The organism is Pseudomonas putida (genome assembly GCF_001976065.1).
Classification (GTDB): domain Bacteria; phylum Pseudomonadota; class Gammaproteobacteria; order Pseudomonadales; family Pseudomonadaceae; genus Aquipseudomonas; species Aquipseudomonas serbica.
This window is the reverse complement of the sequence record NZ_MNAH01000003.1, coordinates 55792-171134: the sequence shown is the minus strand read 5'-3', so window position 1 is coordinate 171134 and position 115343 is coordinate 55792. Positions and strand designations below refer to the sequence as shown.

The following is a 115343-nucleotide window of genomic DNA, read 5'->3' as shown; positions in this document are numbered from 1 at the left end:
GCACCTTGGGCTTGTTCTTGATTTTTGATTGGGAAATATAAGCTGAGGGGGTGAGAGGGGTGTGAGGTTTGGAAAGTGAGGTTTTGTGCGAGGGGTGTTTAACGCTGTGCGACCAGCCAAAGGAGAAACGTTCGTAATTTCATAATAACCCTGTGCCCCCTCAGAGCCCCTAGAGGTTCAGACAACCTTGTTCCAATGGCGTTTAACTGTGGCAATACCAATCTTGAGGTCTGCTGCTACCTGAGCTTGTGTCATGTCCTTGGCCTTGAGGCGTTGCACATCGGCTGTTGTGTCGAGAGCTTCAGGACGCCCCAGCTTCTTACCCTCAGTCTTGGCTCGTGCTAACCCTGCTTGGGTACGTTCGATCAGCAGATCACGTTCAAACTCTGCCACAGCACCCAGCACCTGCATGGTCATCTTGCCTGCTGCACTGGTGAGGTCTACGCCACCAAGGGCCAAGCAGTGGACACGTATACCACTCGACTCCAGATGCTCAACTGTAGCGCGTACATCCATGGCGTTACGGCCTAAACGGTCTAGCTTGGTAACGATCAACACGTCTCCAGATTCCATACGATCAAGCAGCTTCTGAAAGCCGGGGCGTTCTTTGGCTGCAATGCTGCCTGAAATGGTTTCCTCCACCACACGGCTCGCCTGTACATCAAACCCGGCAGATTTCACTTCCTGCAATTGGTTCTCTGTGAACTGGTTGGATGTGGATACTCGTGCATAAAGGAAGGTGCGGGACATGGCGGTCAGCTCCAAGGGATCATTTAACGTAGTATCAGTGTATCGAGGTATCAACAATTAACAAAGGCTAATTTAATGATGCCTAATACCGCCTGTCTGGAGCGTATCGTTTAACGACCGTTTAATGAGCCCGGCAATGAGTGGCCGTTTACTGCCTAAGTTTGAAAATTCCAGCTGTGATGGCGGACGCGTTCGCATCGAGAGTTTCCAATGCAGTCACGGCGTTCTCATGGACTTCGCATGAGCCACTGGCTTTAGCCCATAGGGCCACTTCTTCAATTGCAGCGGCTAACGCGTGTTGGTTGTGGAGCAGGAGGGTTAGCACATCTGCTGTCGCTATATGTGCGGCTGTATTGTCCGGCATGGTTGACGTCCTTGAAGAGGTGCAGAGATCGTAGTCCAGTGCATGGATGACTGGGCGACTCACTTCAACTCGTTATTGAGCTGCCGTGGCTGAATCTACCGGCAATGACTTTTCAAACTCTATGATCAGTTCGACCAGCCCGATTCCCAGTACCTTGCACAGGTCATGAAGCTGCACGATGTCCAAGCGACGTGTACCGCTTTCAACATCACTTATGAATGACTGTGGACGCCCCAAAGCTTTTGAGCACTCAACCTGCGTCAGGGCGGCTGCTTTCCTGTGCTTCTTCAGTAGGGTCAGTAGAACTGCGTGTTCGGGTCTATGGATCGTTTTGGGCATTGGCTGGATGGCTTCGGTTGGGAGCCTTGCAACCTATATCCGGTTTTCAGATATCTGAAATTCAGATAAAACTATTGCTTCTACGCCTTCCTATTCTCCAAGCAGAGACCAATCATGAACGATCAGCTCTACTATCTGACCAGTCAGAAGAAAACCACAAATCACATCCTGCACCTGCTGATGTGCGTCGTGACGTGCGGTCTTTGGGTGTTCGTGTGGGGTATGACGATGCGTGCGAATGACTGGCACAATCGCAAGATCGACAAACAGATCAAGCAGTTGATGAGCAATCGGTAAGGCTGGAACTCACTAAAATCCAATCTGTTGTGCCCGCGAATGGGAGCGAAAGCTGTGCAGGCTATCGCTCCTTTGCTTACTACTGTTGATACTGGAATGTAGGAGTCATCGCGTCAGCATTGGACCGCAGCCGATCAGCGTACTTAATCAATGCTCGTACGACGCGAAGATCAGGTGCAATTTCTCGCAGGTAATCACGAAGATGATCGTCAATCACATCAGCTTTCAATCTCTGCCAGTCGCAGTGGGCTTCCAAAGCATCCGTTCTCCATTCTCCGATCTGGCTTGATCCCTTGTGCATAATATCGGCTTGGAATCCGCCGCCAAACATGGTTACTCCCGGATACCCTGATCGAGGTGTTTTCCTTCTCCATCGCACTGCCATATTAATGCTCGGAGGTACGAAGCAGCAGGTATCAGGGCTGTAGATTCTGTTACCCGGTACAAGAATATCTTTGTCCAACTGGTAGTCGACGATGGAGTTCTGGTCAAACCACGCCTTAAAGTCAGAGTATCTATACCAACAGGGTGCTACGGTGCAATCAGCGTAGGTTGCACGAGACCTTGTTGAGTTTTCGTTGTAACAGCAATCAAACATTCTCTGCCAAACGTTGTACGACCAGTCGTCTGCACCGGAAGCGTCTTTGAAATCGTCAATGCCCACACCGAACAACAAATCACTTTTCAATGTGTCGGTGACTGGTTTTGGTATCGTAAATTCTATTGGTGCGTAGTCTGGGGTTCGTGTTCTTGAACCCTTACCAAGAGAAGGAAGGGATTCTGTTGCTTGTGTTTCGTATATCATGAACATATGGGCTCCTTGTTGTGTTGTTGGTGGTGGTATTCCTCTTCTTTTTGATTGAGGTATGTTCGACATGCCCGCCGAAAGGTCTTCTTTAATAATAGGAATTTGCTCAAGCCCTTTAATTACGGGGCTTGCGGCGGGATTTTTACGTAGTTTTCTCGAGAAAGTTACGTGAAGCTATGCTGCAACTAGTGTGACTTTGACTGAGGGCAGCCTGTCGCCAGTTTGGTTCAGATACCAGTCCTTCATGTACCGTTCTTGCGCGTAATCATCGCCCCGGAAGATCAGTCTAGGATTGATCACCAGCTTGATCTCGCCCTTGCGAATGTCACCTTTCCTTGATGTGCTGACCTGTACCATGTTGGCATTGATCAAGGTGTTCAGCTTTTTCATCAGGTTCGATTCTGTTGTGCTCAGTGCTTTCGCCAGATCCGCTTGAGGCAAGATGATGACGTTGTGGTACTGAACCAGTTCGTGCAGCGTACGAAGGGTGTTCATCATCGGCAGAGTGATACGGCAGTCCACGCCTGTACGGCGCCATACGCCATGGGCAATATCTTGTTCATCGATCAGTGAGTGCAGCGTATGTGCAGGCAGCTTGCGTCGGTCAATATGCTTCATGAACGCGCTTAGGTCGTCAGCACTCCGGCACTTGCTCAGTTCGGGTTGGTGCTCAGGGCGTTCGGAGAAAACGGAGGGCTTATCATCGTAGCCGAGGATTTCGCCGGTTTCTGAACTGATTAACAGTCCATCGACGTGAAGAAAGGGTGTTGCGGTAAAAGCTGGACAGTTAGGTGCCATTATTCATTCTCCTATATCAGTTCATTTCAGTAGGCAATTCCTCTTGGGTGGCTGCCGGTTAGTTGATAAATCGCAGGCAATATAAAGCCCCCTTGCAAGGCACCAATTTGGTGGTCGCGGCGGAGGCTTAAAAATGTCTGTTCTGCTCACTGAAGCAGGTTGTTAATACTACACGAATCCTGCGAAAAAGTAACCCCTGCGGCTTGACATTTACGAATCAAAAGTTTGGAAAAACTACTTTCCAGAGAGAGGGAAACGCATTTGCTTAGTCCAGATGGCTGATATGTCTTATAAACATTGGGGTTGGCGGGGAACATGACTGTATGTAGTCGATGGAAACCATTAGTTTGTCCGATCTTTTCAGTAGGTTATTCGAGGTTACTGAATGTGCATTAACGCCTCGACCATGGCTTTAATTGGTGTCCTACTCCCGTAGATGCCAAAAGTGACGGAGCTGTCTTCATGCCCCACCATCCGTTTGATCAGCGAGTCTTGAACGCCAGCGTCACGCAGGTCATCAATGAACGTATGGCGGAAGCTGTGGAACGTTTTCTTAGGGTCAGTAATCCCCCGTTTTGTCTTGTACCGTCCGAACCATTTACTAGGTGCATGGCCAAGCTTTCCTCGTACGGGTTCGAGCTCTGGGAACAGTCGATCTGCTCCGGTGGCTTTAACTGATCCAACATGCCGCAGTAGACCAAGTTCTAACAAGGCGGGGTGGAGAGGTAGCAAGCGTCGGCTACTTGAGTTCTTCAAGTTCTGACCTTCGCTGCTGTCATCGATACGGATGCATTGGATGCCCTGTTGCTGGATGAAGTCATTGACGTGCAATTGGCATAGCTCTTCCAGTCGGGCACCTGTATAGCGACCCAGCAATGGTATCCAGTACCGCCAAGGATGCTTACGAGACTCCACTTTGAGTCCATCCAGATTGATTAGGGTTGTCAGGTCGTGTCGTTCAAATGAAAGCCGTGCGTCCTTGGCCGAGCCTGTCATCACCTTCAGACCCGCCAGAGGATTGTCCGTGATGTAGCCGTTGGCCTTGCACCAATTGAGAAAGGCAGAGAGTTTACGAAGCCGGTTGTTCACCGTTACCGCAGAGATGGTCTTGTACGTGTCTGCCGACTCCACAACCTGTCGCAAAGACATACCTTTGAACTCAGGGCGTAGGCCAAAGTATTGAGGGCATCGGCTCAATCGTTCTTTCAGCAGTCGGGCTTGCTGAGCGTCGAAAGCTTCGACTGGCATGTCACCCATCAACTCAAACAGATCACGTAGGGCACGCTCCACCTCGAAGGTGCTGACGGTTCTCCATGTACTCCCACGTTTTCCCTCATCTATATAGCGCTTCGACAGGGTAGACAGAGGCGGACCATCAGCGACCGATTTCGCTGGCTTGGCGATGGGATGATGTGAGCGATGCATTGAGGGTGGGGCGGGGCATCTATCTCGCCATTCAGTGCAAAGCTTACGCAGCGTCAGGATGTCTGCCAAAGGGTGCTCACACAGGTAGCTATGCACTTGCTGGGCCAGTGAGCTGGCGAGGAATAATGCAGCCTGACGTTCTCGTAAGTTCAGGCACATACGCAAGGTGTGACGGTTTGGAAACAGATGCTTAGGCAATCGAAGGTTCAGGTAGTAGACCGATTGGCGGCGGACGATATAGGCCATGAGTGGAACACCAAAGTGGAACAGCAGAGTGGAACAATGCTGGTCGCACCTTGAGTTTTAACTGCCCGTGCAGTGAGTTCGCACGGTAGATATCCAGCAACCTCAAAAGCCTGAAACCCTCACCCCATAAGGGCCGCAACGATCAGCCGTGAACCCGGTCAGGCCTGGAAGGGAGCAGCCGCAGCGGTGACATTGTGTGCCGGGGTGTGGCTGGTGGGGTTACCACCTTAACGAACCGCGAGACCCTCTCTCGCGTCATCTGCCATAAACCATTTTTCCTTTGCTGCCATGGCATCTGCCCATCGCGGTTTCTTGTCGTCCGCGATTTACCGGCGACATGAAGAAGGAGCACGACCCGTCGAGCGCGACACGCCGGCCTCCTTTTTTCTTTTCTGGCTCTAAGGCTTGGACAAGGCCTGGTCAACCGCTGCAATCAGCTTTCCCAGATCCTTTGGGGGGGCTTTATGTATGACATCGAATAGATACGCCCGCTGTTCATCCTCATCGCCCAGGTCGGCGAAGAAGGCTTTCAGCTTCACCCCCAGCACATTGGCAAACATGAACAGTGCGTCCACGCTGGGGGTATAGGTGCCGGTTTCGAAGCGGCTGATGGTTTTGGGGTCAAAACCGGTTTTTTCGCCTAGTTCAGCCTGAGTAAGCCCCGCGACCTTGCGGTACCGCCGGATGGCTGGACCCAAACTTGAAATGTGCATCGCTCAATTCCCATTTAGAATCAAGAACTTAACGACAGATTTTGGCATTAGACAACTGCATGATCCATCACCTCGCTTTGCAAAATGTGATGCATTTCGTAGAATTGCCGGTCAAGCGCGACATTGAGTGAGCTTGTTTCAGATTATGGAACGATATGAAAAAGCCACTATTGCGCGTTCACGCAAGGCGGCGAGAACTACTTGAAGCCTTGCAGAATATTACCAGCATCGGTGTTGCTGCCTTGAACGGGTTCCACCGCCAGCGACAGCGAGCCTGACTCATGGATGAGAAGTACCGCAGGGCGGTGGATGCCGCCGCGATTTTTTCCGAGACCGATCTGAGCGGCCGGATCACTCACGTCAATGACCAGTTTTGCGCGGTGTCCGGCTACAGTCGTGAGGAGTTGCTTGGGCAAAACCATCGCATGCTCAACTCTGGCATGCACGCCACTGAATTCTTCGTCGAGATGTGGCGCACCATCGCCCTGGGTCATATCTGGAAGGGCGAGATCTGCAACCGTGCCAAGGATGGCAGCCTGTATTGGGTCGAAAGCACCATGGTGCCGGTGATCGATACGGCCACCGGGCGGGTCGAGCGGTACCTGTCGATTCGTTTCGACATCAGTGAAAAACGTCAGCTCCTGCATTCCCTGCAATGGCGGGTCGGCCATGACGTGCTCACCGGGCTACCCAATCGTGCCTTTCTCTCGGATCTGCTGGACCAGGCGCTGGAGTTCTCCCGGCAGGAGAGCATACCGCTGGCGGTATGCATGCTCGACCTCGACGGCTTCAAGGCGGTCAATGATGGCTACGGTCATGCCACTGGCGATCTTTTACTGGTGGAGGTGGCCAAGCGCCTGCGCAACATTGTGCGTGGCGAGGACGTGGTCGCGCGGCTGGCCGGCGATGAGTTCGTTCTGGTATTGCGTCATGTGCAAGACCTGCCGCAATTGCGGGCCACGCTGAGCCGGGTGCTGGGGGCCATATCGGTACCGTATTCGCTGCACGGTAAGGACATCAACGTGTTTGCCAGCATTGGCGTCACGCTGTTTCCTGACGATGACGAAGATGCCGGAACCCTGCTGCGGCATGCCGATCAGGCCATGTATGTGGCCAAGCAGAGCGGTCGCAAGCGCTTTCATTTATTCGACGTGATCCGCGACCGCCAAGTCCAGGCCACCCATGAGACGGTCGAGCGGGTGCGCCAGGCGCTGGTGACCGGCGAATTGCGCGTGCATTACCAGCCCAGGGTCGACATGCGCCACGGCCGGGTCGTCGGCTTGGAGGCCGCACTGCGCTGGGAGCACCCGCAAAACGGCCTGGTCCCCGCGCGGGATTTTTTGCCCCAGGTGGAAGAGACAGACCTGATCATCGATATCGGTGAATGGGTACTGGACCGAGTGTTGGCCCAACTCGATCATTGGCAGCAAGCCGGCCATGACTGGCCGGTGAGCATCAATATTGCGGCGCGGCATTTTCAGCGGGCGGATTTCGTCGAGCGGCTCAAGAACCTGTTGGCGCGGCACGAGCGGGTCGCACCGCAGCGCCTTGACCTGGAGATCGTCGAGTCGGTGGCGATCGAGAACATCCAGCATGTCAGTGCGTGCCTGCAGGCCTGCCAGGCGCTGGGGGTACAGTTTTCCCTGGGGGATTTTGGCACCGGTTACTCATCCCTGAGTTACCTCAAGCGCCTGCGCACCCAGACCATCAAGATCGACAAGTCCTTTGTGCGCGACATTCTTCACGACGGCGATGACCTGGCGTTGACCACTGCTGTGATCGGTCTGGCCCGGGCATTTGGCCGCCAGGTGATCGCCGAGGGGCTGGAAAGTATCGAGCACGGCAAGTTGCTGTTGCGCCTGGGCTGCGAGGTGGCCCAGGGGAGTTTCATCGCGCAGCCGATGCCCGCTGTCGACGTGCCGGGCTGGGTCGCGGGTTTTGTCACGCCAGCGCAATGGCGGGTGGCGGATGCGACCGCCTGCGGTCACGGCGCGGCTTCAGCCTTGTCGCCAATGTAGAGCCGAATGATGTCATCGATCTCCCCTGACATCTTCATGCGTAGCAACGTGCGCAGAATGCGCTGCACCGGCACCTTGGGATCGTTGCGCACATAACAGCCGACCTTTTGCTCCTGCAAGAGAGCCACGCTTTGCAGTTGCTGCTGCGGTAGCAATCGCTGGTTGAACCAGTCCAGGGTCCATTGGTTGCTGACCGCATAACGGTTGCGTCCGGCCTGCAGCTTCTCCAGCACCTGTTCCTGGTTGCGGGCATCGTCGCGATGCAGCCGGTTGGCGTCGAACAGCGGTTGCAGGGTCGGGTAGCTGTAACCGAGGACCGTGCCGATCGATTGATGCGTCAATTGGGTCGGGGTCACTGACGTCGTGGCGCCAGGCAGGCTGACCAGCAGGTCGGGTTGAGTCCAGAGCGGAATGCTCCAGATATAGTCGCCGGACTGGTTCGGCGTCCATGACTGCGCGGCGTAGCAGCGAATGTCGACCTCACCATGCTCCATGGCGTTCTGCACCCGGCCGCGGGGCAAGACGTGAAACTGCGCCGGTACACCGACCTGGGTGGCGAGGCTGAGCATCACGTCATACAGGATGCCCTGGGTCGGCCGCCCACGTTCGAGTTGCACCATCGGCATGGCCCAACTGTCAGGTATAACGAAGCGCAACGGCGCGTCAGCGGCCGCCCCGTCCAGGCTGATCAACAGCAGTGCCCCCAAGGCCAGCCGCATAAACGCTCCGATAAATCCTGCCAAAGTGCAGCTTAGCCAGATTAGACGAGCGCACCGGATGCAATTTGTGCCTTGCTCCGCTAGCATTAGCCGCTTCTGCTTCCTTCGCTGCGACGGTTTTCGATGAGTTATCAGGTTCTTGCACGTAAATGGCGTCCGCGCTCGTTCCGCGAAATGGTCGGCCAGACCCATGTGCTCAAGGCTCTGATCAATGCCTTGGACAGCCAGCGGCTGCACCATGCGTACCTGTTTACCGGTACGCGCGGGGTCGGCAAGACCACCATTGCGCGGATCATCGCCAAATGCCTGAACTGTGAAACAGGTATCACTTCAACGCCCTGTGGCGAGTGTTCGGTGTGCCGCGAGATCGATGAAGGCCGCTTCGTCGACCTGATCGAGATCGACGCCGCCAGCCGCACCAAGGTCGAGGACACCCGCGAGCTGCTCGATAACGTGCAGTACGCCCCCAGCCGTGGCCGCTTCAAGGTCTACCTGATCGACGAAGTGCACATGCTTTCCAGCCATTCCTTCAATGCGCTGTTGAAAACCCTCGAAGAGCCGCCACCCTACGTCAAGTTCATCCTGGCCACCACCGACCCGCAGAAACTTCCTGCAACGATTCTCTCGCGTTGCCTGCAGTTCTCCCTGAAGAACATGACCCCTGAGCGGGTGGTTGAGCATTTGAGCCACGTGCTGAGCGTGGAGAACGTGCCGTTCGAAGACGACGCACTGTGGTTGCTCGGTCGCGCCGCCGACGGTTCGATGCGCGATGCCATGAGCCTCACCGACCAGGCGATCGCCTTCGGTGAGGGCAAGGTCATGGCCGCTGACGTGCGGGCGATGCTCGGCACCCTCGATCACGGTCAGGTCTATGACGTGTTGCATGCGCTGATCGAAGGCGACGCCAAGGCCCTGCTCGAAGCGGTCCGCCACCTGGCCGAACAGGGCCCGGACTGGAACGGCGTGCTCTCGGAAATCCTCAACGTGCTGCACCGTGTCGCCATTGCCCAGGCCTTGCCTGAGGGCGTCGACAACGGTCATGGCGACCGCGACCGGGTCTTGGCCCTGGCCCAGGCCCTGCCGGCCGAAGACGTGCAGTTCTATTACCAGATGGGGCTGATTGGCCGCCGCGACCTGCCGCTGGCGCCGGACCCTCGTGGCGGCTTTGAAATGGTGCTGTTGCGCATGTTGGCGTTCCGGCCTGCCGACACCGCGGAGGCGCCGAGGCAACCGCTAAAGCCAGTGGGGATCAGCCAGGCCACGGTTGATTCCGCCAAACCAGTGGCTGCCACGCCGGTCGTTGCGTCAGTAGCCGCTGCGCCCGTTACGGCGCAGGCTCCGGCACCTGCGCCAGCGGCTCCTGTCGTTGTGCCCGAGCCGGAGCCCGAGCCGATGCCGGAGCCGGTCGTCGAGGCGGTCGTGGTCGAAGCAGTGGTCGACCTGCCGTGGAATGATCCGGTCGAGCCTGAAGTCGTTCAGCAGCCCGCCGTCGAGCCGGTGCTGGAAACCGCCAGCGAGCAGCCCGAGTTGCCGCCGATGCCGTTGCCGACGCCGGACAGCGTGGTGCCGGACGCGCCGGAGTGGGCTGCCGCGCCGATTCCTGAACCGACGGTGGCCGAAGTCGATGCCGGTACGCCGGGCATGGACCTGGATGACGAGCCACCGCTGGACGAAGATTACATCGAGCCTGACATCGACTCGGCCTACAGCTACCTCGACGAGTTGGCCAGCGAGCACGCCGCCGAGCCGGCTGCAGAGCCTGAGCCTGAGCCTGCCGCGGCACCTGCCACCGGCCTGGCCCTGCAATGGCTGGAGTTGTTCCCGAATCTGCCGATCTCCGGCATGACCGGCAGCATCGCCGCCAACTGCACGTTGATCGCCGTCGAGGGCGACAACTGGTTGCTGCACCTGGACCCGGCCCACAGCGCCCTGTTCAACGCCACTCAACAGCGGCGTCTCAACGAAGCGTTGAACCAGTATCACGGGCGGACCCTGACCCTGACCATGGAGCTGATCAAGCCCGAGCAGGAAACCCCGGCCCAGGCGGCCTCGCGCCGCCGTGCCGACCGTCAGCGCGAGGCCGAGGAGTCGATCCACGGTGATCCGTTCATCCAGCAAATGATGCAGCAGTTCGGTGCGGTCATCCGTAACGATACTATTGAACCTGTCGAGGCCCTGGTCAGTCAGGGCTAATAACTGAAGGCGTTCGCCCGAACGGGCCGGGCGCCGTTTAATCCAAGTACTTTTGAGGTGATTCCCATGATGAAAGGTGGCATGGCCGGCCTGATGAAGCAGGCGCAGCAGATGCAGGAAAAAATGGCCAAGATGCAGGAAGAGCTGGCCAACGCCGAAGTCACCGGTAAAGCCGGTGGCGACATGGTCACTGTGGTGATGACCGGTCGTCACGACGTCAAGCGCGTGACCATCGACCCAAGCCTGGTCGAAGGCCTGAGCGAAGATGACAAGGAAATGCTCGAGGCGGTGTTCGCTGCGGCCGTTAACGACGCCGTGCGCAAGATCGAAGCCAACAGCCAGGATAAAATGGGCAGCATGACCGCTGGCATGCAACTGCCACCGGGCATGAAACTGCCATTCTGATTCGCCATCAGGCGTCGGATGAGCTACAAAAAATGCCAGGCATCGCGCCTGGCATTTTTTTTGGCCGAGTCTGATCGTTCCCACGCTCTGCGTGGGAATGCAGCCCGGGACGCTCCGCGTCCCTTCCAAGGCCGAACGCGGAACGTCCGTTGAGGCGTTCCCACGCAGAGCGTGGGAACGATCAGGGCGAGACAGAAACATCGAACGCGACCCCGCCCCAACGGTCTGCTCCCTATACCGCTGAATTCATCGATCAAAGGAGACGCTGCCATGTCCGACCCCATGACCCTCAACCAACGAATCGTCCTGGCCTCGCGCCCGGTCGGCGCGCCAACGCCGGAAAACTTCCGCATGGAGCGGGTGGCGCTCCCTGATCTGGAAGAGGGGCAGGTGCTGCTCAAGACCCTTTACCTGTCGCTGGATCCCTACATGCGCGGGCGCATGAGTGATGCGCCGTCCTACGCCGCGCCGGTGGAAATCGGCGAGGTGATGACCGGCGGCGCGGTCAGCCGGGTCGAGCGTTCGCGCCATCCCAAGTTCCATGAAGGCGATCTGGTGGTCGGCGCCACGGGGTGGCAGAGCCACAGCATCAACGACGGTCGCAGCATCATCCCGATACCGTCGGGGCTGCCCAGCCCCTCCATGGCCCTGGGCGTGCTGGGCATGCCGGGCATGACCGCCTACATGGGCCTGATGGACATCGGCCAGCCAAAGGAAGGCGAGACCCTGGTGGTCGCGGCGGCTTCTGGCGCCGTGGGCTCGGTGGTGGGCCAGGTGGCGAAGATCAAGGGCCTGCGCGTGGTCGGTGTGGCCGGTGGCGCGGACAAGTGCCGTTACGTGGTCGAAGAGCTGGGCTTCGATGCCTGCGTCGACCACAAGAGCCCCGACTTCACCGATGAGCTGGCGCAGGCGTGCCCCAAGGGCATCGATATCTATTACGAGAACGTCGGTGGCAAGGTGTTCGACGCCGTGGTGCCGTTGCTCAACCCCAAGGCACGGATTCCGCTCTGCGGCCTGATTGCTTCCTACAACGCCAGCGAAGCGCCAAGCGGCCCGGATCGCCTGCCGCTGTTGCAGCGCACGCTGTTGACCAAGCGCGTACGCATCCAGGGCTTCATCGTGTTCGACGACTACGGTGACCGTCAGCCGGAGTTCATCAGCGCGATGGCGCCATGGGTGCGCGATGGCAAGGTGAAGTTTCGCGAAGACGTGGTCGATGGCCTGGAGAATGCGCCTGATGCGTTCATCGGCCTGCTCGAAGGCCGCAACTTCGGCAAGTTGGTGGTACGGGTCGCGCCAGCGCAATAATTGACGCTTACCAGAGGCGCGGGTATAAACCGCGTCTCGTTGTTTTCGTCGGACTTTTCCCCATGAGCTTCAGCCCTTTGATTCGCCAACTGATCGACGCCTTGCGAGTTTTGCCAGGTGTGGGTCAGAAAACCGCCCAGCGCATGGCGTTGCAATTGCTCGAGCGTGATCGCAGTGGCGGCTCGCGCCTGGCGCTGGCCCTGAGCCAGGCCATGGACGGGGTCGGTCACTGCCGCCTGTGCCGCACGCTGACCGAAGACGACCTCTGCCCGCAATGCGCCGACACCCGCCGCGACGACACTTTGCTCTGCGTGGTGGAAGGGCCGATGGATGTCTACGCCGTGGAGCAGACCGGTTTCCGTGGCCGCTACTTCGTGCTCAAGGGGCACCTGTCGCCGCTTGACGGGCTGGGGCCGGACGCCATTGGCATTCCGCAGTTGATGGCACGGATCGAGGAGGCGGGCACCTTCACCGAAGTCATCCTGGCCACCAACCCGACGGTGGAAGGTGAAGCTACCGCGCACTACATCGCCCAATTGCTCAGCAGCAAAGGCCTGGTCGCTTCGCGCATCGCCCATGGCGTGCCGTTGGGGGGCGAACTGGAATTGGTGGATGGCGGGACACTGGCGCATTCGTTTGCGGGGCGTAAGCCGATCTCCCTCTAAGTTATAGGGTGTTTTTTAATGACGCCTTCGCGAGCAAGCCCGCTCCCACATTGGTTTTGTGCACGCCGCAGATCTAATGTGGGAGCGGGCTTGCTCGCGAAGGCCGCGACTCGGTCCAACAGATTGACTCATTCCTGTTGAAAACCAAGCAAGCGCTCGGTTAACTTCGTTGAACCCTTCAGTGGAGTTCGCCGATGCCTGCCTTTCAGGAATACTTCGACCCCAGCCACCAAATGGTCCGCGACAGCGTCAGACGATTCGTCGAGCGTGAGATCCTTCCGGACATCGACCAGTGGGAAGAAGCCGAAAGCTTTCCCCGGGAGCTCTATCTGAAGGCCGGCGCGGCGGGCATCCTTGGCATCGGTTATCCAGAAAGCCTGGGCGGCAGCCACGAGGGCGATGTGTTCGCCAAGGTCGCCGCCAGCGAAGAACTGATGCGCTGCGGCTCCGGTGGCCTGGTGGCGGGGCTGGGTTCGCTGGACATCGGCCTTGCGCCAATTCTCAAGTGGGCCAGGCCTGAAGTTCGTGACCGAGTCGTGCCACAGGTGTTGTCCGGCGAGAAAATCAGCGCCCTGGCGGTCACCGAACCCGGCGGCGGGTCCGACGTCGCCAACCTGCAAACCCGCGCCGTGCGTGAGGGCGACTTCTATCGGGTCAGCGGCAGTAAAACCTTCATCACCAGCGGCGTCCGGGCGGATTTCTACACCGTTGCGGTGCGCACCGGCGAGCCAGGTTTCGCCGGCATCAGCCTGTTGTTGATCGAGAAGGGCACCCCGGGCTTCACCGTCGGACAGCCATTGAAGAAAATGGGCTGGTGGGCGTCAGACACGGCCGAACTGTTCTTCGATGAGTGCCGTGTGCCTGTAGGAAATCTGATCGGCAGTGAAAACATGGGGTTCGCCTGCATCATGGGCAATTTCCAGAACGAACGCCTGGCCTTGGCATTGATGGCCAACATGACCGCCCAGCTTGCCCTGGAGGAGAGCCTCAAGTGGGCGCGCGAGCGTGAAGCCTTTGGTAAGCCGATCGGCAAGTTCCAGGTGATCAAGCATCGCCTGGCGGAGATGGCCACGGCACTCGAAGTCTCAAGGGAATTCACCTACCGGCAGGCGGCGAAGATGGCCGCAGGCAAGAGCGTGATCAAGGAAATTTCCATGGCCAAGAATTTTGCCACGGATACCGCAGACCGGATCACCCACGATGCCGTGCAGATCCTCGGTGGCCTGGGTTACATGCGCGAGAGCCTGGTGGAGCGGTTGTATCGGGATAACCGGATACTTTCGATTGGCGGGGGGACGCGGGAAGTGATGAACGAGATCATCAGCAAGCAGATGGGGCTCTAAGCTTTGTGGTGTGACGGATGACGCCTTCGCCGGCAAGCCAGCTCCTACAGAGATCTTCGTCCCGCAGATTAACTGTAGGAGCTGGCTTGCCAGCGATGGCGTCAGTACAGGCGCTACTTATTTATCGGTCAGGGCAAACTGCGTCAGGCAAAAAGTCGGAATCCCCATGTCTTCCAGGCGCTGCGACCCACCCAGCTCCGGCAGATCGATGATCGCCGCCGCTTCATGAACCCGCGCACCCATGCGCCGAACCAGGTTCGCCGCCGCAATCAGGGTGCCGCCGGTAGCGATCAGGTCATCGAACATCACCACCGAATCGCCTTCGCACAGGCTGTCGGCGTGCACTTCAAGAAACGCTTCGCCGTACTCGGTCGCATAACCTTCGGCCAGCACGTCGGCCGGCAGCTTGCCTTGCTTGCGAAACAGCACCAGCGGCTTGTTCAGCTGGTAGGCCAGCACCGAACCGATCAGGAAGCCCCGGGCATCCATGGCGCCAATGTGGGTGAAATCCGCCTCGACATAGCGGTGGGCGAAACTGTCCATCACCAGGCGCAGGGCCGTGGGCGACTGAAAGAGCGGGGTGATGTCGCGAAAGATCACGCCGGGCTTGGGAAAGTCGATCACGGGGCGGATGAGGGATTTGATGTCGAAGGAGTCGAAGACCATCGCGGAGGTGTCCTGGCAGGCTGCAAACGACACAGTATAACGGCGGCTGAACCCTTTCGCTCAGCCGCGATCGACCCAATCAGCCTTCGAGGGAGCCACCGGCCAGGGCGCACAGTTGGATCGGGTCGAGGATGCGGATTTCCTTGCCCTCGGCGGCGATCAGTTCGTTCTGCTGGAAGCGCGTGAACACCCGCGACACGGTTTCCACCGCCAGGCCCAGGTAGTTGCCGATCTCGTTGCGCGACATGCTCAGGCGGAACTGATTGGCCGAGAAGCCCCGGGCCCGGAAGCGCGCCGACAGGTTGACCAGGAAGGTGGCGATGCGCTCGTCGGCGGTCTTTTTCGACAGCAGCAGCATCATCTGCTGATCGTCACGGATCTCACGGCTCATCACGCGCATCAGCTGACGGCGCAACTGCGGCAGTTGCAGGGCCAGTTCATCGAGACGCTCGAAGGGGATTTCACAGACCGAAGTGGTTTCCAGCGCCTGTGCCGACACCGGGTGCTTTTCGGTGTCCATGCCCGACAGCCCGACCAGTTCGCTTGGCAAGTGGAAACCGGTGAGCTGTTCTTCGCCGCCATCACTCAGGTTGAAGGTTTTCAAAGCGCCGGAGCGCACGGCATAGACGGAGTCGAACTTGTCGCCCTGGCGGAACAGGAACTCACCTTTTTTCAGTGGTCGACCACGTTTGACGATCTCGTCCAGAGCGTCCATATCTTCCAGATTCAGAGAAAGTGGCAAACACAGCGGGGCCAAGCTGCAATCCTTGCAATGTGCCTGAGTGTGAGCGCGCAGTTTTACTGGCTCGGACATTTCTTCAATCCTTGTGGGAAACACACATAAGACGTAAGGGTAACCCACTGCAGGACATTGAGGCCAGCACGCGGCGGATTTGTCGCAGTATCTAGATCACTCGGGAAAACCGCTGCTGGCTGTGTTGCTCAAGGTAGGCATCGAAAACCATGCACACTGAACGAACCAACAGGCGACCTGCCGGCAACACGGTGATGCTTTCGTTATCGAGCTCAATCAGGCCATCCTTGGCCATGCACTGCAGTTGAGGCCAAAGTTCGCCGAAATAGCCTTGAAAATCGATGTTGAAAACTTGTTCGATGCTGGCGAATTCCAGGCTGAAATTGCAGATCAGTTGCTGGATCACGGCACGCCGCAGACGGTCATCGGCATTGCACAACAGGCCGCGGCTGGTGGCCAGTTGCGACGAGGCCAAGGCGCTCTGGTATTGGTTCAGGTCGCTGCTGTTCTGGCAGTACAGGTCGCCGATCTGGCTGATCGCCGAGACGCCGAGGCCGATCAGGTCGCAATGGCCGTGGGTGGTGTAGCCCTGGAAGTTGCGTTGCAGGGTGCCTTCCTCTTGGGCAATCGCCAGTTCATCATCGGGCAGCGCGAAGTGGTCCATGCCGATGTAGCGGTAGCCGGCGGCGGTCAACTGTTCGATGGTGCCCTGCAGCATTTGCAGTTTTTGCGCCGGCGTCGGTAGCTCGTTGCTGTTGATCCGCCGTTGCGGCATGAAGCGTTCCGGCAGGTGCGCGTAGTTGAACACAGAGAGTCGGTCCGGCTGCAGGCTGATGACTTCATCGACGGTGCGGGCGAAGTTTTCCGGGGTCTGCCTGGGCAGGCCGTAGATCAGGTCGATGTTGATCGAGCGAAACTGCAGGGTGCGGGCGGCGTCGATCACCGCGCGGGTTTCCTCAAGGCTCTGCAGGCGGTTGACCGCACGCTGCACGGCCGGGTCGAGGTCTTGCAGGCCAATGCTGACCCGGTTGAAACCCAGCTCGCGCAGCAGACCCATGGTCGACCAGTCAGCTTCCCGCGGGTCGATTTCAATGCCGTAGTCGCCGCTGTCGTCGTCGAGCAGATTGAAGTGCTTGCGCAGGTGCGCCATCAACTGGCGAAGTTCGTCGTGGCTGAGAAAGGTCGGGGTGCCGCCGCCGAAGTGCAGCTGCTCGACTTTTTGCGTCGGGTCGAGGTGACAGGCGATCAGCTGGATCTCCTGTTCCAGGCGCTGCAGGTAGGGCAGCGCGCGGCCACGATCCTTGGTGATCACCTTGTTGCAGGCGCAGTAGTAGCAAATGTTCGCGCAGAACGGTACGTGCACATACAGCGACAACGGGCGCACGGCCTTGCGGCTGTCGCGCAGGGCATGCAGCAGGTCGAACGGGCTGATCTGGCTGTGGAATTGCACGGCGGTCGGGTAGGAGGTATAGCGCGGTCCCGCCAGGTCATAACGGCGGATCAGATCGGTGTCCCAACGAATGGCGTCGAGCATCATGCGGGCATTCCCCCGGATAGGCTGGCAGTGTGGGCCAGTCTAGGGGGGGGAGTGGTGGGGCATCTTGATTTGCGTCAAGGGTGGATACTTGTGTTGTCTGTGCGGGCCGCCGATCAATGCCCCATGAGCCAATGCTGATGCGGCCCAGGTAACGTCCAGACCCCAAACAGCATCACCAACAACCCACCCGCCATGCGCACGCTGCGTTTGCGCAACAGCGCCGTCACCCGTTCAGCGGCCAATCCGGTGGCGAGCAGTACCGGCCAGGTGCCCAGCCCGAACGCCAGCATCAACAACGCACTGTCCAGTGCATTGCCCTGGCTGGCCGACCACAGCAAGGTGCTGTAGACCAGTCCGCACGGCAGCCAGCCCCAGAGCGCGCCCAACAGCAGCGCGCGGGGCAGGCTCGACACTGGCAGCAGCCGGTTGGCAATCGGCTGGATATGCCGCCACAGGCCGCGACCGAGGCTTTCGATGCGCGTCAACCCGCTCCACCAACCGGCCAGGTACAGGCCCATGGCGATCAGCAGCAGGCCGGCGAGCACGCGCATGAACATCGCCGCCGGGCTGTTGGCCACCGCCCAGCCGGCCAGGCCGATCAGCAGGCCGGCGGTGGCGTAGCTGAGGATGCGCCCCAGGTTGTAGGCCAGCAGCAGGCGAAAGCGCCGGTTGCGTTGCTCCTTGGGGATGGCCAGCGTCAATGCGCCCATCAAGCCGCCGCACATGCCCAGGCAATGCCCGCCACCGAGCAGACCGAGGATGAGCGCCGACACCAGCAGCGGCGCCAACTCAAGCATGGGGCGGTGCCTTGTCGTCAGGCTTGGTCGGGTGGCCGCTGGCCTCGTCGACCGCCGCGGTGTGGTTCGGATCCTGGTCGTCGAACAGGATGCTGTGGGCCGGGCCGTCGAGGTCGTCGTACTGGCCGCTGTCGACCGCCCAGAAGAAGATGTAGACAGCGATGGCCACGATCAACAGCGCGGCCGGAATCATCACGTAGAGAGCTGGCATCTGGACTCCATGCCCGCGCGGCTCAGGCCGGCAGCGGGCGGGTTTCTGGCGTGGTGCGGGCAACCGGCGCGCTCGGCAGGCGAGTCAGGCGCAGGGCGTTGAGCACCACGGTCAACGAACTGATCGACATGCCGACCGCGGCCCACACCGGCGTGATCCAGCCGAGGGCGGCGAACGGTAACATCAAGCCATTGTACAACCCGGCCCACAGCAAGTTCTCGATGATTACCCGACGGGTGCGCCGTGCCAGGCTGAAGGCTTGCACCAGGGCATCGAGGCGGTTGGACAGGAGCACGGCGTCGGCGCTGGTTTTCGCCAGGTCAGTGGCCGAGCCCATGGCCACGCTGATATCGGCGGCGGCCAGTACCGGCACATCGTTGACCCCGTCACCGAGCATCAACACCTTGCGGCCTTCCTTGTGCAGTTGTTGCAGGACTTGCAGTTTGTCGTCCGGGCGCAAGCCACCACGGGCCTCGTCGATACCCAGTTCGGCCGCCACACTGGCAACCATCGGCGAGCTGTCGCCAGACAGCAACAGGGTGCGCCAGCCGCGTGCCTTGCAGGCGGCGAGCAGGGCAGGGGCATCAGCGCGCAGGCGGTCGTCGAGAACCAGCCACGCCAGCGGCCCCTGGCTATCGCCGAGCAGCAGCCATTGGCCGGCTTCGTCAGGAATGGCTGGCACGGCAGCGCCGCTGAGTGCGCAGACAAAACCGGGCTGGCCGATGCGCAGGTGCTGAGCGCCGACCCGGCCTTCGAGGCCAAGCCCCGGTGTGCTGTGGACGTCCTCGGCGGCCATTGGCGCGCGACCGAAAGCGCGGGCAATCGGGTGTTCGGAGCGGTTCTCCAGGGCCGCCGCGAGACTCAGGCAACGATCGCTGTCGAGGGCGCCGAGGGGGCGGATCGAACGCAGCGCCAGGCGACCTTCGGTGAGGGTGCCGGTCTTGTCGAAAATCACCGTGTCGATCTGGTTCAGGCCTTCCAGCACATGGCCGCGCGTCAACAGCAAACCCAGCTTGTGCAGGGTGCCGGTTGCCGCGGTAAGGGCGGTCGGCGTGGCCAGGGACAGTGCGCAGGGACAGGTCGCGACCAGCATGGCCAGCACGATCCAGAACGCCCGCGAAGGGTCCAGCTCCCACCACAGCAGACCGATGGCGGCGGCGGCGATCAACGACAGCAACAGGAACCATTGCGCGGCGCGATCGGCGATTTCCGCCAGGCGCGGTTTTTCCGCCTGGGCGCGATCGAGCAGGCGGACGATGGCCGAGAGGCGGGTATCCTGGCCGAGGGCCAGGACTTCGACGGTCAACGGGCCTTCCACATTCAGGGTGCCGGCGGTGACGGCGTCGCCCGGCGTGCGTGGCTGCGGCAGGTATTCGCCGGTCAGCAGCGACTCGTCGATGCTCGACTGACCATTGAGAATCTTGCCATCGGCCGGGAGGATCGCCCCGGGATGCACCAGCACCCGATCGCCGACCCGCAGCTCGCTGAGCAGGATGCGCTCGCTCTGGCCGTCGCCACCCAGGCGCAGGCATGAAGCGGGCAAGAGATTGACAAGTTGCGCGGTGGCGGCGGCGGTGCGTTCCCGGGCGCGCCGTTCCAGGTAGCGGCCGGCCAGCAGAAACAACGCGAACATGCCGACGGCATCGAAATACAGCTCGCCGACCCCGGTGATCGAGGTCCAGATACCGGCGATGTAGGCACTGCCAATGGCCAGCGACACCGACACGTCCATGGTCAGGTGCCGTGTGCGCAGATCGCGCATGGCGCCCTTGAAGAACGGCGCGCAGCTGTAGAACACGATCGGCGTGGTCAGGAACAGCGCGACCCAGCGCAGGATGGTGTGCAGCTCGGGGCTGAGGTCGATGTTGAATTCCGGCCAGGTGGCCATGGTCGCCATCATCGCCTGGAACCACAGCAGCCCGGCCACGCCGAGTTGGCGCAGGGCCAAACGGTTTTCGCTGGCCAGTTGTTCGCTGGCGCGGTCGGCCTGGTAGGGGTGGGCGGCGTAACCGATGTGGCGCAACTCGGCGAGCACCCGGCTCAGCGGCAATTGCGCGTCAGCCCAGCGCACGTGCAGGCGATGGTTGGACAGGTTCAGCCGCGCCTCGGCAATGGCGGGCAAGGTGCGCAGGTGTTTCTCGATCAGCCAGCCGCAGGCAGCGCAACTGATGCCTTCCATCAGCAACGTGGTTTCGGCCAGTTCGCCTTCGTGGCGAACGAAGGGCTGCTGCACGTCGGCGCGGTCGTACAGCGCCAGCTCATCGACCAATTGCACCGGCAGCGCCTCGGGGTTGGCGGAGGCTTCGCTGCGGTGCTGGTAATAGCTTTCCAACCCGCCGGCGACAATGGCCTCGGCCACGGCCTGGCAACCCGGGCAGCAGAATTCCCGTGGCTCCCCAAGCACGGCGGCGGTGAAGCGGCTGCCGGCCGGGACGGGCAGGGCGCAGTGGTAGCAGGGGGTTGGGGTGGTCATGAGGCGTTGTCCAATGATCGTTCCCACGCTCTGCGTGGCAATGCCTCCCCGGACGCTCTGCGTCCGCTTCGGCTGGGACGCGGAGCGTCCCTGGCTGCGTTCCCACGCAGAGCGTGGGAACGATCAGGATAAGGCTTATTTCTTCAGGTCTTCCGCGCCTTGCAGCGGCTCGTCACCCAGTAGCAGCTCCTTGTCGTGGCTGACCAGTTCTTCCTCGAACATGCGCCAGATGTGGTCATCCTGGCTGCCGAGCAATTCGATGAAGCGCCGGCCTTCGATCTTGTCGCTCAGCTGGCCGATGTAGCGGCCCTGTTCGGTGTCGCTGCGGGTGAGGGTGATCTTGCGGTCCTTTTCCGGTTGCGTCGGCGAGATCAGGTTCAGCTCAAGTGTCGCAGGCTGGCTGTTGCCGCTCAGGCGCACGTCGACTTCACCGGTCACGTCATCCAGATGAATGCTGGCGCGCATCAGCAGGGTCTGCGCCAGCAGCTCACGGTCCAGGGAGCGGTTGATGCCCTTGCCAGCCTCGTAGTAGTTGTCGTTGACCAGGTTGTCCGGGTTGTTCACTGCGATGGTCACCATGGACAAGGTCAGGGTCACCGAGCAGGCCAGGATCCCGATGATGATCCACGGCCAAAGGTGCTTGTACCAGGGGCTTGCGGCAGTTGCTGCGGGCATGATCACTTCTCTCAACGATTTTGTGGGCCGATGAATCGGCTCTTGGCTTCAACGTGGATGCTGGGGTCATCGGCGTCCTTGAGGATGAATTTCACCTCGTTGGTGCTCGATGGCAATTGTTCCGGGGCCACCGAGAGTTCGACCGGTTGGCTGACGATGTCGCCGGCCGCCACCTTGATCTCGCGCCGACCCTGCAGCTTGAGGTCCGGCAGGCCGGTGGCGTCGAGCACATAGCTGTGGTCGCGCTGGTCCTTGTTCATGATCTTCAGGCTGTAGACGTTCTCGATCCGGCCTTCGGCGTTCTCACGGTACAGCACGCGGTCCTTGCTGACGTCGAAACCGACCAGCGAACGCATGAAGAATGCAGTCACCAGCACACCGATCATCGCCAACAGCACCACGGCATAGCCAATCAGGCGCGGACGCAGTTTATGGGTTTTCTGCCCGGACAGGTTGTGCTCGGTGGTGTAGCTGATCAGGCCGCGCGGGTACTCCATCTTGTCCATGATCGCGTCGCAGGCATCGATGCAGGCGGCACAGCCAATGCATTCGATCTGCAGGCCGTCGCGGATGTCGATCCCGGTCGGACAGACCTGGACACACATGGTGCAGTCGATGCAGTCGCCCAGGCCCTGGGCCTTGTAGTCGATGCCTTTCTTGCGCGGGCCACGGCTTTCGCCGCGGCGCGGGTCGTAGGAGACGATCAATGTGTCCTTGTCGAACATCACGCTCTGGAAGCGGGCGTACGGGCACATGTAGATGCACACCTGCTCGCGCAGCCAGCCGGCGTTGCCGTAGGTGGCGAGGGTGAAGAAACCGACCCAGAAATACGACCAGCCATCCGCTTCGCCGGTGAAGAACTCGATCACCAGTTCGCGTATCGGCGAGAAATAGCCGACGAAGGTCATGCCGGTCACGAAACCGATCAACAGCCAGAGGCTGTGCTTGCTGAATTTGCGCAGGAACTTGTTGGCGCTCATCGGCGCCTTGTCCAGCTTGATGCGCTGGTTGCGGTCGCCCTCGGTGACCTTTTCGCACCACATGAAGATCCAGGTCCACACGCTCTGCGGGCAGGTGTAGCCGCACCAGACCCGGCCGGCGTACACCGTGATGAAAAACAGGCCGAAGGCGGCGATGATCAGCATGCCCGACAGCAGGATGAAATCCTGGGGCCAGAAGGTGGCACCGAAGATGAAGAACTTGCGCTCGGGCAGGTTCCACCAGACGGCCTGGTGCCCGCCCCAGTCGAGCCATACCGTGCCGAAATACAACAGGAACAGGAGCGCGCCGCCCGCCATGCGCAGATTGCGGAACAGGCCGGTGAAGGCGCGGGTGTAGATTTTTTCCCTGGAGGCGTAGAGATCGACGCTGTTGCTCGCGTTCTTGGCGGGCGGGGTGACGTCGTGTACCGGTATCTGGTTGCTCATCATTGCATCCCACGGCAGTGGAAAAATGCCTCGGTCAGTACATGCCGACCGCGGTCAAAAAGAGGTGTTGCAGTGGCCCAATGATACGCCTGTCGCTCTAGCTCAAGGGTGCGACCTTTGGTCGCGTTGGGGAAAAAACCCGAATGGTGTAGCGAATGTAACAAAACATGATGCAGGTCAATTGACTATAGCTCAATGGTTTGCCCGGCCGAGCCGTCGGGGCCTGGCTACGGAGCGCGGCGGAGGTTCGCCGCGCTCACAGGTCACGGCTTAAGGCAGGTTGCCTTGGCCCAGGCTGTCGATCCCGCTGCCCTTGCCACCGGCGGGGGCGGCAAAGCTGGAACGACGCTGCGCAGTTTTCTCACGTTCCTCGGGTATTTCGCACTCGGTGATGGCGCGCTCAACATCCGCAACGATCTCAATATAGGTTTCAGTTCATGAACCGGACGCCCATGACAAAACGGCCCCGCCAATTCACATTGGCGGGGCCGTTCGTTATTGCTTCAGGCGTATGCCTTACTGGGCGTCCGCCGCCGGAGCCTTCTCGCCATGAGACAGGCTGTAGACGTAAGCGGCCAGCAGGTGAACCTTGTCGTTACCCTGCATCTGCTCTTGCGCAGGCATCTGGCCCTGACGGCCGTAGCGGATGGTCTGCTGCAGTTGCGCGAAGCTCGAACCGTAGATGAACCCAGCCGGGTGGGTCAGGTCGGGTGCGCCCATTGCCGGGGTGCCTTTGCCTTCCGGACCGTGGCAGGCCACGCAGTTGGCGGCGAACAGTTTCTGCCCGGCAACCGGGTCGGCCTTGGTGCCTTCCGGCAACTTGCGGCCATCGAGGTTGGTCAGGACGAAAGCGGCAACGTCCGCAACGCCTTGCTCGCCGATCACTTCAGCCCACGCCGGCATCACCGCATGGCGACCGCCCATGATGGTGGTCTTGATGGTTTCCGCTTCGCCGCCCCAGCGCCAGTCGGCGTCGGTCAGGTTAGGGAAGCCATAGGCACCCTTGGCGTCGGAACCGTGGCAGACCGAGCAGTTGGAGGCGAACAGGCGGCCGCCCATTTTCAGCGCCTGTGGATCCTTGGCGACTTCTTCGATCGGCATGGAAGCGAACTTGGCGAAGATCGGACCGAACTTGGCGTCCGAGCGGGCCATTTCCTTTTCCCACTCGTGAACGCCGGTCCAGCCGGTCTGGCCGTTGGCGAACGCGGTCTGCTTCTCGTTATCCAGGTAGTTGTAACCCGGCAGCAGGCCTTTCCAGTTGCCCAGGCCCGGGTACAGCACCAGGTAGCCCAGGGCGAAGATGATGGTGCCCACGAACAGCATGAACCACCATTTCGGCAGGGGGTTGTCGTACTCCTCGATCCCGTCGAAGGAGTGGCCAACCGTCTCTTCGGTTGCCTCGGTGCGCTGGCCCTTGCGGGTCGACAGCAGCAGCCAGGTCAGGGAAAAGATCGTACCGAGACTGAGGACTGTGACATACAGACTCCAGAATGTAGTCATTCTTTGTTACTCCTAGAAGCTTGCTCGACGTGCTTGATGGCTTCGGGATCATCCGCAAAAGGCAGCAAGGTCGCGTCTTCGAACTCCGACTTGCGCTTGGGACTGAATACCCACAACGCCAGACCGATGAAGGCCACCATCACGACAACGGTGCCCAGGCCACGAATCATCCCGATATCCATTTAGATCACCGTTTGCTTTTGATGATGGTGCCCAGGCCTTGCAGATAGGCCACCAGCGCGTCCATTTCGGTTTTGCCCTTCACGGCTTCCTGTGCACCGGCGATGTCTTCGTCGGTGTAAGGAACGCCGAGCGTGCGCAAGACTTCCATTTTCTTGGCGGTGTCCTTGCCGTCGAGCTTGTTTTCCACGAGGAACGGGTAGGCCGGCATCTTCGACTCAGGCACTACGTTGCGCGGGTTGTACAGGTGCGCACGCTGCCAGTCATCGGAGTAACGACCGCCGACACGGGCCAGGTCCGGACCGGTACGCTTGGAACCCCACAGGAACGGGTGGTCCCACACGCTTTCACCGGCAACCGAGTAGTGGCCGTACCGTTCGGTTTCAGCACGGAACGGGCGGATCATCTGCGAGTGGCAGCTGACGCAACCGTTGGCGATGTAGACGTCGCGGCCTTCCAGTTCCAGGGCAGGGCGGGGCTTCATGCCCTCGACCGGCTTGTTGGTGACGTCCTGGAAAAACAGCGGAACGATCTGGGTCAGGCCGCCGACACTGACGGCGATGACCATGAAGAAGGCCAGCAGGCCAATGTTCTTCTCGACTGCTTCATGCTTCATCAGTGAGCTCCAACTACAGCAATCTGTTCGGCAGCTTTAGCTTCTGCCGGGTTCGAGGCACGTACGGTACGCCATACGTTGTAGGCCATGAACAGCATGCCGGTGGCGAAGAACGCACCGCCCAGGGCACGCACGATGAAGCCAGGGTGGCTGGCCTGCAGGGCTTCGACGAACGAGTAGGTGAGGGTGCCGTCATCGTTGATTGCACGCCACATCAGGCCCTGGGTAATGCCGTTGACCCACATCGAAGCGATGTACAGCACGGTACCGATGGTTGCGAGCCAGAAGTGCGTGTTGATCAGGCCGATGCTGTGCATCTGCACGCGACCGAACAGTTTCGGGATCATGTGGTAGATCGCGCCGATCGAGATCATCGCTACCCAGCCAAGCGCGCCGGCGTGTACGTGGCCGATGGTCCAGTCGGTGTAGTGCGACAGCGAGTTCACGGTCTTGATCGCCATCATCGGACCTTCGAAGGTCGACATGCCGTAGAACGCCAGGGACACGACCAGGAAGCGCAGGATCGGGTCGGTACGCAGCTTATGCCAGGCACCCGACAGGGTCATCATGCCGTTGATCATGCCGCCCCAGCTCGGTGCCAGGAGGATGATCGACATGGCCATGCCCAGCGATTGGGCCCAGTCCGGCAGTGCGGTGTAGTGCAGGTGGTGAGGACCGGCCCAGATGTACAGGGTGATCAGCGCCCAGAAGTGCACGATGGACAGGCGATAGGAGTAGATCGGACGCTCGGCCTGTTTCGGCACGAAGTAGTACATCATCCCCAGGAAGCCCGTGGTCAGGAAGAAACCTACGGCGTTGTGGCCGTACCACCACTGGATCATCGCGTCGGTCGCGCCCGAGTAGGCCGAGTAGGACTTGAACAGGCTGACCGGCAGCGACATGTGGTTGACGATGTGCAGCATCGCGGTCACCACGATGAAGGCACCGTAGAACCAGTTGCCCACATAAATGTGCTTGGTCTTGCGCTTGACGATGGTGCCGAAGAACACCAGACCGTAGGTCACCCAGACGATGGCCAGCAGAATAGCCAGGGGCCATTCCAGCTCCGCGTATTCCTTGGTGGTGGTGTAACCCAGCGGCAAGGTAACGATGGCGCCGACGATCACCGCTTGCCAACCCCAGAAGGTGAAGGCCGCGAGGCTGTCGGAAATCAGTCGCGTTTGGCAGGTTCGCTGCACGACGTAATAGGAAGTGGCAAACAGTGCACAACCACCGAAGGCGAAAATCACCAGGTTGGTGTGCAACGGGCGCAAGCGTCCAAAGCTCGTCCAGGGCAGGCCGAAGTTCAATTCCGGCCAGACCAGTTGCGAGGCGATGAAGACACCGAGCCCCATGCCAAGGATCCCCCAGACCACCGTCATGATGGCGAACTGGCGGACTACCTTATAGTTATAAGCAGTCGGACTGATTGCTGTGCTCATTCTAAGGTTCCACGGTTTGGGTGTTTTATTAGGATTAAAAATCGGCCGCAAGTATGTAGAAAGCAGGGGGTCATTGCAACGCGCCATGACCTGGGTCAATGCTTTCAAATGCTGATTCTGCGGCCTTTCCATGCGCCGCGTAGGGTCAAAATTGGCCTCGGACAATATGTCGCAGGGAACGGAAAAAGCGAGAGGGTTCAGGTCACTTGTAACGGGGTGTGTTGAAAAGGCCTGATAGGCCGACCGACGGCATTTGGCACGACAGCCGGTATCTACCTGCCTTTGCGGCCTTTCCATCAGCCGTTTCGGTGAACCCATCGCGCAAGCAAGACCTGGAACCGGCACGGGCCAGTCCGCATCGACCAAGCGTAGACCCGAATCCGGGGATTCGAAAGGTGAGGTTTTAAGGGGGTGCGACAATGGGTCGCAAAGGGGCGGGGAACTGCCGCATTCGAAAGAATGCGGCAGTTGAGGTGTTGCGAATGATTACTTTTTGCCTTCCGCTTGCAGATTTTCTGTATTCAATCCATGCGACAGGCTGTACACATAAGCTGCTAGCAATTGTACTTTATCGTTACCCAGTAACTCGTTCTGCGCCGGCATATGACCCTGGCGACCGTGGCGGATGGTCTGCTCGAGCTGGGTCAGGCTCGTTCCGTAGATGAAACCGGCCGGGTGCGTCAGGTTCGGCGCCCCCATGGCGGCGGTGCCCTGGCCGTTGGCCCCGTGACAGGCGGTGCAGGTGGTGTTGAAGGCTTGCTGCCCGGCTTGCAGGTCGGCCTTGCTGTCCGCCGGTAATGGCAAGCCGGCCAGTTCATGGCGTACATAAGCAGCGACGTTCTTCACCCCCGCTTCGCCGAGGATTTCACCCCAGGCCGGCATCGCCGCCATACGGCCACCGAGGATGGTGGTCTTGATGGTGTCGGCGTCGCCACCCCAGCGCCAGTCGCTGTCCGCCAGGTTGGGAAAGCCGAACGCGCCCTTGGCATCCGAGCCGTGGCACACCGAGCAGTTGGAGGCGAACAGGCGCCCACCCATTTTCAGCGCTTGCGGGTCCTTGGCCACTTCCTCCAGTGGCATGGCGGCGAATTTGGCGAAGATCGGTCCGAATCGGGCGTCGGCCCGGTCCATCTCCTTTTCCCACTCATGCACGCCGGTCCAACCGTTGGCGTAGCCGGGCAGGATGCCTTTCCAGTTGCCCAGGCCGGGATAGAGGACCAGGTAGCCGACGGCGAACACCAGGGTGCCGGCGAACAGCATGAACCACCATTGCGGCAACGGGTTGTCGTACTCCTCGATGCCGTCGAAGCTGTGGCCCATGGTCTGGTCGACGCTGCCCTTGGTTTCGCCCTTGCGGGTGCCGATCAGCAGCCAGGTCAGGCCGATCAGGCTGCCGATGGTCAGTACGCAGATCCACGTACTCCAGAAAGTGGTCATGGCCGGGTGCTCCTTGTGGCGGATTCTTCGGGGATCTCGGGTTGGGGTTCGTCGGCGAACGGCAGCAGGCGCGCTTCGGCGAATTGCGCGCTGCGCTTGCCGTTGAACACCCACAGCGTCAGGCCGACAAAGGCCACGAACACCACGACCGTGCCCAGGCCGCGGATCATTCCAGTACTCATTTCAACGACCATGGCTCACCTCTTGCTCTTGATCGCAGTGCCGAGCACCTGCAGGTAGGCGACCAGTGCGTCCATCTCGGACTTGCCCTTGAGCGACTCGGCCGCGCCAGCGATGTCGTCGTCGGTATAGGGCACACCCAGGGTGCGCATCGTCTTGAGCTTGGTTTCGGTATGACCGCTGTCGACCGCATTGGCCACCAGCCACGGGTAGGCCGGCATCTTCGATTCCGGCACCACGTTGCGCGGGTTGTACAAGTGCGCGCGGTGCCAGTCATCGGAGTAACGCGCGCCCACCCGGGCCAGGTCCGGACCGGTGCGTTTGGAACCCCAGAGGAACGGGTGATCCCACACGCTTTCGCCGGCCACCGAGTAATGCCCGTAGCGCTCGGTCTCGGCGCGGAACGGACGGATCATTTGCGAATGGCACCCCACGCAGCCTTCGCGGATATAGATGTCGCGGCCTTCCAGTTGCAGCGCGGTATAGGGCTTCATGCCTTCCACCGGTTTGTTGGTCACGTCCTGGAAGAACAGCGGGACGATCTGGGTCAGGCCTCCGATGCTCACGGCCAGGATCATCAGCAGCAGCAACAGGCCGACGTTTTTCTCGATTGTTTCGTGTTTCATGGCGGACTCCTCAGGCCATCTGCGCGGCAGCGGCGGCTTCGGCAGGCTGCGAGGCCCGCACGGTGCGCCAGGTGTTGTAGGCCATCAGCAACATGCCGCTGAGGAAGATCGCCCCGCCCACCAACCGCACGACGAAGCCGGGGTGGCTGGCCACCAGGGTTTCGACGAAGGAGTAGGTCAGCGTGCCGTCCTCGTTCACTGCACGCCACATCAGGCCCTGGGCGATGCCGTTGACCCACATCGAGGCGATGTAGAGTACGGTGCCGATGGTGGCGAGCCAGAAGTGCGCGTTGATCAGGCCGATGCTGTGCATCTGCGGGCGACCGAAGATTTTCGGGATCATGTGGTACAGCGCGCCGATGGAAATCATCGCCACCCAGCCGAGGGCGCCGGCGTGTACGTGGCCGATGGTCCAGTCGGTGTAGTGGGAGAGGGCGTTGACCGTCTTGATTGCCATCATCGGCCCTTCGAAGGTCGACATGCCGTAGAACGCCAGCGACACCACGAGGAAGCGCAGGATCGGATCGCTGCGCAACTTATGCCAGGCGCCCGACAGGGTCATCATGCCGTTGATCATCCCGCCCCAGCTCGGCGCCAGGAGGATCAGCGACATCACCATGCCCAGCGACTGCGCCCAGTCTGGCAGGGCGGTGTAGTGCAGGTGGTGGGGACCTGCCCAGATGTACAGGGTGATCAGCGCCCAGAAGTGCACGATCGACAGGCGATAGGAGTACACCGGGCGCTCGGCCTGTTTCGGCACGAAGTAATACATCATCCCGAGAAAACCGGCGGTGAGGAAAAAGCCCACGGCGTTGTGGCCGTACCACCATTGCACCATCGCGTCGGTGGCGCCGGAGTACAGCGAATAGGACTTGGTGAAGCTGACCGGCAGCTCCATGTTGTTGACGATGTGCAGGATCGCCACGGTGATGATGAAGGCACCGAAGAACCAGTTACCAACATAGATGTGCTTGGTCTTGCGCTGCATGATCGTGCCGAAGAACACCACGGCGTAGGCGACCCAGACGATGGTGATCAGGATGTCGATCGGCCATTCCAGCTCGGCGTACTCCTTGGAGCTGGTGTAGCCCAGCGGCAGGCTGACGGCCGCCAGCAGGATCACCAGCTGCCAGCCCCAGAAACAGAAGGCGGCGATTTTCGGTGCAAACAGCTGGGTCTGGCAGGTGCGTTGCACCGAATAGAACGAACTGGCGAACAGGGCGCAACCGCCGAAGGCAAAGATCACCGCGTTGGTGTGCAGCGGGCGCAGGCGGCCGAAGCTGGTCCAGGGCAAATTGAAGTTGAGTTCGGGCCAGACCAACTGGGCAGCGAGAAAAACCCCGAGCCCCATGCCGACGATGCCCCACACCACCGTCATAATGGCGAATTGGCGGACCACCTTATAGTTGTAGGCGGTACTGATAGAAGTGTTCATGGTTCCCCATCCACGGTTCAGCCCAAGTGTGCAAGCGCACCCTTCGGCCTGAGTTATAGGCAGACTAAAAGCGAGGCAAGCATGGACAAACAGCACAAGGCCGGTATTGACGGGGATCAATGGGCGCAGTGCGTGCGCGAACATGGATGGAAGTGGGATGCGGCGTCGGGCAAGGCCTCGGCGACCCTGATCCTGGCGCATGGCGCCGGTGCACCGATGGACAGTAACTGGATGAACGACATGACCGCACGCCTTGTGGCGCAAGGTGTCAGCGTGCTGCGCTTCGAGTTTCCCTACATGGCGCAGCGGCGCATCGATGGCGGCAAGCGCCCCCCCAATCCGATGCCCAAACTGCTGGAGTGTTGGCGCGAGGTGTACGCGCAGGTGCGACGCCATGTCACTGGGCCCCTGGCCATTGGTGGCAAGTCCATGGGCGGTCGGGCGGCCAGTATGCTCGCCGATGAATTGGGCGCCGATGCGTTGGTGTGCCTGGGTTATCCGTTTTATGCGGTGGGCAAGCCGGAAAAACCTCGGGTCGAGCATTTGGCTGGATTGAAGACGCCCACGCTGATCGTGCAGGGCGAGCGGGATGCGTTGGGCGATCGCGAGGCGGTCGAGGGTTACTCGCTGTCCCCGAGTATCGACGTGTTCTGGCTGGTGGCGGGGGATCATGATTTGAAGCCGCTGAAGGCTTCGGGGTTTACGCATGAGCAGCATCTGGACGTGGCGGTAAAGATGGTGGCCGAGTTTCTTGAATAAAGTTCTTTTAGAACACAGGGCATCATCACTAGTTTGCGATGAAACCCGGCATTCTTTTATTGATTGGACATGTCCAGATTGAAACTACCGCTAGGGTTCAGGTGCAGGTCCATGAACATTGCAGAGAATGTACCTGTGACTGTCCATGTGTTGGGGGCGATCATTACACTCGCCTCACCGCGGTCCGCAAAAGTAATTTTGGCGATAGGGCCGCCGACCCAATGCAAATGAAATATTTCAAGCCGCTCTGGCCCACCTACCGTGAACACTCCATCTACGGGAGCCGCGTTATTGAAGGGGAGCAGTAAACCATATCCGTGAATATTTTCTTCAAGTCCGTAGCTGCCAAACCATAGCCATGAGTCGGCGCCATCTGGTTCCGCGGCTATAAGAAATCGTGCGAGCTCCGCCTTGTAATCTATATCTTTTAATCTCCATTGAAACTCGTTGATTCTACCGATTGGAAGGTCGCTGATAGTGGCCGACCCATCTTTGTTTCTAGTGATTTTTACCTTGGCTAACGGCGTGTTTGGATGCTTGTTATTGTTCATATAAATACTCTTCTCTATGGCGTTGGTTATTACGCTTCAGCTAGAGCTATCTGCGCGATGCATAGAGAATGTCGGAAGTAGTGCGGGGTAGATACTGGTAAAAGTGACAGTCGTTTATATCGATTCGGTGTGTTTCGGTGCTGAGCTAGTTGTTTGCGCAATATTCAATAACTCATCCTGGCTGAGAAATCCTCGGTGCAAAAATGAGAAAAGCCCTGCAAGTATGAACTTGCAAGGTTTCTCGGTCGGGCTGACCTTCTCGTGGCAGTCGAAAGCTCGCCCGGCATTTCTTCTCAACTAACGATCAGCGATTAAACCGCTCCACCAACGAGTACTGCGTATTCGCCGTCTTGGTCAGCTCTTCACTCAACAGCGCCGAGTTCTGCGCCTGTTCCGAGGTCTGGTCCGCCAGTGCCGAAATGTTGCTGATGTTGCGGCTGATTTCTTCGGCCACGGCGCTTTGCTCTTCGGTCGCGGCAGCGATCTGGGTGGTCATGTCGGTGATGTTGGCCACCGCCTCGCTGATGCCGACCAGCGCCTGATCCGCTTCCAGCACCCGCGCCACGCCTTCTTCGGCCTGGCGATGTCCGGCTTCCATGGTCTGCACCGCGGTGTTCGCGGTTTGCTGCAGCTTGGCGATCAGGGCATGGATCTGCCCGGTGGATTCGCTGGTGCGTTGGGCCAGTTGGCGAACTTCGTCAGCCACCACCGCAAAACCACGACCCATCTCGCCGGCACGCGCCGCTTCAATGGCCGCGTTCAGTGCCAGCAGGTTGGTCTGGTCGGCAATGCCCTTGATCACGTCGACCACGCCGCCGATTTCGTTGCTGTCCTTGGCCAGTTGGGTCACGGTCACCCCGGTTTCCCCCACCACCACCGACAGGCGCTGGATGGCTTCGCGGGTTTCCCCGGCGATGTCGCGACCGCGGCCGGTCAGGCGATTGGCTTGCTGGGTGGCGTCGGCAGTGCGCTGCACATGGCTGGCGACTTCCTGGGTAGTGGCCGCCATCTGGTTGACGGCGGTGGCGACCTGCTCGGTTTCAACGCGTTGGCGTTCCAGGCCGCTGGAGCTGTCGTGCGCCAGGGCGTCGGACTGCTTCGCCTGGTCGGTCAGGTGCTCGGCGGTGTCCTGCAGGCGGGTCAGGCAGGTTTTCAGGCGTGCCTCCTGGCTGAGGATCGACATTTCCAGGCGTGCCTGGGCACCGCGGCTGTCGGTGTACATCTGCGCGATCAGCGGGTCGGACGTGGTCTGCTCGGCCAGGCGCAGCAAACGCTTGATGCCGCGTTGCTGCCAGCTCAGGCCCAGCAGGCCCAGTGGCACCGAAAGACCGGCCGCCAGGGCGAAGCCCCACTGGGAGGTCAGTGTCGCACCGATCATGAAACTCAACTGGCTGACCAGAATGAAAGGCAGCCAGTCCTGCAGCACCGGCAACCATTTATCGGTGGCAGGGATGGCTGGCTTGCCCTGGTTGATGCGTTGGTAGAGCGCTTCGGCGCGGCGTATCTGTTCGGCGGTGGGCTTGACCCGCACCGACTCGTAACCGATCACCTGGTTGCCTTCGAAGATCGGTGTCACATAGGCGTTAACCCAGTAGTGGTCACCGCTCTTGCAGCGATTCTTGACAATGCCCATCCATGGCAAGCCTTGTTTGAGTGTGCCCCACATGTGCGCGAAGACCGCGGCGGGTACGTCGGGATGACGCACCAGGTTATGCGGCGCGCGGATCAGTTCCTCACGAGAAAACCCGCTGATCTCGACGAAATCGTCGTTGCAGTAGGTGATCATGCCCTTGGCATCCGTGGTGGAAATCAACCGTTGCTGAGCCGGAAAGGTCCGTTCGCGTTGTGTAATGGGCTGGTTATTACGCATGGCTTGTTTAATCCGCAAGGCTTTGACGGGTTGTCGGCCGTGCAGCGGCTTTATTGAATTTATTTTTTTTTACCGGGCGCCCGGCGTCGATCAAGGCGAATAGGCGACGACGGGTCGTACTGTAACGGTTTGTAAGGGTTTCCCTGCAAGGGCGCTCAGCGTATGATTTTGCGCCCCCGGCAGTGGCGTTTTAGTAGCTCACCCTTGAGTGGCGCTGGAGTCGATGCCGGGCAAAAAGTACTCCTAATAATAAATACAGAGTCACTACCCAACGGAATTCAGCAAGTTTCTCAAGGTTATGTCGGACCCATGAGGGTGTTCGATGCACCCATCGCACGAAGCGATGGCGGTACCGTTGAGAATATAAAAAGGTGGAGAAAGTCATGCGTAAAAAAGTTGCAATAATTGGGGCTTCGTTTCGTTTTCCCGGCTCCACTTCCGCAACTTTTTGGCAGAATCTGCTGGAAGGGCACGACTTCATCACGCAAGTCGACCCGTCCCGCTGGTCCCGCGATGCGTTTTTCCACCCGGACAAGGCCAACCCTGGCACCGCCTACACCCTGGCGGCTGGCACGCTGGGCGACATTTCCACCTTCGATGCCGGCTTCTTCAGCATTTCTCCCCGCGAAGCGGCGATCATGGACCCCCAACAGCGCCTGTTACTGGAGCTGGGCTGGGAAGTGTTCGAGAACGCCGGGGTAAAACCGTCGAGCGTGCGCGGCAGCAATTGCGGTGTGTACCTGGGCATTGCCAGCACCGACTACGCCTATCGCCTGTCCCATGACCTGTCGCTGGTGGATGCCTCGACGGCCACGGGCAACACCTTCAGCATCGCGGCCAATCGCCTGTCGTATTTCTATGACCTGCACGGCCCGAGCATGGCGGTCGACACCGCCTGTTCCTCGTCGCTGGTCGCGTTCCACCAGGCCTGCCAGGCCATTCAAAGCGGCGATATCGACCAGGCACTGGCCGGCGGTATCAGCCTGCACTTGCACCCATTCGGCTTCCTGATCTTCTCCAAGGCCTCGATGCTGTCGCGCAAAGGGCGCTGCAACGTCTTCGACGAAGCCGGCGACGGTTATGTGCGTTCCGAAGGGGCAGGGCTGTTCTACCTCAAGGATTACGACAAGGCGGTGGCCGATGGCAACCAGATCCTCGCCGTCGTCGCCGGCAGTGCGGTCAATACCGATGGGCGCAAATCCGGGCTGACCGTACCCAGCGCCGATGCGCAGGCAGCGTTGATGACCCAGGCCTACGCCAGCGCCGGGATCTCGCCAGCCGACATCGACTACCTGGAAGCCCACGGTACCGGTACGCCGGTGGGCGACCCCATCGAAAGCCGGGCCATCGGCCTGGCCCTGGGCCAGGTGCGCGGCGCGGACAAGCCGTTGTTGATCGGCTCGGTCAAGAGCAACATCGGTCACCTGGAGGCCGCGTCCGGCGTGGCCGGCTTGATGAAGGCGCTGTACTGCGTCACCGAGCGCCAGGTGCCGGCCACCATCGGCATCAAGAACCTCAACCCGCGTATTCCGTTCGACGAGCTCAACCTCAACGTCGCCACCCGCAACCACGCCCTCAAGCCGGACGGCACGCTGGTGGTGGGGGTCAACTCGTTCGGTTTCGGCGGCGCCAACGCCCACGTCATCCTGCAAAGCCACACGCCGGGCGTTGTGCCGCCGGTTACCCAGGCGGGCGCGGTGCCGTTGATGGTCTCGGCCAAGGACAGCGCCGGGTTGGCGGCCATGGCCGAAAGCATTGCCCAGCACCTGGGCGATCACCCGGCAGCCAGTCTGTATGACGTGGCCTACCAGGCGATGATGCGTCGCGACCTGCATCCGCAGCGCGTAGTGGTGTTCGGCTCCGACCAACAGCAAAGCGCCCAGGCGTTGCTGGATTTCGCCCTGGACCCGGCCGTACCGGCCTTGAGCGCGGTGGTCGAAAGCGGTCGCGCGCTGGATCAGGCCAAAGGCCCGGTGTTCGTCTACTCCGGCAATGGCTCGCAGTGGCAGGGCATGGGCAAGGCGCTGCTCGCCGATGCGGTGTTCCATGCCGCGGTGAGCGAAGTCGACGCGCAGTTCCAGCCACTGGCCGGCTATTCGCTGATCGCCGAACTGGCGGGCGAATACGGCCAGGAGCGTTATCACCTGACTGAGCTGGCCCAGCCGGCACTGTTCGCACTGCAAGTGGGCGTTACTCGCATGCTGGCCAGCCAGGGCGTGGTACCGCAGGTGGTGATGGGCCATAGCGTTGGCGAAGTGGCGGCCGCCTGGGCCTGTGGCGCCCTGAGCCTGGCCGACGCGACCCGCGTGATCTACCACCGCAGCCGCCTGCAGGGGCTGACCGCCGGCTCCGGGCAGATGTCCGCCGTGGGCCTGTCGGGCAGTGACACCGCGAACCTGTTGCTGGAGCTGGGCTTGGACGACGTGGTCGTCGCCGGCGAGAACAGCTCCAAGGGCGCCACCGTGGCCGGTTCCGTGGCCGGTCTTGAGCGTCTTGAGCAGGCGCTGACCGAACGCCAGGTATTCGTGCGCCGCCTTGGCCTGGACTACGCCTTCCACTCGCCGGCGATGAACGTGATCGCCGAGCAGGTGGTCGAGGCATTGCGCGAGATCGCGCCGCGCGCCAGCCAGATCCCGATGTATTCCACGGTCACCGGTGGCCTGCTCGATGGCGAACGCCTGGACGCCGAGTACTGGTGGCAGAACATCCGTTTCCCGGTGTTGTTCCAGTCCGCCAGCGAGACCCTGTGCGAGCAGGGCTACAACGTCTTCGTCGAAGTCGGCCCGCACCCGATCCTGCGCAGCTATGTCAGCGATGCCCTGGCGGCACGCGAGCAACAGGGCGTGGTGATTGGCACGCTCAAGCGTCATGACGACGCGCCGCCCATGGTCACCCGCGCGGTGGCCAAGGTGCTGATCAGTGGCGCCGAGACCGACCTGGCGTGCCTGTTCCCGAGCACCGGCCGCTTCGTGCGCCTGCCCAACTATGCCTGGCAGCGCGAGCGGCACTGGCACGCCGATACCCCCGAGTCGGCGCGCACGCTGTACCTCGACCGTGTGCATCCGTTGCTGGGCCATGCGGTACCCGGCCACGAACTGACCTGGGACAGTCGCCTGGACACGCAATTGTTCCCGTCCCTGGAGGACCACAAGGTCGGCGACGCCGTGCTGTTCCCCGGCGCCGGTTTCACCGAGCTGGTGCTGGCGGCAGCGCAGTGCCACCAACCGGGTGAATTCGTCGACATCGAAGAGCTGGAAATTCACAGCCCGCTGGTGCTGCACGCCGAGTCGAGCAAGCGCGTGCGCGTGCAGATCGACAGCAGTGACGGCACGGTGTCGATCGTTTCGCGCAGCACTTCCCAGGAAGAACCCTGGGCCCGCCACGTGGTTGCCCGCCTGCCGGGCGAGGCCCGTGGTGTGCTGCTCAACGAACCGGCACCCGCGTTGCCAACCCGCGCCGCGGATTTCAGCCGTGCCGAACATTTGCAGCTGACCTCGGCGGTCGGCCTGAATTACGGCCCGGCCTACCAGGCCATCGAAGCCGGCTGGATCGACGGTGACCAGGTACTGGCGCAGCTCAGCGTGCCGAGTGTCATCGCTTGCGAACTGGCGGCCCTGCACTTGCATCCGGCGCTGCTGGACAGCGCGTTCCAGCTGATCACCCAATTGCTCAGCCGCGACCCGAAGGCGCGCAACGGGCTGGCGTTCATCCCGGTAAAACTGGGGCGCATCAACTTCGCCGCAGGCAGCCTGCCGCCGTGCCTGGCCAAGGTGCGCCTGGTGCGTCGTTCGGAACACTCGCTGCTGGCCGACTTCACCCTGTACGACGCCGAGGGGCGCGCCGTGGTGTGCATCAAGGACGCACGCTTCCGTGCCGTCAAGTTGCACAAGGACCGCAGCGGCGACCTGAAACTGGTGGACTTCGCCGGCATTGCCAAACCCTGGCCGCTGGCCGCCCGTGCGTTGCCGCAACCGGCCTCGCCATTGCGCGATGCACTGGCACAAAGCCTGGCGTTGGTGATCGATGAACCGACCCTGGTGCGTTACAGCCAGGAAGTCGATCCGCTGTTGGACAGCCTGTGCGCCAGCTTCGTGCTGGAAGCCATCGAATCCCTTGGCGGCCAGCTCAGCGCAGCGCAACGGGCGACCTGGCAGGCCGCCGCGCAAGGCTTCTGCGGCTACCTCGATCACCTGCTGCAGCAAGCGCTGGACGACGGCAGCCTGATCGCCAGCGGCGATGGCTGGCAGTTGGCCGATCAGGGCGAGCAACCGAGTGCCCAGGACATCTGGCAGGAACTGTTCCGCAGTTATCCCGAGCACTTCCAGATCATTCACTCGGTGGGCCGTATCGGCATCCACCTGCTGGACCTGCTCAGCGGCGCGACGCAGATCGACGCGCTGTTGCCGCGGGAAACCTCGCCGGCGCAACTGGCCCGCCAAGTGCTGGGTGCCAGTGGTTACCACGCCTTGCTGGACGCGATCAAACGCCACATCGACCAACGCCTGGCCGTGCTGCCGGCCGGTCAGCGCCTGCGCATCCTCGAGCTTGGCTTCGGTGGATCGCCGTTCGCCGCGCAACTCTGTGCGCAGCTGGACTTCGACCGAATCGACTACCAGTACAGCGCCGACGACCTCGACCCGGCCAGCTTGCTGCAAGCCGACTTCCCGGACCTGCAGCTGCTCAACCTGAGCGACGCCGCCCAACTGCCGGCCGTGCCCGCCCAGGGGTTTGACCTGGTGCTGGTCGCCAGCGACCTGGCGCCGCTGCAAGCCATCAGCGCAGGCCTGAGTCATGGTGCGGCGCGCTTGTCGGCAGGTGGCCAGCTGATGCTGGTGGCGCAGCACCCGGCCCGTTGGGCAGATTTCGTGTTCGGCGCGCAACCTTCGTGGTGGCTCGCCGGGCAGGGCCAGGACAGCCTGTCGGTGCAGCAGCGCCCGGGCTTCTGGCAACAGGAACTGCGCCGTCACGGCCTGAACGTCGGCGAGGCGCTGGAATTGAGCCCGGCCATGTCCAGCGGCAGCTACGTGCTGGTAGGCGCGGCTGAACAAGCGGCGGCCTTCGAGTCGCAACCCCTGCCGGCCCAGCGCTGGTTGCTGGTGGCCGATGAGCAGGGCGCGGAACAAGCCTTCGCCGAACAACTGGCTGCCGCCCTGCGCGAGCAAGGGCAAAGCGTTGACTGGTTGGCGCCGGCACCGGCCCAGGACCTGGCCGCGCAACTGCGCACCACGCCCGCGCCACAGCACCTGCTGTTGCTCAGTGGCCTGTTCGGCAGCGAGGGCCTGGATGATCAGGCGCGGCGCTGCATGCTGGCCGCGGCACTGACCCAAGCGTGCGAGCAGGCGGGCATCAGCCCCGATTGCTGGCTGCTGACCCGCGGCGCGGCGGTGCATTTGCTGCCGGCCGCGGCACAGGTCGCCGGTAGCCTGGCATCCGTCGCCGACGCGGCGCTGTGGGGCTTTGGTCGCACCCTGGCCAACGAAGCCGTGGGTTGCCGCGTGCGCCTGCTGGACCTGGCCGAAGGGGCCGGTGTCGAAGCGTTGCTGCCGGCCCTGCTCAACGCCGATGACGAAACCGAACTGGCCATCAGTGCCGAGGGCGATCGTTACGTAGCCCGCCTGCGGGTGCGCCCTCATCATCAGGAGGCTGGCGCCGAGCAACAGCTCGCGACCCAGGTCAGCCTTGGCTTCGAGCTGCCGGGCCAGTTGCGCAACCTGCGCTGGGAAGCCCATGAGCCGTTACTGCCGGCCGGCGATGAGCTGGACATCGAGGTGCAGGCCACCGGCCTGAACTTCCGCGATGTCATGTATGCCCTCGGCCTGTTGTCGGACGAAGCCATCGAGAACGGCTTCTCCGGCCCGACCCTGGGCTTCGAATTCGCCGGTGTCGTGCGCGGCAAGGGTGCGCAGGTGCAGGGCGACTTCCAGCCGGGTGACCGGGTTGTCGGCTTTGGCCCGTCGAGCTTCGCCAATCGCCTGATCACCAATGCCAATGCAGTGGCGCGGATTCCCGAGGGCATGTCCTTCGAGGCGGCGGCGACCATTCCGAGTACCTTCTTCACCGTGTACTACGCGCTGCACCACCTGGCGCGCCTGGAACCGGGCGAAAAAATCCTCATCCACGGCGCCGCGGGCGGTGTCGGCATTGCCGCGATCCAGATCGCCAAATGGTGCCGGGCCGAGATCTACGCCACCGCCGGCAGCGATGAAAAACGCGACTTCCTGCGCCTGCTCGGGGTCGAGCATGTGTTCGATTCGCGCTCGCTGGCGTTTGCCGACGAGATCCTCGCGATCACTGACGGCCGTGGCGTCGACGTGGTGCTCAATTCCCTGGCTGGCGAGGCGATCAACCGCAACCTGCAAGTGCTCAAGCCCTTCGGCCGTTTCCTGGAGCTGGGCAAGCGTGACTTCTACCAGAACACCAAGATCGGCTTGCGTCCGTTCCGCAACAACATCAGCTACTTCGGCATCGACGCCGACCAGCTGATGAGCGAACGCCCGGACCTGACCCGCCGCCTGTTCAGCGACATGATGCAGCTGTTCCGCGATGGCATCCTCAGCCCGTTGCCGTACCGTGAGTTCGATGCCAACGATGTCGTCGAGTCGTTCCGCTACATGCAGCAGGCGCGGCAGATCGGCAAGATCGTCGTCACCTACCGCACGCCGATCCAGCAGGTGTTCCGCGCACCGCTGGCACAGGCGCAGGCATTGCAGCTGGCGGCCGACGGCACCTATCTGGTCACCGGCGGGCTCAGCGGTTTCGGCCTGCGCACCGCGCAATGGCTGGTGGACAAGGGCGCGCGGCACCTGGCGTTACTGGGTCGGCGCGGCGCCGCCACCGAAGAAGCGCAACCGGCGCTGGCGGCGTGGCGTGAGCAGGGCATCGAGGTGCAGGCGCTGGCTTGCGACATCACCGACAGCGCCCAACTGCGCAGCGTGTTGGCCAGCATCGAAGCCTCCACGGCGCCGCTGCGTGGCGTGGTGCATGCGGCCACCGTGTTCGAAGACGGACTGATCCGCAACCTGACCCAGGCGCAACTGCAACGGGTGCTCGAACCCAAGGCCAAGGGCGCGCAGTACCTGCACGAACTGACCGCGCACCTGGCGCTGGACTTCTTCGTGCTGTTCTCCTCGGCGACCACCCTGTTCGGCAACCCGGGGCAGGCCAACTACGTGGCCGCCAACCACTGGCTCGAAGCCCTGGCCCGTCATCGCCTGCTGCAAGGCTTGCCGGCCACGGCGGTGCTGTGGGGGGCCATCGACGATGCCGGTTTCCTCGCGCGCAACCAGGACGTCAAGGACGCCCTGCAAAGCCGCATGGGCGGCGCGGCCTTGCAGTCGCAAGCGGCGCTCGACACCCTGGAACGCCTGCTGTTGCAACAGCGCTCCGGGCTGGGTGTGCTGGAGCTCGACTGGAAAGCCCTGTCGCGCTTCCTGCCAGCCGCCGGCTCGCCCAAGTTCAGTGAACTGGCGCGCCTGCACAGTGGCGAGCAGGAGGAGGAGAGCAACGTCGATGACATCCAGCGCCTGTTGCTGGAGATGAACGACCAGGAACTCACCGAGCTGTTCGCCGAGATGCTCAAGCAGGAAATCAGCGAGATCCTGCGCATGCCGACCAGCAAGCTCGACAGCAGCCGGCCGTTGCAGGAACTGGGGCTGGACTCGTTGATGAGTGTGGAGCTGGTGGTGGCGGTCGAGGAGCGCTTCGGCATTCGCTTGCCGGTGATGGAGCTGAGCGAAACTTCGAGCATCGCCAAATTGACCGTGCGCATTCTCGAACTGTTGCGCGGCAGCCAGGATGCCGAGGCCGCCCCGATTGCCGAAGACAACTTGCAGGCGCTGACGCTGGCGCGCCATGGCGCCGATCTGTCCGAAGCCGAGCTGGCGCAGGTCCGTGAAGGCGCGCGCGACCCTGATTCTCAACTATCCCGTTTGATCAATTGACTATGACCTCTAAAAGTACTTCAGGGCTTGGCGCTTCGATGAAAGACAAGCTGATCCAGCAAGCCCTGGAGCGGCGCCTGCGGCAGACCGGCGACGGCGCGCCGCCGGCCTCGCTGGCGGACGTCAGTCGCCATGCCCGGGCGGTGCCGGAGCAGTTCTACCGCTTCGACCAGCACCCCGGTTACCAGCAACTGCGGATCATGCATGACGGCGCGGCGCGCTTTGGCCTGACCAATCCGTTCTTCAAGCTGCATGAAAGCCTGGCGGGCGCCGAAACCACGATCGGCGGGCAACGCTTCGTCAACTTCGCCAGCTACAACTACCTGGGTTACTCCGGGCATCCGCTGGTTGCCGAGGCGGCCAAGGCGGCGATCGATCACTACGGCACGTCGGTGTCGGCCAGCCGCCTGGTGTCCGGCGACCGGCCGATCCATCGCGAGCTGGAGGCCGAACTGGCGCGGCTGTACGAGGTGGACGACGCGGTGACCTTCGTCAGTGGCCATGCCACCAACGTCACCACCATCGGCTACCTGTTCGGCCCGCGGGACCTGGTGATCCACGACGAACTTATCCACAACAGCGTGCTGCAAGGCATCCAGTTGTCCGGCGCGCGGCGCTTGAGTTTTGCCCACAACGACTTTGACGCCCTCGACCGTCTGCTGGGTGATCAACGCCAGCATTTCGAGCGGGTGCTGGTGGTGCTCGAAGGCATCTACAGCATGGACGGCGACTACCCGGACCTGCCGCGCTTTGTCGAGCTGAAGAACAAGCACAAGGTGTTTTTGATGGTCGACGAGGCCCACTCGCTGGGGGTCATGGGGGCCAACGGCAAGGGCATTCGCGAACACTTCGGCCTGGCGGGCAAGGACGTCGACATCTGGATGGGCACCCTGAGCAAGACCCTGGCCAGCTGCGGGGGCTACATTGCCGGCGAGTCAGCCCTGGTCGAACACCTGAAATTCATGGCGCCAGGGTTTCTCTACAGCGTCGGCATGCCGGCCTCGGTGGCGGCGGCGGCACTGGCCGCCGTGCGCTGCCTGGCCGACGACGCCGAGCGCGTGGCGACCTTGCAGGCCCGCGGCCAACAGTTCCTCGCCCTGGCCCGTGAAGCGGGGCTGGACACCGGCACCAGCACCGGGCTTGCGGTGATTCCGGTGATCACCGGCAGTTCGCTAAAAGCCACGCAACTGTCCGGTGCCTTGGCCAAACGCGGGATCAACGCGCAACCGATCCTGCACCCGGCCGTCCCGGAAAAAGCCGCGCGCGTGCGTTTCTTCGTCTCGTGCCTGCACACCCCCGAACAAATCGCCGAAACCGTGGCCATCGTTGCGCAGGAGCTGCAAAAGCTCTAACGCCGCCTCCGCCACTCGCTCGCGGCCGCTCCCGATCCAATGTAGGAGCTGGCTTGCCAGCGAAGGGTCCCTCAAGCCCAACACAAAATTCAAAACCGCCTTCGCCGGCAAGCCGGCTCCTACAGGTCCCGTGCAATGCCACGATGTTTTTGTAGGAGCTGGCTTGCCAGCGAAGGGTCCCTCAAGCCCAACACAAAATTCAAAACCGCCTTCGCCGGCAAGCCGGCTCCTACAAATCCCGGGCAATGCCACGATTTTTTTGTAGGAGCTGGCTTGCCAGCGAAGGGTCCCTCAAGCCCGATACAAGATTCAAGACCGCCTTCGCCGGCAAGCCGGCTCCTACAAGTCCCGTGCAATGCCACGATGTTTTTGTAGGAGCTGGCTTGCCAGCGAAGGGTCCCTCAAGCCCAACACAAAATTCAAAACCGCCTTCGCCGGCAAGCCGGCTCCTACAACCAAATGGCGTCCCACAATGGATAATCGTGAACCCGCCTGACCAGGCCAGCCCGCAATGGATTGGCAATGATGTAACGCGCCACGGCCCGTAAATCCTCCTCGCGACGAATCGCCCGGTCATGGAAACCTTTCTGCCACATCTGCCCGGTGCGGCCCAAGCGGGCATTCACGGTCCTCGCGCAACGGGATTTGGTCGCCCTCATCAAGCAAGCCAGCGTGTTGTTCTGGAGCTCGATCAGCCAGTGAAAGTGGTCAGGCATCACCACCCAGGCCAGGGAATTGGCCTGCTCCTCTGTCTGGGCCTGACGAAATTGCTCGACCACCAACCGTCCGACACGCCAATCGCTGAAGAGCGGTTCGCGCAGGCGGGTAACGGCGGTGAGCAGGTATATCTGTCCGGACTGCGAGTAGCGCCCGGAGCGCAGATGGTTGGCATGTGATCGAATGGACAATCCTTTGCCCTCCTTTATCAATCGAAAAAGGTAAGGCTAGTGCGCAGGAAATTTGACATTGAAAAGGTTTGGTTCCGGATATGACCAAGCCAGATGCCACAATGCTTTTGTAGGAGCTGGCTTGCCAGCGAAGAGGCCCGCCAGCCCAATACAAAATTCAAAACCGCCTTCGCCGGCAAGCCGGCTCCTACAGGTCCCGCCAGGATGGTCCGCTGCAACACCACGCTGTATGTGTAGGAGCTGGCTTGCCAGCGAAGGCGTCCTCAAACCCGATACAAAATTCAAGACCGCCTTCGCCGGCAAGCCGGCTCCTACAGGTCCCGCCAGGATGGTCCGGTGCAACACCACGCTGTATGTGTAGGAGCTGGCTTGCCAGCGAAGGCGTCCTCAAACCCGATACAAAACTCAAGACCGCCTTCGCCGGCAAGCCGGCTCCTACAGGTCCTGTGCAATGCCAGGATGGTCCGCTGCAATACCACGCTGTTGGTGTAGGAGCTGGCTTGCCAGCGAAGAGGCCCGCCAGCCCAATACAAAACTCAAGACCGCCTTCGCCGGCAAGCCGGCTCCTACAGGTCCCGTGCAATGCCACGATGGTCCGCTGCAATACCACGCTGTATGTGTAGGAGCTGGCTTGCCAGCGAAGGCGTCCTCAAACCCAATACAAAACTCAAGACCGCCTTCGCCGGCAAGCCGGCTCCTACAGGTTCCGTGCAATGCCACGATGGTCCGGTGCAATACCACGCTGTTTGTGTAGGAGCTGGCTTGCCAGCGAAGAGGCCCTCGAGCTCGATATAAGAATCAAGGCCGCCGGCAATCCTCAGAACATCCCCTTGAGGTACCTGCGAATCTGTCGATAGCGTGCACAACTGTCGAGCAGACCAGGTTGGGGGCGGGCATTGTGAGCCTGGGCCTGTTGCGGGCTGCAAGGCAAACCGCGGATGTGTGCCAAGGGTTGTTCATTACCACACGGCCACTGCAACGCATCCGGGCGCAGACGCCACACCGGCACGCCATGGGCCTCGGCACCGGCCTGCAGGTCAGCTGATTCACAGGCATGCCACACCAACAACTTGCCGGTTTCGCGAGCTACCGTCGGGATCAGTTCGGCGTTATCGCGAGCGAACGTCAACTCCCCCCAGCGGCTGTTGAGCAACGAACGCATCGCCGACCGCTCGCGCCGCGGCACCCCAATCACCGTCACGCTGCCGGCAAACTGGCTGTCCTGCTGTTTTTGCCGGGCCAGTTGTCGGGCCACGGTCATGACGTCGCAGCGCTGGTCGGTCAACGGATCGACATAACGGCAATAGCGGATGTACGCGGCCGCCACCAATTGCTCCAGAGTCGGTCGGGCCTGGCGGCGGGGGATGGCCAGGCGGTCATCGGTCAAGCCCCAGCCTGCATAGAACGGCAGGCCGAAACAGGTCACCGGGATGCCCTGGATCAAGGCTTCGAGCCCGGCTTGGCTGGTGCCCACATAAACCCGCCGGGCCCGGCGCGCCAGGGAGGCCCAGGACACATGACGACTCTCAAGCACCAGGCCGCGCTCGCGTGCGGCATCGAGCAGGCAGCTTTTCTTGTGGCCGCTCACGCAGTCCGGGTGGATCCGCACCCGCACATCCGCCTCGGGGTTTTCCGCGAGGGCCGCGTCGAGCATGCGGATGAAATCCGCCTCACACAGCCCGCCACCGGGAATCGAAAAGTCGCCGTAGGTCTGATCCACCACCAGCACCAACGGCCGATCCTGCCCCAGCGGATCGTCATCGCTCAAGTCTGGCGCATTGTTGTACTTGCCGATGCCGCTGCTGCGCATCAGCGCAATCAGTTCCTGCGCGGTGGCCAGGTCCGCCGCGCTCAGGGTATGGGGCACCTGCAGGATGTTTTCCAGAAGCGACGGCCGATCGGCCAGGTAATGAATGCCGATCGGGTCGACCACCATCGACATCGGCGTATCGCCTTCCACCCCCAGCGACGAAGAACGCAGGAAGCCGTCCTCCAGCGCCACATAGGGAATCCCCCAACGCTTGCACAATACCCGCGCATGGTCGGACGAACTTTTGTAGCCGATCCCGGATATCGCCTTCAACCCCGCCGGCCGCTGTAGCCCGCGGCGCCACAGCCACTTTGGCGGCCCCTCAGGGTCGAGAAACTCGCCCAGGTGAAAGACTTTCCACATCACCCATTGCGACATGATGCCCACCCAGCCGGGACCTTCCACCAGGGACTCAAGGGCGACGGGTCGATGCATTTCGTGGGCACTCATGGGCGGGGCGACAACAGACGGCGCAGGTTGATCACGGTGGGAATCGGCATCAGGCGGCTGAGCCAGCTCATGGTGCGTATCGACACGAAACCGTGGTGGGCATAAAACGCCCGGGCGGCAAGGTTTTTCGCCTGCACTTCCAGCTCGATTTTTTCATGCTCGCTGTCCAGCGCCTGCGCACACACCGCCTGCAGCAAGGCGCTGGCGACACCCTGGCGGCGGTCGACTTTGTGAACGCGCAAGCCGTACAGGTAAAACCCGTAGTACCACTCGCGGCACTCGCTGATCATGAACAGCCCGTAGCGCAACGTGCCGCCCAAACGGCCGAACTCCCGCACGAAGGGGCGAAGGCCTGGTGAAAACGGCCCGCGTCTATGGTGTTTGAACGTCGCATAGCCGACGGCGCCATCACTGCGATAGGCAAGCAACACCCGGTCCCAATTGATCCCGTCCGCCAACAGGCGGTGTCGGCAATCTTCGTCGCCGAGGATGAACTTCAGCGAGCCGCGCCCCGAGGTGATCCAGCGTGCAATCGCAGGCGTGCGCTCCGAGGTATTCGAAGCGAGGACGATCTGCACCGGCTCACGCTGCATCGCGTGCCGACGCCAGGTGATCGATAAACGCCTTGGCCAGGTGCTCGACGCCCAGGTTCGCCGGGGCGCTGGCGCCACGCGTGGTATTGGACCAGATGAAGTACTCGGTATCGCCATCCGGCTCACCCAGGGCGGCATAGACGTCGGGCAGGATCGGTACATGGTCACCGAAGAAACACAGCCCGGTCGGTGTGCCGCGCGCCAGCATGTGCTCGCGCAACTGGCCGAGCATGCGGTCGGCGTTGCCCAGGTGACGCACGTACGGGGCGAGGTCGCGCAGGTCATCAGGCAAAGGGCGGTCGAACCATTGTCCGAGATCGTCCGCCGCGACGCTTTCCAGGTGCAACGGCCCGTGGTTCTCCATGGTGATGGCATGGATGTACAACGGCTGCGTGCGGCCCGGGGCATCGAGCAGTTCGCGGATCTTGTCGGCCACCGCGCAGTCACCGATAAACGGCCCGGCCTTCTGCTGCTCGGTGAAGCTGCGCACGTCGATGAACTCGTCGAAGCCCAGTGCCGGCAACACCTTGTCTCGGCCGTAGAAACTGCCCACATAAGGATGCACGCACACCGTGCGGTAGCCACGGCTTTTCAGTTCCAGGGCGATGCTGGCAACGCCCTGGCGCGCCAGGTGGCGATAGGGGTTGAAGCGGTGTACGCCGAGTTGGTCGACCTTTATGCCGGTCAGGAAGGCGAATTCGGTACGCACCGTATTCGCCCCCCAGGCCGCCACCTGCAACCGGCCCTGGGCCAGCGCTTCAGCGCGCAAGGTGTCGAACTGGCTGAGGACCTGCCCACGAATGCCGGGCCACACGCGGCGCGCATCGAAAAACGATTCGCTCTGCACCGACACCAGGTCCGCCAGGACGGTATCGGCCATGGGACGCGCCTCCTCGCCAAGGAACGGCGAGTTCAACGACGCCAGCGTCACAGGACGCCGGGCAGCAAAAAAGTACGTCCACAAACTGCCCGCCAGGCCCCAGCGAGCCAGGTCGAGGGCGGCGTCGAACGTCGGTTGCAGCGGCTTCAACCCGCCCAGCCAGAGCAACGCCAGGCCACCGAGCAAGGTGCCGGTCGCCACGGCGCGGGCGTTGGCGCCGACCGGTTCGAAATACAGCCCGCAACCCAGATAGATGACAAACAACACCGCCAGGCCAATGGCCTTGCCGATACCGAAAAACGGCAGGTACAGGCGCGGATAACGCACCGCATCGCTGAAGTATTCGAAGTCGGCGCAGACGAAGGGCTCGCGCAACGAATGGTATTTGGCATTGCTCACCAGCACGATCAACAGCCACAGGGCCAGCACGTTCACTCCGCTGAACCAGGCGCGACCGGTGATCAGGTACAGCAAGCCGACGGCGAACGCCCAGGCGCCGGCATGCAGCAGCCAGGCGCGCAGCGGGCGACGCCAGCCGGGGCAGGGCACCAGCAGTTTTTCGAAGGCACACGACAGGACAAACCCGAGCACAAGCACCAGGCCAAACGCACTACTCAACACATCAGGCACCGTAATCCAGCCACCGCAAAATGATCGACGACAGCCGTGGCGGGATAACCCCCAGGGCCCAGCATCCGAGGTTCAGCGGGAACGGAAAACTGATCCGCGCCTGGTTCGCCGCCAGGCCACGCTGGATTCTTCGCGCGGCTTTGTCCGGGGCCCAGAGCAAGGGTTTGGGCCCGGGCATTTCAAAGCACATTTTCGACTCGACATAGCCGGGCATGATCACATTGACCTGCACACCGTCCGCCGCCACCAGGTCGCGCATGGCTTCGCCGTAGGCCTTGATCGCCGCCTTGCTGGCGCTGTAGCTCGGGGTGGCGGGCAGCCCGCGCCAGCCGGCCAGGGAACTGAACAGGGCGATCTGCCCGGACTTGCGCGCACGCATGAACGGCAACGCCGCCTGCACCGTGGCCAGGGCCGCCAGCACATTGATTTCGATCAGCGCCTGGGACAACTCCCAGATTTCACCCTCGCCATTGTCGCCGGTGGAGGTGTTGACCCCGGCGCCGACGATGATCAGGTCCGGCGCCTCGCTCACGCTGATCTCGCCAATCCACCGCCGCAAGGCTTCCAGGTCCTGGACGTCGAGCGGCTGCAGCAACACCCGGGCACCCAGGGCGCGGCATTGCGCGGCCATTTCTTCCAGGCGGTCCAGGCGCCGGCCTTGCAGGATCAGGGTCACCCCCGGCGCCGCATAGGCAGGCGCCAGGGCACCACCGATGCCGCCTGTGGCACCGGTGATGAGAATGCAGCGTGGAGACTTGTGCAGCGTCATAGGTACTGTTCGATCTTCGAGGTTTTGGCCATCAACACTTCCAGGGAATTGTTCACCGCCATGTCGATGCCACAGCGGGTATAGAAGCCGCCGTTGACCTGGGTGGTATGAATCACCGTGCTGCGAAAGCGTTGAAAGAGCGTGGAGTCAGGTGGTTCCGGGTGATCCCAGAACGCGTCGAGGCCGCCCTGGTGGGTCAGCCCCTTGAGGTTGTAGATCGGGTCGCTGAGGGCGATGGTCGGCACGTTGTGCATCAGCGACGAGCCGCCCACGGTGCTGTTGACCGTGACCACGCCGGCGACGTGGGACAGCAGCGTCGGCATGTGCCCGCTTTCGAGGAAGTCCACGCGATCGGCGATGCCCAGCTTGTGGGCAATGCGCCGGGTGATGCGCTGGTAATTGATGATGCCGGGGGTCAGCGGATGGTTCTTCACCACCAGCCGCGTATCGCCGGCGGCATGGCGGGCGAACGAGCCCATCACGTGCTTGAGCACATCCTTCATGTGGCGGAACGGCGAGTGATCGCGGATCTGCGCATCGCTGTCCAGCTGCAGGGGCAACAGGAAGGTGCGGTGACGATTGCGCGCCACCTCACTGATCACCTCGGAATCGCGACCCTTGGCATTGAGCAGGCGAATGCCCTGGCGAATGTAGCCCGCATACTCCACCGCCGCGTTGAACGGCGCGTGAGTCTTGTAATGCGGGAACACCACTTTGTTCAACGCGCCGCCGACGTGGTACATCACGTCGTGCAGGGCCCGGGAGGCAAAGGACAGGCGGAACTCGTTGCCATTGTGATAACGCGGGATGTACTTGCCCACCTCGCGATACCACTCCGGATCCCGCGGCAGCAGCGAGTGATTGTTCACGCCGTTGCGCTCGAGGGTGATCCAGTAGGGGCGGAAGTAGCCTTCCTCGAACACGTGCACGCGGATCCCCAGCGACTTGGCCAGCGTCACCGCAGGTTGATGCACCGGCCGGCAGTCGCCGAACAGCACCACGTCGGTGATGTGCTCCGCCTTGAAGCAGTGGCTGTAGAAGTCCGCCAGTTGCTCGGGGCGCGCCGAATAAAACACCCGCGCACCGCTGCCGTACAGGGTATCGCCCATGTTGAAGCTGACGGACTTGACTCGCTGTCCTTCGTTGCGCAGGGCCTGGGCCAGGCGCGCGAAAAACGGCGAACTGACGCCCTGCAAAAACAGGAACGAGTTGCGCGGCTTGACCGGCACCGGACGCAGAGAGCGTTGACGGGGAACTAGGATTTCCTGAGGCGTGGTTTCAAAACCGTAAGGAGCAAACGCTGAATCATCTCTCGCCATGTTGGAGTTCTTCCTTGCGTTGGTACTTCATCCCAGTTCTGGATCTCAGTTAGCGTTCGTTCAGGAGTAGTAAATTTTCGGGTGATGCGGCTGACATAGGTCGGGTAGCGGATCAGCGTCGCGGCCACCAACTCGTCCAGGCTCAGGCGCCGGGTGCGGCGCGCCTGGACGTCCGGGCTTAAATCGCGATCCTCGGTCAACCCCCAACCGGCATAGAACGGCTGGCCGTAAGTGGTCACCGGCACGCCGCGCAACAAAGCTTCGAAGCCCGATTGCGAAGTCAGCACATGCACCTCGTCGACCTCGGACAACAGTGCGTGGAACGGCACATCGCCCACCACCTGGTTGCACCAGTCGCTGGTGCGTTCTTCGTCTACGCCGGCCTCGCGGGTACCGGCCAATACTTCCGGGTGCGGCTTGTACAACAGCCACGCCATGGGGTGACGCTCGCGCACTGCCTTGAGCAAATCCAGGTTGCGGCGGATCCGGTGCGCGCCATAACGAATCGACGCGTCGGACTCCACCTGGCCCGGTACCAGAATCACCCGCTCGACACCGGCAGGGCGTTTCCACGGCGTGCCGGGCAGGTTGTACTTGGTCACGCCGGCCACGCAGATCGCTTCACGCAAGGCCGCTGCCCGCTGCAACAAGCCCGGTGCACAGGGCTCGTTTTGCAAGATGTGTTCCAGCCGCGAAGGGCGGGTGGCGTCGTAGTAAATGCCCAGGTCGTCGAACACCCAGGACAAGGGGCGGGTTTTCTTTGCGCCCAGGCCGACGGAGCGCAGGAAGCCGTCTTCGACGCGGCCGAGGTGGCGACCCGCTTTCACGGACAAGGGCATGTCGTGCTGGCAACCCCACGTGACGACCGGAGCGGCCACGCGACGACGGGAGAAACGCCCGAGAAACCGGATGGATGAACCGTTGAAAAAGTCGAGCACCAAGGGTTGTTTCCACTTGCTGAAGCCGACCATTTGCAAGGCATGGGGCAAGCGACTGCGCATCCGTCGCTGCAAACCCAACCACGCCAGCACGGTCTCCACTTGGCATGGCGCGCCCGTCTCCGGGTCGACGTAACGCGGGTATTCCACCAACGCGGCATGCAGCAATTGCTCAAGACTGACGGGCTGACGTCGCTCAGGCGCGGGCAACGCATCCACGGTTAGGCCCCAGCCCGCATAGAACGGCATGCCAAAAGTGTGCACCGGCACGTTCCACAACAGGGCATCGAAGCCCAGTTGCGAAGTCATCACGTACACCGCCTGCACGGCCGAGAGCAACTCGGCGGGGTGCACGTTATCGCTGATCACCTGAACCCGTGGATGCTTGCGCAACGCCGCCAGATCAAAGTGCCCCTGCTTGCGCCCGGCCACCACGTCCGGGTGCACCTTGACCACCACCGTGCACTGCGGGTGACGGGCCAGCGCGGCGTCAAGCATGCGCTGGAAATCGGTGGCACTAGCGCCTTGCAACGAGGCATCGCCGCGGGTCTGATCGGCGACCAGCACGCAAGGCTGCGGCAACACGCAGGCCTCGATCCGCGCGCCGTTGTACTTGGATACACGCTCCTCACACCAACTTGCCTGCAAGGCACGCGCACGCAACACCTGGGCTTGGGTCAGCGGCAGGGGAATCAGTTGTTCGAGGCGAGAAGGGCTGCTGGCGTCGTAGTAGATGCCCAGCGGGTCGACGACCAGCGACAGCGGCGGGTCTTCAGCCCCCAGGCCCACCGAACGCAAAAAACCGTCTTCGACCGTAATCAGCGGCAACCCGGCAGCGTCGGCAGCCGCCTTGGCACGCAACGCGCTGGGTTTGCGTCCCCACGCCAACACGTCATCGGCCCGGGCAATGTCGCCCACAGCTCCACACAGCAGCCGATACTCAGGCAGCAAGGCGGAGAGGGTAGGGATCTGTTGCGCACCTTTAGACAGAATCAGCAAAGAGCGACGCGGTGAAGCAGCATTGTCCATAAAAAACAGCGGATATCCATATCGGGCGCAATCATCGGTCAGGCACGCATTAATGCGTCTGCCTGGAGGAAATGCTTAATGAAATATGCCGAGAATGATAATACAAACAGAGGGTAACCATTCACAAAAGTACGAAAAAACTGACGACTTTTTCACATAAATGGAGATTCCATCAAACACCTGCAGACCCTCGACTCAACGGCCCGATGAGCGGCATACCTGTAGCTAACAGCGCGATTGACAACCGCAAATAAACCAATCAAACGGCTTACACACCCTTGTAGGAGCTGGCTTGCCAGCGAAGGCGTCCACCCAGCCAACCATCTCACCCAGATTCACACATCTCCTCAAGAAACATCCGACAAACTTTTCAGGTTGTCCCTAGGAAGCAGCATCTCTAGCCTTTGTCCGCCGCTGCCAAATCAGTGGCCGGGACTGGAACCCTGGTGAATAAACGGCTCAATAACGTCACTCATAGATGGAGCTCCACCATGCCCAAACATTCCCCAAGCACCATGTTCCTCATCGCCCCAGGCATCGACACCGAAACCCTGCTGGCCCACGCCTGTGAGTCGCTGAGGTCTGCCAGTGTCATGGCCAGTGATTTCGCAACATTCGTCGACGGGCCGCAGCGCAGCATGCTGTTGGGCATCCAGCAAGTGATCATGCTGGCGGATATGGCGGTGAATCGCGCGCTGGATAATCTCGATCCGCAAGGGTAATCGCGGTGCTGGAGGCGCCCTCGAGTCATCCAAGCCCCTTGGAGCTGGCTTGTCGGGTCGCCGCATCGCAGCGAAGGCGTCCTCACTTCGAACAACGAACGTCCGTATCGACTCGCCTCGCCTAACGGCCCGACATCAAAGGCAGCGCCAACAAATATTCATACTTCGCATGCAACAGATCCAGCTTGCCCCGTCGCTTATAGTCAGCAATGGTCGTGGGCCGCAGGAAGTACCAGAGTGAGTTTTGCAGGAACAGGTAATCCAGGTTGCGCAACGCCTGTTGCCGGTCGAACCGAGGGTCCAGCACCTCGACATAGGTTGCGAGGAACTCGGCGCGAACGGCTACAAAACGTTCCATATCGCTGCGCCGAAATACCGCACTCACATAGGACCCACCGTCAAATCCGACACGCCCGATCTTGAACTCGCTCCAGTCGATCATCTGCAGACCCTGGGGCGACTGGAAGAAATTCTTGCGCAGGTAATCCATATGGCAAAAACAGCGCTGACTGGTTTTAGCGGCCTCGGCCTCGCGACGCAATATTGGCCGCAACGCAAGAAGTTGACCCGGCAGGTCGGCAAAGCGCTCATCGTCTCCAGCCAATTCCACAAGGGAGTGCAAATATCGCTCGAAATTGAAGCGCGGCCGCAGGAGATACCAAGGTCGAAAAAAATCCATGGTCCAGAACTTGGGAGCCTGCCACCAGGGTGAGAACCCCAGATACCGACTGGACAGATTCTCGATCTCGGCAATGCCCGGTGCCATGATCTTGGCGATAGAGGCCAAACGTGGCGGGCGGCCTTGTACGTAGCTGGTAAAAATCAGGCTTTCCCAAGGCGTCTCAATGACGCCCAGGCAAATCGGATGCTTGAAATGAACGCTTCCCCATAGCACGTTGCGCTCCCGATAGAAGCGTGACTCGAGGCTGGGGATAAAGAGAATTTTGCGAATCGACTTTTCGATCACATCAATCGTGGCGCCGGTACCGAGATCCGTCAGTCGGTGATGGCGCACATAACTGACGAACGAGGCATTGGACGCCAGGTCGGTGGTGACGATGCTGAAACCATTGGCTCGATAAGCTGGCAGGAAAAAGCTCAGGCGTTTTTCCAGCGTGGAGCGGCTTAACCAGAAGGCATTCCTGTTCCTGGTGAGTGTTGTGATGTTCGATTCGATACCCATATCTTCCAACTGTAAGCAATCATCCATTTATGCCTGACACACCCGTGAAGTCGGCGCGATCCTTGCCCACTTCCCGTAACAGTTGACCAGAAGGGGCGCGATAGTACGGACTCCGTCCATTGATTGCCAATTATGTGGCGCGCTATGAGGCAGATTTGGGAAATTTCCTACAGGCGGAGGGACATCTTCGTTCCCTCGCTGCTATTCACCCGTTACCATACGCGCCTTCAAAATCAAGGAGCGATAAGGTCCCCATGAATCACCTTCCCATTGCCAAAGAAGCGCTTTATGCGCAAGCGCAAGCAATCAGTAAGCTGGCGGAGCGCCTGGATGGCGAATTCCAGCGTGCGGTCGAACTGATCCTCGGTTGCAAAGGTCGCACCGTCGTGTGTGGCATGGGCAAATCCGGTCTGATCGGGCAAAAGATGGTCGCGACCTTCGCCTCCACCGGCACCCCGAGCTTCTTCCTGCACCCGGCTGAAGCCTTCCACGGCGACCTGGGCATGCTCAAGCCGATCGACGTGCTGATCCTGATCAGCTACAGCGGCGAGACAGAAGAACTGATCAAGCTGATCCCGAGCCTGAAATCCTTCGGCAACAAAATCATCGCCATGACCGGCAACGGAAAGTCGACCCTGGCCAAGCACGCGGATATCTGGCTGGACATCTCCGTCGAGCGAGAAGTGTGCCCAAACAACCTGGCGCCGACCACCTCCACTTTGGCGACCATGGCCATGGGCGATGCCCTGGCGGTGGCCTTGATCGAAGCCATTCAATTCAAGCCGATGGACTTCGCCCGCTACCACCCCGGTGGCAGCCTGGGTCGTAAGCTGCTGACCCGCGTCAGCGACGTCATGCACTCACCGGCACCGATTGTCACCCCGGCCACAAGCTTCCACGATTGCTTGCTGGTGATGACCCAAAGCCGCATGGGCCTGACCGTGGTCATGGAGGAGGGCGCACTGGTCGGTATTGTCACCGACGGCGACCTGCGTCGTGCACTGCTGGAAAACGAAGGCGTGATCCACACCACCGTCGCCCACTTCATGACCGCCAACCCTCACACCATCAAGGATGATTCGCAGCTATCGGAAGCGGAAGCCTACATGCTCGACAACAAGATCCGTGCCTTGGCCGTTACCAATAGCGAAAACGCTGTCGTAGGCGTGGTCGAAATCTTCGACTGATAACCGCCAGCTCCTACGATCCCACACGATCCATATGGGAGCTGGCACCGCCTGCTTGAAGGTTATTGCGGCTATTTGAAGACCGATGACTATGGGGGCATAAGCCTAGGGCTCCCAATCTTACGAAGAGCGATTGGGCTGCTGGGCGCACGCGAGGCGCAAGTCGAGGTGCAAAAAGTGCAACTCAAGGGTAAGTCGGGAAGCGGCGATATAGCATTAAAGCTGATCTGCTATTTTTACGGTATCGAGATTGCGCTCAAGCAGAGCAGTGATGACGGGCGGAAAAAGGCTCGTTAGGTGCGTCTGCGCTGTTCGAGCAGAAAGAATGGATGGTAAAAACCTTGATACGAGTGACGACCACAATACGCATTCGGCAAAGCTATAGGCCAGCTTGCCAGCAACTTGAACAAACTTGAACGATGCGTCGAAGAAGGCTACTTGTCGATCGACAATAACGCTGCCGAACGTGCAAGCCGACCCTTTCTCATTGGAAGAAAGAGCTAGTTATTTAGCGATGCGCCCAGAGGTGCGACAACCAGCGCTCAACGTTACAGCTTGGTCGAGACTGCCAAAGCCGATGGCCATGAGTCCTATAAGTGGCTGCGCCACGCATTACAACGGCAGCCATTGGCGACCTCGTTTGAAAATTACAAAGTGCTGTTGTCGTAGAGCTACTCGCTATTCGCCTAATTGAGTGCCATCCACCTTGAAGTTGGTGGGTTTATAGAGCGGTTAAAAAACGGATCGCACTTTGGGCTATGATATGAGAAATGTCTGGTATTCGAGTCAGTATGCATTCGCTTCGTGATGTAAAGTCTCAAAGCTAGAGTATCGGAGAAGAAAGTTAAGTTAAGCTTATTGGCGCCTAGCAAATTGCTAGGCGCCAATAAGGTTAACCAGTTGTTTCTAACTTCAAAGTTGCTAGCTCGTTTTCTACTCTTTTCAATTTTTCGTGCATGGCTTCGAAAGTTTCAAGTGGAACAAGTTTTCTATTTTCTAGGAAGGAGTGACACGCTTTCACGTAAGGCGCTATTGAAGGACTGACCTCTTTTGAGATGTCAATGTCAAGGTAGTCATAAACCGCTGTAGGGAGAAAGCAAGTAGAGTGTGTTTTCTTGGCCAGAAGTCCAATTAGGCCAAATTCAAGGCATTTGTTTGCTTTGTTGTACTTGCTGAGTCTGGATTTATCGGTGGGTTCGGGGTTGTCAAATGCGGATTCGATAGTCGTGTCTATGTCAATAGTTATCGGCTGTGAAAGCTCCCACACAGAATACAGCTTCGAGAAACATTTGACTATACTGTGATTTTTATTTGAGATTTTTACTAAGGAGTATCCGTCTGACCAAGCGGAAATCGCAATAATTTCCAAGCCTGCTGTATGGGGTGGGAGACGCTTAGGGTTTGTTAAGTAAGCTACATCTTCACGAAAAATAGAGTTCTTTTTTTCAGTTGTTTCACCAGGCTGAATCATCGACGCTTCAATAATGGTGTATGATGGACCTGTTAGGTCTACTGGTTTTAAGTTGCATTGATTCGTTTGGGCATGATTTGCAATATTTATTCCAAGTTGGTGCAGAAAACCTTCGTGCAAGTGTCTGGGATGTGGTATTAGATTCATTACGTCTGCAACCGGTAATTCAGTTGTGATTGCAGAGAGGTTAACAATCTTAAAACCGTGTGCTAAGCAGTTCAGAATGTGTCGCTCATTTATGGAGTTTATGAATTCAACTCGCTCCATATGTGGTGCATGGTGATTGGCAGGGAGAATAACAACATAGACATTCCTATTTGTCATGCTCAATATTCTGTAGTACTCATCAATCTCTGTGGATATTGATTCAATGCTTAGTTGTGGTGAGGCGGCAAAAAAAGAGTCGTTCACATTTGACTCTGTTACTACAAAGTTAGCGTGCCGTATTAGCTCTTTGTTTCTTTCAAGTTCATATAGATTCTGAATGCAAGAAGTTGCACCAAGACCCAATCTTTTTGTTTGTACTTTACTTTCAAGTCCTGAGCCAATTCCGAATTTCAGAACAGAGTTACTACCGCCAAGCAAGACGCAGTCCATGTGCAAAAGCCCTTTGCAGACCTAAATGAGAATGGCTGGGATTATGCCGTCATGATTGATCAGAATAAAGCTTGATTTTTGGTTGGGAGCAATTTGTTAGCTACTCAAATCGACCCATAGAATCAAACCTGCACCCTGAAGCCTGCGTGATTTATAATGAGCGTGTAGGCTGTATTTTTATACAGTTATTTGAGAGTGATCATGGCTAAAAGAAGCAAGATTCAAAAGATCCCCAGTTCGTTCGAATTGCTGGCTGCCCGGATTCAGAAGCAAATCATTGCCCCTGCTGCCCAAAAGGCCCAAGCAGTGACGATTTACAAGGAGGAAGGCGAATCTTCTGATGATTGGGAGCAGATCGTAAGCGCCATCTCCGAAACCGACTCAGTCTACGTAACAGTTCAAGACGATGACGGTGTAAGGATTTTTTGGGATGTGCCTGATCAAGATTGAGTTGTAGCTTTCTAAATGTCCGCCAAGCGCGGGCTTTTTTTCGCCTGGAGAAAAGCGATGAATGAAATGGAAATGGATCGCGACATCCTTGCCCAAACGCTGTGGGATGAGGCTTGGGGGGATTGATCGGCCAGATCGCCGTGGCCGGGACCATGCGCGACCGCTTGAACGATGGCAAGCGCGACAATGAAAACGGGGCCAACATCGGCCCCGTGTCTCTCCGCGATGAGCGACTCGTCAGCTTACTGCGCCATCTTCGCCATCACCTGCGCATAACCCGCAGCAGTGCCCAGTACCGCGTCCTTGCCCTGAGCAAACAGAATACTGTCCGCCACCTCACGAAACGCACCGGTACCGCCCGCTGCATTCAGTACATGGGTGGCCGCCGCTTTCACGTACACCGGCGCATCCGCGACTGCAAACGACAGGGCACACGCCGCGAAGGCCGGAAGGTCGATGCAGTCGTCACCAATGCACGCCGTTTGCGCGGCGCTGACACCGGCTTCAGCCATCAACTGGTTGCAGGCCGCCTGCTTGTCCTTCACGCCGAACTGGCAAAGGGTAATGCCCAGGTCAGCCACGCGCTTGCGCAGCGTTGCCGAATCACGACCTGACAACACCGCCACCCGCACGCCGTTTTCTTCCAGCAACCGCATGCCCATGCCATCACGCACATGGAAACGCTTCAGGCATTCACCCGTGGCGTCGTAGTAGATGCCGCCGTCAGTGAGCACGCCATCCACATCGGTAATCACCAGGCGAATGTCGTTGAGAGTCGGTTGTGGCGCAGGGGCCAGCCCGCTCATCAGCGCCCGCACTTGCTCCAGGCATTCTGGGGTGTCCACACCCGGGCCGGTCGGTTCGACCTGGTACGCCCGAATGCAATAACCCGCGGCCATCAGCCTCAGTTGCTCGAGTTTCTCCGCATGCTCCAGCATCGGCTGAGGCAGGCTGCTGTAGTCGGCTAGCACATCGCGACGATAACCATAGACACCGACATGCTTGAGGTAGTGAGCGACTTCGCCGTCTCGTGGGTACGGAATCGGCGAGCGGCTGAAGTACAACGCGTTCCCGTTATTGGCCAACACCACTTTTACGGTGTTGGGGTTGCCGGCTTCGTGCGCTTCGATCGGGTGGCACAAAGTACCGACCTTCACGTTCGCATCAGCGAGCATGCCCGCAGCCAGCGCCTCGATGTCCGCTGGACGCACCAGCGGCTCATCGCCTTGCAGGTTGATGTAGATATCCGCGTCGATCAGCGCCATGACTTCGGCCAGGCGGTCGGTACCGGACGGGTGATCCGGCGAGGTCATCACGCATTCCCCACCGAACGCCCGCACCGCTTTTGCAACGCGCTCGTCGTCGGTGGCGATCACCACCACATGAGCATTGCCGACTTGCAGGGCGCGTTCGTAAACGTGTTGCACCATCGGCTTGCCGGCAATATCAGCCAGCGGCTTGCCCGGCAGGCGGGTCGAGCCATAGCGGGCCGGAATGACAATCGCGACCCGTTGTTCTGTACTTGCCATGTTCACAATCCTTGTTTCAACAGACTTGGCTTCAGGCAATGTTCAGTGGCGGGAACGATTTGACCAGGTCATCCAGTGCCTTGATCTGCGCCAGGAACGGCTCCAGCTGATCCAGCGGCAGTGCGCTTGGGCCATCGCACTTGGCTTGATCCGGGTTCGGGTGAGCTTCCAGGAACAGACCGGCCAGGCCAACACCCATACCGGCACGTGCCAGTTCAACGACCTGCTCACGGCGACCACCCGATGCTGCGCCCGACGGATCACGCTGTTGCAGTGCGTGGGTAACGTCGAAAATGATCGGCAGGTTCGCGCAGGTACGCTTCATCACACCGAAGCCCAGCATATCTACTACCAGGTTGTCATACCCTAGGCACGTGCCGCGATCGCACAGGATCAGTTGGTCGTTACCGGCTTCCTTGAACTTGTGCACGATGTTCTGCACTTGCGATGGGCTCAGGAACTGAGGCTTCTTGATGTTGACTGGCTTGCCGGTTTTGGCCAGAGCCACTACCAGATCGGTCTGACGGGCCAGGAATGCTGGCAGTTGCAGCACATCGCACACTTCGGCGACAGGTGCGCACTGATAAATTTCGTGGACATCGGTAATCACCGGTACGCCGAATTCAGCCTTTACCGCTTCGAAAATACGCAGGCCTTCTTCCATGCCAGGGCCACGATAGGAGTGGATGGAGGAACGGTTGGCTTTGTCGAAGCTGGCCTTGAAGACGTATGGAATGCCCAGTTTCTCGGTGACGCGCACGTATTCGGCGCATGCGGTGAGCGCCAAGTCCAAGGATTCAAGGACGTTGATGCCGCCGAACAGGACGAAAGGGGTGTTGTTGGAGCATTCGATGGTTGGGGTGATTTTCAAAGCAAATATCTCATTTAGCTAGGTGTGAAAATATTATCGGGTCAATCTAGGTATTCAGTATAAAGCCTTAAAGCGTTAATCAGCATTGCTTGCTGTCGATCGGGTCTGTCCGCGTGTAGCGGCAGCATTGACAGAAACAATAATACAGTTAATGGTAAGATTTCTTTGGTGGTGATGCCTGGTAGAAGGTTTGATTTGGTGAACGCCTCCTGTATGCGTAGCAATCGCTCATCAACTCGAAAGACGATTTTTTGAGCTTCACTTTCCTTGTTTTCGATTTGATAGCGCCCAGCGAATATGAAGTCATATAGACCTATAACGGAATGACAGACCTTGGCAAGGTCATATTTTTGATCTCCCAAAATTGTCAGCTCCTGTTTTTGGTTCAAACCACGTGGATCAATTACTTTAATCGATCTGCGTTGGGAGTCATAAAGAATATTGCTGAAGCAAAAGTCCCCGTGAAGCACTGTTGGAATTAACGGCAACTCTAGTGTGCGGGAAATACAATCTTTTGCAATCTGATGAAGACTATGGAGTTTTCGTCTGTCATAGGCAGTAGGTGCGTTCAAATCAATGCCAGAGCTTTTGGCAAATTCTTCAAGTCGAGAAAATGTTTTGTCTTCATATAAGTTGCGCGCATCAATTTGAATAGTTTCAGTCTGATTGTTTTTATTAAGGCTGGCAAAACTGTTACGAGTATCTCGAAAAAAAATACTGATTAGATTAAAAATTTCTTTCCAGAAAGAATTCGGATTTCGTCCATGCACTAAAATCTCGTTAAGAGGGGGGAGGTGCAGGTACTCAAGTACATAAAAGGGGGTGCCGCTTTCGATGTCTATGCCGCTATCAATTAATTGTGGTGTGTAATGTATTAGCGCGCTAGGAAGTCGTTTGAACCATTCAGTTTCGGCAAGAATCTTCATGTGTGGAGTGCCCGACTTCCTAACGGTTCCATTCTCAATGCGCAGAGAATTGAATACTCGTTGAGTGGTGATTTGTGCGCGCGATACGAAATAAGTTTCCACATCTCCAAGGTCGTACCAACCAATAATTTTTGGGTACTCTAATGCGACCAGTTCTGCGTAGATACGCACTGCCTCCTTGAAGTTACCTTGTGATAATCTCAGCGCGCTGATGAAATCTGCGGATGATGAAAAGGAAAAGTAGCCGCACCACTGTAAGGAAGAGCCAGACTGGTTGAGCTCCGCTTTCAATGCATGCTTGTTTTCGACAACAGGGTCAGAGGCAGCGACAGCGATAAGATTGGAGTTCTTCGGGACTTCATCCAGAAATGTATCGCCATGCAATAATCTCAAAGGCTCTTTGTCGGCGTGGTCAAATGTATCTAAAATATAGAGCAAGCCATGGGCTAAAGAAAGATCGCTCGGAACAAACACACAATCAATCTCTAAAGAAGTAAAGAGCATCTGTTCGTCAATAGTTATCTTGAAATTTTCAGGCAAGGATACGACTATCTTTTCATCATATGTGTTGCGCAGCATTGAAACTTGATATTCGAGTAGCTTTCTGTTGCCAATAGGCAGCAGGCAAGGAGGTAGCTTGCCAAATTCTGCTTGAATTTCAGGAGTGGTATATGCTGCTGAATTGATAATGATCATGCCTTGATGCTCTTCGATGTTAGTATTTCAAGAGATGATATTTAAATGTCTGATACAATTAAGAGAACGGAGATGTAGTTTGTTATTAAAGTGTGGTTGATACGAGTTATTTTTCATGCTTTGCTTCTTCGTATATTTTTAATAGGTTTATATATTCACTTGGGGTTCCGCAGAACTCGATTTCATTTGGGTGTACTTTCATGAATTTAACTATTTTTCCGGATTCAATTAATCTGTTATATAGCGGTGCAACGTAATATTCGCCGTTTATCGATGAGTTTGTGCTGACGGCATTTAAATATGCTTCTTCAAAAGTATTTTTGCTTTTAAAATAATAAAGCCCGTCGCTACATAGATCGGATATGCGTTCCTTTTCGGCCGTTCTTGCCACCGTTTCAGAATCCTTTGGAAAAATAAAAGACCAATGGTTTCCAGGGCCGTCAAAGACTTCGAGATATCCGTCGCACTCACCGATAAATTTAGGTTTTCTATAGTTTTTTCTGAATGTGTCAATGTTAAATATAATAATCGGCTCGTCGGATTCTAATTCTTGGGTAGCGAGAAAGACCGTTTCTGCCTGGCCGTTAGTCTCATGGTTAAGCGTAATAATTCTGTAGTCTTCTAGGCCAAGTTTTTGTAGTTCGTTTGTTACGAATTGGTTAGTGTTATAAATGTTTCTTGTAATGAAAATGAATGGTTCTTTGTTGAAATAGTGCTTAAATGAAAGAACTGCTTTGGAAAATACGGAAACGCCATCTACCTCAAGCATGTATTTTGGCTTGTCGAATCCTGCATTGAAAAAGCGACTGCTAAGCCCTGCCATGGGTATAATAATCAATTTTGCATTCCGTTTTTTTTCATGGTGAGAGTTTCAATTTTCTTGGTTAGGTCATTCACTTCCATGGTGTTATTTAGTGTATTGCATACTTCAATGCTTGCCCGCAAGGTAATTTCATTTGAGAAATTTCCAAGTTTGCATGACTGTTGTAAATATATCCAGGCTAAATTTAAATAAAAATGTTTTTTATCTTGTGCGCATGATTTTGCTATTTGGTGATAGGTTGTGCCTATATGTCTTAAAAAAATATGATCTTTATTATTTTTTATTGATGCAGAAAGTAGAGCTTCCAAGGCTTTGTCTAAATTACCTAACTTTGATAGGGTAAGTGCATAATCGATGGTCGGGCGTGCATCGTGATCTTTTAAATAGAGATGTGCTTTTTCGTACAAAGGAAGCGCTGTAATTAGATCGTTATGAGATTTAGCGATGCTAGCTAGAAGCCAAACTTTTTCTATAGGTGCTTTGAGGATGTTTTCTTTCGAAGGAAGATCAGCGCTAATCATCTTTTCTTTGTAGTAAAGGTTAGCCATAAGCATGTGTGCTTTTGACTCTCCAGATGACAAAGTAGGCTTTGCAGTGATATCAATCATAAATGCAGGAAAAACTTCTCCTACTTTTTTTCGAGCAACGGAAGTAGATACAAGTGCTTTTGAGTTTATGGAATTGCAGGTTATATTTTTTATAAATTTGACATGATAACCTAGCAGGCGTTCCGCGGAACGCTTGCTATATGCTAAGTTTGGATGCTTGGCAAGGTTCCAATAATCAGAGAGCATTGTAAATATTTCGGCGTAGTCATCCATGCTTCGCGAACTTCCGATCGCAAAAATATCACTCAAGAAAAGCTCGTCGTTTAGAGAGCTTTCATCGGCAATAGTGCTGATTTCATTGTCGGAATGTTCTCGTTTTACACTTGAAATTATTTCTTCTAGGTTGTTAAAGTCAATGTCTGTTCGGGCTCTAATTACAATGTCGTATTTAAAGTTGTTTTGAGATTCATAATTTTTCTTTAGTTCGTTTGAATCGTGAATTTTATAAAACATTGGGAGCGAAAACATATATCGCTCTGGCATTGCGTCAAGAAGGTCTGCAGGATAAGTAATGCCATTTAAAGTCCGATTGATTTCGAAATCAATTATTGATTCTTCTATGTGTATTGCTTTGATGTTTGGTATTAGTGAGGTTACTAAGTCTTTATCAATTTTCTTGTTATCGTAGAACAGTTTGTGAAGCGCTGGATAGTTTCTTTTGAATTTTTTGATGTCGTAGTTATATTTTTGATTTTCGTCTAGACCAATAATCAGTTCTGCAATGGAAGCGCTCGGGAAGAAGCGATCATATGCAGAGGTCGCCTCGATGTCATTCCAAGTGCTGATAAATACATCAGCACTAGTCTTTTTTATGAGCGCGACAAGCTGGTTATCTTCACTTAGGTTTCTAAGGTGGCCAGATACACAGATTGCAATTCTCATTTTCAGGCTTCCAAAAGCATCTTTTCGATTTCCGCAGTCAGCGCAGTATAAGAATGTTGCTCGGAAAAAGTTAATTGCGATACTTTTTGAGCGGCAGATCTGGCTGCATCATTCTCTAGAAGTTTAAGCACGGCGTAAGCAAAGCTTTCTGGTTCCGACTCACAGATCAGTCCGTGGCTTATATCTATCCCTTCAAAAGCAACGGGTGTTCCGACGAGTGCTTTGCCGTATGCCATCCCTTCAACGACCTTGATTTTCATTCCGGTGCCGTAGCGAATCGGGCAAACGATTACTCTAGATGATTCATAAATAGGAGTAAGTGATTCTACAAAACCTTGCTGAATAATTCTGTGCGGGAAGCTTGATTTGGCAATGGCTTCTTTGATTTTTCTGTTTCTATTGATATTTCCCTGAATCAAGAATTTTGCTCTAGTGTTCTTTGAGAGAATTACAGGCAAAACATCGGTGATAAACCAAGCAAGACCGTCAACGTTAGGCGCGGAATTGGATCCAATGAAAGTAATGTCATATTTGAACTTCGAGGAAAGTACAAATCTTGGGTCGTCTGTGGCCTTCAGCGTCACAAGTTTTGCTTTTGGTTTATATATTTCCTGGATCGAATCTGTTTCTGCGGGTGAAATGGATACAGCTATATCGCAGTTGTTGATTTCTTTAAGTTCGCTTGCAATGAATTTTTTCAGATATTTTTTTCTACGCGAAGGGCGAAGCTCTGGAAGCACATCCACTTCTACGCGAGCGGATTGCATGTCGTGCATGTCGACAATGATTTTTGTATTGGTTTTAAGGTTTGAAGGTTTTACCTTCATGTAGTTGAACCATGCGAAATCGAATTCGTTAGAGTTCAGGCTGCTCATAATGATTTTCTTGAAGTTATCAGGCAGCATTTTGCTGTTGTTAATCAAGGCGTCGTGATAGGTGAGCTCTGAGAAGTGTTGCAGAATTTTATATTTGCTATCTAGGCGGTTAAAGAACGTATTTTCTTTTTTTACGTAGTTTGGATGTCGGCGTACGCTAACACTTAAGTTTATGTTTTGATAATGCGTTTCGAGGCGCATCTTAAGATCGTTTGAAGAGGTTTTCTCCTCGCTTTGATTTAGAATCAAAAGCGTTACTCGATGCCCGCAGTCGAGTAACGCTCTGATCATTTGGTCAGTGCGGTGCGCACTTCCCCGATTAATAGGAATCGGGATTACAGGACTTACAAAGAGTATGTTCTTTTTTTTTTCAGCTCTAGAGGTACATTCACTTTGTCAAAGTGAATTTTGCGCGTGATATTTCTATAGGAACCGTCCTTTTGTTGAACTAGTTCAGTTTCGAATTTGCCGAACGAATAAACATTGTTTACCAGGTGGTGAATAAACCGGTTGCGGGTGTTTTCGCAGGGCTTAAAGCCGCTATGAAGCCAGTAGGCGACATCCTCAGCACTATTTACGCTGTGGTTGATGTTTGGGTGCGAATAAAAGGCATTTCCGGCGTGCAGAACTGGTTTGTTGAACAGTGCGGAAATTACGCCCACGCCACTGTTAACCAATAATACCGCCTCTGACATTTCAATGAGATCGTGGATATGGGTGTCATCATCAACATACATGACGTCAGCCGATGGACGATTTTGTTCAAGAGGGTGTTTTTTGGCAACGATCACCCATTCGTCTGAATGCTGTTGGAGCAGATTTTTTGTCTTCGACACAAGTTTCACAAAGTTTTCGAAACTTCCGACTTGACCGCTGAAGAATTTAATTGTGGTATCGGAGGGGCGTTGAAATGGAACAAAAAGAACTTTTTTGCCCGTTAATCCCAGATCCTCTTTAAGTTGTGATCCACCGATTGCTGGTGCTTGATTTTCAAGCGGAGCATGTGTTTTCGCTTCTTCGATATAAGCGGTTACCGCTTCCTTTTCATCTTCATTCAGAGGTTTATCCCAGGTGAGTGGGTGATAGGTAGCGCTGTCGGCGTTGAAGCCGAAGTCGAAGAACCACGAGCCTGGAAGTGCGCCTCGGTCAAAAACTAAAACGGGGAAACCCAAAGTTTTTAAATGTGTATAAATCCAACGACGGCGTTCATTGCCGTAAGGGTTTGGCATTATCACCATATCAAAGGAGGAGTTGCGTATGAAGGTGATCGCCTCGTCGGCTTTCTGAAATGAACCTTCTTCGCGGAACGTGATAGTACCGAACTCACTAATGGTAGATTCGATACTTTTATAAGCGGCTGAGAACCGATCCCCAAGAGCCAAAATCTCAAAAACGCCATTTCTCATTTCAATATTTCCATATGTTGGGGGTTGATTTAACTTGTTACGCAACTGTCATTGGTTCTGATACACGGCCATATCGATCTTCAAATCTCACGATATCATCCTCACCCAAGTAAGCGCCCGATTGGACTTCGATCATCTCCAGAGGGATTTTCCCCGGATTCTCAAGTGCGTGTACGACGCCTATGGGGATGTAGGTCGACTGATTCTCGGAAAGCAGTATCTGCTCATCACCAATCGATACTTGTGCCGTGCCAGTCACAACAATCCAGTGCTCTGCGCGGTGATGGTGCATCTGTACCGAGAGCTTTTGCCCTGGTGCAACCGTGATGCGCTTCACCTGATAACGCGGACCGTGGTCAATGGAGTCGTAGGCTCCCCATGGACGGTATACCTTGCGGTGATTGGTCGCTTCAGTGCGCGCACTTTGTTTGATGCGATCAACCAGCAGTTTTACGTCTTGCGCCTTGTCTTTGGCCGCGACCATTACCGCGTCTGCGGTTTCGACCACAATAACGTCATCCAGGCCCAGTACGGACACCATGCGATGCTCAGCATGAACATAGGCATTGCGGGTTGCTTCGAGCATGACGTCGCCGCGGGAGGCATTGCCCTGGGAGTCCTTTTCGGCAATTTCCCAGACCGCCGACCATGAACCTACGTCGTTCCACCCGGCGTCCAGGGGGACCACTGACACCTGGTTGGATCGCTCCATCACGGCATAATCGATGGAAATGTTTTCTGCGGTTGCAAAGGCCATGGTGTCGAGGCGGGTGAAGTCCAGGTCTTCCTTGGCATTTCTCAGCGCTGCCTGTACGGCATTAAGAACTTGCGGGGCGTGTTCTTCCAGTTGAGCGAGCATGCTTGATGCCTGGAACAGGAACATGCCGCTGTTCCAGTAATACCGGCCATCAGCCAGGTATTGCTCTGCAGTGGCGAGGTCCGGTTTTTCAACAAATTCTTGAACAGCCTGAATTTCGTCGGATTTCTCTGCGACGCGAATGTAGCCATAACCTGTTTCAGCTTTGTTCGGAACGATTCCGAACGTCACTATCTGGCCGTCACGCGCTGCGGGTGTGCCTGCTGCAAAAGCCTTGTGTAGCGCATCCAGATCATCGAACACGTGGTCGGCCGGTAACACCAGCAGCAACTCGTCCCTGCCTGTCGCCAGGGCTTTCACCACCGCCGCGGCAATGGCGGGGGCGGTGTTGCGGCCGATCGGCTCGAGCAAAATAGCCTGAGGGTTGATGCCCAGTGCCCGGCACTGCTCAGCCACCAGGAAGCGGTGGTCTTCGTTGCTCACAACAATCGGGGTCAGCGGTCCATCCTGGATGCCCGCCAGCCGCGACAACGTCGCCTGGAACAGCGACTGGTCGCCGTTGAGTGTGAGGAACTGCTTTGGGTGCATTGCACGCGAAAGCGGCCAGAGTCTGGAGCCTGAGCCACCAGAAAGTATTACTGGGATCATGTAATTTCCCTATCGCTGATCAAATTTCAAAAGTTACTTGTAAGCGCCAACTGCGCGGCCCAACACCATGGTCTGTACGATTGGCGAGATAACTTTTTGCCATTCGTAAATCGCTGCGTTGGTCACATAGATGGTGTCATCCGGTTTGATCATGATCTGGCGCGCGTAGAAAACGGCTGCCGGATCACGCATATCCAAGCGCAGGACTGTCGGTTTCGAGTCGGTGCCTTCACCCATGCGGAACACGAATACGCCTTCCGGGTTCGCGTTGGCTTCTCGCAGCCCGCCGACGCTGCCCAGTGCATCAAGCAAGCTGGTGTTCTGGGCTGGCAGATCTTTGAGGCCTGGCTCGCCAACGGCGCCCATGGCGACAAAGCGCTGACGGGCACGGTCCAGCACCACTTCCGAGTTAGGACGCAGCACCATGTTGTTGCCGGCTAATACGTCTTCATAGTTGAACTGCTGAACCTGGCTGCCCGTACGGACAGTGACGTTGACCAGATGGGGCTCCATTACTGGACCCCCAGCCTGGTTGACGGCATCAAGCAGTGTCAGTGGGCCTTGCAGGGTGCTGAAGCGGCCGGGGGACTTGACTGCACCGGCTACCAGTACCGAGCCCGACAGGTCGCCAACCAGTTCAACGTGGGTCTGCACGTCGGTGGTAACGCCCTTCAGCTGCTTTCGGATCATGTTCTCAACTTCGTTGAGCGTCATGCCGGCGACGAATTGACGGCCCACGTAAGGTAGCGAGATCATTCCCTGGTCGTCGATACGAGTCTTGAGCTGGGTGCCCCCAGTGGACAGCGGGGCAAACAGCGCAGAGCCTTCCGGTGCGTTGTCGGTGATCAGCACGCTGAGGGTGTCACCGGCCATCAGTCGCGCCGAGGGAGCGACGGGCTTGGCGATGCTCGACTGCACTGGGCGTACTGCGCCGCGCATGTACGGGGCGATGGTGCTGGCGTTGATCTCGACCAGGTTGTACGGCTGGTTTTTGCTTTCGATATCGCCCTTGTAAGGGCCGGCGCCGGACAACGTGCCGCCGCACCCTGTCAGGGTCAGGGCCGCTAGCATCAAACCCGCTACAGCGCTGTTTCGCATGCTCACATTCAGGGGGCGAAGGGGCAGGCCAGTAATGGATTTAATCACGATGATCCTCGATCGATGCAATTAGGAAGCGGGTGATGCCGTAGAGCAGCAGCAGTGCCAGCAAAATGGTAATCAGGTTGTAGATGCGCTCTGGATAGATAGCCAGCTGCGGCGTGTTCGGGCTGACCACGGTGACCAGTGTGCGGATTTTCTTGCTGGCTTCGATGCGGGCGTTGTCGAGGGCGGCGACTGCGGTTTTATAGCTCTCTTCAGCGATGCCGGCGTCCAGGGTCAACTGCTGGAAGCGCGAGGCGACAACGTTCAGCTGGGAGCCGTCGGGCGACGAGACCAACAGGCGTTTTTCCTTGGCCAGTTGCTGGGTGATGGCGCTGACCTTCTGCTTTTGCTGTTTGACCTGCGGCGAATCAGGCCGCAGCTTGTAGAGCATTTCGGTGAGCACGGCCTGTTCTTTGGTGTACTGGCCTTCGAGGTCGGCAATGATGGTGGCTCGGCTTTGCGCGGTGTTGCCGCCATCCAGGACCTTGTTGTCATTCTGGAAGTCGATGAGTTCGGTTTTGCGCTCGGCATAGTTTGTGCGCGCCGTTTGCAGCTCGCCCGTGGCGAAATTCATTTGCTCGCGGGCAATGCTGTGGCTGACTTCGTTGACGAAGTGTTCACTGGCTTCAAGGATGGCGCGCAGCATCTGCTCCGACAATTCCGGGGTAAAGGCTTGCACCTCGACACGTAGCAGGCCGGTGGTTTCGTCGTAGTGGGCGGAAACCATGCGCTGGTAGTACTCGAGTAGGTCCTCGCGCTCGGCATCTTTGTCCAGCCAGAAGAAAATGTCATGGCGCTGGGCGGCATATTGCTCGATCCAGTGCAGGCGTTCTTCCAGCAGCAACATCATGTCCATCGACACAATGTATTCGCGCAGGTAGAGGGTTTCCTCTCGGGAGGCTGGGTTGGTGCCGGTCAGCAAGGTGGCCAGCCCAGGCATTGCGGCGTTCTGGTTGCCGCCATCCTGGCGGACCACCACCTGGGCGGAGCTGACATAACGGTCGACGGCGAAAATACCGTAGTAGATGGCCGCCAAGGCCAGTGGCAGGACCACCAGGCCAATTGCCAGGCGCCAGCCCTTGAGTTTACCCGTACTGCTCATATGTGATGCATCCTTGAAGTGGAACGGTGCTGCGATATAAGGGGGGGTGTGGTCAGGTGTTGTAGGCTTTGATGCCTTCGGCGACGTCGTCGTAAATCTGGATACCGCCATCGCGCACAAGCAACACGACGTCACAGAGCTTTTGGATTTCGGGCATGCTGTGGGAAACCAGCACCACTTTGGACTTCTTCAGCCGCTCTTCGAACACGTCGGCACATTTACGCCTGAACTGGGCATCACCCACCGACATCACTTCGTCGATCAGGTAGTAGTCGAAGTCGAAGGCCATGCTCAGGCCGAACGCCAGGCGCGAACGCATGCCGGAGGAGTAGGTCTTGACAGGTTCGTCGATCCAGCTGCCGATCTCGGCAAAGTCTTCGACGTAGGCAACCTTTGCGCGCATGGCGTCGCCGACCGCACCGTAGACGCGGCTGACGAACTTGATGTTTTCGCGTCCGGTCATGCTGCCCTGGAAGCCACCGGACAAACCGACGGGCCAGGAGATGCTCTTGTTGGTGGCAATGGTGCCGGAGTCCGGCACATCGGCGCCACCCAACAGGCGAACCAGGGTCGATTTGCCTGCGCCATTGCGCCCGATCAGGCCGATGTTCTTGTCGGCGGGGATTTTCAGCGACAGGTCGCGGAAAACATGGCGACGCCCTTTGGGGGTCAGGTACGACTTGGTGATATTTCTGAGCTCGAACACGGTAAGCCTGCGGTTAGCCGTTCTTGGTGGAGATCAAATGCAGTCGACGAACCCGGTACGTGCCGAGCGATACGAACAGCAAAACCAGGGTGACAGCGACTACGTACTCAATAGAGACGCCATCGACGGGCACGTAGTAGGGGAAGATCTCGGCGCGGATCAGTTCCAGCAAGTGCAGGAATGGGTTGAGCAATAACAGAGGCAGCATCGCGTGAGGCAGATAGGCCGCGGGTATCAGCACGCCGGAAATGAAATACAGCGGGAAGAACATCATGCGGATGAATATCTTGGCGCCCGGAATCGCATGGGCAATCAAGGCCAGCAGCATGCCCAGCCCGAAGGCAAACAGTAGGCCCAGCAGGATAGTCAGTACCCATTGGATAGGTGCCTTGACCGACATGTCGAAACCATACCAGGCAAAGCCAAATACCAGGATGGCGTAGACCAGGGCGGAAATGCTGAATTCCACCAGGACGCGGGCGATAAAGGTGTCGAGGGGTTTGATCTGCTTGTAGGCAAACAGCGAGCGGTTTTCCTTGGGGCTGTCCATCAAACGTAACGCCGTGTTGCGAAACAGCAGAAAGGGCGCGAGTCCAACCAGGACGAACACTGGAAATTCGAGCCCGACTACCGTTCTGCCGCGAATCAGAGCGAACAACGTACTCAAGATCAAAAGGTGGGCAATCGGCTCAAGTAGCGTCCATACCGCGCCCATGCGACTTGCGCCTATGCGCGCGCGTGCTTCGCGCAACACCAGGGCGAATATGACGGACTTTTTGATTTGCAGGGAGGAGCGGGGCTTCAACATGATTTACCGCACAGCACAACACCGCGATAAACGCGTTGCTTGAATTCATATTCAGAGGACTATCTGCCAATGTAGGGCAAATCGCTTCCATTCGTGGGGCGGGAGGTTAAACGCTCGGCCTGACAGGAGTCAAGCTGCATAGTTCCCTACCGATAACCGGCTGTATTTGCCATCGGGGAGGGCATTTTGACGGGTGTGACCGCTCGGATAGCGATCGACGAATGATGGCTCATGTGGCCATCATTGGGTAAGTGAATAAACCGAAGTGCAGCAAATTAATTCCAAAGTGAGTGGTGATGGCGGCCGCCAGTCCACCGAATCGATAGGCCAGTCCGTAGCCGATACCCGCCAGAGTCGCCAGCAAAATCCATTGCCAACCGGCACCCCAATGGGCCAGCCCGAACAGGAGCGCAGCGATCAGCAGAGCGAGGTGTTCGCCGTAGGGCAGATGCTGGAGGCGACGGCTCAGGCCTCCCTGCAGGTAACCCCGAAACAGCGCTTCCTCTACCAGTGTCACCAACAGCAGGTTGTTGTTTATCCACAGCCACGTCTGCGGCGGCCATTTTGGTGACCACTCGACTATCCCCAGTAGCCATGCGCTTCCCAGCGTGACGATTGCCGTCAGGCTCAGGGCGAGGGCGCCTGCCTTTAATGCTTGCATCAACGAGTGGCGGCCGATGATCCATGGGCATGCGAGTAACAGCCAGAAGCCTATCAGCGGTTTATCCAGATTGAGGTTCATCGAGAAGGGTACGGCGTTCTCGGTGAAGCGTTCCTGGTCGATCATCCTGGCGTTGTGAAACCCAGGCCACCAATGCAGTGCCAGGGTGAGCGCCAGGAGGATGAACAGGGCGTGGCCAAGATAGCGGACGTAGCGGATGTGTTGTTGCTGGACGGCGAATCCGGCGAGCAGCAGCAGGATGATTGGAAGGCTGGCCTGAGCGGCGATTTGCCCGTAGGTGAGTGCCAAGACGTAGCCGGCAGAGAGGAGTGTCAGGTATGGCCAAGGCATTACGAGCATTAACGTTTCCTTGTTTCAGGTGAGCTCGCTTTAATGTGGGGCATTTAGGCAGATATGGCCGTGCGTCTGCAATTGTGGTGCTGTGTTTTAGTGCGTAAAACTGACTGTGTGACTATGTTCAAAGGTACCTGACATTTTTTGGAAAGGTGCTCTGCCAAATCCTGCTGGAAAAAGGGGAAGCATATGACAAGTTGGTCCGTGATCACTGTGACGTTGTTGATGTTGATGCCTCTTATGACCCTTGTTACTTCGTTAAGGGGGTGGGTCATGCATTTCAAAGTTGAAGGCGACACCGAGTACTAGTTGCGGTTTGACCAGGTACTGGTCCTTTCAATAGCGCTAACACTGAGCACAGGGATGTGGTCCTCCCGCCAATACGGAATTTTGTGCGTGGTGCTGTTCCCTTCAAAGCTGCGCGCCTGTTGGCAGATCTGTCGACTGGGCGGCCGTCTTCGCTGGCAAGCCAGCTCCTACAGGGGCCTGAATGCATTCGAAATCAGGTTGGCCAGTAGGCGCCTTGCTTTTGCTTGTTCGCCAAGCGTGGTGACTGCGCTGTTGAGGCGCAACAGCGCCGAGGCTCAATGAACGGCCGAGGACCTTGGGACGGGAACGCGTTCAAACCTGGAAACCTCTTTGACCCAGAATCGACGGTATTTGGTTTGGTCTGGCGCCAATGGCTTGTGATTTGACCAGGCGTGTCCAGTTTTCAAGCTATCACGGTACGCTTCCCACTCTTTTTCTTCGGCGACTTCCTTCGCCCTGTTCTCATCATCGAACCAACCAAGAACGTACACTTCGCCTTGATCGATACCGTGCTCGATCAATAGATAAATCTCTTTCATACGCTAAACCCGTACCGACAAATTTTAAAATACCCTACCACAGCGTATTGCCCTGATTATCGGCAGGGGGCTTCGTTTCTTGAGCTAATGAGTTGGTCGTGGATCTTGGATGGTCGTTTTCGGTTGAGGTATTGGGCGGTTCGATGAGCAGCGTGGGCGTTCTGTCTCGGGTTGATCAGTTGAGAGATTCTCTCCGGCTGTTGGGGCGCTTTCGCTGGCAAGCCAGCTCCTACAGTAGATCGGGTACAGCCGCGAGAGATGGGTTGGCTGTCGGGCCGCCTTCGCCAGCAGGCTGGCTCCCACAGTGGATTGAGTACATCCGTGAGCGATTGGTTGGCTATAAGGCCGCCATCGCCAGCACGCCGGCTCCTACAAGGGGTAACGCGTACGGGTCCAGATCAGGCCGGCCGGTTGGCCGCCTCGCTTTTGCTTTAGCTTTTGATTTTCTTGCCCCGTCGAGAGGCCGGAGCGAATACCAGCCGGATTTAAGGCTGCAGGGTTCCCCTGCAGCATAGAATCTCCCACAGTTGATCGGGTACATTCGTAAGTGATGGGTTGGCTGTCAGGCCGCCTTCGCGAGCAAGCTCGCTCCTACAGTGGATTGGGTACATTCGTGAGTGATGAGTTGGCTGTGGGGATGCCTTCGTCAGCAAACCTGGCTCCTACAAGTTGGGCAGGTTGAAGGAGGGCTTTAGGCGCCGTCACCGAAGCAACGGCACCTGAAGCACCAACACTTACAGCCACGCACTTACGACGCAATCAACTGCCGCAACACGTAATGCAAAATCCCTCCCGCCTTGAAGTACTCCACCTCATTAAGCGTATCGATCCGGCACAACACTTCGATTTTTTCCCGGCTGCCGTTTTCCCGGGTGATCACCAGGGTGAGGTTCATCCGTGGGGTTAGTTCCACGCCGGTCAGGCCGAGGATGTCCAGGGTTTCGCGGCCGGTGAGGTTGAGGCTCTTGCGGTTCTGGTCGAGCTTGAACTGCAGAGGCAGTACGCCCATGCCTACCAGGTTGGAGCGGTGGATGCGTTCGAAGCTTTCGGCGATGACGGCCTTGATGCCCAGCAGGTTGGTGCCCTTGGCAGCCCAGTCACGGCTGGAGCCGGTGCCGTATTCCTGGCCGGCGATGACCACCAGCGGGGTGCCGGTGGTTTGATAGCGCATGGCGGCGTCGTAGATCGGCAGTTTTTCGCCGGTGGGGATGTAGTAGGTGTTGCCGCCTTCTTCGCCGTGGAGCATTTCGTTGCGAATGCGGATGTTGGCGAAGGTGCCGCGCATCATCACCTGGTGGTTGCCGCGGCGTGAGCCGTAGGAGTTGAAGTCGCGCGGTTCCACGCCTTTTTCCCGCAAGTACTGGCCTGCCGGGCTGTCGGCCTTGATGTTGCCGGCGGGGGAGATGTGGTCGGTGGTTACCGAGTCGCCGAGCAGGGCGAGGATGCGCGCGCCGCTGATGTCCTTGACCACCGGTGGCGGGCCGCCGATGTCGTCGAAGAACGGCGGGTGCTGGATGTAGGTCGAGTCGTCCTGCCAGATGTAGGTGGCGGCTTGCGGCACTTCGATGGCTTGCCATTGCTCGTCGCCGGCGAACACTTCGGCGTATTCCTTGTGGAACATGGCGGTGTTGACCCGTTCCACCGCTTCGGCGATTTCCTGGCTGCTGGGCCAGATGTCGCGCAGGTACACCGGCTGGCCGTTCTGGTCTTCGCCCAGGGGCTCGCGGCTGAGGTCGATGCGCACGGTGCCAGCCAGGGCGTAGGCGACCACCAGCGGCGGCGAGGCCAGCCAGTTGGTTTTCACCAGCGGATGGACTCGGCCCTCGAAGTTGCGGTTGCCCGACAGCACCGAGGCCACGGTCAGGTCGGCTTTCTGGATGGCTTTTTCGATGGGCTCCGGCAGGGGGCCGGAGTTGCCGATGCAGGTGGTGCAGCCATAGCCGACCAGGGCAAAACCCAGGGTGTCGAGGTACTGCGTCAGGTCGGCCGCCTTGTAGTAGTCGGTGACCACCTTGGAGCCTGGGGCCAGCGAGCTTTTCACCCAGGGTTGGCGCCGCAGGCCTTTTTCCACGGCTTTTTTCGCCAGCAGCCCGGCTGCCATCATCACGCTCGGGTTGGAGGTGTTGGTGCAGGAAGTGATGGCGGCGATCACCACCGCGCCGTTTTTCAGGCGAACCGTCTGGCCTTCGAATTCGTAGTCCACTTCGCCGGCCATGTCTGCGTTGCCCACGGCTACGCCGCCACCGCCTTCGCTTTCCAGGCGACCTTCTTCCTTGCTGGTTGGCTTGAGTTGCAGGCCGATGAAGTCGCTGAACGCTTGCGCGACGTTTGGCAGCGAGACGCGGTCCTGCGGGCGCTTGGGCCCGGCGAGGCTGGCTTCGACGCTGGCCAGGTCCAGGGCCAGGCTGTCGGTGAATTGCGGTTCCTTGCCCGGCAGGCGCCACAGGCCCTGGGCCTTGCTGTAGGCCTCGACCAGCTTGACCGTGGCGTCGGGGCGGCCGGACAGGCGCAGGTAGTTCAGGGTCACGTCGTCCACCGGGAAGAAGCCGCAGGTGGCGCCGTACTCCGGCGCCATGTTGGCGATGGTCGCGCGGTCGGCCAGGGGCAGGTCGGCCAGGCCGTCGCCATAGAATTCGACGAATTTGCCGACCACGCCTTTCTTGCGCAGCATCTGGGTGACGGTCAGCACCAGGTCGGTGGCGGTGATGCCTTCCCTGAGTTTGCCGGTGAGCTTGAAGCCGATCACTTCGGGAATCAGCATCGACACCGGTTGGCCGAGCATCGCCGCTTCGGCTTCGATGCCGCCGACGCCCCAGCCGAGTACGCCAAGGCCGTTGATCATGGTGGTGTGGGAGTCGGTGCCCACCAGGGTGTCAGGGAAGGCGTAGGTGCGGCCGTCTTCGTCCTTGGTCCAGACGGTGCGGCCCAGGTATTCCAGGTTGACCTGGTGGCAGATGCCGGTGCCCGGCGGCACCACGCTGAAGTTGTCGAAGGCGCTCTGGCCCCAGCGCAGGAAGGCGTATCGCTCGCCGTTGCGCTGCATTTCGATGTCGACGTTCTGTTCGAAGGCGCTGCTGGTGGCGAACTTGTCGACCATCACCGAGTGGTCGATCACCAGGTCCACCGGCGACAGCGGGTTGATCCGCTGTGGGTCGCCGCCGGCCTTGGCCATGGCCGCGCGCATGGCGGCCAGGTCGACCACGGCGGGCACGCCGGTGAAGTCCTGCATCAGCACCCGCGCCGGGCGGTACTGGATTTCGCGGTCGGAGCGGCGCTCCTTGAGCCAGGCGGCGATGGCCTTGAGGTCGGCACCGGTAACGGTCTTGGCGTCTTCCCAGCGCAGCAGGTTTTCCAGCAGCACCTTGAGCGACATGGGCAGCGCGTCCAGGTCGCCCAGGCTCCTGGCGGCCTCCGGCAGGCTGTAATAGTGGTAGGTCTTGTCGTCGACTTGCAGGGTTTTAAGGGTCTTCAAGCTATCGAGGGACGGCATTACGGTCACTCCTTTGAGTCCGCACGGGTACGGACTGAGGGAACGGGCAGAGCACTAAACCTAGCCCTGTTTTAAGTAGCTGGCTAATAACTGGACTCTATGGGCAAGTCCGAGGTTCCGAAGTCGGCTATCATGCGCCGGTTTTCGTGACAGGCTTTGCGTTAGCGCAAGCCTGGGCATCGCGCAGTGGTTGAATGTCTCGCCATCTGCCCAGGAGTAAGAATGAACACCCTTTTCATGCATTGCCGGCCGGGCTTCGAAGGTGAAGTCTGTTCCGAGATTTCCGACCTCGCCGCACAATTGAACGTGGCCGGTTATGCCAAGGCCAAGGCGGCCACCGCCTGCGCCGAGTTTGTCTGCACCGAAGAAGACGGCGCCGAGCGTTTGATGCGCGGGCAGCGTTTCGCCAACCTGATCTTCCCGCGCCAGTGGGCCCGGGGGATTTTCATCGACCTGCCGGAAAGCGATCGCATCAGCGTGATCCTCGCGCATTTGGCGGATTTTCCGACCTGCGGCAGCCTATGGCTGGAAGTGGTCGACACCAATGATGGCAAGGAGCTGTCGAATTTCTGCAAGAAGTTCGAAGGCCCGCTGCGCAAGGCGCTGACCGGCGCCGGCAAGCTGGTGGACGATGCGACCAAGCCGCGCTTGTTGCTGACGTTCAAGAGTGGCCGCGAAGTGTTTGTCGGCCTGGCGGAGTCGAACAATTCGGCGATGTGGCCGATGGGCATTCCGCGCCTGAAGTTCCCCCGCGAGGCGCCGAGCCGTTCGACCCTGAAGCTGGAAGAGGCCTGGCACCACTTCATCCCGCGGGACCAGTGGGACGAGCGCCTGCACAGCGACATGACCGGTGTCGACCTGGGCGCGGCGCCCGGCGGCTGGACCTGGCAGTTGGTCAACCGCGGCATGCTGGTGACCGCCATCGACAACGGGCCGATGGCTGAAAGCCTGATGGACACCGGCCTGGTGCAGCACCTGATGGCCGACGGTTTCACCTTCAAGCCCAAGCAACCGGTGGACTGGATGGTCTGTGACATCGTCGAAAAGCCGGCCCGTAACGCGGCGATGCTCGAGGAGTGGATCGGCGAGGGGCATTGCCGCGAGGCGGTGGTCAACCTCAAGTTGCCGATGAAACAGCGTTATGCCGAGGTGAAGCGCTTGCTGGAGCGTATTGCCGACGGTTTCAAGGCACGGGGCATCAAGGTCGAGATCGGTTGCAAGCAGCTGTATCACGACCGTGAGGAAGTGACCTGCCACCTGCGCCGGCTGGACGTGAAGAAACCGAAATCCCGCTAACAACCCCGGCCCTCTGCCGATCGTTCCCACGCTCCGCGTGTGAATGCCTCAACGGACGCTCCGCGTTCGGCTTTGGAAGGGACGCGGAGCGTCCCGGACTGCATTCCCACGCAGAGCGTGGGAACGATCGGCGGGGGGCGGTGAAAGGCCACAGATGACCGAACACCCGGCAATGGGCGACAATGCCGGCAAGTTTCAGGAGTGAATCATGAGTGAATTGCTTGATACGCCGGTAGACGGCACCCTCGACGCCACGGGCCTCAATTGCCCGGAGCCGGTGATGATGCTACACCAGCACATCCGTGACCTGGTGCCCGGTGGCCTGCTCAAGGTGATCGCCACCGACCCGTCGACCCGCCGCGACATCCCCAAGTTTTGCGTGTTTCTCGACCACGAGCTGGTGGGGCAGCATGAAGACGCCGGCACTTATCTGTATTGGATTCGCAAAAAATCCGGCTGATCCACACACCTTGTAGGCGCTGGCTTGCCAGCGGAGACGGCCTATCAGCCACCATCAATGTTGACTGACCCACAATACCCTGTAGGAGCGAGCTTGCTCGCGAAGGCGGAGTGTCAGTCACCATCAATGTTGACTGACATGCCGCCTTCGCGAGCAAGCTCGCTCCTACAAGGTCATTTCAGGGCGTTGCGAATCCGCTTGCGCGCACTGCGCGTCAAACGGATCGACAGCATCAGCGCCGCGCAGCTTAAGCCCACGATCAAACCCTGCCACAGCCCGCTCGGGCCGCTTGGCGTGCCGAACCAGTCGGTCAGGCCGAGGGCGTAGCCCACCGGCAGGCCGATGCCCCAGTAGGCGAACAGCGTCAGGATCATCGTCACCCGGGTGTCCTGGTAGCCGCGCAACGCACCGGCTGCGGTGACCTGGATCGCATCGGAAAACTGGAACAGCGCCGAATACACGATCAACATCGCCGCCACCCTGATCACCGTCGGGTCTGCCGTGTAGATGGTCGCGATGTGCTCGCGCAGCAACAGCATCATGCTCGCCGAGAGACACGCGTACGCCAGCGCCGTGCCCATGCCGACGCCCGCAGCGAAACGCGCTTCCCGGGGTTGCTCGCGCCCCAGCGCCTGGCCGACCCGCACGGTCACGGCCATGCCCAGGGAGTAGGGGATCATGAACACCAGCGAGCTGAAGTTCAGGGCGATCTGGTGGCCGGCGACCACGGTGGCGCCGAGGCTGCCGATCAACAGGGCGATCACCGCGAAGATGCTCGACTCGGCGAACACGGCAATGCCGATGGGCAGGCCGATGCCCAGCAGGCGCTTGATCACCGACCATTGCGGCCAGTCGAAACGGCTGAACAGCTGGCTCGACTGATACGCTGGCGCCCAGCGCTCCCAGCCGGCCATGCCCAGGGCCATCACCCACATCACGATGGCCGTGGCCCAGCCGCAACCGACGCCGCCCATGGCCGGCACGCCGAAGTGCCCGTAGATGAACACGTAGTTCAGCGGGATGTTCAGCGCCAGGCCACACAGGCCGAGCACCATCGCCGGGCGAGTGCGCCCCAGGCCATCGCTGAAGCAGCGCAGCACATGGTAGAGCGCAACCGCCGGCAAACCGCTGGCGATGCCGTGCAGGTACTGCATGCAGGGGCCGATCAGTTCGGGATCAACCTTCATCACGCGCAAGACCGGTTCGGCGCACAGCAGCAGGCCGGTCGCGATCAGGCCCACCACCAGGGCCAGCCACAGCGCCTGGCGCACGATCGGACCGATCTCGCTGTGGGTGCCGGCGCCGAAGCGCTGGGCGACTTTCGGCGCGGTGGCCAGCAAGGTGCCGGTCATCAGCAGGAACACCGGCACCCAGATCGAGTTGCCCAGCGCCACCGCCGCCAGGTCGCGCGGCCCGACCCGGCCGGCCATCACCGCATCGACGAAGCCCATCGCCGTGGTGGCCAGCTGCGCGATCATGATCGGCAAGGCCAGGCCGAGCAGGTTTTTCAGCTCCAGGCGAACCCGGGCGGGGCGGGAGAGGGAAGGCTTGGTGATGGGGGTGGTCACGGAATTCAAGGGTAAAAACGTCCAGATATGTTTGCTGCGCGGATGCATATTCTACGCGTTGACGCAGCGGTCAGGAAAAGACTGTGTTGAGGATTTGTAATTCCTGCCCCCCCTTGCAGGAGCGAGCCTGCTCGCGATGGACGTCAACGATGACGAGGACTACCTGAATAAGCGCGGCGCCTTCACCTTCTTCGCGAGCAGGCTCGCTCCTGCACGATGTGTGCTAGGCGGCAGCTACCCTCTACGCCTACACTGCCGATCCGCCAAAGGAGCCTGACATGCTGATCGTTGCCGACGAAAATATCCCCCTGCTCGACGCCTTCTTCGAACATTTCGGTGAAATCCGCCGGGTGCCGGGGCGTTCCATCGACCGCGCCACGGTCGAGCAGGCCGATGTGCTGCTGGTGCGCTCGGTCACCCGCGTCGACCGTGAGTTGCTGGAAGGCAGCAAGGTGCGCTTCGTCGGTACCTGCACCATCGGCACCGATCACCTGGACCTCGACTACTTCCAACAGGCCGGCATCACCTGGTCCAGCGCGCCGGGTTGCAACGCCCGGGGCGTGGTCGACTACGTGCTCGGCAGCCTGTTGACCCTGGCTGAAATCGAAGGCGCCGACCTGACCCAGCGCACCTACGGGGTGGTGGGTGCCGGTGAAGTGGGTGGACGGCTGGTCAAGGTCCTGCAGGGCCTGGGCTGGAAGGTGCTGGTCTGCGATCCGCCACGCCAGGCCGCTGAAGGGGGCGATTACGTCAGCCTTGAGCAGATCATCGAACAGTGCGACGTGATCAGCCTGCACACCCCGCTGACCCGCCGGGGTGCCCAGCCGACCTGGCACCTGTTCGATGAAAAACGCCTGAATCAGCTCAAGCCCGGCACCTGGCTGATCAACGCCAGCCGTGGTCCGGTGGTGGACAACCGCGCCCTGCGCCAGGTGCTGCTGCAGCGCGAAGACCTGCAGGCGGTACTCGATGTCTGGGAGGCCGAGCCCGAAGTCGACGTCGCCCTGGCCGAACTCTGCGTGCTGGCCACCCCGCACATTGCCGGGTACAGCCTCGATGGCAAGCAGCGCGGAACGGCGCAAATCTATCAGGCGTACTGCGCGTTCCTCGGGCAAGTGCCCCAGGTCAGCCTGAACGACTTGTTGCCAGCCCCCTGGCTGGCGCAGGTGACCTTGAGCGGGGACACCGATCCGGCTTGGGCCCTGGCGATGTTGTGCCGTGGTGTGTACGACCCGCGCCGTGATGACGCGGATTTTCGTCGCAGCCTTGTAGGCAGTGTGAGTGAGCAGCGTGCGGCGTTCGATGGGCTGCGCAAGAACTATCCCTCGCGGCGCGAGATCGACGGGTTGCAGGTGCGCATCGACGGGGAGGCGCCAGCGTTGCAGCAGATCGTGGCGGCGCTGGGCGCGACGGTTGTCTGAATTTCAGGCAATAAAAACCCGGCCCTGATGGGCCGGGTCAATGAAGACGGTGGCTACATCACTTTTCTTCGGCAGGCTTGACCAATCGTTTCTCCAGTTCGCTGCACGCTTTCTGGATCATTTTTTCAGTGATCGGCACTTCGCGGCCTTGTTCATCGATTATCGAGCACCCCAGAGACTGGTCTGGCTGCGTGCGGATCACTTCAATCTTGTCGTCGCTGCGTTGTTGCAAGGACATGGCCTGTCTCCTCATCAGGTTGTGTGCCTAGATTAGAACCGTCAGGTGACCAGGCTGTGACAACTCCCTGCGATCGCTCCTGAACGGCATCGCCAGTCGACCAGAAATATCCCGACATGGCTACCGCAACTTTAGACCAATAGTGTCTAGGGACTAGACGGCACGGTCATAATTAACCTGACTCATTCTGATTCAACCGGTTCCACCCGCTGGTCGGTGTACGCTGCACCCATCAATTATTCCGTTATGGATGATGCAAATGCTCACAGTTCGTCACCGTCGTGCGATTCGCCTGGCCAGTCGATTCATTGCGCCTTATCGCTGGCAAGCGCTGGGTGCCCTGTTCGCGCTGGTCGTTACGGCGGGCATTACCTTGTCCATGGGGCAGGGCATTCGCCTGCTGGTGGATCAAGGGTTCATGACCCAGTCGCCGCATTTGCTCAACCAGTCCATCGGTCTGTTCATGCTGCTGGTGGTCGGCCTGGCGGTCGGTACCTTTGCCAGGTTTTACCTGGTGTCGTGGATCGGCGAGCGCTGCGTCGCCGACATCCGCCGCCGGGTGTTCAATCACTTGGTCTACCTGCACCCGGGGTTCTACGAGGACAACCGCAGCTCCGAGATCCAGTCACGGCTGACCGCCGATACCACGCTGCTGCAATCGGTGATTGGCTCCTCCCTGTCGCTGTTCCTGCGCAACTTGCTGATGGTGATCGGCGGGATCGTCCTGCTGTTCGTCACCAATCCAAAACTCACCAGCATCGTGGTGATTGCCTTGCCGTTGGTGATCGCGCCGATCCTGATTTTCGGACGGCGGGTGCGCAGCCTGTCGCGCCTGAGCCAGGACCGCATTGCCGATATCGGCAGCTATGTGTCCGAGACCCTGGGCCAGATCAAGACCGTGCAGGCCTATAACCACCAGGCCCAGGATGAACAGCGTTTCGCCGTCACTGTGGAGGAAGCGTTCGACACGGCGCGCAAGCGTATCTTCCAGCGGGCCTGGTTGATTACCCTGGTGATCGTGCTGGTGCTGGGCGCCGTGGGCGTCATGCTCTGGGTCGGCGGCATGGACGTGATTGCCGGGCGGATTTCCGCGGGTGAGCTGGCGGCGTTCGTGTTCTACAGCCTGATCGTCGGCAGTGCGTTTGGCACCTTGAGTGAGGTGATCGGCGAGTTGCAGCGTGCGGCGGGCGCGGCGGAGCGGATCGCCGAGTTGCTGCGGGCGCAGAACATCATCCAGCCGCCGACGTCCGGTCTGGTGACCTTGCCCGAGCGGGTGAAAGGCGATCTGGTGTTGCAGGACGTGCGCTTTTGCTACCCCTCGCGGCCTGAAAGCTACGCCGTCGATGGCCTCAGCCTGACCATCCAGGCCGGGGAAACCCTGGCATTGGTCGGGCCCTCCGGGGCCGGCAAATCCACGGTGTATGACCTGTTGCTGCGCTTTTACGACCCCGCCGAAGGGCGGATCCTGCTCGATGGCGTGCCCCTGACCCAGCTCGATCCGCTGGATCTGCGGCGCTGCTTCGCCCTGGTCTCGCAAACCCCGGCGCTGTTTTTCGGCAGCATCGAGGACAACCTGCGCTACGGCAACCCGACGGCGACCTCGGCCGAGGTCCGCGAGGCGGCAAAAATCGCCTACGCCCACGACTTCATCGAAGCCATGCCCAACGGCTACCAGACCCACCTGGGCGACGGCGGCCTCGGCTTGTCCGGCGGCCAGCGCCAGCGCCTGGCCATCGCTCGCGCGCTGTTGGTGGATGCGCCCATCCTGCTGCTGGACGAAGCCACCAGCGCCCTCGACGCCCAGAGCGAACACCTGATCCAGCAAGCGCTGCCGAGCCTGATGAAAAACCGCACCACCCTGGTCATCGCCCACCGCCTGGCCACGGTCAAGAACGCCGATCGTATTGCGGTGATGGATCAGGGCAAGCTGGTAGCGGTGGGAACGCACCAGTCGCTGATCGCGAACAATGCGTTATATGCGCGGCTGGCGGCGTTGCAGTTCAGTGATGGCCAGACCGTCCCCGAACTTTAGGCGCCGGGCGCCTACAAGGCATTCGCCGCCCAAATAATTTGTAGGAGCTGGCTTGCCAGCGAAGAGGCCCGAAAGACCAGCGCAACGTTCAAGGACGCCATCGCCGGCAAGTCGGGCGCCTACAAGTGAAGGCGCCCGCGAGACCAGCGCAATGCTCAGAGACGCCTGTCACTGATCATCAAAATACCGCTCATGCCAATCCACCAGCGGCTGCGGTGAGTTGAGTTTCTGGCCGTAGATCACCGAATAAGACAGCACGTTCTGCACGTACTGGCGGGTTTCGTCGAACGGGATGCTTTCCACCCAGACGTCGAAGCTCAGGTGGTCCGCACCGCGCAGCCACTGGCGTACGCGGCCCGGGCCGGCGTTGTAGGCGGCGGAGGCGAGGACGCGGTTGCCGTTGAACTGGCTGTGGACCTGGCTCAGGTAGGCGGCGCCAAGCTGAATGTTCTTGTCCGGGTTGAACACTTGCTGCGGCGAGGCCAGCGGAATGCTGAACTTGCGTGCGGTTTCCTTGGCGGTTCCCGGCATCAATTGCATCAGGCCGCTGGCGCCGACGCTGGAACGGGCGTCGTCCATGAAGGCGCTTTCCTGGCGAGTAATCGCAAATACCCAGCTGGAATGCAGGCCGCGGACCTTGGCTTCCCGGACCAGGGTGTCGCGGTGGGCCATCGGGAAGCGGATGTCCAGGTCGTCCCAGTACTGCGCCTGACTGATGGTGCGAATCGCCGGGAAATACCACTTCAGGTCATAGGCCAGTTTTGCCTGGGCGACCATTTCGTCGCGATTGAAGTGGCGGCTGACGTGGTACCACTCGCGGCGACCGTCGACGATTTGCCCGCGGGCATGAAATTCCAGGGCGCGACGTATACCGGGGGTGTTGCGCACCTTGTTCATCAGCGCCTGGCTGAGCACCAGCGGTTTGTTGTTCAGCGAATAGGGCGACTGCGAACGGTCGGCGGCGAGGAAACCATAGAAATCGCGCTCGCGGGCAAGGTTCTTGTAGAGGGTTTGCGCTTCGGGGTTCTGCGGTTGTGCCAGTTCCAGGCTGCGGGCCTGCCAGTAGCGCCAGCGGTTGGTGGTGGCGAGGTCCTGGGGCAGGCGACGCGTCAACTGGTAGGCATCGTCCCAGCGCGCCAGGCGCAGCAACAAGCGCATGCGCCATTCAGACACGGTGTTGTCGCGCAGTTCCGGGTCGTACTTGGTCATCATTTCCAGTGCACGGCTGTCGAAACGTCGTGCCAGGGTCAGCCCGATTTCCCGAGCGATGGCCACTTTTTCATCACGAGAGAAGTGCATGCTGCTGGCATAACCGTCGAGCAGGGCCATCGCCCTGTCCGGGTCCTGGCGGGCGAGACGGCGCAGGCCGAGGCTGACCACGTCAGACATCGGTTCGTCGGCCGGGGTGAAGCGCGACGGCGAATTGAGCAGCTCCGGTTTCTGCGCCACATCGATCAGCAGGCGGCCACGCGGGGCGAGCGTGGTCAAGCCATTGACCAGGCTGTTGGCCAGTGGGTAGTTGCGCGCCTGGGCGGCGAGCTTGGCGCGCTCCCAGCGCTTCTGTTCGGTCAACTGGCCTTCGGCGGCCCACATGCCAAACAAAGCGTCACAGGCTGCCGGTTGCGTCTTGCCGGTCAGCCAGAGCTTGTTGGCGTTGGCGTAGCCTTCGGTCTTTTGGTTGTGGCTGATCTGGTACTGCGCGTTCAGGCAATCCAGTTCGGTGAAATTCATCTTGGGGTCGTAATACTTGACGAACGTTGCCCAGTCGCCACGTTCGGCCAGCCAGCGCAACCAGCGCAGCTTCATCCAGTTGGCCTGGGGCAGGTCGCCGTGTTCGGCGAGGAATTTCTCGATCTCGGCATTGCTCGCGGTCTTCAGGCGCGCGGTCAGCTCGTCGTAGGCCAGGTACGGTTCCAGCGGATAGTCGGCCAGGGCCTGGCTGTAACGGAAATACGGCCCGGTGTCGCCCTTGGCCAGGGCACGCTTGGCTTCGTCGTAGTATTGGCGTTGGGTGGACAGGTCCACCGCCTGTGCGGATTGAACGGCAGCGGCAGAAAGTAGAAAACAGGACAAGAGTTTGAAAAGGCGACTGCGCATGAGACGTCCGGACAGAAAAAACATGACAAGTGCTGGCGATCCCCGCACTGATTATCTGTAGCTTAGCCTTTTGCCAGCAACGGGCGAAAGCTTTGCCGAGCTGTCTGCATCAGTTCGCAACATTTGTCGTGCAGAGTGCTGCCACATTGAAAATGCCGGCCTGCTGGAGCCCCGTTTCAGGTAGAATGCGCGCCCGGTTTTTGGAGAAGCTCATGACCCTGCTCAAATTCAGCGATGTGTCCCTTGCTTTCGGCGCTATGCCGTTGTTGGACAAGGTGTCCTGGCAGATCGCCCGTGGAGAGCGGGTGTGCATCATCGGCCGCAACGGCACTGGCAAGTCCAGCATGATGAAGCTCGTCAAGGGCGACCAGAAGCCCGATGACGGCTCGGTTTGGCGCGCACCCGGGCTCAAGATTGGCGAATTGCCGCAAGAATTGCCGGTAGCCGACGAGCGGACTGTGTTCGACGTGGTTGCCGAAGGCCTGGACGGTGTCGGTGCGTTGCTCGCCGAATATCACCATCTGAGCCAGAACATCGTCACCGACGCCGACCTGGACAAGCTGATGCACGTCCAGCACGACCTCGAAGCCCGTGACGGCTGGCGTTTGCAAACCCTGGTCGACAGCACCCTGAGCCGCCTGCAGTTGCCGGCCGACAAGACCCTCGCCGAATTGTCCGGTGGCTGGCGTCGTCGTGTGCTGCTGGCCCAGGCCCTGGTGTCCGAGCCAGACCTGCTGCTGCTCGACGAACCGACCAACCACCTGGACATCGGTGCCATCGCCTGGCTGGAAGAAGCGCTGAAGGATTTTCAGGGCGCCGTGCTGTTCATCACGCACGACCGTTCCTTCCTGCAGAACCTGGCGACCCGCATCCTCGAACTGGACCGCGGTGGCCTGATCGACTGGAACGGCGACTACGCCAGTTTCCTGGTGCACAAAGAAGCCGAGCTGGCCGCCGAGGCGACAGCCAACGCCTTGTTCGACAAGCGCCTGGCCCAGGAAGAAGTGTGGATTCGCCAGGGCATCAAGGCCCGTCGTACCCGCAACGAAGGCCGCGTACGCGCCCTGAAAGCCCTGCGCGTCGAGCGTAGCGAGCGTCGCGAGCGCACCGGCAAGGCCAACATCCAGCTGGAAACCGCCGACAAGTCCGGCAAGCAGGTGATGGTGCTCGATAACGTGAGCTTCGCTCACCCGGGCGGTCCGTTCCTGATCAAGGATTTCTCGATGGTGTTGCAGCGCGGCGACCGCATCGGTCTGCTTGGCGCCAACGGCACCGGCAAGACCACGTTGCTCAAGCTGATGCTCAGTGGCTTGCAGCCCACCAGCGGCAAGGTGGAAGAGGGCACCCGGATCGACGTTGCCTACTTCGACCAGTTGCGCCACCAGCTGGATCTGGAAAAGACCGTGATCGACAACGTCGCCGAAGGTCGCGACTTCATCGACATCGATGGCCAGAGCCGCCACGTGCTGAGCTACCTCGGCGACTTCCTGTTCAGCCCGCAGCGTGCCCGCACGCCGGTCAAGGCGCTGTCCGGTGGTGAGCGTGCCCGCCTGTTGCTGGCCAAGCTGTTCAGCAAACCGGCCAACCTGCTGGTGCTCGACGAACCGACCAACGACCTCGATGTGGAAACCCTCGAGCTGCTCGAAGAGGTCCTGCTGACCTTCAACGGCACCGTGCTGATGGTCAGCCACGACCGGGCATTCCTCGACAACGTGGTCACCAGCACCCTGGTCTTCGAAGGTGAAGGCAAGGTTCGCGAGTACGTCGGTGGTTATCAGGACTGGCTGCGCCAGGGCGGCTCGCCGCGCTTGCTGGGCGTGACCGAGAGCAAGTCGGGCAAGGCCGACCTGAACTCCGCTGTCGTGACGGCCGCACCTGCGCCTGTCGCCGCCGCCGAGGCGCCGGTGGCGAAGAAGAAGCTCAGCTACAAGTTGCAGCGTGAGCTGGAGGCGTTGCCGGGGCAGATCGAAGCCATGGAGCAGCAGATCGCCGCCGTTGAGGCACAGATGGCCGATGCGGGTTTCTATCTGCGTCCGGCTGCGGAAACTGCGGCAGTGATCGATCAGTTGGCGCAGTTGCAGGCTGAACTCGACGTGATGGTCGAGCGTTGGGCCGAACTGGATGCCTGATTGATCCGGTAATAAAAAAGCCCGGCTTCACACAGGTGAACGCCGGGCTTTTCATATGGAGACCTGTTAGTTGTTGCAATCCCAATGTGGGAGCGGGCTTGCTCGCGAAGGCGGTTTAACATTCAACGAATGGGTCGTCTGTCACACCGCTTTCGCGAGCAAGCCCGCTCCCACAGGGGGTACCTGAAACTTCAGGATTTGTTTTGCAGGCGCACCGCCAGCACATCGCAAGGCGCGCCGTGCAGCACGTCGTTGGCCGTGGAGCCCAGCAGCAGGGCCAGGCCATGGCGGCCGTGACTGCCGACCACGATCAGGTCGCACCCTTGCTCCTTGGCCAGGTGATGAATCTCCTGGCGTGGCTGGCCGTAGGTCAGGTGGCTGAATTCCCTGGAAAGCTCAGGGTATTTGAGGATCAAGCGATCGAGACGCTCCTTGGCCTGGTCGAACTGCTGTTGTTGCAGTTGTGACAGGTCCATTGGCACGTCACCACCAAAGGCCATGGCCATTGGCTCGACGATATGCACCAGGGACAATTTCGCCTCGTTGCTCACCGACAGCTCGCGAGCACGGTGGATGACAGGGTCGCACTCTTCGGTCAGGTCTACAGCGACCAGGATGTGGGTGTAGGGCATGAGGTGCTCCTCCTGAGGATTGCAATATTGGTAAGTATGGCTGGTTTCAAGCGCATTGGTTCTAAAGTGGCTCAATGTGCTCATCAAGAATCGGGAGTACAGATATGACGGTCTGGATAGTGGTGTCAATCCTGTTGGTGGTGCTCAGCCCGCTGGCATGGCTGCGCCCCTCGCGTCATCAGAGCGGTCGCATGGCCCTGCGCATGGAGGCGCGACGCATTGGCCTGTCCATGCAACTGGCGCCTCAGGAGTGGCCGCACTGGCTCGCCCAGGAGCCGCCAAACCCTTGTGCGCAGTACCATCGGCCGCGCCGGGGCAATCAGCCGGCCTGCTGGAGTTACTGGCAAAAATCACCGGGTTTGTGGGTCAACCAATGGCAGGAACCCTGCGAAGATCCCGCGCTGCTCAATCATTTCGAAAAATTGCCGGGCAACGTCTTCAAGGTCGAGGCCGACAAGCAAATGATCACCCTGTATTGGGGTGAGAAGGGCGAGGCCGAAGTCTTGCAGCACATCGACGCCACCCTCAAAGCCCTCGCCTGAACCCCCGAGCTTCCTCGCCTGCCCGATCTCTGTAGGCGCTGGCTTGCCAGCGGAGGCGGCGTGCCAGACAGCATCCTGGCTGCTGCTGATATGGCTTTCGCTGGCAAGCCAGCTCCTACAGGTTGTTTTGCAGGCAATAAAAAGCCCGACAACTTCATCGGGCGGGGGTTGGCCAGGCAGGCCGGTAATTCGCTGTGGGCTGATCTTACGCTGGGCATTCGCCAAAAGCGTTCACTTTTTTCCCCAGGTTCCGCCAGCGTAGCCGGTTAAACACCGGCTGCCGTGAATTAGGGCGAATTTTCTAATGATTGATCCTATGAATGATTGCGCATACCTGTGTCTGTAGCAGGTACTGGCAATACGGATATGACCGCAACGTCGCATTTCAACCCGCATTTTGGGCGATTGACAATTGTCGGAAATTCCGTGAAGGTGACGTACCCAAATCAAACGGGCGTATGAATTGAGCGTTTGTCCGACAAACAGCTCCTACAGAATCCCGACTATCGCGTTGGCGGGTGTGCCGGGTTGAGAGGCGTAGCATTGACGTTTAACGTCCCTGCCGAACCATTCACCTGCGTCCGACGTGTACTGTTCAGCTTCCATATCGTGGAGATCAGTTGATGATTTACGAAGGTAAAGCCATCACGGTTAAGGCTCTTGAAAGTGGCATCGTCGAACTGAAGTTCGACCTCAAGGGTGAGTCCGTCAACAAGTTCAACCGTCTAACCCTGAACGAACTGCGTCAGGCCGTGGACGCCATCAAGGCAGATGCTTCGATCAAGGGTGTGATCGTCAGCAGTGGCAAGGACGTGTTCATCGTCGGTGCCGACATCACCGAATTCGTCGACAACTTCAAGCTGCCGGATGCAGAGCTTGTGGCTGGCAACCTCGAAGCCAACAAGATTTTCAGCGATTTCGAAGACCTCAATGTCCCGACTGTCGTCGCAATCAATGGCATCGCATTGGGTGGCGGTCTGGAAATGTGCCTGGCGGCGGACTACCGCGTCATGTCGACCAAGGCCAAGATCGGTCTGCCGGAAGTCAAGCTGGGCATCTACCCGGGCTTCGGCGGTACCGTGCGTCTGCCGCGCCTGATCGGTACCGACAACGCCATCGAGTGGATCGCTTCCGGCAAGGAAAACCGTGCCGAAGACGCGCTGAAAGTGAGCGCCGTCGATGCCGTGGTTGCTCCTGAAAAACTGCAGGATGCCGCCCTTGAACTGATCAAGCGCGCCATTTCCGGCGAGTTCGATTACAAGGCCAAGCGCCAGCCGAAGCTTGAAAAACTCAAGCTGAACGCTATCGAGCAAATGATGGCTTTCGAAACCGCCAAGGGTTTCGTGGCCGGCCAGGCTGGCCCGAACTACCCGGCCCCGGTCGAAGCGATCAAGACCATCCAGAAAGCCGCGAACTTCGGTCGTGACAAGGCCCTGGAAGTCGAAGCCGCCGGTTTCGTCAAGCTGGCCAAGACTTCGGCAGCCCAGTGCCTGATCGGCCTGTTCCTGAACGATCAGGAACTGAAGAAAAAGGCCAAGGCCTACGACGAAATCGCCAGGGACGTGAAGCAGGCCGCCGTACTCGGCGCCGGTATCATGGGTGGCGGTATCGCCTATCAGTCGGCCTCCAAAGGCACGCCGATCCTGATGAAGGACATCAACGAGCACGGTATCGAGCAGGGTCTGGCCGAAGCCGCCAAGCTGCTGGTAGGCCGCGTTGACAAGGGGCGCATGACCGCCGCGAAAATGGCTGAAGTGCTCAACGGCATTCGTCCGACCCTGTCCTACGGTGACTTCGGTCACGTGGACCTGGTGGTTGAAGCCGTCGTCGAGAACCCCAAGGTCAAGCAAGCTGTTCTGGCCGAAGTCGAAGACAAGGTCAAGGAGGACACCATCCTGGCGTCCAACACCTCGACCATTTCCATCACCTTGCTGGCCAAGGCCCTCAAGCGTCCGGAAAACTTCGTCGGCATGCACTTCTTCAATCCGGTGCACATGATGCCCTTGGTGGAAGTGATTCGTGGCGAGAAGTCCAGCGAGCTGGCGGTTGCCACCACCGTTGCCTACGCCAAGAAAATGGGCAAGAACCCGATCGTGGTCAACGACTGCCCGGGCTTCCTGGTCAACCGCGTGCTGTTCCCGTACTTCGGCGGTTTCGCCAAGCTGGTCAGCGCCGGTGTGGACTTCGTCCGTATCGACAAGGTCATGGAGAAATTCGGCTGGCCCATGGGCCCGGCGTACCTGATGGACGTGGTCGGCATCGACACCGGCCACCACGGTCGCGACGTGATGGCTGAAGGCTTCCCGGACCGCATGAAGGATGACCGTCGTTCGGCCGTTGACGTGCTCTACGAAGCCAAGCGCCTGGGCCAGAAGAACGGCAAGGGCTTCTACGCCTACGAGACCGACAAGCGCGGCAAGCAGAAGAAAGTCGCCGATCCGTCGGTGCTGGAAGTGCTCAAGCCAATCGTCTTTGAACAGCGCGAAGTCACCGACGAAGACATCATCAACTGGATGATGATCCCGCTGTGCCTGGAAACCGTGCGTTGCCTGGAAGACGGCATCGTCGAAACCGCCGCCGAAGCCGACATGGGTCTGGTCTACGGTATTGGTTTCCCTCCATTCCGTGGCGGTGCGCTGCGTTACATCGACTCGATCGGTGTTGCCCAGTTCGTTGCCCTGGCTGACCAGTACGCTGATTTGGGCGCGCTGTACCACCCGACCGCGAAGCTGCGCGAAATGGCCAAGAACGGCCAGAGCTTCTTCGGTTAAGCGCCCCCAACTAGAGTGAGAGTGAACTTATGAGCTTGAATCCTAGAGACGTCGTGATTGTCGACTTCGGTCGTACTCCGATGGGCCGCTCCAAGGGCGGCATGCACCGCAACACCCGCGCCGAAGACATGTCGGCGCACCTGATCAGCAAATTGCTGGAACGCAACGTCAAGGTCGACCCGAGCGAAGTCGAGGACGTGATCTGGGGCTGTGTGAACCAGACCCTGGAGCAGGGCTGGAACATCGCGCGCATGGCGTCGCTGATGACCCAGATCCCGCACACCTCGGCCGGCCAGACCGTCAGCCGCCTGTGCGGCTCGTCGATGAGTGCCCTGCACACCGCCGCGCAAGCGATCATGACCGGCAACGGTGACGTTTTCGTGGTTGGCGGCGTCGAGCATATGGGTCACGTGAGCATGATGCACGGTGTCGATCCGAACCCGCACATGTCGCTGTACGCGGCAAAGGCTTCGGGCATGATGGGCCTGACCGCGGAAATGCTGGGCAAGATGCACGGCATCACTCGCGAGCAGCAGGACGCCTTTGGCGTGCGCTCCCACCAACTCGCCCACAAGGCGACCGTGGAAGGCAAGTTCAAGGACGAAATCATCCCGATGCAGGGCTACGACGAGAACGGTTTCCTGAAAACCTTCGACTTCGACGAAACCATTCGTCCGGAAACCACCCTGGAAAGCCTGGCGGCATTGAAGCCTGCTTTCAATCCGAAGGGCGGCACCGTGACAGCGGGTACTTCGTCGCAGATCACCGATGGTGCCTCGTGCATGATCGTGATGTCGGCGCAGCGCGCACAGGACCTGGGCATCCAGCCTATGGCGGTGATTCGCTCGATGGCAGTGGCAGGTGTGGATCCGGCGATCATGGGCTATGGTCCAGTACCGGCCACACAGAAAGCACTGAAGCGTGCGGGTCTTGGCATCTCCGACATCGACTTCTTCGAGCTCAACGAAGCTTTCGCCGCACAGGCCCTGCCAGTGCTGAAAGATCTGAAAGTGCTCGACAAGATGAATGAGAAGGTTAACCTGCACGGCGGCGCAATCGCCCTGGGTCACCCGTTCGGTTGCTCCGGTGCGCGTATCTCCGGCACTTTGCTCAATGTGATGAAGCAAAATGGCGGCAGCCTTGGGGTAGCCACCATGTGCATTGGTCTCGGCCAAGGCATCTCCACCGTCTTCGAACGCGTTTAAACGTTGCGTTGACGGAAGCCGGGGCCTAGTGCCCCGGTTTTTGTTTTTGCGGATTTTTTATTTTTTATTTTGAACGGACTTGAGTGAGGGCCGAAGCATGCCGATACAACCTGGGCTCTATCAACATTACAAAGGTCCGCAGTACCGTGTGTTCAGTGTTGCGCGGCATTCGGAAACCGAGGAAGAAGTGGTCTTCTACCAAGCCCTGTATGGCGATTACGGCTTTTGGGTGCGCCCCTTGAGCATGTTCCTGGAGTCCGTCGAGGTTGACGGCGAACAGGTGCCACGCTTTGCTTTGGTGCAAGCTGAACCGAGCGTTTTTCCGAAGCCGTAAGGGGAGGGCGCGCACAACCCTGCGCTTGACCTCACCTTGTAGCCACTATATATAGCGGTGCCGCGTCAGGCGCCAACCGCCTTTCACTTCTAGAATTCAGGAATTTTCTGATCCATGGGCAAATCGCTGGTCATTGTGGAATCCCCGGCTAAGGCCAAGACCATCAACAAGTATTTGGGCAACGAATACGTGGTGAAGTCGAGTATCGGCCATATCCGAGACCTGCCCACCAGCGGTTCGGCTAGCGCCAGCAAAGAGCCAGCCGCCAAGCGCGGCAAGGCTGCTGCGGGTGAAGCGCCGGCCTTGTCGCCGAAAGAAAAGGCGCGCAAGCAGCTGGTCGCTCGCATGGGCGTCGATCCCGATCATGGCTGGAAAGCCAAGTACGAGATCCTCCCGGGCAAGGAAAAGGTCATCGAAGAGCTGCGCCGGCTCGCCAAGGATGCTGACACCATCTATCTCGCAACCGACTTGGATCGCGAGGGGGAAGCCATTGCCTGGCACCTGCGCGAAGCCATCGGGGGTGACGACAGCCGCTACAAGCGCGTGGTGTTCAACGAAATCACCAAGAAGGCGATCCAGGAAGCCTTCTCCCAGCCAGGCGAGCTGGACATCGATCGTGTCAACGCCCAACAGGCGCGTCGCTTCCTCGACCGCGTGGTGGGCTACATGGTCTCGCCGCTGCTGTGGGCCAAGATCGCCCGTGGCCTGTCCGCCGGTCGGGTGCAGTCGGTTGCCGTGAAGCTGGTGGTGGAGCGTGAGCGGGAAATCCGCGCGTTCATCCCGGAAGAGTACTGGGAAGTCCATGCCGACCTCGGCACCGCCAAGGGCGCGACCGTGCGTTTCGACGTCGCTCGTGAGAAGGGCGAAGCCTTCAAGCCGCTCAACGAAGCCCAGGCCATGGCCGCGCTGGAGAAGCTCAAGGCTTCCAGCTACAGCATCGTCAAGCGCGAAGACAAGCCGACCAGCAGCAAGCCGTCGGCACCTTTCATCACGTCTACCCTGCAGCAGGCCGCGAGCAACCGCCTGGGCTTCGGCGTGAAGAAGACCATGATGATGGCCCAGCGTCTGTACGAAGCCGGCTACATCACTTACATGCGTACCGACTCGACCAACCTCTCGGTCGATGCCGTGACGATGGCGCGTACTTATATTGAAAGCGAGTTCGGCAAGAAGTACCTGCCGGAAACCCCGAATGTCTACAGCAGCAAGGAAGGCGCACAAGAGGCTCACGAAGCGATTCGTCCTTCTGACGCCAACACCGAGCCAAGCAAGCTGTCGGGCATGGAGCGCGACGCTGAGCGCCTCTACGAGCTGATCTGGCGCCAGTTCCTCGCCTGCCAGATGCTACCGGCGCAATACCTGTCGACCACGGTCACCGTCGGTGCCGGCGACTTCGAGCTGCGTGCCAAGGGCCGTATCCTCAAGTTCGACGGTTACACCCGGGTCATGCCGCAAATCGCCAAGCCTGGCGATGACGACGTGCTGCCGGACATGGCCCAGGGCGACGTGATGAAGCTGATCAAGCTTGATCCGACCCAGCACTTCACCAAGCCGCCAGCGCGTTACTCGGAAGCCAGCCTGGTAAAAGAAATGGAAAAGCGCGGCATCGGTCGTCCTTCGACTTATGCGGCAATCATTTCGACCATTCAGGATCGCGGCTACGTGGCGCTGCACAACCGCCGTTTCTATTCGGAAAAGATGGGCGACATCGTCACCGAGCGGCTGTCCGAGAGCTTCTCCAACCTGATGGACTACGGCTTCACCGCCGGCATGGAAGAGAACCTCGATGACGTGGCCCAGGGCGAACGCGACTGGAAAAACGTGCTCGACGAGTTCTACGGCGACTTCAAGAAGAAGCTCGAAGTGGCCGAAAGCCCGGATAGCGGGATGCGTGCCAACCAGCCGGTGATGACCGACATTCCGTGCACCACGTGCGGGCGTCCGATGCAGATCCGTACCGCATCGACCGGTGTGTTCCTTGGTTGCTCCGGCTACAGCCTGCCGCCGAAAGAACGCTGCAAGGCGACCGTCAACCTGGTGCCGGGCGATGAAATCGCCGCGGACGACGAGGGTGAATCGGAATCCCTGGTGCTGCGCGGCAAGCATCGCTGCCCGATCTGCAGCACGGCGATGGACGCCTACCTGCTGGACGAGAAGCGCAAGCTGCACATCTGCGGTAACAACCCGGATTGCGACGGCTACGAAATCGAAGAGGGCACCTATCGCATCAAGGGCTATGAAGGTCCGAGCCTGGAATGCGACAAGTGCGGCAGCGAGATGCAGCTCAAGACCGGCCGTTTCGGCAAGTTCTTCGGTTGCACCAACCCGACCTGCAAGAACACCCGCAAACTGCTGAAAAGCGGTGATGCGGCGCCGCCGAAGATGGACCCGGTGAAGATGCCTGAGCTGAAATGCGAAAAGGTCAACGACACCTACATCCTGCGCGACGGTGCCTCGGGCCTGTTCCTGGCCGCCAGCCAGTTCCCGAAAAACCGCGAGACCCGTGCACCGCTGGTGATCGAGATCGTGCCGCACAAGGATGAGATCGATCCGAAGTACCACTTCCTTTGCGAAGCGCCAAAGAAAGATCCGGATGGCCTGCCTGCCGTGATCCGTTACAGCCGCAAGACCAAGGAGCAGTACGTGCAGACCGAGGTCGACGGTAAGCCGACTGGCTGGAAAGCGTTCTACGACGGTGGCAAGTGGAAGGTCGAGGACAAGCGACCGGCCGCGAAGGCGTAACAACCGCCACACTGAAAAAGCCGCATGACAACCCTCGGGTTTTCATGCGGCTTTTTTGTTTGCGCAGGGTGTATGTTTCCGGCCTGTCGGCAAACGCGGCCTTGAGTATTGCGCTGCTCTTTCGGGCCTCTTCGCTGGCAAGCCAGCTCCTACAGGGGAAATGCGGTCGGCTCCCGATCAGGCCGGCCGGTAGGCCGCCTCGCTTTTGCTTTGCTTGGCTTTTGATCTTGATTTTCTTGCCCCCACGGAGCAGGACCGGAGCGAGGCACCGAACGCCAGGGGCAAGAGCGTTTGGTTACTTTGCGCTCTTCAAAGTGACCCGCTGTAAGAGCGGAACCCTAAGTGGCCGTTGCCGCAGGAATGGATATATCCGCGGTCAACAAATAGCAGGTCGGCTGTCAGGCCGCCATCGCTGGCTCCTACGAGGCGATGATGAGCCGGTATCTGCTTCAGGATTAGACAACGCTTGCGGGAGAGGGAGTTGATCCACGACACTGTCTGACCTGCGTGAAGCAATTATTTCGTTGTGGAGGCTGCCGTCATGGCCCACGAACTCTATACCCGTACCAACCAGAAGATTTATTTCGCCGGCCTGTCGCTGGAAGCTCTCGCCAAGGCCGAAGAGGGGCGGGCGATGAATTCCCTGGCGCTGATTCAGGCGGGGCGAGAATCGGCCCTGTTTCACCTGTACGGTGCCTTGCTGGGACTGTGTCACGAGATCGCCGGCTTCTATCGCTTGCCTCAGGCCAACGCCTCCCGGGCTGAGTCGCTGCTGACTCGCGAAGTGCTGGACAGCATCGCTATTCCGGAAATGGCCGAGATGGTCGAGCTGGCGAACAACCCGGAAACCTGGCTGGCCAAGCTTCTGGCGGCCCATGCCGCGTTGTTCCAGCCGCCACGAGCGCCGCGCAAGCCAAAGGGTGATGTGACGCAGCCGCTGATCCTGGCGGTAAACCTCGATGAAGAAGAGGCGCCTCAAGAGCTGGGTCGCGAGGAGCTGGAGAGCTGGCGGCAAAACCTGAAAAGCCTGGCCATCCGGTTTCGAGAAGGCTTGAACGAATGCTGAGGGAGTAAACAGCGCAGCGAACGACCCTTGGGGTTGTTTGCTCGACTGCTGAGCTGTTTTTCGCGATGGCATCTGGTCAAGATCCCGAGCGAACCCTCGTCGATGCCTATATAATGCCCGCCTTTCGTGGAGAACAGACCTTTATGCCAACGTCCTTTCTAGAAATTGTCGAGTTACCAGACGGCCGAATCGAGCTGCGCAGGGCTGAGGACGAGGGTTCTCTGGTTACTTTGGATTTCTCCGAGGATGCCAAAGCCTTCCTGCAAGGCCAGCACGTGGAAGTCGCCAAGGCGATGTTGAGCGTTGGCGTGCAAATGGCAGGTCGCCTGGTTGAGGGCGATTTTGAAAAGGACGAAGGGCCGCGGGTTCTTCATTGACCCCGCCCGTCGGTTTTTACCGGCACTGCCTTCCATTGGCTTCTCCGTCCTGGCGGAAGCCCGGCACGTTCAGCGTGCGCCGTTAACCCAGTCGAATATTCAGGCTTTGAGCATCCCCGGTCCGGGCGGCGCTGATCAACTGTTGCCGCGCAGATGTACTCAACGGATTGAGCCAGCTGACCACCGTGTGGCTTCGGCCGAGGCGAAGGGCTTCGCAGGTCAGTTGCTGGGCGCTCTGGGCTCCGCGTGGTTGCAGCAGCAGGATGCGTTCGCGATTGAGGCCGGCGTCCCGCAACCAGGTCTGGGTCAGGCTGGCGGGTGGGGCGATCAGGGTCAGCCAACGTGCATCCTGGTCCTGGCTGAGTTCCCGCAGGATCGGCGCCAGAAGGTTCAGGCAGTTCCCGGCTGCACCACGCAGAGACAGTTCACTGAAGACCTCGGGTTCGGCGCTCCAGGGTGACTCGACCACTTCCTTCAGGATCGGCGCCAATGGCTGTGCCATGAACGCTTCGAACTGAAGCGGCAGTTGGGCTTGCTGTGGTGTTTGTGGGAACTGCATAAAGCCTCCTTTAGCGGCGAATGACGCCGACGCTCAAGCCTTCGATCACCAGTTCCTGATCTTTAAGGTTCACTTCGATAGGGGCAAACTCTGGGTTCTCGGCCAGCAGCCAGACTTTGCTGCCGTCGCGCTTGAAGCGCTTGACGGTCACTTCGTCGCCGATCCGCGCCACCACGATCTGGCCATTGCGGGCTTCGCGGGTGGTGTGGACGGCCAGCAGGTCGCCGTCGAAGATGCCCACATCCTTCATGCTCATGCCGTGCACCCGCAGCAGATAGTCAGCGCGCGGGTGGAAGAATGCAGGATTGATGTTGCAGGACTCTTCAACGTGTTGCTGGGCGAGGATCGGCGCGCCGGCCGCGACCCGGCCAATGATCGGCAGGGTGGAGTCGTCGGCCTTGGCCTCGAAGCCCGGAATGCGAATGCCGCGCGAAGCGCCTGGGGTCATTTCGATCGCGCCCTTGCGGGCCAGCGCCTTGAGGTGTTCTTCTGCCGCGTTGGGCGATTTGAAACCCAGTTCCTGAGCGATTTCCGCGCGGGTCGGCGGGTAGCCGTTGTCTTCCAGGCAGCGTTTGATGAAGGCCAGAATCTCGGCTTGGCGTGGCGTCAGCTTTAGCATATTGATCGCTCTGTCTTTTTATACAGTGACTGGGATTATATACAGTGGAACGGTCTTGGCAATGCCCCTTTTTTTGTCTGCCGCCAGACGGTCGCTCAACCTGCTGGTGGAAGCTTTGCGGTTGTGTGGTTAAATGTCTGACCGACCATTCGCAAAACGAACTGCCAGACTTGACAACACAAGGGTTGAAACGTATGTTTCAAACAAGTGTTTGTCAGGCGGAGTAGCCATGGCCCAGTCGGAAACCGTTGAACGCATTCTCGATGCTGCCGAGCAGTTGTTCGCGGAAAAAGGTTTCGCTGAAACCTCATTGCGTTTGATCACCAGCAAGGCGGGTGTCAATCTCGCGGCGGTGAACTATCACTTCGGTTCGAAGAAGGCGCTGATCCAGGCGGTCTTCTCGCGCTTCCTGGGGCCGTTCTGCATCAGCCTCGACAAAGAGCTGGAGCGGCGCCAGGCCAGGCCTGAAAACAAGCCTTCCCTCGAGGAGCTGCTGGAAATCCTCGTCGAGCAAGCCTTGGTGGTGCAACCGCGCAGCGGCAACGACCTGTCGATCTTCATGCGTTTGCTCGGGCTGGCCTTCAGCCAGAGCCAGGGACATTTGCGTCGTTATCTGGAAGACATGTACGGCAAGGTGTTCCGCCGCTACATGATGCTGGTCAACGAGGCTGCGCCGCGCATCCCTCCAATCGAACTGTTCTGGCGCGTGCACTTCATGCTGGGTGCGGCTGCGTTCAGCATGTCCGGTATCAAGGCGTTGCGCGCCATCGCCGAAACCGACTTCGGGGTCAACACTTCCATCGAGCAGGTCATGCGCCTGATGGTGCCGTTCCTGGCGGCCGGCATGCGCGCCGAATCCGGGGTCACCGACTCGGCCATGGCCACCGCGCAGTTGCGTCCTCGTAGCAAATCGACACCGGTTGCCGCCAAGGTTTAGCCGCTGATGGGTGGGCGCGGCGGCTTACATCCGATAAGCTAGCCGCCCATGCCGACTCTCGTTGTCAACCCGCTCCCGTTACTGATCGTCGTCCTCCCGGGTACAGCCCAGGGCGGTGCATCGCTGCGAGCCGGGTATATCGTTATCAAGGAATTGCTATGACTGCTGGCCTGCAAGGCTCGTTGATGGTGGACGTCGCCGGTACCTGGCTGACGGCTGAAGATCGCCAATTGTTGCGCCAGCCCGAAGTGGGCGGCCTGATCATTTTCGCCCGCAACATCGAACATCCACGCCAGGTTCGTGAGTTGAGCGCGGCGATCCGCGCCGTTCGTCCCGACCTGCTGCTGGCGGTGGACCAGGAGGGCGGGCGGGTCCAGCGCCTGCGCCAGGGGTTCGTGCGACTGCCGGCGATGCGCGCCATTGCCGACAACCCTAACGCTGAATACCTGGCCGAGCAGTGCGGCTGGATCATGGCCACCGAAGTGCTGGCTGTTGGCCTGGACCTGAGCTTCGCCCCGGTGCTGGATCTCGATCACCAGCGCAGCGCGGTGGTCGGAACCCGTTCGTTCGAAGCTGATCCGCAGCGTGCCGCGCTGCTGGCCGGTGCGTTCATTCGCGGCATGAACGCCGCGGGCATGGCCGCCACCGGCAAGCACTTTCCCGGCCATGGCTGGGCCGAGGCGGATTCCCATGTCGCGATCCCCAATGACGAGCGCAGCCTCGAGCAGATCCGCGCCCATGACCTGGTGCCTTTCGCTAAATTGAGCAAGCAACTGGCTGCGGTCATGCCTGCCCACGTTATTTATCCACAGGTCGACGCGCAGCCCGCGGGTTTCTCCCGGATTTGGCTGCAGGACATCCTGCGTGGCGAGCTGCAATTCGACGGGGTGATTTTCAGCGACGACCTGTCCATGGCCGGTGCCCATGTGGTGGGCGATGCCGCCAGCCGTATCGAAGCAGCATTGACCGCCGGCTGCGACATGGGCCTGGTGTGCAACGACCGTGCGGCCGCCGAACTGGCCCTGAGCGCCGCTCAGCGACTGAAGGTCAAGCCGTCGGCGCGCATTGCGCGGATGCGTGGCCAGGCGTACGCGAGCACCGAATATCGTCAGGATCCGCGCTGGCTGGCTGCCGTGGGCGCGCTCAGGGATGCTCAGCTTATCGATTAACGGAGGGGCGCCATGACGGTCTACGCGATTATCGGCGGTACCGGCCTGACCCGGCTGGAAGGCCTGGACATTCGTCAGTCATTGGCGCTGGACACTCCCTACGGCGCGCCGTCTGCCGAGGTGCAGATCGGCGAGTACGCCGGCCACGAAGTGCTGTTTCTCGCCCGGCATGGCCAGCCGCACCGCTTTGCCCCGCACCGGGTGAATTACCGCGCCAATCTCTGGGCGCTGAAGCACGCCGGTGCCGAGGCGATTCTTGCGGTCAACGCGGTGGGCGGCATTAACGCGGCGATGGGCACCGGGCATTTTTGCGTGCCGCATCAATTGATCGACTACACCAGCGGGCGCGAGCAAACCTGCTTTGCCGACGACCTGGAGCCGGTCACCCATATCGACTTCAGCTACCCCTACAGTGAATCGCTGCGTCAGCGCTTGATCGCAGCGCTGGCGGCCGAAGGTGTTGGTTTCAGTGATCAGGGCGTGTATGCCTGCATGCAGGGACCGCGGCTGGAAACCGCTGCCGAGATCCTGCGCCTGGAGCGCGATGGCTGCGACATCGTCGGCATGACCGGGATGCCGGAAGCAGCCCTGGCCCGCGAGCTGGAACTGGATTACGCCTGCCTGGCGCTGGTGGTGAATCCGGCGGCGGGCAAGTCGGCATCGGTGATCAGCATGGCGGGGATCGAACAGGCGTTAAGTGAGGGGATGGGCAGGGTGAGGTCGACGTTGGCGCGGGTGCTCAAAGGCTGAGCCAGGCGTGGGTCCGAGTCGCTCCCTTCGCGAGCAAGCCCGCTCCCACGTTTCGATTTTTGTGAATCCTCAATGGTTGGGGCAACACAAAGTCCAGGTGGGAGCGGGCTTGCTCGCGAAGGCTATCTGTCAGTCGCCGCAAGTCTCAGCGCTTCTCCAGTTTGTCTGGCAACGGCGCAAACAACGCTTCAATATCATCGCTCTGCAGCTTCCAGTCCCCCGCCTGGCGCCCATCCAGCACGCCCGCCGCCAGGTCCGATTTTTCCTTCTGCAGGTGCTGGATTTTCTCCTCCACCGTGCCGCGCGCAATCAGCTTGTAGACGAACACCGGCTTCTCCTGGCCGATACGATAGGCGCGGTCGGTGGCCTGGTTTTCCGTGGCCGGGTTCCACCAGGGGTCGTAGTGAATCACGGTGTCCGCTTCGGTCAGGTTCAGGCCAACGCCGCCGGCTTTCAGGCTGATGAGAAAGATCTGACGCTTGCCGCTCTGGAACTCCTTCACGGGCGTGCGACGGTCGCGGGTCTGTCCTGTCAGCAGCGCGTAGGCCACGCCGCGTTTTTTCAGCTCGTCTTCGATCAGCGACAGCATTGAGGTGAACTGCGAGAACAGCAGGATGCGCCGGCCTTCCTCGAACAGTTCTTCGAGCATTTCCATCAGGCTGTCGAGCTTGCCCGAGGTGCTGCCCCGTGCCGGAAGGGTCGCGTCGTTGACCAGGCGCAGATCGCAACACACCTGGCGCAGCTTGAGCAGTGCCTCGAGGATGATGATCTGGCTGCGGGCCACGCCTTTGCGGGTGATTTCGTCGCGGACTTTCTTGTCCATGGCCAGGCGCATGGTTTCATACAGGTCGCGCTGGGCTTCGTTGAGTTCGACCCAATGGATGATCTCGGTTTTCGGTGGCAGCTCGGTGGCTACCTGTTCCTTGGTCCGGCGCAGCAGGAACGGTTTTATCCGACCGTTGAGGTGCTGCAGTCGTACTTCGCTGGTGCGCTTTTCAATCGGGACGCGGTAATCGCGGTTGAAGCTTTTCACGTCGCCGAGCCAGCCAGGCAGGAGGAAATGAAACAACGACCAGAGTTCACCCAGGTGGTTTTCCAAAGGCGTACCGCTCAGGCACAAGCGCTGGCGGGCGTTCAGCTCGCGGGCAGCCTGGGCGGCCTTGCTGTTGGGGTTCTTGATGTACTGCGCTTCATCCAGCACCAGAACGTGCAGCGGCTGCGCCGCCAGGCGCTCGACGTCCTTGGGCAGCAACGCGTAGGTGGTCAGGATCAGGTCGTAGTCGGCCAGGTTGTCGAAATGCTTTTTGCGGCTGGCGCCGTACAACGCCAGCACCTTGAGTTGCGGGGTGAAGTGCGCGGCTTCGTCGAGCCAGTTGGGAATCAGGCTGGTGGGCATCACCACCATGCAGGGGCGATCGAGGCGCCCGGCGTTCTTCTCGCTGAGCATATGCGCCAGGGTCTGCAGGGTTTTGCCCAAGCCCATGTCGTCCGCGAGAATCCCGCCGACCTCCAGTTGCCGCAACGACTGCATCCAGCTCAGGCCTTCGAGTTGATACGGGCGCAGGGTTGCGTTCAAGCCGTCCGGTGCCGTGGCGGCGTAGTCCTTGATGTCACGCAGGCGCTGGGCAAAGGTGCGGATCTGCTCGCCACCTTCCCAGAGCAATGGCAGGTCTTCCAGCGCATTGAGGCGCGTGGCGTCGGCCTTGCTCAGGCGCAGTGTGGTTTCACCAGGCTCTTGCAGGTAAAACTCGCCGAGGGTCGCCAGTACCGGTTTCAGGCGGCCGAAGGGCAGGGCGACTTGCAAGGGGCCGTGCTCGGCGTTGGGCCGGTTGGGAATGTTGACCAGGATCAGCTCGTCGTCGCGCCGCCGGGCCAGGCGCTCCGGGTTGAGCAGTTCGGTGTGGGAGCGCATCAGGTTCAACAGGATCGGCAACAGGCTCAGCCGCTCGCCATTGACGATGATCCCCAGTTCCAGGTCGAACCAGTCCCGTTCCGGCGCCTGTTCGACCGTGGCGTACCAGTCGTCAACGGCGGTCAGGTCGAAGCCGAAGTCCTCGTTGATCTGCAGCTCCCAGCCCTGGGTGCGCAACTTCGGCAGTTCATTGAGGGTGAAGGTCAACCAGGCGCTGTCATTGACCATCTCATACAGTTCCCCGGCGCTTTCCGGCAGGGCCTTGCTTTGCCGGGTGGCGATTTTGAAGCCGAGGATTCGCAGCTGTTCGCGGTAGGACTGTTCCACGTCCGGGTGGCGTTTTATCCGCAGGGTCTGGGTTTCCTGGCGAATCAGGATGTCGGAATTCTTCTGGCCTGAAACGTACTCGTCCAGATAACTGAAAGACAGCGCCGCGCGATGCTGGATGTAACGCTGCATCCGCCCGTTGCGCGGTTCGAAGGCGCTGAACTCGATGCTCGCCAGCCACAGGCGCGGTACCGGTTGCACATTGTCCACCAGCACTTGCGGTGGCGCCTTGGGGCTGCGGTTTTCCAGTACCGCCTGGAGTTTTTCCAGGAGTTCGGCGTCCTTGGCGGCGGCGGGGTAGTCGAGGGTTTCCTGCACTTGCAGGAGCACCGCCGCGCAATGTTTGCAGTTGCTGTGCACCGGGCAGGAGCAGGTGGCGTCAACCATCAGCAAGGTGCCTTTGGCCGACTCGCGCAGGCGAATGGTCTGACGGTAGACGTTGCCGCCAGAGCCTTCGCAGGCCGCGAGGATGGTCGAGTCGCCGACTTCGACGATCCTGACGCGATTTTCCAGTGCGTAGCGGCGACCGCGTTCCAGGCTCTGTTCCTTGAATCGGCTGACCCAGGAAGGTGCCAGGGGTTTGCTCAGGGTCGCGGACATGGGGGCTTCAATCAGTCCGGAACGACTTCAGGGGCTTCCCGGGGAGCGGGCGCCGTCAATGACGTGATCTTGATCAGCAGGCCCAGGTGGCCGTTGTCGAGGAAGTTGAGCTGGCCGTTCTTGGTGTGGCTTTCCTGTTTCAGGCGTTCGCTGGCGGTGACCAGGCCGTCGTCGTTGAACTGGTTGACCCAGAAATCGGCGTCTACGTCAGTGAAGCGCCCAAGCGTCATGTTCAGGGTGCCTTCAATCGGGTACTGACCGAACTGCTCCTTGCCGTCGCTGACCGCGACCTTGACCGGTGTTTCGCCGAGGGTCTGTTGCCAGGCCTTGTGCAGCAGCACGGTGTATTCATTGCTGGCGGTCAGTTTTTCCACTTCGCCATTGAGGCTCGGCGTGCGCAGGCTGTCAGGGCTGACGGCTTGCGCGCCGGCGGCCCAGTCTTCGGGCGCGGCACGGCTGACAATCGCCGGCACGGCATTCTGTCGCACCAGAATCATTTCAATTTGATACAGGTCATCGGCAAAGACCGACGGGGCGACCAGTGCTGTTATTAACATTGTCAACAAGGTCAGTGAGCGAAACAGGCGCATGCGGCGTCCTTCAAGCAGTTTTCGGGATGAGGCGCTCGAACAGCGCCTCTACAGTATTAAAGCGCTCTTCCGGGCGCTCCATCGGGACCTGGAACTTGAACATCGTGGCCCCTTCGAATTTGTAGCGTTTGGGCTGGCTCTGGATCAGCTTGATCAGGGTCAGCGGGTCGACCGGGGTCTGTGTCGCAAACTCGATTCGACCACCCTGCGGGCCGCCGTCGACTTTCTTGATGCCCAGCAACTCGGCCTGCAGTTTCAGGGCGGTGATGCGCATCAGGTTCTTGGTCGGCTCCGGCAACAGGCCGAAACGGTCGATCATCTCCACCTGCAAGTCCTTGAGGCCTTCCTCGTCGGTGGCCGAGGCGATGCGCTTGTAGAGAATCAGGCGGGCGTGAACGTCCGGCAAGTAGTCCTCGGGAATCAACGCCGGTACGCGCAAGTTGACTTCCGGACCGCCGCCCAGAGGCTGGTCGAGGTTGGGTTGTTCGCCCTTGCGGATCGACTTCACCGCGCGTTCGAGCATTTCCATGTACAGGGTGAAGCCGACCGCCTGGATCTGCCCGCTCTGACCATCGCCCAGCAATTCGCCGGCGCCGCGGATTTCCAGGTCGTTGGTGGCGAGCACGAAGCCCGCGCCGAGGTCCTGGGTGTTGGCAATCGCTTCGAGGCGCTTTTCCGCGTCTGCGGTGATCTGCTGGCGCGGTGGCGTCAGCAGGTAGGCGTAGGCCTGGTGGTGACTGCGCCCGACGCGGCCGCGCAACTGGTGCAATTGCGCCAGGCCGAACTTGTCGGCGCGCTCGATGATGATGGTGTTGGCGCTCGGCACGTCGATGCCGGTCTCGATGATGGTCGAGGCGATCAGCACGTTGAAGCGCTTGTGATAGAAGTCGCTCATCACCTGTTCGAGCTCGCGCTCGCGCATCTGCCCGTGGCCAATGCCGATCCGCGCTTCCGGTACCAGTTCGGCGAGGTCGGCGGCGCATTTCTCGATGGTCTTGACGTCGTTGTGCAGGTAGTAGACCTGGCCGCCACGCAGCAGCTCACGGAGCAGGGCCTCCTTGACCGTGCTCTTGTTCTGCTCCATGACGAAGGTGCGTACCGACAGGCGCCGGGCCGGCGGCGTGGCGATGATCGACAGGTCGCGCATGCCCGACACGGCCATGTTCAGCGTGCGCGGAATCGGCGTGGCGGTCAGGGTGAGGATGTCGACTTCGCTGCGCAGGGCCTTGAGCTGTTCTTTCTGACGGACACCGAAGCGGTGTTCTTCGTCGATGATCACCAGCCCCAGGTTCTTGATCTTGACATCGTCGGACAGCAACTTGTGCGTGCCGATGACGATGTCGATCTTGCCTTCGGCCAGGTCCGCGATCGCTGCATTCACTTCCTTGGCCGACTTGAAGCGGCTCATCACTTCCACGCTCACCGGCCAGTCGGCGAAGCGGTCGCGGAAGCTGTTGTAGTGCTGTTGGGCGAGCAGGGTGGTCGGTACCAGGATGGCCACCTGGCGACCGCCGTGCACGGCAATGAACGCGGCGCGCATGGCCACTTCGGTCTTGCCGAAGCCGACGTCGCCGCACACCAGGCGATCCATCGGCTTGGGCGCGAGCATGTCTTCGCGCACCGCTTCGATGGTGGTCTGCTGGTCCGGCGTTTCTTCGAACGGGAAACCGGCGCTGAAGGTGGCGTAATCGGCCTTCGGGTCGGCGAAGGCATAACCCTCACGGGCGGCGCGGCGCGCATAGATGTCGAGCAATTCAGCGGCGACGTCGCGCACCTGTTCGGCGGCCTTGCGCTTGGCTTTTTGCCAGGTCTCGGAGCCCAGGCGATGCAGCGGGGCGAGGGCGTCGTCGCTGCCGGTGTAGCGGGCGATCAGGTGCAGGTTGGCCACCGGCACGTAGAGCTTGGCGCCTTCGGCGTATTCCAGGGCGAGGAATTCGGCGGTCTGGTTGTCGATTTCCAGGGTGGCCAGGCCCAGGTAGCGCCCGACACCGTGATCGATATGCACCACCGGCGCGCCTTCGCGCAGTTCGGTGAGGTTCTTGATGACCGCATCGTTGTTGGCGTCGGCGCGTTTTTCGCGGCGCCGGCGCTGCATCACGCGCTGGCCGAACAGCGGGCTTTCGGCGACCAGCGCCAGGGCCGGGTCGTCCAGTAGCAAACCTTCGTCCAGCGGCGCGATGGTGATCGCCAGGCGGTCCTTGCCGGCGACGAAGTCTGGCCAGCTGTCGACGGTCTTGGGTCGCAGCTTCAGGCGTTCGAGCAGTTCCAGCAGCACCTCGCGACGGCCCGCGGACTCGGCGGTAAACAGTACGCGACCGGGGAACTCGTCGAGGAAACCGGCCAGCGCCGCCAAGGGTTGCGTGGCCTTGGCTTCGATGGCCAGGTTCGGCAGTTCCCGGGCCGGGAAGCGTTCGCGGCCGGCGCCGGTTTCCACGTCCTGTTGACTTGCCACCACCCGCGGCCAGTTTTTCAGGCGCGCGAAGCAGTCTTCCACCGGCAGGAACAGCTCGGCGGGTGGCAATAATGGACGGGATGGGTCGACGCGTCGCTCTTCGTAGCGATTGCGCACGTCGTTCCAGAAGTTTTCCGCCGCCTGTTCGATGCCTGGCAGGGAAAACACCTGGGTGTCCTGGGGCAGGTAATCGAACAGGGTCGAGGTTTCTTCGAAGAACAGCGGCAGGTAGTACTCGATACCGGCCGGGGTAATCCCGCTGCTCAGGTCCTGGAAGATCGGGCAGCGCCGGAAGTCGACATCGAAGCGCTCGCGAAAGCGCGCCTTGAAGCGGGTGACCGCCTCTTTCTGCAGCGGGAATTCCTTGGCCGGCAGCAGCTTGACCGAATCGACCTTGTCGATGGAGCGCTGGTTTTCCGGGTCGAAGGTGCGCAGGGTCTCGATTTCGTCATCGAACAGGTCGATGCGATACGGCAACTTGCTGCCCATCGGGAACAGGTCGATCAGCGAGCCGCGCACGGTGAATTCGCCATGCTCGTACACGGTATCGACGTAGCGATAGCCGGTGGCCTCCAGGCGGGTGCGCATTTGCTCGACGTCGAGCTTCTGGCCGACATCCAGCACCAGGCTGCTGCCGAGCAGGAACTTGGTCGGCGCCAGGCGGTGCAAAGCGGTGGTGATCGGCACCACCAGCACGCCGTGCGACAGCTCGGGCAGCCGGTACAGGCTGGCGATGCGCTGGGAAATGATGTCCTGGTGCGGCGAGAACAGGTCGTAGGGCAGGGTTTCCCAGTCGGGGAAATGCAGCACGGGCAAATCCGGGGCGAAGAAACTCAGCTCCTGTTCCAGCCGTTCGGCACTTTGGCTGTCGGCGGTGAGCAGCAGGGTGAAGCGCTTGGCAGCGCTGGCGGCCTCGGCAATAGCCAGGCTCAGGGCGGCACCGGGCAGGTTGCCCCAGTGCTGTTTACCTGCCGCGGCAGGGAGAAGCGGTAGACGCAGAACGGGCACGGAAGGTTGAGCTCCAAGCGTTGCGACAAAGTCGGTAATTGTAGCGGTCCCGGGTGCCGCCTGTCAGTTGCAGACTGTGTCTATTACGCAGGTTTGGCGAAATGTAGTGGTAAAGACAAAAAACCACGGTTTTTTACCGGAAAAACCGGAATATGTAGTGGTAAAACCAGCAGGTGTTACGGAGGGTTACGGATAAGGTAGCGTTGTCTCCAAAAAATTGACTGCGCTGAAAGCCCCGGTTTCATTGGGCTTCAGCGATGCGTGATTTTTTTGAAGGGAAAATTGTTACGGATCGCACGACAGGCGCGCATTGCTACACGAGGCGTACGGCGGCATAATGTAGCCCCTTTTTTCTGCCCCTACATGTGGAAGGTTCCCGTGACTCAGAAGCCCGACCAGTGTCTTGGTGAATGGATCGACCGTGAAGCACTCGCAGAAGCGATGATTCCGCTTATCGGTCAGCTCTACCGCAATAACAATGTGGTGAGCTCGATCTATGGCCGCAGCCTGATCAATCGTTCAGTCATTGCGATTCTCAAAGCTCACCGCTTTGCCCGTCACCGTCAATCCGACGATGCCGAGCTGTCCGTCCACGAAACATTCCCGCTGCTCAAGGCGATGAGCGAGCTCAAGCTCGGCGCCGCTTCGGTAGACCTGGGCAAGCTGGCAGCCAAATTCAAGGCTGAAGGCAATGGCCGTACTGCCGAGCAGTTCGTCCGTGAAGAACTGGCCGACGTGGTTGGCCAGCAGAACGCCTCCGCCCGCAAAGGCACCGACGTTGTCCTGTACGGTTTCGGTCGTATCGGCCGTCTGCTGGCGCGCATCCTGATCGAGAAAACCGGTGGTGGCGACGGCCTGCGCCTGCGCGCCATCGTCGTGCGCAAGGGCGCCGAGAACGACCTGGTCAAACGCGCCAGCCTGCTGCGTCGCGACTCGGTCCATGGTCCGTTCGATGGCACCATCACCATCGATGAAGCCAACAACACCATCACCGCCAACGGCAACCTGATCCAGGTTATCTACGCCAAGAGCCCGGCCGAAGTCGACTACACCCAGTACGGCATCGAAAACGCGCTGATCGTCGACAACACCGGTGTATGGCGTGACGCCGACGGCCTGGGCCAGCACCTGGCCTGCCCGGGCGCTGCCCGCGTGATCCTCACCGCACCTGGCAAGGGCGCGCTGAAGAACATCGTTCACGGCATCAACCATGGCGACATCACCCCGGACGACAAGATCATCTCCGCGGCTTCCTGCACCACCAACGCCATCGTGCCGGTGCTCAAAGCGGTGAATGACAAGTTCGGCATCGTCAACGGCCACGTCGAAACCGTTCACTCGTTCACCAACGACCAGAACCTGATCGACAACTTCCACAAGGGCAGCCGTCGTGGCCGCGCCGCGCCGCTGAACATGGTCATCACCGAGACCGGTGCCGCCACTGCAGCCGCCAAGGCGCTGCCAGTGCTCAAGGGCAAGCTGACCGGCAACGCAATTCGCGTTCCTACTCCGAACGTGTCGATGGCCATCCTGAACCTGAACCTGGAAAAGGCCACCACCCGCGAAGAGATCAACGAGTACCTGCGCCAGATGGCCATGCACTCGGATCTGCACAAGCAGATCGACTACGTCAACTCGCAGGAAGTGGTTTCCACCGACTTCGTTGGCTCGCGCCACGCAGGCGTTGTGGACGCTGAAGCGACCATCACCCAGGATAACCGCGTTGTACTGTACGTTTGGTACGACAACGAATTCGGTTACAGCTGCCAGGTGGTTCGCGTAATGGAAGACATGGCCGGTGTAAACCCGCCAGCATTCCCGCGCTAAACCTTAGCTGCACATGAAAACGCCCCGACCTTGGTCGGGGCGTTTTTGTTTGTGCGCCTTTCAGACATTTCCTCGCGGATAAGGTCGTCTTGGAAACACTCTTGTAGGAAAAGGATTGTTTCAGTTAGCGAAACTTCTTATTCGTCTTTTTGACCCTGCCGTGAAGGTCGCAACGCTGTTAGCGTCCGCTGCATTATTTCTCAACACCCTTCCAATCATAAGGAGTTTGAAATGAATGCACCCTTCGTCCCCTCGTATACCAACGATGTCTCCCCAGAGTATCTGCGCGGTCTGGACAACCTTCATTTCACTGAGCATCGAATTGCGCAATTAAGTGAACAAACCCGGACGGTTGTTTGTGAGCAACAGGCTTTCATCGACACCCATCCCGCTATCGCCATTTTCCGATGCGCCACAGAGGGCAGCCAGACCCGCAACGGCGGGGTGATCCAGCAAGGTACGGGGCCGCTGGAATTCAATCTGGAAGATGGGCGGTCGGTGCGCGGAGCACGCAAAGGCGACTACGCCCTGTATGCCGATGGCACTACGGCGCAGATCATCACGGGCGCCGGGCAAGGCAACAATGATGTGGCGCTGGTCGGCAGCGTACTCAGCAATGGCGACGAGATCATCAATACGCTGCAAGACGGCTTCTCGTTTATTGCGCGTGAAGGTGTGTCGATCGCCGAAGATTTTCTGCCCTCTATCGCGGACTGAACAATGAAGGCAGGCAGTTGCCTAGGCCACAACCCAAGGTCGTAAACCTTCTGGACTCGGCTGGAAGTCATGGAGAAGAAATTCAATGAGAGAAGGACATTTCATCGGTTTGAATGACCGAACCACCTGTGGTGGCCAGGTTCTCGATGGTGACACCCGGATCATGATGTTCGGCATTGCCCACGCCCGCGATGGTGATCGCGTCACCTGTGGAGAAGACGGGAAGACCTATCGGATCGTCGGCGGCATTTCGCACATGATCAGTCATGGAAAGGCCATGGCGGGCACGCTGGACAGTTACAGCAATTGCCCCTGCAAGGCTCGGCTGATCGCCACGGTGCTCACGGCTACCTATGAAAGCAAGGAAGGTGCTGTGCAGCCGGCCACCAGGGTCGCAAGCTCACCGGCGACCCCGGTGGCTAACAGCTTCACAACCAGGCCCCAGGTGGTTAGTCCGAAGCTGGCAGATCAAGTCGTTATCCAACCCGGCGACCTTGGTGGAAGCAAAGTCTGTAACCATCCAGACCAAATGGAAGCGTTGGCCAGTTACATCGCTGGCGAGATGAATCGGAACATCAAGCATCCGGCCGTGTTGAAAATGAAAGAGCTGTTGAGCTACGACAGCGGTGCAGAAGCCAGGAAGTTTCGGTCGTTACCCTGGTACGCCAGGCTGGCCGGACCACCGAATTTCAACGGCATCGAATGGACGCTAAAGCTTCAGGCGATGGCGATCTGGACTAAGCAAGTGGGTCAAAATATGGAGTGGGATCATAAGCCGAAGCTGGAGGCGATGTACAATGGTGACGTCCGGCACAAGCAAGGTAGGTACGAGTACTACTACGATATCTGGTCGAATATTCACTATGGGTATGTTGGTATCGCAGGTGGGCTTTCAGAAAGCTTGCTACTAGACGGTGCAGGGGCTGAACAAATCGCCTCGGATTCCTTCCGTAAGGTTGATGAGGCACTAACAAAACCAAAAGAGGAAAGAAGACTTCTAGGCCCTCGTCCTACAGACAGTCCTTGGACAAAGTTGCGATCATGGGATGATGTAGCTGATAGGGTATCCATCAGCATCGGTATCAAGCTCGCCAACCAGTACCCTAATGGTGGTATAACTGCGCAGATCATCATGAATGAAGTGTTGGGAGTTGCAGTAGAAAATTGGGGGGAAGGAGTCCGTGTGCACGTCTGCAAATAAATCCAGATTACGTTACATTCGGTGGATATGGATTCTGCTGCTACCGCTATTAATTCCCCTGCTGGTGTTTTTGATAATTGTCCTCTGGCGAATTATTATGCTGCCTGCTGCAACGGTCCATTACTCCAAGAACGGGGTGGATGAACTGCGGTTCATCTGGAATGTACAGCACCGGATTTACAAAGGGCGCCTTCCCCCAGGCAGCAGTACACGGGATTATGGGTTCTTGTTTCCAGATGAGAAGTTTTTCATGGAGATCTCTTGGTGGAATGATAAGGATCTCCGGCACTGCGTCAATATATCCCCGAAATGGTCCACTACGCACATCTATCTTGATGCAAATGGCGATATTGATCACAGCGAAGGCGTCGGCACAGACTCTGATCGATTGAAACAGTGCAGTACAGATCCTGCGAGCCCATGAGCGATGTAAGTAGAAAAAATAAATTGCAGTTTTCGTTATTCACCCGGAGAACTATGGGAGTTGGGTTCGTACCAAAATTCGCTAGACCTTATTTCCGGTATATACGATGGTTATGGATTCCGTTTTTACCACTGCTCCTGCCGCTGCTGGTACTGCAGTTGATGGCTCTTTGCAATATTTATGCTCTACCCAGTGCCACCGTCAATTATTCCAAGGATGCCGAAAAGGGATTGCGGTACACATGGAACGATCAAAGATCGGATATACAGGGGGCGGATGTCCCTCGGAGGCTCCGTCAGCGACCACGGATATCTATATCCGGATACCGAATTTTTCATGGAGTTTTCTTGGGCAGTTGAGAACGGGCGTTGGCACTGTATCAGCATCACACCGAAGTGGCTCAATATGCATATTTTCCTCGATGCGGACGGCAACATCGATATGAACAAAGTGAGCGGTACAAATGTGGGTAAGCTAAAAGAGTGTCAATGGGATTTGGTCAAGCCATGACATGCGTCAAATCAGTAGTCTGTCTTGGTTTGATCAATTAAGCCTGCCAACACACCCGCGACTGAAGGGGAGGAGTTCGTGGCAGCATTGGCAGGTGAAACCCTAAAGCGGTACTCACGGTGGCTATGGATCCCAGTTGTGTTTTTGGCGATCATCCATTGGGATATTGCGTTGCCTACTGTGACTATTTATTACTCCAAGCATGCTAAAGAAGAAATCAAATACATTTGGAATGTACAGCACCGGATATTCAAAGGACGAATGCAACCTGGGGGCGGCACACGTGATTATGGCTTCTTGTTTCCAAGTGAGAAGTTTTTCATGGAGGTCTCCTGGTGGAATGATAAAGCGCTCCGACACTGTGTCAACGTGACCCCAAAGTGGCCAAATACTCACATCTACCTGGACGCCAATGGTGATGTTGATTACAGCGAAGGCAGTGGCACGGATTCGAATCGGCTGAAACAATGCTTTACGGACACAGCGAGCCCATGAGAAGCGGGCGGAAACTGCTCGCAATATCGTTTCTAATGTATTTTCTCTGGTATGTCTCCGTGCCGAGGGTGAAAGTCTATTTCTCGGAGGAGGGGGTTGAACAGTTGAGTTTTGTTCTAAATACTCAACACGATATATTTCGAGGGGAAATCTCCCCCGGCCACTCAACAGGAGGCCCTGGTCACATTTTTAAAGATGATAATTTCTTTATGCAGTTTGACTGGGCTGTGTCAGAAAGAAGTCATTGTATAAGAATGATTCCTGAGTGGCCGGTGACCAGCATCTATATTGGAGCAGATGGATCTCTCGATAGCAGTCGTACTAATGCTGTTAATTCAGGCCGATTAACGGAATGCCCTCGGCCATGAATACCACAACAAAGGGGTGGAGTCCCTGCCCGAGTCTAGCGACATTGATCTCAGCGAAGGCAGCGGCTCGGATTCGGATCGCTTTAAACAATGCACCACAGACTACGCGCGCCCCTGATAGGCGCCAAAGCATGAATGTAGCCCGTCTCCCTGGACCGCTTAGCACTGACTTATATCATTTTACTCTGTCCGGCCATCATTTAAGAATTATTTAAAATCCGATAAAAAGTTCAATTCGCAATAAAAAATAAAAACCACCAATAAAAATAACAGCTTGCCGACTAATGCATGCCGTGGATCCAATCATCAATCCGCTACATATTTGACGTCATTTAATTGCTCTATTCATTTACTTGACACCCCCAAGCACTGAATCTAGTGTCGCCCATGACACCGCCCGCTCTGCCTCGGGCATTACGAACGTCATGCTTTACAGCAACTCTCCAAAAAGACGGGAATCCCATTTCCGCTCACATCACAATAAAAATCACATCAATCAGCGTCGGCTTAATTGCCGTGCAGAGACCCATTACGTTTTGCTCACCCTGCCAGAAGTGTTTTCGCAGTCAGGCCCGCTATTGCCTGGCTGATATGCGGTTGGTCTATCGGGAGAGTCGAACATGGCGGAAGAACGATCGAAGTTGTTGTCGCTGTTACCGCGCCTGGTGGGGTTGGGTGTGTTGGGGTTTGTTGTCTGGCTGTTGCTATCGACTTTGCTCATGCCACTGGTGTCAGCCTCTGCCACCCGGGCGATTCTGAATGCGCCGGTGATTCTGTTGACCACGCCGATTGATGGCGTGGTGAGTTCCCTGGCGGTCAAGCCGGGGGTGACGTTTACCCAGGGCCAGAAGATTGCCGTGGTGGAAAACCCGCGGGCGAATCAGGAAACCTTGTTGACCCTGCAAACCCGGCGCCTGACGTTGGAGCAGCAGTTGTCGTCTTCGGCCAGTCAGGCCGAGCACGATCAGCGTTATTACGAGGAGCTGGAGAAGACCAGCCAGCAGTACCAGGCCGCCTTTC

The 115343-nt window shown here is 59.1% G+C and carries 95 protein-coding genes, 1 other RNA gene and 1 pseudogene (1 of these 97 running past the window's edge); 38 read left to right on the top strand and 59 right to left on the bottom strand.

All coding sequences use genetic code 11. From position 1 onward, the window contains the following. Positions 1-177 precede the first annotated feature (177 nt). The 3 genes from BKX96_RS11890 to BKX96_RS11880 form a co-directional block, all read right to left on the bottom strand. Positions 178-750 carry a recombinase family protein gene (locus BKX96_RS11890; protein WP_077183993.1) on the bottom strand — a complete coding sequence of 191 codons (573 nt, stop codon included), beginning with the start codon at positions 748-750 and terminating at the stop codon, positions 178-180. Positions 751-898: 148 nt separating this feature from the next. Continuing rightward, positions 899-1114, bottom strand: a complete 216-nt coding sequence (locus tag BKX96_RS33210; RefSeq protein ID WP_077183992.1) for a hypothetical protein — start codon at positions 1112-1114, stop codon at positions 899-901. Between the two features lie 72 nt (positions 1115-1186). Then, positions 1187-1453: a helix-turn-helix domain-containing protein gene (locus tag BKX96_RS11880; RefSeq protein ID WP_077183991.1), complete on the bottom strand. Its 267-nt coding sequence runs from the start codon at positions 1451-1453 to the stop codon at positions 1187-1189. A 114-nt stretch (positions 1454-1567) separates the two neighbouring features. Here BKX96_RS11880 and BKX96_RS11875 point away from each other — a divergent pair, with 114 nt between their 5' ends. Beyond that, positions 1568-1750, top strand: coding sequence for a hypothetical protein (locus BKX96_RS11875; RefSeq protein ID WP_077183990.1), 183 nt, complete (start codon positions 1568-1570; stop codon positions 1748-1750). A gap of 79 nt (positions 1751-1829) precedes the next feature. On the opposite strand, the gene BKX96_RS32245 is transcribed toward BKX96_RS11875, so the two are convergent. The 3 genes from BKX96_RS32245 to BKX96_RS11860 form a co-directional block, all read right to left on the bottom strand. Beyond that, a complete protein-coding gene (locus tag BKX96_RS32245; RefSeq protein WP_143512422.1) occupies positions 1830-2561 on the bottom strand; it encodes a hypothetical protein in 732 nt (243 codons plus the stop codon). A gap of 171 nt (positions 2562-2732) precedes the next feature. Next, the gene (locus BKX96_RS11865) at positions 2733-3356 is read right to left on the bottom strand and encodes a hypothetical protein (RefSeq protein ID WP_077183988.1); all 624 of its coding nucleotides are present in this window, start codon (positions 3354-3356) and stop codon (positions 2733-2735) included. Positions 3357-3734: 378 nt separating this feature from the next. Next, entirely contained in the window at positions 3735-5027 is a 1293-nt protein-coding gene (locus BKX96_RS11860) for a site-specific integrase (protein WP_077183987.1), read from the bottom strand. Between the two features lie 129 nt (positions 5028-5156). Here BKX96_RS11860 and ffs point away from each other — a divergent pair. After that, positions 5157-5236, top strand: an RNA gene (ffs, locus tag BKX96_RS11855) — signal recognition particle sRNA small type. 189 nt (positions 5237-5425) lie between these two features. On the opposite strand, the gene BKX96_RS11850 is transcribed toward ffs, so the two are convergent. Next, positions 5426-5740: a helix-turn-helix domain-containing protein gene (locus BKX96_RS11850; RefSeq protein ID WP_046819450.1), complete on the bottom strand. Its 315-nt coding sequence runs from the start codon at positions 5738-5740 to the stop codon at positions 5426-5428. A 281-nt stretch (positions 5741-6021) separates the two neighbouring features. Here BKX96_RS11850 and BKX96_RS11845 point away from each other — a divergent pair, with 281 nt between their 5' ends. After that, entirely contained in the window at positions 6022-7758 is a 1737-nt protein-coding gene (locus BKX96_RS11845; RefSeq protein ID WP_077183986.1) for a putative bifunctional diguanylate cyclase/phosphodiesterase, read from the top strand. Here BKX96_RS11845 and BKX96_RS11840 read toward each other — a convergent pair. After that, a complete protein-coding gene (locus BKX96_RS11840; RefSeq protein WP_077183984.1) occupies positions 7725-8477 on the bottom strand; it encodes a substrate-binding periplasmic protein in 753 nt (250 codons plus the stop codon). The genes BKX96_RS11845 and BKX96_RS11840 overlap by 34 nt on opposite strands. A gap of 123 nt (positions 8478-8600) precedes the next feature. Here BKX96_RS11840 and dnaX point away from each other — a divergent pair, with 123 nt between their 5' ends. From dnaX to BKX96_RS11815, 5 genes are all read left to right on the top strand, one after another. Next, complete coding sequence (gene dnaX, locus BKX96_RS11835) at positions 8601-10670, top strand: DNA polymerase III subunit gamma/tau (RefSeq protein WP_046819453.1); 2070 nt, start codon at positions 8601-8603, stop codon at positions 10668-10670. Between the two features lie 66 nt (positions 10671-10736). Next, positions 10737-11075, top strand: coding sequence for a YbaB/EbfC family nucleoid-associated protein (locus BKX96_RS11830; RefSeq protein WP_007933349.1), 339 nt, complete (start codon positions 10737-10739; stop codon positions 11073-11075). Between the two features lie 270 nt (positions 11076-11345). Continuing rightward, positions 11346-12383, top strand: coding sequence for an NADPH-dependent curcumin/dihydrocurcumin reductase (curA, locus tag BKX96_RS11825; protein ID WP_077183983.1), 1038 nt, complete (start codon positions 11346-11348; stop codon positions 12381-12383). 62 nt (positions 12384-12445) lie between these two features. Beyond that, positions 12446-13048, top strand: coding sequence for a recombination mediator RecR (gene recR, locus BKX96_RS11820; protein WP_046819456.1), 603 nt, complete (start codon positions 12446-12448; stop codon positions 13046-13048). 194 nt (positions 13049-13242) lie between these two features. Next, positions 13243-14391 carry an acyl-CoA dehydrogenase family protein gene (locus BKX96_RS11815; RefSeq protein ID WP_077183981.1) on the top strand — a complete coding sequence of 383 codons (1149 nt, stop codon included), beginning with the start codon at positions 13243-13245 and terminating at the stop codon, positions 14389-14391. A gap of 117 nt (positions 14392-14508) precedes the next feature. Here the strand turns inward: BKX96_RS11815 and BKX96_RS11810 are convergent, their stop codons facing one another. From BKX96_RS11810 to ccoG, 8 genes are all read right to left on the bottom strand, one after another. After that, positions 14509-15057 carry an adenine phosphoribosyltransferase gene (locus BKX96_RS11810; RefSeq protein WP_046819458.1) on the bottom strand — a complete coding sequence of 183 codons (549 nt, stop codon included), beginning with the start codon at positions 15055-15057 and terminating at the stop codon, positions 14509-14511. Between the two features lie 79 nt (positions 15058-15136). Then, positions 15137-15871 (bottom strand): fumarate/nitrate reduction transcriptional regulator Fnr, encoded by a 735-nt coding sequence (gene fnr, locus BKX96_RS11805; RefSeq protein WP_046819459.1) that lies wholly within the window; start codon positions 15869-15871, stop codon positions 15137-15139. Positions 15872-15962: 91 nt separating this feature from the next. Then, positions 15963-17345 (bottom strand): oxygen-independent coproporphyrinogen III oxidase, encoded by a 1383-nt coding sequence (gene hemN, locus BKX96_RS11800; RefSeq protein WP_077184510.1) that lies wholly within the window; start codon positions 17343-17345, stop codon positions 15963-15965. A gap of 116 nt (positions 17346-17461) precedes the next feature. Continuing rightward, positions 17462-18145 carry a sulfite exporter TauE/SafE family protein gene (locus BKX96_RS11795; protein ID WP_046819460.1) on the bottom strand — a complete coding sequence of 228 codons (684 nt, stop codon included), beginning with the start codon at positions 18143-18145 and terminating at the stop codon, positions 17462-17464. Next, positions 18138-18356 carry a cbb3-type cytochrome oxidase assembly protein CcoS gene (gene ccoS, locus BKX96_RS11790; RefSeq protein WP_077183979.1) on the bottom strand — a complete coding sequence of 73 codons (219 nt, stop codon included), beginning with the start codon at positions 18354-18356 and terminating at the stop codon, positions 18138-18140. The genes BKX96_RS11795 and ccoS overlap by 8 nt, the downstream gene beginning before the upstream one ends. A gap of 22 nt (positions 18357-18378) precedes the next feature. Beyond that, positions 18379-20829, bottom strand: coding sequence for a heavy metal translocating P-type ATPase (locus BKX96_RS11785; RefSeq protein WP_077183978.1), 2451 nt, complete (start codon positions 20827-20829; stop codon positions 18379-18381). 135 nt (positions 20830-20964) lie between these two features. Further along, positions 20965-21504, bottom strand: coding sequence for a FixH family protein (locus BKX96_RS11780; RefSeq protein ID WP_077184508.1), 540 nt, complete (start codon positions 21502-21504; stop codon positions 20965-20967). An 11-nt stretch (positions 21505-21515) separates the two neighbouring features. Next, complete coding sequence (ccoG, locus tag BKX96_RS11775) at positions 21516-22931, bottom strand: cytochrome c oxidase accessory protein CcoG (protein ID WP_077183976.1); 1416 nt, start codon at positions 22929-22931, stop codon at positions 21516-21518. A gap of 285 nt (positions 22932-23216) precedes the next feature. On the opposite strand from ccoG, the gene BKX96_RS32855 reads away from it, so the two are divergent. Continuing rightward, complete coding sequence (locus BKX96_RS32855) at positions 23217-23372, top strand: hypothetical protein (protein WP_179092146.1); 156 nt, start codon at positions 23217-23219, stop codon at positions 23370-23372. Positions 23373-23447: 75 nt separating this feature from the next. On the opposite strand, the gene ccoP (BKX96_RS11765) is transcribed toward BKX96_RS32855, so the two are convergent. From ccoP (BKX96_RS11765) to ccoN (BKX96_RS11730), 8 genes are all read right to left on the bottom strand, one after another. Then, on the bottom strand, positions 23448-24431 hold the full coding sequence (ccoP, locus tag BKX96_RS11765; RefSeq protein WP_046819465.1) for a cytochrome-c oxidase, cbb3-type subunit III: 984 nt from the start codon (positions 24429-24431) through the stop codon (positions 23448-23450). After that, positions 24428-24613, bottom strand: a complete 186-nt coding sequence (locus BKX96_RS11760) for a CcoQ/FixQ family Cbb3-type cytochrome c oxidase assembly chaperone (protein WP_003175465.1) — start codon at positions 24611-24613, stop codon at positions 24428-24430. Before BKX96_RS11760 ends, ccoP (BKX96_RS11765) begins: the two co-directional genes overlap by 4 nt. A gap of 5 nt (positions 24614-24618) precedes the next feature. After that, positions 24619-25227: a cytochrome-c oxidase, cbb3-type subunit II gene (gene ccoO, locus BKX96_RS11755; RefSeq protein WP_046819466.1), complete on the bottom strand. Its 609-nt coding sequence runs from the start codon at positions 25225-25227 to the stop codon at positions 24619-24621. Beyond that, a complete protein-coding gene (gene ccoN / locus BKX96_RS11750) occupies positions 25227-26669 on the bottom strand; it encodes a cytochrome-c oxidase, cbb3-type subunit I (protein ID WP_046819467.1) in 1443 nt (480 codons plus the stop codon). Before ccoN (BKX96_RS11750) ends, ccoO (BKX96_RS11755) begins: the two co-directional genes overlap by 1 nt. A 486-nt stretch (positions 26670-27155) precedes the next feature. Continuing rightward, positions 27156-28106, bottom strand: coding sequence for a cytochrome-c oxidase, cbb3-type subunit III (gene ccoP, locus BKX96_RS11745; RefSeq protein ID WP_077183973.1), 951 nt, complete (start codon positions 28104-28106; stop codon positions 27156-27158). Then, complete coding sequence (locus BKX96_RS11740; protein ID WP_046819469.1) at positions 28103-28300, bottom strand: cbb3-type cytochrome oxidase subunit 3; 198 nt, start codon at positions 28298-28300, stop codon at positions 28103-28105. Before BKX96_RS11740 ends, ccoP (BKX96_RS11745) begins: the two co-directional genes overlap by 4 nt. A gap of 3 nt (positions 28301-28303) precedes the next feature. Continuing rightward, complete coding sequence (gene ccoO / locus BKX96_RS11735) at positions 28304-28912, bottom strand: cytochrome-c oxidase, cbb3-type subunit II (RefSeq protein WP_046819470.1); 609 nt, start codon at positions 28910-28912, stop codon at positions 28304-28306. A 10-nt stretch (positions 28913-28922) separates the two neighbouring features. After that, complete coding sequence (gene ccoN / locus BKX96_RS11730) at positions 28923-30347, bottom strand: cytochrome-c oxidase, cbb3-type subunit I (protein ID WP_046819471.1); 1425 nt, start codon at positions 30345-30347, stop codon at positions 28923-28925. 81 nt (positions 30348-30428) lie between these two features. On the opposite strand from ccoN (BKX96_RS11730), the gene BKX96_RS11725 reads away from it, so the two are divergent. Beyond that, positions 30429-31106, top strand: a complete 678-nt coding sequence (locus BKX96_RS11725; protein ID WP_077183971.1) for an alpha/beta family hydrolase — start codon at positions 30429-30431, stop codon at positions 31104-31106. A gap of 56 nt (positions 31107-31162) precedes the next feature. On the opposite strand, the gene BKX96_RS11720 is transcribed toward BKX96_RS11725, so the two are convergent. Both BKX96_RS11720 and aer read right to left on the bottom strand, forming a co-directional pair. Then, entirely contained in the window at positions 31163-31657 is a 495-nt protein-coding gene (locus BKX96_RS11720; RefSeq protein WP_077183970.1) for a hypothetical protein, read from the bottom strand. 304 nt (positions 31658-31961) lie between these two features. After that, positions 31962-33527: a methyl-accepting chemotaxis protein gene (gene aer, locus BKX96_RS11715; protein WP_046819474.1), complete on the bottom strand. Its 1566-nt coding sequence runs from the start codon at positions 33525-33527 to the stop codon at positions 31962-31964. Positions 33528-33910: 383 nt separating this feature from the next. Here aer and BKX96_RS11710 point away from each other — a divergent pair, with 383 nt between their 5' ends. Beyond that, positions 33911-41467 carry a type I polyketide synthase gene (locus BKX96_RS11710; protein ID WP_077183969.1) on the top strand — a complete coding sequence of 2519 codons (7557 nt, stop codon included), beginning with the start codon at positions 33911-33913 and terminating at the stop codon, positions 41465-41467. Between the two features lie 2 nt (positions 41468-41469). Beyond that, on the top strand, positions 41470-42819 hold the full coding sequence (locus BKX96_RS11705; protein ID WP_077183968.1) for an aminotransferase class I/II-fold pyridoxal phosphate-dependent enzyme: 1350 nt from the start codon (positions 41470-41472) through the stop codon (positions 42817-42819). A 449-nt stretch (positions 42820-43268) separates the two neighbouring features. On the opposite strand, the gene BKX96_RS11700 is transcribed toward BKX96_RS11705, so the two are convergent. From BKX96_RS11700 to BKX96_RS11670, 7 genes are all read right to left on the bottom strand, one after another. After that, positions 43269-43727 carry an REP-associated tyrosine transposase gene (locus tag BKX96_RS11700; protein ID WP_077183966.1) on the bottom strand — a complete coding sequence of 153 codons (459 nt, stop codon included), beginning with the start codon at positions 43725-43727 and terminating at the stop codon, positions 43269-43271. Positions 43728-44544: 817 nt separating this feature from the next. Beyond that, positions 44545-45972, bottom strand: coding sequence for a capsular polysaccharide export protein, LipB/KpsS family (locus BKX96_RS11695; RefSeq protein WP_077183965.1), 1428 nt, complete (start codon positions 45970-45972; stop codon positions 44545-44547). Positions 45973-45983: 11 nt separating this feature from the next. Continuing rightward, positions 45984-46580, bottom strand: coding sequence for a GNAT family N-acetyltransferase (locus BKX96_RS11690; RefSeq protein WP_077183964.1), 597 nt, complete (start codon positions 46578-46580; stop codon positions 45984-45986). Then, a complete protein-coding gene (locus BKX96_RS11685; RefSeq protein ID WP_077184506.1) occupies positions 46570-48078 on the bottom strand; it encodes an LTA synthase family protein in 1509 nt (502 codons plus the stop codon). The genes BKX96_RS11690 and BKX96_RS11685 overlap by 11 nt, the downstream gene beginning before the upstream one ends. A 4-nt stretch (positions 48079-48082) precedes the next feature. Continuing rightward, positions 48083-48859 (bottom strand): SDR family NAD(P)-dependent oxidoreductase, encoded by a 777-nt coding sequence (locus BKX96_RS11680; RefSeq protein ID WP_077183963.1) that lies wholly within the window; start codon positions 48857-48859, stop codon positions 48083-48085. Beyond that, on the bottom strand, positions 48856-50178 hold the full coding sequence (locus BKX96_RS11675) for a capsule polysaccharide biogenesis protein (RefSeq protein WP_077183962.1): 1323 nt from the start codon (positions 50176-50178) through the stop codon (positions 48856-48858). The genes BKX96_RS11680 and BKX96_RS11675 overlap by 4 nt, the downstream gene beginning before the upstream one ends. After that, a complete protein-coding gene (locus tag BKX96_RS11670) occupies positions 50115-52115 on the bottom strand; it encodes a capsule polysaccharide biogenesis protein (RefSeq protein WP_508607230.1) in 2001 nt (666 codons plus the stop codon). Before BKX96_RS11670 ends, BKX96_RS11675 begins: the two co-directional genes overlap by 64 nt. A gap of 521 nt (positions 52116-52636) precedes the next feature. Between BKX96_RS11670 and BKX96_RS11665 the strand changes: the two genes are divergently transcribed. Further along, entirely contained in the window at positions 52637-52867 is a 231-nt protein-coding gene (locus tag BKX96_RS11665) for a DUF6124 family protein (RefSeq protein ID WP_080957079.1), read from the top strand. A 121-nt stretch (positions 52868-52988) separates the two neighbouring features. Here BKX96_RS11665 and BKX96_RS11660 read toward each other — a convergent pair whose 3' ends face one another. After that, on the bottom strand, positions 52989-54050 hold the full coding sequence (locus tag BKX96_RS11660; RefSeq protein ID WP_143512420.1) for a phosphotransferase: 1062 nt from the start codon (positions 54048-54050) through the stop codon (positions 52989-52991). Between the two features lie 254 nt (positions 54051-54304). On the opposite strand from BKX96_RS11660, the gene BKX96_RS11655 reads away from it, so the two are divergent. Both BKX96_RS11655 and BKX96_RS33205 read left to right on the top strand, forming a co-directional pair. After that, positions 54305-55237 (top strand): KpsF/GutQ family sugar-phosphate isomerase, encoded by a 933-nt coding sequence (locus BKX96_RS11655; protein ID WP_077183960.1) that lies wholly within the window; start codon positions 54305-54307, stop codon positions 55235-55237. Positions 55238-55285: 48 nt separating this feature from the next. Beyond that, positions 55286-55906, top strand: a pseudogene (locus tag BKX96_RS33205) (IS66 family transposase); the annotation flags it as partial. 223 nt (positions 55907-56129) lie between these two features. Here BKX96_RS33205 and BKX96_RS32225 read toward each other — a convergent pair. Further along, positions 56130-57305: a hypothetical protein gene (locus tag BKX96_RS32225; RefSeq protein WP_143512419.1), complete on the bottom strand. Its 1176-nt coding sequence runs from the start codon at positions 57303-57305 to the stop codon at positions 56130-56132. A 201-nt stretch (positions 57306-57506) separates the two neighbouring features. Here BKX96_RS32225 and BKX96_RS11635 point away from each other — a divergent pair, with 201 nt between their 5' ends. Continuing rightward, positions 57507-57755 (top strand): DUF1654 domain-containing protein, encoded by a 249-nt coding sequence (locus tag BKX96_RS11635; protein ID WP_077183957.1) that lies wholly within the window; start codon positions 57507-57509, stop codon positions 57753-57755. Positions 57756-57997: 242 nt separating this feature from the next. On the opposite strand, the gene kdsB is transcribed toward BKX96_RS11635, so the two are convergent. The 15 genes from kdsB to acnA form a co-directional block, all read right to left on the bottom strand. Continuing rightward, entirely contained in the window at positions 57998-59284 is a 1287-nt protein-coding gene (gene kdsB, locus BKX96_RS11630; protein ID WP_077183955.1) for a 3-deoxy-manno-octulosonate cytidylyltransferase, read from the bottom strand. Positions 59285-59315: 31 nt separating this feature from the next. Further along, entirely contained in the window at positions 59316-60155 is an 840-nt protein-coding gene (kdsA, locus tag BKX96_RS11625; protein ID WP_077183954.1) for a 3-deoxy-8-phosphooctulonate synthase, read from the bottom strand. 41 nt (positions 60156-60196) lie between these two features. Further along, complete coding sequence (locus BKX96_RS11620) at positions 60197-61777, bottom strand: hypothetical protein (RefSeq protein WP_077183953.1); 1581 nt, start codon at positions 61775-61777, stop codon at positions 60197-60199. Between the two features lie 106 nt (positions 61778-61883). Next, complete coding sequence (locus tag BKX96_RS11615) at positions 61884-62615, bottom strand: glycosyltransferase family 2 protein (RefSeq protein ID WP_077183952.1); 732 nt, start codon at positions 62613-62615, stop codon at positions 61884-61886. Continuing rightward, positions 62612-64090, bottom strand: a complete 1479-nt coding sequence (locus tag BKX96_RS11610; RefSeq protein WP_077183951.1) for a hypothetical protein — start codon at positions 64088-64090, stop codon at positions 62612-62614. The genes BKX96_RS11615 and BKX96_RS11610 overlap by 4 nt, the downstream gene beginning before the upstream one ends. Positions 64091-64092: 2 nt before the next feature. After that, on the bottom strand, positions 64093-65166 hold the full coding sequence (locus BKX96_RS11605) for a glycosyltransferase family 4 protein (protein ID WP_077183950.1): 1074 nt from the start codon (positions 65164-65166) through the stop codon (positions 64093-64095). Positions 65167-65309: 143 nt separating this feature from the next. Then, the gene (locus BKX96_RS11600; protein WP_077183949.1) at positions 65310-66371 is read right to left on the bottom strand and encodes a capsular polysaccharide export protein, LipB/KpsS family; all 1062 of its coding nucleotides are present in this window, start codon (positions 66369-66371) and stop codon (positions 65310-65312) included. Positions 66372-66408: 37 nt separating this feature from the next. Then, entirely contained in the window at positions 66409-67836 is a 1428-nt protein-coding gene (locus tag BKX96_RS11595) for a mannose-1-phosphate guanylyltransferase/mannose-6-phosphate isomerase (RefSeq protein WP_077183948.1), read from the bottom strand. 33 nt (positions 67837-67869) lie between these two features. Next, complete coding sequence (locus BKX96_RS11590) at positions 67870-68934, bottom strand: polysaccharide biosynthesis/export family protein (protein ID WP_077183947.1); 1065 nt, start codon at positions 68932-68934, stop codon at positions 67870-67872. Between the two features lie 40 nt (positions 68935-68974). After that, positions 68975-70081, bottom strand: a complete 1107-nt coding sequence (locus BKX96_RS11585) for a KpsE/RkpR family capsule polysaccharide export protein (RefSeq protein ID WP_077183946.1) — start codon at positions 70079-70081, stop codon at positions 68975-68977. 52 nt (positions 70082-70133) lie between these two features. Next, positions 70134-70787: an ABC transporter ATP-binding protein gene (locus tag BKX96_RS11580; RefSeq protein ID WP_077183944.1), complete on the bottom strand. Its 654-nt coding sequence runs from the start codon at positions 70785-70787 to the stop codon at positions 70134-70136. Positions 70788-70800: 13 nt separating this feature from the next. Then, positions 70801-71595: an ABC transporter permease gene (locus tag BKX96_RS11575; protein WP_077183943.1), complete on the bottom strand. Its 795-nt coding sequence runs from the start codon at positions 71593-71595 to the stop codon at positions 70801-70803. A gap of 229 nt (positions 71596-71824) precedes the next feature. After that, positions 71825-72616 carry a CPBP family intramembrane glutamic endopeptidase gene (locus BKX96_RS11570; RefSeq protein WP_077183941.1) on the bottom strand — a complete coding sequence of 264 codons (792 nt, stop codon included), beginning with the start codon at positions 72614-72616 and terminating at the stop codon, positions 71825-71827. 578 nt (positions 72617-73194) lie between these two features. Further along, positions 73195-73458 carry a hypothetical protein gene (locus BKX96_RS11565; RefSeq protein ID WP_077183940.1) on the bottom strand — a complete coding sequence of 88 codons (264 nt, stop codon included), beginning with the start codon at positions 73456-73458 and terminating at the stop codon, positions 73195-73197. Positions 73459-74206: 748 nt separating this feature from the next. Beyond that, complete coding sequence (acnA, locus tag BKX96_RS11560) at positions 74207-76948, bottom strand: aconitate hydratase AcnA (RefSeq protein WP_077183939.1); 2742 nt, start codon at positions 76946-76948, stop codon at positions 74207-74209. Positions 76949-77170: 222 nt separating this feature from the next. Here acnA and rlmM point away from each other — a divergent pair, with 222 nt between their 5' ends. Continuing rightward, entirely contained in the window at positions 77171-78244 is a 1074-nt protein-coding gene (rlmM, locus tag BKX96_RS11555; protein WP_077183938.1) for a 23S rRNA (cytidine(2498)-2'-O)-methyltransferase RlmM, read from the top strand. A gap of 208 nt (positions 78245-78452) precedes the next feature. Then, entirely contained in the window at positions 78453-78704 is a 252-nt protein-coding gene (gene tusA / locus BKX96_RS11550; RefSeq protein ID WP_046819502.1) for a sulfurtransferase TusA, read from the top strand. Positions 78705-78877: 173 nt separating this feature from the next. On the opposite strand, the gene BKX96_RS11545 is transcribed toward tusA, so the two are convergent. After that, positions 78878-80281 (bottom strand): MATE family efflux transporter, encoded by a 1404-nt coding sequence (locus tag BKX96_RS11545; protein WP_077184503.1) that lies wholly within the window; start codon positions 80279-80281, stop codon positions 78878-78880. A gap of 269 nt (positions 80282-80550) precedes the next feature. Here BKX96_RS11545 and pdxB point away from each other — a divergent pair, with 269 nt between their 5' ends. Then, on the top strand, positions 80551-81693 hold the full coding sequence (gene pdxB / locus BKX96_RS11540; protein WP_077183937.1) for a 4-phosphoerythronate dehydrogenase PdxB: 1143 nt from the start codon (positions 80551-80553) through the stop codon (positions 81691-81693). Between the two features lie 58 nt (positions 81694-81751). On the opposite strand, the gene BKX96_RS11535 is transcribed toward pdxB, so the two are convergent. After that, complete coding sequence (locus BKX96_RS11535) at positions 81752-81931, bottom strand: PA1571 family protein (protein WP_046819504.1); 180 nt, start codon at positions 81929-81931, stop codon at positions 81752-81754. A 259-nt stretch (positions 81932-82190) separates the two neighbouring features. On the opposite strand from BKX96_RS11535, the gene BKX96_RS11530 reads away from it, so the two are divergent. Further along, the gene (locus BKX96_RS11530) at positions 82191-83963 is read left to right on the top strand and encodes an ABC transporter transmembrane domain-containing protein (RefSeq protein WP_077183936.1); all 1773 of its coding nucleotides are present in this window, start codon (positions 82191-82193) and stop codon (positions 83961-83963) included. Positions 83964-84131: 168 nt separating this feature from the next. Here BKX96_RS11530 and BKX96_RS11525 read toward each other — a convergent pair whose 3' ends face one another. Further along, complete coding sequence (locus tag BKX96_RS11525; RefSeq protein ID WP_046819506.1) at positions 84132-86060, bottom strand: transglycosylase SLT domain-containing protein; 1929 nt, start codon at positions 86058-86060, stop codon at positions 84132-84134. Between the two features lie 212 nt (positions 86061-86272). On the opposite strand from BKX96_RS11525, the gene BKX96_RS11520 reads away from it, so the two are divergent. Continuing rightward, positions 86273-88189 carry an ATP-binding cassette domain-containing protein gene (locus BKX96_RS11520; protein ID WP_046819507.1) on the top strand — a complete coding sequence of 639 codons (1917 nt, stop codon included), beginning with the start codon at positions 86273-86275 and terminating at the stop codon, positions 88187-88189. A 191-nt stretch (positions 88190-88380) separates the two neighbouring features. Here the strand turns inward: BKX96_RS11520 and BKX96_RS11510 are convergent, their stop codons facing one another. Next, complete coding sequence (locus BKX96_RS11510; protein WP_046819508.1) at positions 88381-88821, bottom strand: universal stress protein; 441 nt, start codon at positions 88819-88821, stop codon at positions 88381-88383. 104 nt (positions 88822-88925) lie between these two features. On the opposite strand from BKX96_RS11510, the gene BKX96_RS11505 reads away from it, so the two are divergent. The 8 genes from BKX96_RS11505 to BKX96_RS11475 all read left to right on the top strand — a co-directional run bounded on the left by BKX96_RS11505 (position 88926) and on the right by BKX96_RS11475 (position 97858). Further along, positions 88926-89363, top strand: coding sequence for a hypothetical protein (locus BKX96_RS11505; protein WP_046819509.1), 438 nt, complete (start codon positions 88926-88928; stop codon positions 89361-89363). Positions 89364-89423: 60 nt separating this feature from the next. Next, positions 89424-89633, top strand: coding sequence for a hypothetical protein (locus BKX96_RS32850; RefSeq protein WP_179092144.1), 210 nt, complete (start codon positions 89424-89426; stop codon positions 89631-89633). Between the two features lie 353 nt (positions 89634-89986). Next, positions 89987-92134 carry a fatty acid oxidation complex subunit alpha FadB gene (gene fadB / locus BKX96_RS11500; protein WP_077183934.1) on the top strand — a complete coding sequence of 716 codons (2148 nt, stop codon included), beginning with the start codon at positions 89987-89989 and terminating at the stop codon, positions 92132-92134. Positions 92135-92163: 29 nt separating this feature from the next. Continuing rightward, on the top strand, positions 92164-93339 hold the full coding sequence (gene fadA, locus BKX96_RS11495; RefSeq protein WP_046819511.1) for an acetyl-CoA C-acyltransferase FadA: 1176 nt from the start codon (positions 92164-92166) through the stop codon (positions 93337-93339). A 97-nt stretch (positions 93340-93436) separates the two neighbouring features. Then, positions 93437-93673 carry a DUF1653 domain-containing protein gene (locus BKX96_RS11490; RefSeq protein WP_046819512.1) on the top strand — a complete coding sequence of 79 codons (237 nt, stop codon included), beginning with the start codon at positions 93437-93439 and terminating at the stop codon, positions 93671-93673. Between the two features lie 114 nt (positions 93674-93787). Next, the gene (gene topA / locus BKX96_RS11485) at positions 93788-96415 is read left to right on the top strand and encodes a type I DNA topoisomerase (protein ID WP_046819513.1); all 2628 of its coding nucleotides are present in this window, start codon (positions 93788-93790) and stop codon (positions 96413-96415) included. 541 nt (positions 96416-96956) lie between these two features. Beyond that, entirely contained in the window at positions 96957-97481 is a 525-nt protein-coding gene (locus tag BKX96_RS11480; protein WP_046819514.1) for a DUF6586 family protein, read from the top strand. Positions 97482-97624: 143 nt separating this feature from the next. Further along, positions 97625-97858: a hypothetical protein gene (locus BKX96_RS11475; RefSeq protein WP_046819570.1), complete on the top strand. Its 234-nt coding sequence runs from the start codon at positions 97625-97627 to the stop codon at positions 97856-97858. Between the two features lie 82 nt (positions 97859-97940). Here the strand turns inward: BKX96_RS11475 and sulA are convergent, their stop codons facing one another. Continuing rightward, entirely contained in the window at positions 97941-98417 is a 477-nt protein-coding gene (gene sulA, locus BKX96_RS11470) for an SOS-induced cell division inhibitor SulA (RefSeq protein WP_077183933.1), read from the bottom strand. Positions 98418-98427: 10 nt separating this feature from the next. Beyond that, positions 98428-99036 carry a transcriptional repressor LexA gene (gene lexA / locus BKX96_RS11465; protein ID WP_046819516.1) on the bottom strand — a complete coding sequence of 203 codons (609 nt, stop codon included), beginning with the start codon at positions 99034-99036 and terminating at the stop codon, positions 98428-98430. A 229-nt stretch (positions 99037-99265) separates the two neighbouring features. Here lexA and BKX96_RS11460 point away from each other — a divergent pair, with 229 nt between their 5' ends. From BKX96_RS11460 to BKX96_RS11450, 3 genes are all read left to right on the top strand, one after another. After that, a complete protein-coding gene (locus BKX96_RS11460; RefSeq protein WP_008064449.1) occupies positions 99266-99973 on the top strand; it encodes a TetR/AcrR family transcriptional regulator in 708 nt (235 codons plus the stop codon). 158 nt (positions 99974-100131) lie between these two features. Beyond that, positions 100132-101142, top strand: coding sequence for a beta-N-acetylhexosaminidase (gene nagZ, locus BKX96_RS11455; protein WP_046819517.1), 1011 nt, complete (start codon positions 100132-100134; stop codon positions 101140-101142). 12 nt (positions 101143-101154) lie between these two features. Then, a complete protein-coding gene (locus BKX96_RS11450; protein WP_077183932.1) occupies positions 101155-101892 on the top strand; it encodes an S-methyl-5'-thioinosine phosphorylase in 738 nt (245 codons plus the stop codon). 145 nt (positions 101893-102037) lie between these two features. On the opposite strand, the gene BKX96_RS11445 is transcribed toward BKX96_RS11450, so the two are convergent. From BKX96_RS11445 to mfd, 3 genes are read right to left on the bottom strand one after another with little or no spacing between them, the layout of a single operon-like run. Beyond that, positions 102038-104731, bottom strand: a complete 2694-nt coding sequence (locus BKX96_RS11445) for a DEAD/DEAH box helicase (RefSeq protein ID WP_077183931.1) — start codon at positions 104729-104731, stop codon at positions 102038-102040. Positions 104732-104742: 11 nt separating this feature from the next. After that, positions 104743-105321 (bottom strand): CsiV family protein, encoded by a 579-nt coding sequence (locus tag BKX96_RS11440; protein ID WP_046819520.1) that lies wholly within the window; start codon positions 105319-105321, stop codon positions 104743-104745. A 10-nt stretch (positions 105322-105331) separates the two neighbouring features. Further along, positions 105332-108781 (bottom strand): transcription-repair coupling factor, encoded by a 3450-nt coding sequence (gene mfd / locus BKX96_RS11435; protein WP_046819521.1) that lies wholly within the window; start codon positions 108779-108781, stop codon positions 105332-105334. 363 nt (positions 108782-109144) lie between these two features. Between mfd and BKX96_RS11430 the strand changes: the two genes are divergently transcribed. From BKX96_RS11430 to BKX96_RS11395, 6 genes are all read left to right on the top strand, one after another. Then, a complete protein-coding gene (locus BKX96_RS11430) occupies positions 109145-110608 on the top strand; it encodes a glyceraldehyde-3-phosphate dehydrogenase (RefSeq protein WP_046819522.1) in 1464 nt (487 codons plus the stop codon). 231 nt (positions 110609-110839) lie between these two features. Further along, positions 110840-111325 carry a hypothetical protein gene (locus BKX96_RS11425; RefSeq protein ID WP_077183929.1) on the top strand — a complete coding sequence of 162 codons (486 nt, stop codon included), beginning with the start codon at positions 110840-110842 and terminating at the stop codon, positions 111323-111325. A gap of 85 nt (positions 111326-111410) precedes the next feature. Next, positions 111411-112526: a polymorphic toxin type 44 domain-containing protein gene (locus tag BKX96_RS33200; RefSeq protein WP_077183928.1), complete on the top strand. Its 1116-nt coding sequence runs from the start codon at positions 111411-111413 to the stop codon at positions 112524-112526. 760 nt (positions 112527-113286) lie between these two features. Continuing rightward, the gene (locus tag BKX96_RS33195; RefSeq protein ID WP_256721508.1) at positions 113287-113460 is read left to right on the top strand and encodes a hypothetical protein; all 174 of its coding nucleotides are present in this window, start codon (positions 113287-113289) and stop codon (positions 113458-113460) included. Positions 113461-113538: 78 nt separating this feature from the next. After that, complete coding sequence (locus BKX96_RS11405) at positions 113539-113955, top strand: hypothetical protein (protein ID WP_256721507.1); 417 nt, start codon at positions 113539-113541, stop codon at positions 113953-113955. A 988-nt stretch (positions 113956-114943) separates the two neighbouring features. Continuing rightward, positions 114944-115343: the 5' portion of an HlyD family secretion protein gene (locus BKX96_RS11395; protein ID WP_077183922.1), read on the top strand. 806 nt of this gene lie beyond the right edge of the window; 400 of the gene's 1206 nt are visible here — the first part of the coding sequence; it begins with the start codon at positions 114944-114946; its stop codon lies off the right edge, out of view.

What these genes read in the sequence shown, in the direction of transcription:
- tusA (WP_046819502.1), top strand. Translation starts at nt 78,453, where the DNA reads ATGAGTGAATTGCTTGATACGCCGGTAGACGGCACCCTCGACGCCACG.
- BKX96_RS11840 (WP_077183984.1), bottom strand. Translation starts at nt 8,477, where the DNA reads ATGCGGCTGGCCTTGGGGGCACTGCTGTTGATCAGCCTGGACGGGGCG.
- BKX96_RS11570 (WP_077183941.1), bottom strand. Translation starts at nt 72,616, where the DNA reads ATGCTCGTAATGCCTTGGCCATACCTGACACTCCTCTCTGCCGGCTAC.
- ccoP (WP_077183973.1), bottom strand. Translation starts at nt 28,106, where the DNA reads ATGACCACTTTCTGGAGTACGTGGATCTGCGTACTGACCATCGGCAGC.
- BKX96_RS11635 (WP_077183957.1), top strand. Translation starts at nt 57,507, where the DNA reads ATGGCTAAAAGAAGCAAGATTCAAAAGATCCCCAGTTCGTTCGAATTG.
- BKX96_RS11705 (WP_077183968.1), top strand. Translation starts at nt 41,470, where the DNA reads ATGACCTCTAAAAGTACTTCAGGGCTTGGCGCTTCGATGAAAGACAAG.
- BKX96_RS11510 (WP_046819508.1), bottom strand. Translation starts at nt 88,821, where the DNA reads ATGCCCTACACCCACATCCTGGTCGCTGTAGACCTGACCGAAGAGTGC.
- BKX96_RS11680 (WP_077183963.1), bottom strand. Translation starts at nt 48,859, where the DNA reads ATGACGCTGCACAAGTCTCCACGCTGCATTCTCATCACCGGTGCCACA.
- ccoO (WP_046819466.1), bottom strand. Translation starts at nt 25,227, where the DNA reads ATGAAGCATGAAGCAGTCGAGAAGAACATTGGCCTGCTGGCCTTCTTC.
- BKX96_RS11590 (WP_077183947.1), bottom strand. Translation starts at nt 68,934, where the DNA reads ATGCGAAACAGCGCTGTAGCGGGTTTGATGCTAGCGGCCCTGACCCTG.
- recR (WP_046819456.1), top strand. Translation starts at nt 12,446, where the DNA reads ATGAGCTTCAGCCCTTTGATTCGCCAACTGATCGACGCCTTGCGAGTT.
- BKX96_RS11665 (WP_080957079.1), top strand. Translation starts at nt 52,637, where the DNA reads ATGCCCAAACATTCCCCAAGCACCATGTTCCTCATCGCCCCAGGCATC.
- BKX96_RS11525 (WP_046819506.1), bottom strand. Translation starts at nt 86,060, where the DNA reads ATGCGCAGTCGCCTTTTCAAACTCTTGTCCTGTTTTCTACTTTCTGCC.
- BKX96_RS11450 (WP_077183932.1), top strand. Translation starts at nt 101,155, where the DNA reads ATGACGGTCTACGCGATTATCGGCGGTACCGGCCTGACCCGGCTGGAA.
- BKX96_RS11605 (WP_077183950.1), bottom strand. Translation starts at nt 65,166, where the DNA reads ATGCGCCTCGAAACGCATTATCAAAACATAAACTTAAGTGTTAGCGTA.
- BKX96_RS32245 (WP_143512422.1), bottom strand. Translation starts at nt 2,561, where the DNA reads ATGTTCATGATATACGAAACACAAGCAACAGAATCCCTTCCTTCTCTT.
- BKX96_RS11860 (WP_077183987.1), bottom strand. Translation starts at nt 5,027, where the DNA reads ATGGCCTATATCGTCCGCCGCCAATCGGTCTACTACCTGAACCTTCGA.
- BKX96_RS11505 (WP_046819509.1), top strand. Translation starts at nt 88,926, where the DNA reads ATGACGGTCTGGATAGTGGTGTCAATCCTGTTGGTGGTGCTCAGCCCG.
- BKX96_RS11490 (WP_046819512.1), top strand. Translation starts at nt 93,437, where the DNA reads ATGCCGATACAACCTGGGCTCTATCAACATTACAAAGGTCCGCAGTAC.
- BKX96_RS11720 (WP_077183970.1), bottom strand. Translation starts at nt 31,657, where the DNA reads ATGAACAATAACAAGCATCCAAACACGCCGTTAGCCAAGGTAAAAATC.
- BKX96_RS11760 (WP_003175465.1), bottom strand. Translation starts at nt 24,613, where the DNA reads ATGGATATCGGGATGATTCGTGGCCTGGGCACCGTTGTCGTGATGGTG.
- pdxB (WP_077183937.1), top strand. Translation starts at nt 80,551, where the DNA reads ATGCTGATCGTTGCCGACGAAAATATCCCCCTGCTCGACGCCTTCTTC.
- BKX96_RS11830 (WP_007933349.1), top strand. Translation starts at nt 10,737, where the DNA reads ATGATGAAAGGTGGCATGGCCGGCCTGATGAAGCAGGCGCAGCAGATG.
- aer (WP_046819474.1), bottom strand. Translation starts at nt 33,527, where the DNA reads ATGCGTAATAACCAGCCCATTACACAACGCGAACGGACCTTTCCGGCT.
- BKX96_RS11620 (WP_077183953.1), bottom strand. Translation starts at nt 61,777, where the DNA reads ATGATCATTATCAATTCAGCAGCATATACCACTCCTGAAATTCAAGCA.
- BKX96_RS11850 (WP_046819450.1), bottom strand. Translation starts at nt 5,740, where the DNA reads ATGCACATTTCAAGTTTGGGTCCAGCCATCCGGCGGTACCGCAAGGTC.
- BKX96_RS11810 (WP_046819458.1), bottom strand. Translation starts at nt 15,057, where the DNA reads ATGGTCTTCGACTCCTTCGACATCAAATCCCTCATCCGCCCCGTGATC.
- fadA (WP_046819511.1), top strand. Translation starts at nt 92,164, where the DNA reads ATGAGCTTGAATCCTAGAGACGTCGTGATTGTCGACTTCGGTCGTACT.
- BKX96_RS11880 (WP_077183991.1), bottom strand. Translation starts at nt 1,453, where the DNA reads ATGCCCAAAACGATCCATAGACCCGAACACGCAGTTCTACTGACCCTA.
- sulA (WP_077183933.1), bottom strand. Translation starts at nt 98,417, where the DNA reads ATGCAGTTCCCACAAACACCACAGCAAGCCCAACTGCCGCTTCAGTTC.
- BKX96_RS11595 (WP_077183948.1), bottom strand. Translation starts at nt 67,836, where the DNA reads ATGATCCCAGTAATACTTTCTGGTGGCTCAGGCTCCAGACTCTGGCCG.
- BKX96_RS11610 (WP_077183951.1), bottom strand. Translation starts at nt 64,090, where the DNA reads ATGAGAATTGCAATCTGTGTATCTGGCCACCTTAGAAACCTAAGTGAA.
- BKX96_RS11740 (WP_046819469.1), bottom strand. Translation starts at nt 28,300, where the DNA reads ATGGTCGTTGAAATGAGTACTGGAATGATCCGCGGCCTGGGCACGGTC.
- fnr (WP_046819459.1), bottom strand. Translation starts at nt 15,871, where the DNA reads ATGTCCGAGCCAGTAAAACTGCGCGCTCACACTCAGGCACATTGCAAG.
- ccoN (WP_046819471.1), bottom strand. Translation starts at nt 30,347, where the DNA reads ATGAACACTTCTATCAGTACCGCCTACAACTATAAGGTGGTCCGCCAA.
- BKX96_RS11445 (WP_077183931.1), bottom strand. Translation starts at nt 104,731, where the DNA reads ATGTCCGCGACCCTGAGCAAACCCCTGGCACCTTCCTGGGTCAGCCGA.
- BKX96_RS11585 (WP_077183946.1), bottom strand. Translation starts at nt 70,081, where the DNA reads ATGAGCAGTACGGGTAAACTCAAGGGCTGGCGCCTGGCAATTGGCCTG.
- BKX96_RS11480 (WP_046819514.1), top strand. Translation starts at nt 96,957, where the DNA reads ATGGCCCACGAACTCTATACCCGTACCAACCAGAAGATTTATTTCGCC.
- BKX96_RS11460 (WP_008064449.1), top strand. Translation starts at nt 99,266, where the DNA reads ATGGCCCAGTCGGAAACCGTTGAACGCATTCTCGATGCTGCCGAGCAG.
- topA (WP_046819513.1), top strand. Translation starts at nt 93,788, where the DNA reads ATGGGCAAATCGCTGGTCATTGTGGAATCCCCGGCTAAGGCCAAGACC.
- BKX96_RS33200 (WP_077183928.1), top strand. Translation starts at nt 111,411, where the DNA reads ATGAGAGAAGGACATTTCATCGGTTTGAATGACCGAACCACCTGTGGT.
- BKX96_RS11780 (WP_077184508.1), bottom strand. Translation starts at nt 21,504, where the DNA reads ATGCCCGCAGCAACTGCCGCAAGCCCCTGGTACAAGCACCTTTGGCCG.
- BKX96_RS11425 (WP_077183929.1), top strand. Translation starts at nt 110,840, where the DNA reads ATGAATGCACCCTTCGTCCCCTCGTATACCAACGATGTCTCCCCAGAG.
- BKX96_RS11530 (WP_077183936.1), top strand. Translation starts at nt 82,191, where the DNA reads ATGCTCACAGTTCGTCACCGTCGTGCGATTCGCCTGGCCAGTCGATTC.
- fadB (WP_077183934.1), top strand. Translation starts at nt 89,987, where the DNA reads ATGATTTACGAAGGTAAAGCCATCACGGTTAAGGCTCTTGAAAGTGGC.
- lexA (WP_046819516.1), bottom strand. Translation starts at nt 99,036, where the DNA reads ATGCTAAAGCTGACGCCACGCCAAGCCGAGATTCTGGCCTTCATCAAA.
- BKX96_RS11710 (WP_077183969.1), top strand. Translation starts at nt 33,911, where the DNA reads ATGCGTAAAAAAGTTGCAATAATTGGGGCTTCGTTTCGTTTTCCCGGC.
- ccoG (WP_077183976.1), bottom strand. Translation starts at nt 22,931, where the DNA reads ATGAGCAACCAGATACCGGTACACGACGTCACCCCGCCCGCCAAGAAC.
- BKX96_RS11600 (WP_077183949.1), bottom strand. Translation starts at nt 66,371, where the DNA reads ATGAGAAATGGCGTTTTTGAGATTTTGGCTCTTGGGGATCGGTTCTCA.
- BKX96_RS11795 (WP_046819460.1), bottom strand. Translation starts at nt 18,145, where the DNA reads ATGCTTGAGTTGGCGCCGCTGCTGGTGTCGGCGCTCATCCTCGGTCTG.
- BKX96_RS11690 (WP_077183964.1), bottom strand. Translation starts at nt 46,580, where the DNA reads ATGCAGCGTGAGCCGGTGCAGATCGTCCTCGCTTCGAATACCTCGGAG.
- BKX96_RS33195 (WP_256721508.1), top strand. Translation starts at nt 113,287, where the DNA reads ATGGAGTTTTCTTGGGCAGTTGAGAACGGGCGTTGGCACTGTATCAGC.
- BKX96_RS11535 (WP_046819504.1), bottom strand. Translation starts at nt 81,931, where the DNA reads ATGTCCTTGCAACAACGCAGCGACGACAAGATTGAAGTGATCCGCACG.
- curA (WP_077183983.1), top strand. Translation starts at nt 11,346, where the DNA reads ATGTCCGACCCCATGACCCTCAACCAACGAATCGTCCTGGCCTCGCGC.
- BKX96_RS11890 (WP_077183993.1), bottom strand. Translation starts at nt 750, where the DNA reads ATGTCCCGCACCTTCCTTTATGCACGAGTATCCACATCCAACCAGTTC.
- rlmM (WP_077183938.1), top strand. Translation starts at nt 77,171, where the DNA reads ATGAACACCCTTTTCATGCATTGCCGGCCGGGCTTCGAAGGTGAAGTC.
- BKX96_RS11815 (WP_077183981.1), top strand. Translation starts at nt 13,243, where the DNA reads ATGCCTGCCTTTCAGGAATACTTCGACCCCAGCCACCAAATGGTCCGC.
- BKX96_RS11845 (WP_077183986.1), top strand. Translation starts at nt 6,022, where the DNA reads ATGGATGAGAAGTACCGCAGGGCGGTGGATGCCGCCGCGATTTTTTCC.
- BKX96_RS11520 (WP_046819507.1), top strand. Translation starts at nt 86,273, where the DNA reads ATGACCCTGCTCAAATTCAGCGATGTGTCCCTTGCTTTCGGCGCTATG.
- BKX96_RS11475 (WP_046819570.1), top strand. Translation starts at nt 97,625, where the DNA reads ATGCCAACGTCCTTTCTAGAAATTGTCGAGTTACCAGACGGCCGAATC.
- BKX96_RS33210 (WP_077183992.1), bottom strand. Translation starts at nt 1,114, where the DNA reads ATGCCGGACAATACAGCCGCACATATAGCGACAGCAGATGTGCTAACC.
- BKX96_RS11440 (WP_046819520.1), bottom strand. Translation starts at nt 105,321, where the DNA reads ATGCGCCTGTTTCGCTCACTGACCTTGTTGACAATGTTAATAACAGCA.
- BKX96_RS11865 (WP_077183988.1), bottom strand. Translation starts at nt 3,356, where the DNA reads ATGGCACCTAACTGTCCAGCTTTTACCGCAACACCCTTTCTTCACGTC.
- BKX96_RS11655 (WP_077183960.1), top strand. Translation starts at nt 54,305, where the DNA reads ATGAATCACCTTCCCATTGCCAAAGAAGCGCTTTATGCGCAAGCGCAA.
- BKX96_RS11430 (WP_046819522.1), top strand. Translation starts at nt 109,145, where the DNA reads ATGTGGAAGGTTCCCGTGACTCAGAAGCCCGACCAGTGTCTTGGTGAA.
- ccoO (WP_046819470.1), bottom strand. Translation starts at nt 28,912, where the DNA reads ATGAAACACGAAACAATCGAGAAAAACGTCGGCCTGTTGCTGCTGCTG.
- BKX96_RS11695 (WP_077183965.1), bottom strand. Translation starts at nt 45,972, where the DNA reads ATGCATCGACCCGTCGCCCTTGAGTCCCTGGTGGAAGGTCCCGGCTGG.
- nagZ (WP_046819517.1), top strand. Translation starts at nt 100,132, where the DNA reads ATGACTGCTGGCCTGCAAGGCTCGTTGATGGTGGACGTCGCCGGTACC.
- BKX96_RS32225 (WP_143512419.1), bottom strand. Translation starts at nt 57,305, where the DNA reads ATGGACTGCGTCTTGCTTGGCGGTAGTAACTCTGTTCTGAAATTCGGA.
- hemN (WP_077184510.1), bottom strand. Translation starts at nt 17,345, where the DNA reads ATGCTCGACGCCATTCGTTGGGACACCGATCTGATCCGCCGTTATGAC.
- BKX96_RS11675 (WP_077183962.1), bottom strand. Translation starts at nt 50,178, where the DNA reads ATGGCGAGAGATGATTCAGCGTTTGCTCCTTACGGTTTTGAAACCACG.
- ccoN (WP_046819467.1), bottom strand. Translation starts at nt 26,669, where the DNA reads ATGAGCACAGCAATCAGTCCGACTGCTTATAACTATAAGGTAGTCCGC.
- BKX96_RS11875 (WP_077183990.1), top strand. Translation starts at nt 1,568, where the DNA reads ATGAACGATCAGCTCTACTATCTGACCAGTCAGAAGAAAACCACAAAT.
- kdsB (WP_077183955.1), bottom strand. Translation starts at nt 59,284, where the DNA reads ATGGCAAGTACAGAACAACGGGTCGCGATTGTCATTCCGGCCCGCTAT.
- BKX96_RS11565 (WP_077183940.1), bottom strand. Translation starts at nt 73,458, where the DNA reads ATGAAAGAGATTTATCTATTGATCGAGCACGGTATCGATCAAGGCGAA.
- ccoS (WP_077183979.1), bottom strand. Translation starts at nt 18,356, where the DNA reads ATGCCAGCTCTCTACGTGATGATTCCGGCCGCGCTGTTGATCGTGGCC.
- ccoP (WP_046819465.1), bottom strand. Translation starts at nt 24,431, where the DNA reads ATGACTACATTCTGGAGTCTGTATGTCACAGTCCTCAGTCTCGGTACG.
- dnaX (WP_046819453.1), top strand. Translation starts at nt 8,601, where the DNA reads ATGAGTTATCAGGTTCTTGCACGTAAATGGCGTCCGCGCTCGTTCCGC.
- BKX96_RS11660 (WP_143512420.1), bottom strand. Translation starts at nt 54,050, where the DNA reads ATGGGTATCGAATCGAACATCACAACACTCACCAGGAACAGGAATGCC.
- acnA (WP_077183939.1), bottom strand. Translation starts at nt 76,948, where the DNA reads ATGCCGTCCCTCGATAGCTTGAAGACCCTTAAAACCCTGCAAGTCGAC.
- BKX96_RS11785 (WP_077183978.1), bottom strand. Translation starts at nt 20,829, where the DNA reads ATGACCACCCCAACCCCCTGCTACCACTGCGCCCTGCCCGTCCCGGCC.
- BKX96_RS11725 (WP_077183971.1), top strand. Translation starts at nt 30,429, where the DNA reads ATGGACAAACAGCACAAGGCCGGTATTGACGGGGATCAATGGGCGCAG.
- BKX96_RS11575 (WP_077183943.1), bottom strand. Translation starts at nt 71,595, where the DNA reads ATGTTGAAGCCCCGCTCCTCCCTGCAAATCAAAAAGTCCGTCATATTC.